This is a genomic window from Synechococcus sp. MU1611 (assembly GCF_020514255.1).
In the GTDB taxonomy this organism is placed as follows: domain Bacteria; phylum Cyanobacteriota; class Cyanobacteriia; order PCC-6307; family Cyanobiaceae; genus Parasynechococcus.
In genome coordinates this window covers 654,665-759,646 of sequence record NZ_VTLC01000001.1, presented here as the reverse complement: position 1 = coordinate 759,646, position 104,982 = coordinate 654,665, and the positions used below count along the sequence as shown (strand labels likewise).

Here is a 104,982-nt window from a genome sequence, read left to right as displayed (position 1 = left end):
GGATCATCAGCACACCGAACCAACCGACATACAGACGGTTGTTGGTGGAGGTGACCCACTCACAGAAGGCCTGCCAGCTGGAAGCGCCGGAGCGCTGCTGGAGGGTGGTGGTCATGAGAACGGAAAGGAGCCGGTGGGACGAATCCCGGTGGCAGATAAGAAAGGTCGGTTAACCCGACAGCGGCAATGTAAAGGAAGTTTGCGGCGCCGACATGGCGCCCAGCCCGAGCACTCCTGATGAGATTGATAGGCCCGGCTTATCGGCTGATCAGCGTTGGCGTTAAGCAGGGAATCTGCGTGTTCTGTGCACTCGACTGCTTGCCTTGATGGGCATAGCGATGTGGGATGAAGTGATCGTCCTGATGAATGACCTGATCCATTCCTCTGCAGAATCACTGCATTGATGGGGAGTGTGGTGGCTGGAGCTGGTGTGAATCCTGCTGATCAGCGCTGGGGTTTCTGGCCGCTGCTGCCCCTCTATCCCTATGGCCGCCGTCGCACGCTGTTCAGGGAGCTGATCCCAGGCCAGCTCTGGAGCCTTGAGCAGCTGCAGGGGGTGTATTACGTGGCCGTGCCGGTGCGGCTCACCGTGGCCAAGGTGCCCGGTGGCTTGATGTTGGTGAACCCCTTGCCGCCCACCGGAGAGGTTCGCCAAGCCATCGCCGGCCTTGAGCAACAGCACGGTCCGGTGCGCACGATCGTGCTACCTACCGCCTCTGGTTTGGAGCACAAGCTTCCCCTCGGCCCCCTGGCCCGCGCCTTCCCTGATGCGGAGGTGTGGGTGTGTCCGGGGCAGTGGAGCTTCCCGGTGCAGTTGCCCCTGGCCTGGCTGGGCGTTCCGGCAGGCCGCACCAAGGTGTTGTTCGACGATGGTCTTCCCCATGGCGATGTTTGTGAGTGGTTGTCGTTGGGACCGCTCGACCTTGGCGTCGGTCGCTTCCAGGAAGTCTCCTGTTTCCATCGCCCGTCAGGCGCTCTCTTGGTTACCGACGCCCTTGTGGGCATCAGTGCTGAACCCCCGGCCCTGTTCGACCTCGATCCAACGCCGTTGTTGTTCCATGCCCGTGAACGCGGAGATGAGCCGTTCAACGATTCAGCGGAAGCCCGCCGCCGCGGCTGGGCCCGATTGGTGCTCTTTGCCTCCTATCTGAGACCGGAACCGCTGGAAGTTCCAGGCCTGCCGGAGCTGCTCCGGGATGCCTTCAAGCCAGGGCTCCGCTCTCTGCGGGCTCACTTCGGTCTCTATCCCTTCCGCTGGCTGCCGGGTTGGCAGGCTGCAGCCGATGGCTTGATGGGAAGCGAAGCCCCAAGGCTGCAGGTGGCCCCGGTGCTCGAGCGGTTGGTGTTGCCTAGGGCACAGGCCGCACTTCTGCGTTGGTTGCACGAGCTGGGTGGCCTGGCTGAGTTGCGCTGGCTGGTGCCGGCCCACTACAGCGCGCCAGTCACATTCACGCCCGAAACCGTTGAACAACTGCTCACGTCATTGCAACAGCGGGAATGGGCTCCCAGTTCAGAGAACTGGGAATTTCTCGGCTCGATTGATCAGCGTTTGCTGGATCTGGGCGTCGTGCCTGATCAGCCCGTGATCAAAGCTTGAGCTCGTCTTCAGGCTCGATCGCCATCTGTTCATCAGCGAACAGAGTTTCTTCCAGCTCCTTGCGCTGTTCCATTTGGCGCAGGAAATATCCAGTCATCATCGCTGAGGCCAACATATTGGCGAGGTTGTCGCGGTTGGCTGTCACCTTCACCTCAAAGTGCTCGCCTGGAAGCATTCCCAGCAGCCCTTGAACGTTATGGCGAATGATGTCTTGAATATCGTTGCTTGCTGATTTGGCGACCCGCTGCAGAGTGTCTGGAGATTGCTCCTGCAGGTACTGGATCAGGCTGTTCCCCGCTTGACCGTCACTGCTGTCAGTTGTCAGAAACTCGGGGTTAAACATTCTCTGTGATGTACATCACGGCCCTGACACTAACGCAAGCCCTCGGTTTCAACCGTCAGCGCTGGTGTCGGGGATCCGTATCGGACCGAACCTCTGCAGCGGCCAATACCGCCAAATCGCCGTGCCCAGCACATTGGTTTCTGGCAGTGATCCCCAGAGATGGGAATCAAGGCTGGCATTGCGGTTGTCACCCATGACCCACAGTTGATCCGCCGGCACGGTGATCGGAGCCATGTCGTAATCGATCGCTTCCCTCAACCAGGGCTCCACCAGCGGTGATCCATTGCGAATCAGGGTCCCGTCGCGTACTTCCAGCTGATCGCCAGGCAGGCCCACCACCCGTTTGATCAGCGCTGCGGATGCGTCATAGCCAGCGGCCACGAGCTGCTCAGGCGGAGCGAACACCACCACATCGTCCCGGTGCAGATGGCCGTGGCGGCTGTGAGCCAGGCGTGGCCTGACTTTCTCCACCAGGATGCGGTCCTGCAATTGCAGGGTAGGCAGCATCGAGCCGGAGGGAATCCAGCGCGGTTCCACCACCAACCAGCGCAGCAGCAGGGCCAGCAGGGCCCAGAGAATCAAATTGCGCCAGAAGCCTTTGCTGTCTTCTCCTGGAGTGGGTGTCGTGGGTTGGGTCATTGTTGACCGAAGATCACACCAGCCTGGCCTGCTGCACTGACCACCGCCCGCACCAATTTGCAGGCCGCTCTCACCTTGCTTGAGGCGTTGTGCCTCCAGGGGCTGAAGCAGCTGGTGCTCTGCCCTGGCAGCCGGTCCGGCCCCCTGGCAACAGCGGCGGGAGTGTTGGCGTCCCAGGCGAAGCTGCAGTTGGTCACGGCCATCGATGAGCGGTCGGCCGCGTTTCTGGCTCTCGGCATGGCGACCGCCGGCGGCCGTGCCGTGGCTGTTGTCACCACCTCCGGCACCGCGGTGGCCAACCTGCTGCCCGCTGCGGTGGAGGCGGACCGTTCCTGTCAGCCTTTGCTGCTGCTCACGGCGGATCGCCCCGCCCGGCTCAAAAACTGCGGCGCCAACCAGACCGTTAATCAGGAATCTTTCCTCCTCGCGGCCTGCCGCTGGTTCGGCAGTGGAGCGGCAGACGGTGTTCATACGCAGGCCAACGAAGCCCTCAATGCCCTGGCGGTTCAGGCCTGGCAAAAAGTCCAGGGGGCAGGCAGTGGCCCACCGGGCCCTGTGCAGCTCAACCTGCCCTTCGAGGAGCCGCTGCACACCACTCTCGAGCAACAACAACAGCTCGTCTCGGGTGCATGTTTACCCACGGCTTGCCCTGAGCCTCCGCTCGAGATTGCGCCTCCGCCTCGCCTTGATCCTGAGCGCCCTGGGGTCGTGATTGCTGGCCCTTGGCGTGGACTTTCGCCTGCTTTGGCGCCCTACCAACAAGCTGTGCGTCGCTGGTTGAACGCCAGCGGCTGGCCTGTGCTGGCGGATCCCCTCGCCGCCCTTGCCGCCGAGTGCCCCAACCGCATCGAGCATTGGGAGCTGCAGTTGGATGAGCTGGCCTTGCCTGAGAACGCTCAGGTGTTGCGGCTTGGGCCGATGCCCGCCAGCCGGCGGCTGGAGGCCTGGCTTCAGCGCCATAAGGGCCCTCAGCTGTTGATCACGGAAGGAGATCCAAGGCCCCTTGATCCGCTGCGGTGTGCCAGCCAATGGTCGGGAGGCATGGCTCCCTGGATGGCCCAACACCCTGACCCTGACGCAACGCAGAAGCCATCGGCGGGGAGAAACGATCTCTCGCCGTGGATCGAGGCCCAGCTGCCCTTGAGCGGCGCTGTCAACGAGCCCGCCCTGGCCTACTGGCTTCCGCAACTCCTGCCGGAGCAGTTGCCGGTGATGCTGGCCGCCAGTTCGCCGGTGCGCGACTGGTTGACCTGGGGTGGGTCCGCCTGCGGCCGCCACCGTTGCTTCAGCTTCCGCGGAGCTTCCGGCATTGATGGCACCTTGTCCCTTGCCATGGGCCTGGCGGTGAATCTTGGCCCGCTGGCTCTGGTGACCGGTGATCTTGCGCTCCTTCATGACAGCAACGGCTGGTTGCATGCCTCCTCAGCAGCAGCCCCACCTCCACTGCTGGTGCTGCTGATTGATAACGGCGGTGGTGGCATTTTTCAGCAGCTGCCCATCGAGACGTCGGGCTTCGAATCACTCTTCGCCATGCCTCAGCAGGTGGATCCCCTGGCCTTGGCGGCAGCCCATGGCGTCCCCGGGCGCCAGGTGGCCTGTCTGGATGATCTGCAGGAGGCCTTGGCCTGGGGTTTATCGTTGCAGCGGCCTGTGTTGTTGCGGTTGTGCAGCGACCGAGGTCGTGATGCCGCCTTGCGTCAGCAGCTGCGCGCCGCTGCTCAGAATGAAAGCACCGAGCTCTGAACCCGATGAGTGACATGCGTCAGGTGCTCCCCGGTGCGCCAACCGCGCAATGGACTCCGTGGGGCAGTTACCAGGACATCCTTGTGGACCGTTGCGCAGACGGCCTGGCTCGTGTGGCCATCAACCGCCCCGCCAAGCGCAACGCCTTCCGCCCGCAGACGGTGATGGAGCTCTGTGATGCCTTCACGCGCATCCGGGATGACCGTGACATCGGTGTGGTGCTGTTCACCGGCGTTGGCCCGGCCCCTGATGGTGGTTATGCCTTCTGTTCCGGCGGTGATCAGAGTGTTCGCGGCGACGGCGGCTATGTCGGCGAGGACGGCCTGCCGCGCCTGAACGTGCTGGATCTGCAGCGCATCATCCGCAGCCTGCCCAAGGTGGTGATCGCTCTGGTGGCTGGCTACGCCATGGGCGGTGGCCAGGTGCTGCATTTGCTCTGCGACCTCAGCCTCGCCGCTGATAACGCCGTGTTTGGCCAGACCGGACCCAAGGTCGGCAGTTTCGACGGCGGCTTTGGTTCGGGTTACCTGGCGCGGGTGGTTGGTCAGCGCAAGGCCCGTGAAATCTGGTTTCTCTGCCGACGTTACGGCGCCAAGGAGGCTCTGGAGATGGGGCTTGTTAATGCCGTGGTGCCGTTGGATCAGCTTGAGGCGGAGGGGGTGCGTTGGGCCCGGGAGGTGCTGCAGCACAGCCCCACGGCCATCCGTTGCCTCAAGGCCGCCTTCAATGCCGAAACCGATGGCCTCGCCGGGCTGCAGGAGTTGGCCGGCAATGCCACCCACCTCTTCTACAGAACTGAAGAAGCGTTGGAAGGTCGCAATGCCTTTCTTGAGAAGAGGCCGCCGGATTTTTCAGAAACAGGCTGGTTACCCTGACGGGCATGTTGCCTCTTCCTCTGCCGGATCCGCTGCCTCTGCTTCAGGCGGCCGCCATGGATTCAGTCCCGGCTGGCCTGGCGTCACTGCCTCAGGATTTGCGTGGGCAATCCAATCGCCATGTCGTGATGCTGCGCGGCCGTCGCCGTGTGTTCTTGCTCGATAACGGCAACTTGCGCAGCGCCTTCCCTGTCGCCATCGGCATGCCTGGTTGGGAGACCCCCTCCGGCCGTTTTGAGGTGCTGCAGAAGATCCCAAATCCGGTGTGGGTCCATCCGGTCACTGGCGAGCGCGTTGAGGAGCAGGGGCCAGACAATCCTTTGGGGAGCCACTGGATCGCCTTCCATCGTGACTGTATGGGCCGTGATGCCCATGACGGAGAGGCCTGGATCACGATCAAGGGATGCACCACCACGGGGTTCCATGGCACCCCCCACCGTTGGACGGTGGGACGGGCCGTTTCCCATGGCTGTGTGCGGCTTTACAACGAGGATGTGAGTGCCCTGTATCGCCAGGTGTCGCTTGGAACTCAGGTGACAGTGCTCCCTTGACGTAACAGATTCGTAAATCCCCCTTAAAGTCGCCGCGCCAACGCCGATCTCAGACATGCGCATCCTTTTCGCTGCAGCGGAATGCGCCCCGATGATCAAGGTCGGAGGGATGGGCGACGTGGTCGGGTCCCTCCCACCGGCATTGGCCAAGCTCGGCCATGACGTGCGCCTGATCATGCCGGGCTACGCCAAGCTTTGGAATCGCCTGAACGTGCCGGCGGATCCGATCTGGCGGGCTCAGACGATGGGCACTGAGTTTGCCGTCTACGAAACAAAGCACCCCACCAATGGGATGACCATCTATCTGGTGGGTCATCCGGTGTTCGACCCTGAGCGCGTCTACGGCGGTGACGATGAGGACTGGCGCTTCACCTTTTTCGCCAGCGCCGCTGCTGAATTTTCCTGGAATGTCTGGAAACCCCAGGTGCTGCACTGCCATGACTGGCATACCGGGATGATCCCGGTGTGGATGCATCAGGACCCGGAAATCAGCACGGTGTTCACGATCCACAACCTCAAGTACCAGGGCCCATGGCGCTGGAAACTCGATCGGATGACCTGGTGCCCTTGGTACATGCAAGGGGACCACACGATGGCGGCGGCTCTCCTTTACGCCGAACGCGTCAATGCGGTGTCTCCCACCTACGCCCAGGAAATCCGCACGGCGGAGTACGGCGAAAAGTTGGAGGGTCTGCTCAACTTCATTTCGGGCAAACTGCGCGGCATCCTGAACGGCATCGATCTCGATGCCTGGAATCCTGCGACCGACAGATCATTGCCGGCGAATTTCAGTGCCGATGATCTGTCCGGCAAGGCGGTGTGCAAGCAAGTGCTCCAGGAGCGGATGGGGCTCGAGGTGAGGCAGGATGCCTTTGTTCTCGGCATGGTCAGTCGTCTCGTCGACCAGAAGGGAGTCGATCTTCTGCTGCAGGTTGCTGATCGACTGTTGGCCTACACCGACACGCAGATTGTTGTGCTGGGAACCGGTGATCGCGGGCTGGAATCCGGTCTCTGGCAACTCGCTTCACGTCACCCAGGCAGATGCGCCGTCTTCCTTACCTATGACGATGATCTGTCGCGTTTGATCTACGCCGGCAGTGATGCCTTCCTGATGCCCAGCCGTTTTGAACCCTGTGGCATCAGCCAGCTTTATGCCATGCGCTACGGGTCGGTCCCCGTGGTCCGCAAGGTTGGTGGTCTTGTCGATACGGTTCCGCCTCACATCCCAGCTGCCGAGAGCGGCACTGGATTCTGCTTCGATCGTTTTGAAGCGATCGATTTCTACACGGCCTTGGTGCGGGCCTGGGAGGCCTTCCGCCATCGCGATAGCTGGGTCGAGCTGCAGAAACGCGGCATGAATGAGGACTACAGCTGGGATCGTTCCGCTGTCGATTACGACCTCATGTACAAGGACGTCTGTGGCATCAAAGAGCCCACACCGGATGCTGCCCTTGTGGAACAGTTCTCTCAGGGGCAATCCGCAGATCCATCCCGTTCTGAGGATCAGCCTGAAGAGGCCATCGCTCCCTCTGGGATGCCCTCCGCTGGTCGTAATCCCCTGAACCGTCTCTTCGGTCGTCGATCCAGTTGAGTTTGAGCGAGCCCGCCCGATCTGACTCCCAATCTGAGGCCCGATCTGAGTCCCAGAGCGGGGAGCCGTCAGGCAACCTTCCGGCTCCCTACGTCAGCCCTTGGCGGGAGTTCGGACGCAATCTGCAGGCCATGGCTGCCGATCTGCGGCTGCGGTTCCAGGAGCTCTGGCGCCGCAACCGAGAAGGTGAGCTATCGGTCCCAGGCTTCTGGCCTCGGGATCTGGCCCCCAGCTTTTGGCCCTTGCTGCTGGTATTGCTCTTGTTGTTTCCCGTAGCGGGCCTGCGTTGGTGGCAGACCCATGCCAGCACCGATCCACGTCAGGAGCCGGTCGAGATGCCACGGGAGTCTCCCCTTGCATTGCCCGATCTTGAGTTGATTCCAGCACCACAGCCCATGGCGGAGGAACCCTCACCCGTGCCTGCGCCGGTGCAATCCGCGCTGGCTTCGGAACAAGAGGAGCCTTCCCAGCCCCAACTCAGTTTTGATCCCCTCTTTGACTTGTTTCAGGACACAGCTGTTCCCGAGGGACTTCTTCTTTCTGCCAAGCCCGTTCCGGAGCAGGATCGCTTGCTGTTGGAGTTGTCCGTCGACGTGTGGGAGCAAATGGCGGTCGACCAGCGTCAGACCCTCGCCTCCAGCTGGTTGCAATCCGCCCTCGAGCTGGACTACTCCAGTCTTCAGTTGCTCAATGAACAGGGCGAACTGCTGGGGCGGTCGGCCCGGGTCGGGGGCGGAATGATCCTCTTTGATCTCGGGTTGGTGGCATGACCCTGACGCTGCGTCAGCTGATCGATGCATGGGGAACACCTGCGGGCGGCACGTTTGAACCCGATGCCGCCTTGGGACGAGTCTGTACCGATAGCCGTCAGCTCCACGTGGGTGATTTCTTTGTCCCCCTGGTTGGTGAGCGTTTTGATGGCCATCACTTCCTCGATCAACTCCCTGAACGGGAGGCTCAGGCAGCTGTTGTGAACCGCAGCTGGGCGCAGCCGCTGCCGCCGAATCTGCTGCATTGGCGGGTCGACGACACACTCCTGGCCTATCAGCAGTTGGCCTTGCTCCATCGCCGCTCTCTGGCCCAACCCCTGGTGGCTGTCACAGGCTCGGCAGGCAAAACCACAACGCGGGAATTGATACGGGCGGCATTGGCACCGCTAGGGCCGATTCAGGCCAGTGAAGGCAACAACAACAACGACGTGGGTGTGCCACTCACGGTGTTGAAGGCCGATGTTGATCACCGTGCCCTGGTGATTGAGATGGGCATGCGAGGGCCTGGGGAGATTGAACGTCTCTCCCGTTGCACGGAGCCTGATCTGGCGGTGATTACCAACATCGGAACGGCCCACATTGGGCGGCTCGGCAGTCGCGAGGCGATTGCGGCCGCAAAGTGTGAAATCACCGCTGGGCTTCATCCGAAGGGAACCGTGGTGATTCCCGCCGGTGATCCTCTGCTGGAGAGAGCCCTGGCAGCGGTTTGGTCAGGCCGCGTGTTGCGGGTGCGCCTTGTCGACGATCCCCAGGTCGATGCTGATCTGGCTGATGCCGATCTGATCGGCGCCATTGATGGGAATCAGTTGCTGATCGATGGTGATCGTCTCCCACTACAGCTTGAGGGGCGCCACAACGCCCGAAATCTGCTGCTGGCTGTGGCTGTAGCCGATCAGCTGGGTGTATCCCGCAAGGCGTTGACGGGGATGCAGGTGATGGTGCCTGGCGGGCGCAACCGCCGCCTGCAACAGGGTGGGTTGACTCTCCTGGATGAGACCTACAACGCTTCGCCCGAGGCGGTTCTAGCGGCCCTTGACCTGTTGGCTGCTCAACCGGGGCGTCGCTTTGCCGTGCTGGGAACCATGTTGGAACTTGGGGAACGCAGCCTCGAGTTGCATCGTGAGGTCGCGGCCCGTGCCGTTCAGCTTGGGTTGGACGGCCTAGTGCTTGTGGATTCTGGTGCGGAGGGGGCGGCGATGGCTGAGGTGGCGGCATCGCTGCCCAATCTTCAGCTGGTGTCTAGCCCGGAAGCAGCAGCAGCTCCCCTCTCGGCCTGGCTGACCTCCGGAGATGTGCTGCTGCTGAAGGCCAGCCGAGGCGTTGCCCTAGAGCGGTTGATTCCGCTGTTGCCACGGCTGTAAGAGAGCTGCTCTAGACCTTTCGTTTGGCCCAGCCCTCCTTGGTCATCTGGCGGGCGCGTCCGATCGCCAGTGCTCCATCGGCCACATCCTTGGTGATCGTTGATCCGGCGCCGATGGTGGCTTGTTCCCCGACGTTGACGGGGGCCACCAGCACGGAATTGGCACCCGTTTTGCTGTTGCTGCCGATCACGGTGCGGTGCTTGTTTACCCCGTCGTAGTTGGCGGTGATCGTGCCGGCGCCCACGTTGACGTTGTCCCCGAGATTGGCGTCACCGATGTAGCTGAGGTGGTTCACCTTGGTGCCAGCACCTAGCTGGCTTTTCTTCACCTCGACGAAGTTGCCGATTCGGCAGCCATCGCCGACGTCCGCGGCCGGCCTGAGGTGGGCAAAGGGGCCGATGACGACATCGTTGCCCACGTTGGCCTCCCGCACCACCGAGTGCACCACGTTGACGTTGGCCCCAAGAGACGCGTTCTCCACCAGGCTGCTGGGGCCAATCCGGCAGTTGTCGCCAATCACGCAGTCACCGCGGAAGTGAGTCTGCGGTTCGATCACCACGTCCTGGCCAAAGCTGCAGCCTTCACTCAGGGTGCAACTTTCGGGATCAATGAAGGTGACGCCTTCGTCCATCCAGTGGTGGCGCAGCCGCTGCTGCAGCAGGGCCTCGCACTGGGCCAGTTGCCGCCGGTTGTTGATGCCGTTTACTTCATCGGCGTCAGCCACTTCCAGGTGCATGGCCTTCGCCAGCATTGCCACCGTGTCGGTGAGGTAAAGCTCCCCTTGATCGTTGTCGGTGCTGAGCTTCGGCAGAACGTCGGCCAGAGCCCTCCAGTTGAAGCAGTAGATGCCGGCGTTGGTGAGGTTGTTGCTGCGTTGCTCGTCCGTGCAATCGCGATGCTCAATGATTCCGCTCACCCTGCCGTCGGGATCGGCGAACACACGTCCGTAACCGGTGGGATCAGCGAGCCTTGCCGTCAGCAGCGTCACATCGGCACCACTGACCCGATGCTGCTGCACCAGTGCGTCCACCGTTTCGCTCCTCAGCAGCGGTACATCGCCATTGAGCACGAGTAGTTCGCCTTCGAAGCCCTGCAGCGACGGAATCAGTTGCTGAACGGCATGGCCCGTGCCGTTCTGGGGCTGCTGCAGGACAAATTCCAGGGCTCCGAGCGGGGCCAGCTGCTGCTCCACCCGTTCGGCTTGATGCCCCACGATCAGCAGCCGCCGTTCCGGTTGCAGGTTGCGGGCACTAGCGAGCACCCGTTCCACCAGGGTGGCTCCCACCAGAGGTTGGAGCACTTTCGGGAGTGCGCTCTTCATGCGGGTGCCTTTTCCAGCGGCCAGAACGGCTACGGCGAGCATGTGGAGCGGGGGGAAGACGGCCGGAATCTACCGGGCTCAAGAGGCGCTGTCCCTGCGCCAGCGTCTTTGCCAGGCATTGGTCGGTTCATAGCCGCAATGCTGCTGCTCTTCACGGCGGCGCTGAAGGATGGCATCAGCCGTGGCATTGCCCTGGGGATCACGGAACGGCACGGCTGCCCGCGTCTGCAGGTGTTCCCACTCCATGGCGGAAAGAGGTCGCCAACCGGGTCCGTCCTGCGGACAGGCGGAGTCCGGTGGCGTGGCCAGCGTGCCGCTGCTCCAGCCCGCCCGCTCGCCCGGGGCTGGCAGCAGTGAAAACAAACGCAAGCCTGCTCGCTTGAGGCTGGCCCGCACCGCGGCGGACCGGCTGTAGGTCAGCAGCCGCCCCTGAGGCTCCAGGCGTCGCGCCAGGGCTCCCAGGAATTCCTCGCTCCACAGTTCTGGGCAGCGCTGGGGGGAGAAGGCGTCCAACAGCACCAGATCAAAGCGAACGGGCTCAGGAATCTCCTGGAGCGTCGCTCGGGCATCCCCCCAGAGCTGAATCCCGCGGCTGTTGTTCTCCTGCCAGCCGCCCTGATCGCGGATGGCTTCAAGCTTGGCCAGCACAGGCGCTGGCCAAAGGGAGTGGAAGCTCGTCTGGTCCAGGGCCTGTTCCAAGGGCCGTCGGTCCAGTTCCAGTCCCCACCATCGAACGACGGGTTCAGCCGTCAGCAGGGCCTCCAACACGGCGGCCGTGTTGTATCCAAGCCCTAGGCAGACATCCAGGATTTTTAGGGCATGGCCGTTGCGGAAGCGCTGTAGCTCCGCAGGCTGGACAAACTTGGCTCGGGCCTCATTCAGAGCTCCCGCGGAGTTGTGAAAAGCCTCTCCAAAATGATCACTGTGCAGGCTGAAGCTTCCATCCGCTGTCGGGTAGACGCGGAGAGCGCCGAGGTCAGCAGCGGAGCCGCTCAAGCTCGTCCCAGAAGGAGGGATAAGACACCGCTGCCGCTTCGCTTCTCGCCAGGCTGGAGTTCCCATCGGCCAGCATCGCTGCGACGCCAAGGCTCATCGCCACCCGGTGATCGGTTTCGCTGTCCAGCACGGCTCCCTTGAGCGGTCGCCCGCCGCGGATGGTCATGCCGTCCTCGTGTTCATCAATGTCGGCCCCCATGGCCTTCAGCTGGCGGGCCATCACCGCCAAACGATCGGTTTCTTTGACCCGCAGTTCAGACGCCCCACTGATCCGACTCTCGCCGTCGCAGAAACAGGCGGCGACACTGAGGATGGGCACCTCATCCACCAGGCGGGGCATGATTTCCTCGCCAAAGTGGAACGGTTTCAAGGGTCCGTGGGTCACCCTTAGGTCGCCGACAGGTTCGCCCGCCACATCGCGGGGGTTGAGCACGTTGATCTGTGCACCCATCTGCTCCAACACCTCCAGGATTCCGGTACGTGTTGGGTTGAGCCCCACATTCTCGATGGTGAGATCGGCTCCTGGAATGAGGGCTCCAGCGACAAGCCAGAAGGCTGCTGAGCTGATGTCCCCGGGCACAACCACGTTCTGGCCATGCAGGGTGGCGCCGGGACGCACGTTGATGTGCCGACCCATTTCGCCGCCCACCGTCAGATCAGCGCCGAAGGCGTTCAGCATCCGTTCGCTGTGATCGCGGGACTGCGCCGGTTCGATGACGGTGGTCGGGCTCTCCGCCGTGAGGGCGGCTAGGAGCAGGGCCGACTTGACTTGAGCACTGGCCACCGGCGTACCGATCACGGTTCCTTTGAGGCGTCGCCCCTGCACCGCAAGAGGGGCCAGGTTGCCCCCATCACGGCCGCGCACATCAGCACCCATCGAGGCCAACGGCTGGCCCACACGACGCATCGGGCGGCGGCGCAGGGATGCGTCGCCATCCAGCACGAAATGTCGACCGTCGCGGCCCGCCAACAGACCCAACATCAGTCGCATGGTGGTGCCGGAATTACCGCAGTCGAGTACTTCTGCGGGCTCCTGCAATCCATCCAGGCCCACGCCCTCAACGGTGACGATGCCGCCGTCGGTGATGGGGCTGATGGTGACGCCCATCGCCCGCAGGCAGGCGGCTGTACTCAGGGGGTCTTCTGCTGGGAGCAGACCATCGATCGTTGTGGTGCCCTCGGCGATGGCGCCAAACAGCAGGGATCGATGCGAGATCGATTTATCGCCGGGGACTTTCACGCGTCCCTTGAGGCTTCCTCCGGCCTTGAGCTCACGGGGGTCATCGGATTGGCCTGTGCCGCTCAAGGTCGCAACGTCGTTGGGCTGATCCTATTGGCCGGTCTTCAGGCCCTGAATCAGTCGGTCGAGGGCATAGCCGAACAGGCTGGGATCGGGGTCGTCGTCGCCGAGGTCATCCAGACCCAGCTCAGACCAGCGGTCGCTGACCCGTTGTTCCAGATCTGCCGGACGGCTCAGAGGTTCGCCCCAGTCGTGGTTCTTTTCGGGTCCGACCTTGGTGGTGGCATCGATGGCCAGTCGTCCTCCCAGGCCCAGTTGTTCGCTGGCGAAGTCCAGCGTGTCGAAGGGCGTGTTCTCCAGGGTGAAGAGGTCACGTTGGGGATCCACCTGGGCCGCGATGGCCCAGACCACCTGGCGTGGATCGCGCACGTTGATGTGGCTGTCCACCACCACCACGAATTTGGTGTAAGTGAATTGCGGCAGGGCACTCCAGAACGCCATGGCAGCACGCTTGGCCTGCCCCGGATAAGCCTTGTCGATCGAGATCACCGCCAGCTTGTAGCTGAGCGCTTCCATCGGCAGGAAGAAGTCGGTGATTTCCGGAATCTGCTGCCGCAGGATCGGTGTGTAGATCCGGTTCAGCGCGATAGCCAACATCGCTTCTTCCTTCGGAGGGCGGCCGCTGAAGGTGGTGAGAAACACCGGATCACGGCGTTGGGTCATGCAGTGGAAGCGCACCAGAGGTGAGTCCTCCACACCGCCATAGAACCCCATGTGATCTCCGAAGGGCCCATCCGGCAGCACTTCGCCAGGAGTGATCGTTCCTTCCAGCACCACTTCGCTGTGGCTGGGCACCTGCAGGTCGATTGTTTTGCAGGGAGCCAGACGAACGCCCTCACCGGCGTAGATCCCCGCAAACAGCCATTCACTCAGCTGCACGGGAATTGGCGTTGCAGCGGCCATCACCAGCAACGGGTGCACTCCGATGGCCACCGCTACCTCAAGTTTCTTGCCCATGGCTGCGGCTTTGCGCAGGTGGCGTGCTCCTCCACGCACACTCAGCCAGTGCACGGTCATCGTGTTCAACGACTGTTTTTGAAGTCGATAGACGCCCACGTTGGGGACCCCGGTTTCGGGATCCTTGGTGATCACCAGGCCAAGGGTGATCACACCCCCTGCATCACCTGGCCAGGGGCGGATCAGGGGAATGTTGTCGAGATTGACCTCATCGCCGCGAAACACCTGCTGCCGGCAGGGGGGTGTGAGGTCGCGGTCGGGTTTGGCCTTGACCAGATCCCAGAAGACGCGGGCAAATTGTTTGGTCTCCTGGAGGCCTTTGGGTGGTCTGGGTTGTTGAAGCAAAGCGAGACGTGAACCCAGCTCCTCCAGTTGTTCAGCCCGTTCGAGACCCATGCTCCAGACCACCCGTTCCACTGTGCCGAGGGTGTTGACGGCCACCGGCATCGAGGAGCCGATCACGTTCTCGAACAGCAAGGCCGGACCTCCCTGGCTCAGGACCCGGTCGGCAATGGCTGCCAGCTCGAGGTCGGGATCTACAGGTGCCGTGATCCGTCGCAACTGACCACGGTCCTCAAGGAGCTTCAGGAAGCCCCGCAGGTCTCTGGTGGCCGGACCGGATTGGAACATGGCCATGGGATGACGGTCTTGGCACAAGCGGTCTCGGTACTGTGTCGCACGCCGGTGTTCAGCGTGGCCATGCAGATCTCCTACTTCCATGTGCCGGCAGAAATGCCGCAGGACCTTCGCCCTGATGCGGCGGTGGTGATTGATGTGTTGAGGGCCACCACCACCATTGCCTGGGCATTGCATAACGGTGCCGAGGCCGTGCAGGCCTTCGCCAGCCTCGACGACCTCCGGGCGGAATCAGCCGCGTGGCCCGCTGACTCGCGTCTTCTGCTTGGTGAGCGCGGGGGGAAGATGCTGGAGGGATTTGACCTTGGCAATTCGCCCGTTGCGGTCGTGCCGGAGCGGGTGGCTGGCAAGCGTCTGTTTATGAGTACCACCAATGGCACGCGTGCCTTGGATCGTGTGCGAGAAGTCCCCCTGCTTTTGACGGCGGCGCTGCCGAATCGCGAAGCCGTTGCGCAGCGTCTGCTGGCGAAACAACCCAGCCACTTAGCAATTGTTGGCAGCGGTTGGGAGGGTGCTTATTCCTTAGAAGATTCACTCGCTGCTGGAGCGTTGGCCCATCGGTTGCTTGAGCTGGATCCCACGGGGAGCAACGCCGCCAACGATGAACTCACCTCTGCCGTTTCCCTCTGGCGTCAGTGGCAATCCGATCCAGAAGCGTGCCTTCGCACGGCGACCCATGGCCAGCGTTTGATTGGCCTGGGGGATCACGATGATGACTTCCGCTGCTGTGCTGGTCTTGATCAGCTCAGTGTCGTTCCGACACAGGTCGAACCCGGGGTGCTTCGGGCGGCCTGACTCTCAGTAAAATTCGATGATCTGATCAGTTCATGTGAGCGACTTCCTGGCGGCTGCTGTTCAGCTAACGAGCAGTCAGGATCCGGAGCTCAATTTCAATGCTGCTGAGGAGCAGATCGATCTGGCTGCACGCCGTGGTGCCGAACTGATTGGTCTCCCCGAGAATTTCGCCTTTATGGGGGAGGACAGCAGGCGCCTGGCACTGGCCCCAACGCTGGCTGAACAGTGCAGTCGCTTTTTGGTGACCATGGCGCGCAGGTATCAGGTGGCGCTTCTTGGTGGGGGCTTTCCTGTGCCTGTGGGTGATGGATCACGCACGCTGAACCGCTCAGAGCTCGTCGACCGTGACGGCATGCTCCTGGGCCGTTACGACAAGATTCATTTGTTTGATGTCGACCTGCCGGACGGCAACACCTACCGCGAGTCGGCAACGGTGAACCCGGGGCGTGATTTACCTCCTGTTGTCGACATTCCTGGTCTGTGCAAGGTGGGGCTGTCCATTTGCTACGACGTGCGGTTTCCTGAGCTCTATCGCCACCTCGTCGGCGCCGGCGCAGATCTGTTGATGATTCCTGCAGCATTCACCGCGTTCACCGGAAAAGACCACTGGCAGGTTCTTCTTCAGGCCAGGGCCATCGAGAACACGGCTTATGTGCTTGCCCCAGCGCAGACGGGGGTCCACCACGGTCGCCGACAGAGCCACGGACACGCTCTGGTGATTGATCCCTGGGGCACGGTCCTTGCCGATGCGGGTGTTCAGGCTGGAGCAGCCATTGCTCCGGTCAACACCAATCACCTCGGTCATGTTCGGGGCCAGATGCCGAGCCTTCGGCATCGTCAGCCCGCCCTGTTCTGAGCACCATGCCTCCAGCGTCGTCCCGACGACTGGCCTGGCTTCTGGCCGCGGCCTTGCAGTGCACTGCTTTCACCCAGGGCTTGCCCGCCAGAGCTGCCAGTGCCCTGGCGGCCTGGGCCTTCACCGAAGAGGGGGTGCTCAAGCTGCGCACGAGCCGGAACGCTCGGTTGGAAGCCTTTTTTCAGGCTGCCAGCGATGGTCGTGGAACCCGGGTCTGGATTGATATTCCTGGGGAGTTGAAGTTCCCGCGTCGGTTGGCTGGTCGGGGCGCCGTCCGAGAAATTCGGCTGGGGAAGCCCCGCGTCGGTGCCACCCGTCTGGTCGTGGAATTCCGTCCAGATGTGGATCTCAACCCCAACGATTTGCGTTTGCGTGGAACCGCTCCGGATCGCTGGGAACTGGTCTTCACCGGTCTCCCCACCCGTGGGCTCGATGACTTTGGCGAAGGCGATTTGACGGGTCGCGCTACGGCCTGGCTCCCGCCGAGTGGATTCCGTCCCACCCGGACGCCGGTCGATCCTTCGGGGCTGCCGACGGTCGCCCGTAATCGCTATCGCATCGTGATCGACCCTGGTCACGGTGGTCCAGATCCTGGGGCGATCGGAATTGGTGGCTTGCGCGAGACCAACGTGGTTCTTGATGTGTCGCTGCAGGTTGCAGACCTGCTCCGGGCGCGCGGCGTGGATGTTCGGATGACCCGTACGCGTGAAGTGGATGTGGACCTTCCGCCGCGGGTGTCCCTGGCGAATCGAACAGGGGCAACCGCCTTTGTGAGCATCCATGCCAATGCGCTGAGCATGAACCGTCCGGATGTGAATGGGATTGAGACCTTTTTCTTCTCGGACCCCCGATCTGGACGCCTGGCGTCCTATCTGCAGCAGCAGATGATGGATGTGTCTCCCGGCACACCGAATCGTGGTGTCAGGCGAGGTCGATTCTTCGTGATCCGTCGCACCACCATGCCCTCTGCCCTCGTGGAGATGGGATTTGTCACTGGAGCGATTGATGCGCCGCGTCTTGCGAACGCTGACCATCGCCGCCGGTTGGCCTTGGCACTGGCGGCCGGCATTCTCAATTACCTCAAGCAGGAGGTGCGATGACGCCTCAACTGTTGGGATTCTTCGACAGTGGACTCGGTGGCCTGACGGTTCTCCGGCGCGTGCTTGAACGTCATGGGCCGGTTCCCTGCGTCTACCTCGGTGACACGGCGCGGGTGCCCTACGGCAATCGTCAACCGGATGACATCCGTCGCATTGCTGCTGAAGTGGTGGGTTGGCTGAGTGACCAGCAGGTGACCACGGTGGTGATGGCCTGCAACACCACCAACGCCTTGGCGAGGGATGTGGCTGAGGGCCAGGCCGGGGCTCCGGTCATCGGTCTGATTGGTGCAGCCGCTGCGATGGTGGAAACCCGCCGGGTTGGTGTGCTGGCCACGCCGGCCACCGTTGCCTCCTCGGCTTATCGGGCCAGCATCGAAGCGCTTCACCCCGGGTCGGTCGTGATTGAGCAGGCCTGTCCTGCGTTTGTTCCACTGATCGAAGCTGGCGATATGAACTCTGGAGACCTGCGCCGAGCGGCGCAGGCTTATCTCGAACCTTTGCTCGCGGCCTCCGTCGAGTCGATCGTGTTGGGTTGCACCCATTACCCGTTGATGGTGCCTCTGTTGCGGCAGATGCTTCCGGAGTCTGTCCAGATCATTGATCCGGCGATGGGAGTGGCCCGTCAATTGGACGCGCTCCTAGGGCCACCAGACCGGATCTCGCAGATCCAAAGCCCGTTTTCATTGGAGAGCTGCCGGTTCTGTGTCACTGCTGACCCCGATGGCTTCGCGATGCGCGCCACCCCCTGGCTGGGGCAGCGGCCTGCCGTCAGCCTCCAGCTGCTGCAGGACTGAGCATGGGGCCACTAGGATCGCGGCGCCGAGGGGAGTCATGAGCACCGTCACCGAGCTACTCCAACCGGTGGAGAACGACCTTGAAACCCTGCTCGGAGACCTGCGCAGCCTGATTGGGGCAGGTCATCCCATTCTTCAGGCCGCAGCGGAGCACCTCTTCAGCGCCGGCGGTAAACGTTTGCGACCGGGGATTGTCCTGCTGCTGTCCAGGGCTCTGTCCGACAAGGGTGAGCTTTCACCCCGCCACCGACGGTTGGCTGAGATCACAGAGATGATCCATACCGCTTCGCTCGTTCACGACGATGTGGTGGACGAAGCATCGACACGGCGTGGCGTGGACACCGTCCACAGCCGCTTTGACGCCCGCGTCGCTGTTCTCGCCGGAGACTTTCTCTTCGCGCAGGCCAGCTGGCACCTGGCCAACCTCGATGACCTCGAAGTGGTGAAGCTGCTCAGCCGCGTGATCATGGATCTTGCGGATGGTGAGATCAAACAGGGCCTGTACCGCTTCGACACAGCCCAGACTTTTGAGACCTACCTCGAAAAGAGTTACTGCAAGACGGCATCGTTGATTGCCAATAGTTGCCGCGCTGCAGGCGTTCTCAGCGGCTGCTCTTCGTTACAGCTCGACAACCTTTATCAATTTGGTCGCCAGCTTGGTCTGGCGTTCCAAGTTGTTGACGACATCCTTGATTTCACTGGAAGCGACCAGCAGCTCGGAAAGCCAGCGGCAAGTGATCTCGCCAGTGGCTATCTCACCGCTCCCACCTTTTACGCCCTTGAGGAACATCCATCGCTGCAACCGCTGATCGATCGCCAGTTTTCAGAGCCCGGTGACCTTGACCAAGCGCTTGAGATGGTGCGGGCGTCTAAAGCGATTGAACGCACCCGAGATCTTGCCGAAACGTTTGCTCGCGAATCCCGTGAATCGATCGCTTGGCTGCCGGAGTCTCCCTCCCAGAGAGCCTTGATGGAATTGCCGGACTTTGTTCTCAGCCGTCTGTACTGATCAACAGCTTTAAAACAACGGCAAGACTGTTGATCTCACAGGGGTTGGTGGTGAAGTCAGGATCACTTGAACCGGATGCATTCACCAGCCAGACCTGACATCCGGCACGGTGAGCCGACTGGCTTCCGGCCTGTGAATCCTCAAGGGCCCAGCAGTTCTGTGGGTTGAGCCCCAGCCGCTGTGCTGCAAGCAGGAAGGGTGCGGGGTCGGGTTTGCCCGCTGCAAGGTCAGGGTCATCGCCATAAACCCGTTCCCGGATTTGCTCGAGCCAGGGGTGAGGGCTTGCTTTGAATTCAACGGCGACGCGGCTGCTGCTGGTGACCAGAGCCATGGGAATTCCTCGGCTGTGGCAGAGCGCCACCAGCTCCTGCGCTGAGGGCAACGCGGAGGCATCGGGCAGAAGGGCACGAACGATTGGCTGCTGCACAGCCAAGAGGGCCTCCACGCCCACCGGTTTGGCCAGCCATGCATTCACCTGGGCTGCGCAGTCGAGTCGGCGACGGCCCTTCAATTGCATCAATTGAGCCTCACTCAGTCGTGTGCCGAAATGGGCCGCGGCTTCCGACCAGCCCCGGCCATGCAGCGGTTCGGTGTCGAGCAGAAGCCCGTCCAGATCGAACAGGCAAGCGGCAGGTGGAAATTTCATCCCGGAACGGCGATGCCCAGCTCAATCTTTTCGCATCGTCCGCTCCATCTTCCGCTGCATCGTCCGACGGATTGATACGGGACATGGATCAAGCGGGGTCTTGCTCCTTAGCCTTCGAGGAGATGCACCGCGCAGTCTGCTGTGACCGACTCCAACACCACCATCGAAAGCGTCCTGCAGGAGCAGCGGGTGTTTGAGCCGCCAGCAGACACCTCCGCTAGAGCCCGCATCGGCAGTTTGGATGCCTATCGGGCGATGGCCGATGCGGCTCAAGACGATCCTGATGCGTTCTGGGGCGATGCCGCCCGCCGTGAACTCCACTGGTTCGAGCCCTTCCACACCGTGCTCGATTGGTCCAATCCCCCCTTTGCCCGCTGGTTTGAGGGAGGAACCACCAACCTCTCCTACAACTGCCTGGATCGACATCTCGACGGGCCAACGGCACAGAAAACAGCGCTGATTTGGGAAGGGGAGCCGGGCGATGTACGCCGGTTCACCTATCGGGAATTGCACGCTGAGGTCTGTAAAGCCGCGAACGGTCTGAAGGCCATGGGGATCGGCAAAGGCGATCTCGTGGCGCTGTACATGCCGATGGTGCCTGAGGCGGCGATCGCAATGCTGGCCTGCGCTCGCATTGGCGCACCCCATTCAGTGGTGTTCGGTGGCTTTTCGGCTGAAGCCCTCAGGGACCGTATCAACGATGGTGAGGTGAAAGCGGTGATCACCGCCGATGGCGGCTTCCGCAAGGACAAACCGGTGTCGCTTAAACCCGCGGTGGATGCGGCTCTTGCCGATGGTGCCTGCCCCTCTGTGACCGGAGTGCTCGTTGTGCAGCGCACCAAGCAGGACGTGCAGATGGTCGCCGGTCGCGATCAGTGGTGGCATGACCTGGTGGAGGGCCAGAGTGCCGACTGCGCCGCTGAGCCCATGGCCAGCGAGGATCGCCTCTTTGTTCTCTATACCTCCGGCTCCACGGGTAAACCCAAGGGTGTTGTGCACACCACCGCCGGCTACAACCTTTGGGCCCACCTCACCTTCCAGTGGATCTTCGACATCCGTGATGAGGATGTCTTCTGGTGTACCGCCGATGTGGGCTGGATCACCGGCCACAGCTACATCGTTTACGGCCCCTTATCGAACGGTGCAACGACGGTGATGTACGAAGGCGCACCGCGCCCCTCCAAGCCCGGCGCCTTCTGGGAGTTGATTCAGAAGCATGGGATCACGATCTTCTATACGGCTCCTACAGCGATCCGGGCTTTCATGAAGAACGGTCGATCCGTTCCTGATCAGTTCGACATGAGCAGCCTCCGCCTCTTGGGCACGGTCGGCGAACCGATCAATCCGGAGGCATGGATGTGGTATCGCGATGTGATCGGAGGCAATCGCTGTCCGATCGTCGACACCTGGTGGCAGACCGAAACCGGTGGAGTGATGATCAGCCCTCTGCCGGGAGCAACCCCCACCAAGCCAGGCTCCGCCACCCTGCCTCTGCCGGGTATTCAGGCCGACATCATCGACGCGGAAGGCAACAGTTGTGGTGCCGATGAAGGCGGCTATCTGGCGGTGCGTGCCCCATGGCCCGGGATGATGCGCACCGTGCACGGCAACCCCCAACGCTTCCGCGAGAGTTACTGGGAGCACATCCGTCCTGCCGATGGCTCTTATCTCTATTTCGCTGGGGATGGCGCTCGCCGGGATGCAGATGGTTACTTCTGGGTCATGGGACGCGTCGATGACGTGATCAATGTCTCGGGCCACCGCCTTGGCACGATGGAGATCGAATCGGCTCTGGTCAGTCACCCCGCTGTGGCAGAGGCGGCAGTGGTGGGACGACCCGATGACCTCAAGGGCGAAGGAATCGTCGCCTTTGTCACCCTCGAGGCTGGCCGTGACGGCGATGACGCCCTGGTGAAGGAGTTGCGGGCCCATGTCGGAACGGAAATTGGTCCGATCGCGCGGCCGGATGAGATCCGTTGCAGTGATGCCCTGCCCAAGACCCGCAGTGGCAAGATCATGCGCCGGATCTTGCGTGCCCTGGCGGCCGGTCAGGAGGTCAGTGGCGACACCAGCACCCTGGAAGACCGCTCCGTTCTGGATCGACTCAGGGCCTGATTGCCTCGGGGCCGCAGAGGCTCAGCTGCTCCAGCTGCAGATGGTTCTGCTCAATTGTCGGATGACCGCCACCCGTTTGGGGTCATCCGCCCAGTCCCCGAGAAAGCTGCGTCGCAGCCCAGCACTGGCCGGGGTGAGGTGATCCCCGGGAAGCTCAAGGGTTGAGCTGGAATCCGAAGGTCGTTGTTTCAGCGCCTGAATCAGGTCGCCACTTTGATCCAGCTCATCACGCCCGAATCGCACCACCAGATTTCGCTCCTGCTGATAGTGGCGGGCGATCAAGCGAAGTGTTTCGGCTGGACTGGGACTGAATTCAGTGTCCACCCCTAGCCGTGGCGCGAGTTCGCCGAGCAGCGGAATCGAACGGTCGGCGTTGAAGTTGTTGAAGCTCAGGGCGATCAGTGCTCTGCTGCCGCGTCCCCCATCGGGGGCCAGCAGATGAAGCTTGCAACCCAGGCTGTGGCCGAGGCGAAGTGGACTTGCCAGGGCTCCGCATCGCTCCTCCAGTTGGCGTCGCGCCGAGCGGAAGGCGCTCCAGGCATCGCGGGCCTGCCGCTGATGATCAAATCCAGGCACGTAGGCCCAGGCATGCACAGCGAGGCCATCGGCCACAAGGTCTTCCAGCAACCTCCGATAGCTCAGCTGCGGTGTCGCTGCCAGATAGCTGCCGCCGATGAATTCGATCAGCCCCGTTGGTTCGGCAGGCCGCAGCTGCCAGATCGGACCCAGCTGACGCCAGTTGACCATGCTCAGCCGCGCAGCTGATTCAGCACTTGCTGTGCTTCCCGTACATGGGCCGGGCCATCAAGCAGGTTGCTGAAGGTGTGTCGGATCACCCCCTCGCCATCAACGATGTAGGTGACACGACCGGGCAAAAGGCCCAGGGCTTTAGGAACTCCCATTTCGCGTCGCAGGGCGTTGTTGCGGTCGCACAGCAACGGGAACGTCAGGTTGTGGCGGGTGGCAAAACGGCGATGGCTGACGGCGTCATCACCGCTGATGCCCCAGACCTCCGCATCGAGTGCAGCAAAGCTCTCCGTGTTGTCGCGGAAGCTGCATGCCTCGGCGGTGCATCCCGGTGTGTCGTCCTTGGGATAGAAGAACAGCACCAGCCAACGGCCCTGCACCGAGGCGGGAGTTCGAAGGTCACCGTTCTGATCCTCCAGGCTGAAGGAGGGAAGACGGTCGCCGATCCCGAGGGCCATCCGATCAAAGTGAAGAGTGTGAACCCTAGGCAGCAGGCTCCTTGCCCGGGGCGGGAGAATCAGGGGTGGGAGCAGACATCGCGCCATGCCTGAGCAGCTCAACTTTCTTGCAGGCTTTTCACAGCCCCAAGCCGCTCCAACGCCGACAGATTCTCAGGTCTCAGCTTCGGATTCACCTTCTGTGGTTCCGCCAGACGTTGTGCCCGCCGCCACTGGCGATCGGACTAAGGATTCGGTCGAGGGCTCCCCCTCCACCCTTCTGATCATTGACACCGAAACCTCAGGCTTGGATCCGCTTCAAGACAAGTGTCTTGAGGTGGGCTGCATTCTTTTCGATGTACCGAGTCGCTCGGTGCTGGCCCAGCAATCCTTCCTCCTGCCGGTTGAATCCAATGCTGCGGAGGCGATTAACCGGATTCCCGCCGCCGTCACCCGCCGCCCACAACCCTGGCAACAGGCGCTGGTGTGGTTCGAGCATCTGCTCAGCGCGGCTGATCTGTTGGTAGCTCACAACGCAGCCTTCGATCGCCAGTGGTTCGGTCTTGGTTCTGTGCCGGCCACCACCACGCCATGGCTCTGCACCATGGAGGACATTCGCTGGCCGGCTGAGCGTCAGCTGCGCTCACGGCCATCGGTGCGTGACCTTGCCTTGGCCTATGGCGTCCCGGTCTGGGCAGCTCATCGTGCCCTGAGCGATTGCATCTACATCGCAGAGGTCTTCGCGCGTTGCGATGACCTGGAGCAGCTCTTGGAGCGGGGCTTGGAACCCCGCCAATTGATGCGCGCTCGGGTGTCGTTCGATGAACGCCATCTGGCCAAAGCGGCCGGCTTCCGCTGGAACGATCCGATCAAGGGTGCTTGGACCCGTCGGTTGAGTGATCGCGAGATTGCAGCGCTGGAGTTTCCTGTCGCCCCCGTGGAGCTGGAGGCTGATCGCCTCAGCGCCTGAGACTGCGCTTTTGCTTCAGCACTCCGAAAGGCTCTGGGTGATTTTGCAGACAGTGCTGCTTGAGGCAGCACTCTGAACACATGACGGCATTTCTGCATCCCCATCAACGCCCCATTCGCTCTCGCTTGCGCCAATGGCAGCAGGTGCGCACCTGGGCGCGCTTGATTCGTGAAGCGGAAGCGCTGTGGCATGTGGATGTACGGGCCCTGCGACGCATGGGCGCTGATGAACTCAGTCAATTGATCGGCGAGGTTCCCGCGATCCATCGCAGACGTGTGAACCGCTGGCTGCGTTGCTACGCGGTGGCAACCCGTCTCACCGTTGTTCCGATCACCGTTCCTCCGATCACCGTTGTTCCGACGCTCTGAGGTTGGATCCACGACGCGGGAGGATGGTCAAAATCACAACGAAGGTTTTGGCACATCGTTCCCTGGCTGTCTCAAGCCTGAGCGTCCTTGCTGTCGGTCTTACCGCCTGTGGTGGCAGCTCCAGTGTGTCCAGCCTCAATGCAGCCGGAGCCTCCTTCCCCGCCAAGGTGTACCAGAGCTGGTTTGCCAATCTGGCCGGCTCAGGCGGCCTCAAGGTGAACTACCAGGCGGTGGGTTCCGGTTCCGGTCGCAAAGCCTTCATCGATGAAACAGTTGATTTCGCTGCGTCAGACGACCCGATCAAAGAAGCCGACCGCAATCAGGTGAGCCGAGGGGTGGTCCAGATCCCCATGGTGGGGGGAACCATCGCCTTCGGATACAACAAGCCGGGTTGCGAGCTTCAGCTCACCCAGCAGCAGGCTGTGGGGGTGGCAATCGGCCGCATCAGTGATTGGAAAGAGCTTGGTTGTGACGCGGGCACGATCACCTGGGTGCATCGATCCGATGGATCCGGCACCACCAAGGCCTTCACCAATTCGATGCAGACCTTTTCACCGGATTGGACCCTCGGCAGCGGTAAATCGGTGAAATGGCCGGTGGGCGTGGGTGCTAAGGGCAATTCTGGGGTGGCCGGGGTGATCGACAACCGGGTCGGCGCGATCGGCTATGTGAATCAGTCGTACATCAAGGGAAATGTGCAGGCTGCTGCGGTGCAGAACAAGTCCGGTGAATTTCTCAAGCCCTCCGTAGAAGCGGGTGCCATAGCCCTCAACGGCATTGAGCTCGATGAGCATCTGGCTGGCAGCAATCCCAACCCCGAGGCCGCTGGTGCCTACCCCATCGCGACTCTCACCTGGGTTTTGGCCTACGCCACAGGCAATGGCGCGAAGGCTGACGCTGTGCGTGAGACCTTCAACTACATGCTTAGTTACACCAGCCAGGAGCGTGCATCGGCCTTGGGCTTTGTCCCTCTCCGGGGAAGCATCCTCGAAAAATCTCACAGTGCGGTGGAGGGCATTCAGCCCTGAATGCAAACCATTGATTTGCTGGATTCATGCCCCGGTTTGGGCTATCCCAACCAGGGTTTTCTAATGACTTAAAGAGCTTTTAGGGGAACCTTAACCAGCGTTAATGGGCGCATAACGACAGGTCGTCCTTGCTGCGATTAAGCCTGGATTGCAACAGCCTCGTTTCTCTTTCGGTTGTGATGCGCATCGCACAAAAAGCCCTTCTTGCCTCTTCCCTGCTTGTTCTGGGAGCAGGCATCTCCGCTTCGGCAGCTCCCAAGCTGAACGGCGCTGGTGCTTCCTTCCCCGCCAAGATCTATCAGCGTTGGTTCGCCGACCTGGCCAAGTCTGGTGGCCCTCAGGTCAACTATCAGGCTGTCGGTTCCGGTTCCGGACGTAAAGCCTTCATCGACCAGACCGTGAACTTCGGCGCATCGGATGATCCGATGAAGAAGAAGGATATGGCCAAGGTCGGCCGTGGTGTTGTTCAGATCCCCATGGTGGGTGGCACCATCGCCTTCGGCTACAACAAGCCCGGCTGCAACCTGAAACTCACCCAGGAGCAGGCCGTCAAGGTCGCCATGGGCATGGTTAAGAACTGGAAAGAGCTGGGCTGCCAAGCTGGCACTCTCACCTGGGTGCATCGTTCTGACGGCTCCGGCACCACCAAGGCCTTCACCAACTCCATGGAGGCTTTCTCCAAGACCTGGACCCTGGGTACTGGTAAGTCCGTCAAGTGGCCTGCTGGTGTCGGCGCCAAAGGTAATTCCGGTGTTGCCGGTGTGATTCAGAACCGCGTGGGTGCCATCGGTTATGTGAATCAGTCCTACATCAAGGGCAACGTCAAGGCCGCTGCTCTCCAGAACAAGGCGGGTGAGTTCCTCAAGCCCTCCGTTGCTGCTGGCGCCCGTGCCCTGAACGGCATCAGCCTCGACAAGGATCTGGCTGGCAAGAATCCCAACCCCACCGCTAAGGGCGCTTACCCCATTGCAACGCTGACCTGGGTGTTGGCCTACAAAACCGGCAACGGCAAAAACGCCAAAGTGGTGCAGGAAGCCTTCAACTACATGTTGAGCAGCAAGGCTCAGAGCAAAGCTCCTTCGCTTGGCTTCGTTCCTCTGAAGGGGGACATCCTGGCCAAATCAAAGGCCGCAGTCAAAAAGATTGGTCAGTGATCTTGGCTTGAGTCGGTTTTTTAAAAACCAAATTTCAAAGGGCCCTTCGGGGCCCTTTTTTATGAAAATCTGCATTTTGAATCAACGTTAGAGACCTCTTAACCAAACCTCTCCCACCTCTTTGTTGGGAATCGATGTTGTCCTCAATACAGTTTTCGTGGATTCATGGAATTCCAAATGCTTGCTACTCCGTCCTCTGATCTGTCTTCAACAGCTCTGGGCTTCAAGGCGTTTCTTGAAGGCAGCTATCAAAAAAATAATGTCGTTCATGTCACATCAGGGAGCTTGATTCCACTCCTGAAAAACAGCGTTTGGTTTGTGGTGCGCGGCATGGTGAAACTGGGTGCCGTTTCAGTTCATGGGGATGAATTGGTGCTTGGCCTTGTGGGGCCCAATGAACCCTTTGGTGCTGCTTTCACCAATGTGGAGGCCTATGACGCTGTTGCGCTGACGGATTGCGATCTGCTCTGCTGCAATCTGGCTGAAGTGGAGCAGTCACCGCAGTTGGCTCTCGCCTTGGCGAAGGCCATGACGGCCCGTTACCGCCAGGCGGAATCGATGTTGGCTTTGCTGGGCTTGCGCCGCGTTGAAGAGCGGGTCCGGGGGTTTGTCGAGCTGCTTGCTAGGGACTTTGGTGAGCCCTGTGATGATGGTTTGCGGCTGAATCTCCGCCTCACCCATCAGGAGATCGCCAGTGCACTCAGCACGACGCGGGTGACTGTCACCCGTGTGTTGGGTCAGTTACGTGATGAGGGTTGGCTTCAGATTGATTCGTCCAGGCATCTCGTGATGACCCGCACTGGCCGTCACTGAACACAAAAAAGAGCCGGCATGTTTGCCGGCTCAGAGCCTGAAACGTTGGGTTTCAGGTGGGGAAAAAAACGGTTGAAATCGGAGCGGCGGGATTTGAACCCACGACCCCCACTACCCCAAAGTGGTGCGCTACCAAGCTGCGCCACGCCCCGTCAGATTTAAGTTATCACAGTGCATCCCGGCGTCTGAGTCGTCGAAGCAACCGCGTGGTGAGCTTGGCTCGTGTTGCTGATCCGTAGTGATACAGACGCAGTTCTGAGGCGGCCTTACGGAGCTCGGCCAAGCTCATCGCGGCCAAACGGAGTTCCGGAAGGGTGCGCCAAGCCCTGGACCGCATGGGGAGTGCCGCAGGACCTTTGGCTTGGCCAAGATTCAGAGTTCCATCCGCCAACCACTCAGGGATCAGCACAACAAGAACGGCAATCAAGCCGTAGAGCTCAACCAGCCCTCTGGGCAGAGGATGCAGTTGTCGCTGCTCGGATGGATCAGGCCGCTCACTCACTGCAGATCGGAGGGGTCCCTCTTCGTCCACGATCGCACTAGGAGGCAACCTGCTTCTGGGCAGGTGGTCAGATTGCCAATGGTGTCACTTTGGGTTGAGGCGTCTCCCGCCAGAGAAATGGAGCTTGCTGCTCTCGGTTGAGGGAGACACTGCCGAGGATTAGGCCGAGAACCAAAATCAGCGTTACCGCGATGGCCAGGATCACCTGCCGATCAGACAAGGGCTCGGGCATGCCATTAATTGGGTTCTTGAACATCCTGGCCGAAACGACTGTTTTTTCGCAGCGTGTTCGTGGCCATGCGGGAGCCGGATCTCCTCAGGCCAGCGCGATCGGACTGTTGTCCGATCGGAGCACGCAGTGACTGATGGACCAGTCGTACTTGTCCCAAACCTGCTTCGGGAGTTTGTAATTTGAGCCTTCAAAGTCGCCGAGCAGCGTCTGGGTTGGCATTGCGGAGCAGTAGGGGCGGCTTCCCGGTTTGGCGAGGTATTGCTGCCAGTAATGGGAGTATCCGAATGAAGGGTTTAATCCCCTTTGCCCGAACCGGCTGTCATTGATGAGCGCCACTTTGAACACTGCTCTGCAATTAAGCAACTTCAACAGGGCCAACACCTGAAGAAGCGCTGCAAGCTTTGGGCGCTGACCTGGCAAAAGGAGATGGGCTGGGCACCTGAGGCGGGTTGAGGTACAGGCAAGGGGGAAGCCCGCTACCAAAAAAACAAGATGTTGCAGCGTATTTGTGGGGCTCTAAAAAACGTCTCCTAGGCAACCTAGATCTCGTTCTTTTTGGACCATCATGTCTTTGTCGGGTAGCCAATCGGACCCGAAAGCCGGTCAGAGCGATGACCGACGAGAGCTGCGATTTGACCTCTGTTTCGGCAGGGGGCAAGTCCGCTCGCCCTTAAAAAATATGGTCGAGCCTGGAGTATGCACTCTTTGCATATCAGCCTTCGTTCGTGGTCGAATCGCTCCGGAGCTGCAGCTCTGTCGACCACACAAACTTCTAAAAGATGGTCTGGGCGCCTGAGGCTGGGTGACATCACTGCGTGACGACCGATACAAACCGCGGCATCATTCGCGGAATCGAACCTTTCCGATGCTTCGCCGCCTGTCCATCGGTCTTGTAGCTTCAGCCATCGCCATTGCGCCCCTTTCAACCAAGGCGCAGGACGGCACTGCAGAAGACCTTGGTGATGTGATGAGCATCAGCCTCAAGGATATGGTCAAGCCCAGTCTTGGCTTCCAAGGCGCGCTGCAAGGTGCTGGCACCCCCAATCAAGCAGGCATCGGCGGCTTCCTTCCGTTGTCGATTGGAGAGAACAGCATTTGGTTCCTTGATGCACTCGCCAACGTCAATTTTGCTGATAGACACAATTACTCAAGCATTGTTGATACAACTGTCGACGGGCACACAATCAGCACATCAACTCGCCTTGGCTACCGATGGCTGAATGGTGACCGTTCTTGGATGTATGGGCTCAATGCTGGTTACGACAGCCGCCCGATGAATACCAGCTATGCCGACTCTGGAATTCCAGTGGAAGACGGACATGCTTTTTACCAGCAAGCTGCATTCAACTTGGAAGCTGTCTCCAATCAATGGAGCCTTAATGCATATGGATTAATTCCACTTGGCGAAACAACAAAAGAATTGAACTGGCATTACGATGGAGGCGCATTGCAAGCTTATGGACTTGACGCCGGATACATGATCACTCCCAGCTTAAAAGCTAGTCTCGGTGGATATTATCAAAAAGGTGATTACAACAAGTGCAAAGCAAGAGACGAGGTAGACAATGTTGGAATTAGAGCACGCATTTCTTACAGAATCGCCAATGGCTTTGTCGCCGGCGTCAATGCCTCATACGACAATTCTTTTGACGCAAGAGTTTCTGCAGACATTAAATACCGCTTCGGATCGAATAATCACAATAAAGCCACAGATATGCCAGGAACCATTTACGCAATGTCGGCAACACCAGGGAATCGTGACGTCAGAGTCCATGACAACTGGTTCACTAATTTATTTCGCGGCTCAGGCTGCAAAAAGAAAGACGACGAGAACTTCAATCGTGCATTCAATGCACCGCGTATAGGCTAAATCAATACTAATACAAGCAAATAATTGAAGCAGTCATTTTACTGAAGTTCCCTGTTTTGCAAGATGATGCTGAGCCCTGCCTCTTCTGCCGAGCGGTAGCTGCGCTTCAACCGGCTGCTGATCTCCTCCAGGGCAAGATCGTCATGGGCAACGCTGGCCCATGCGCCGTCTTCCAACAGGTCGATGGTGGTGCTCCGGCTGCGGCACAGCAGGAACGGGTAGCGCTGCACCCCGATGTTGCGGTTGAGCCGGTCGTCCCTTGCAGCGATGACGGTGGCCACGGTGCCGCCTTCGATCAGCGACAGCAGCTGTTGATATTTCGGGCGGTCGGCTGAGGTAGCGCTGCCGGTTTCGATCAGCAAAAGATCACACCCTGTGACCGGAGGAGTTGTTCCTGCCGGTCGAGGGATGTCTGTTGGTCGGCGTCGTCGGTACTGCCCCGGCCGTAGCCGATCCGCAGCCCTGCTTCAGCTGGCGAGCTGGATGGGGGCGTTGTCAGATCGGAGCACGCAGTGACTGATGGACCAGTCGTACTTGTCCCAAACCTGCTTCGGGAGTTTGTAATTTGAGCCTTCAAAGTCGCCGAGCAGCGTCTGGGTTGGCATCGCGGAGCAGTAGGGGCGGCTTCCCGGTTTGGCGAGGTATTGCTGGTGATACTCCTCGGCGAAGTAAAAGGTTTGATCCGCCAGGATTTCGGTGGTGATGGCGCCATAGCCCTTGGCGGAAAGGGCGACTTGATACGCGTCTCGGCTGGCCTGGGCCTGTTGAAGATGCAGCGGGTTGAAGGTGTAAATGGCTGATCGGTATTGGGTGCCGGTGTCGTTGCCTTGTCGATTGCCCTGGGTGGGGTCGTGGCATTCCCAGAACAGCTTCAGCAGGTCGCTGAAGTCCAGAGCGGGGCGACTCCAAACCACACGGACCACTTCTGTGTGCCCTGTTCTGCCGGAGCAGACCTGGTTGTAGGTCGGTTGTTCCGTTTGACCGCCCGCGTAGCCCACGGCAGTGGTCACGACTCCCGGCAGCCTCCAAAACCCTTTTTCAGCTCCCCAAAAGCATCCGCACGCAAAGATCGCCTCCTCTTGGTCCGCCATCAATGGGGCATTGAGCGGTGTCCCCAGAACAGCGTGCATTGCTGGTTCAGATGCTTCAGCGCCGCCGCGGGGAGACAACCAAGAGGGCAGCATGTTGATTCTGTCGATCATCCGAGCTTAGGCAGCTGATTCAACGGAGTGATGCTTCGGCACATCAAAGATTCGTCGTGGCTGGATGCCCTGATAGAGATGAAAACCCTCCGGCAAGAACCAGCTTGGTTTGAGAGAAACGAGCGGGCGGTGAATTTGAATCCGTTTGAAATCAGATTGTGTCTGCTTAGAACTGGTTATCAGATTGATGTCATTGATCACACGTTTTTTGATGTGCTCAAAATGTGATGTGGAGAATGTCGGCGGACCGTGGCATCTTTGACGAATGGATGAATTTGTTATTAGTTTGTCGGCAGATCAACGGAAGGCTGTTCGGGATTGCTCACTTAAAAATGTCTTCAGGGGTCTGTTGTTGAAGGCATCAAAATAATCTGAAAATCGTGATTTATCGTCTTCTCATTGCTCGTTCATTAGCGAAGCAGTGTCGGTGTTTGTGGATTGAATTGAGGCTTTCGCTTTCAGCTCTCTGAAGCTTTTGGTGTTTGTGGTTCCAGTTGAATATGGTTCAGCAGCGTTGTGACAAATGCAAAAAGAAGAAAAGGCAGGCTGAGAACCAGGATGAGTCCCACACCTACAAGCGCAAACACCGGGCGCGATGACCCCATGAGCGCGAGACCAGAGGCCAAACTCACAAAAATCACTGCCATCCAAGCCAGCACCTGCCCGTAGATGTCACCAAAGGTGAGCGTGCAGCGCACCGCGAAGGGGGATCCGCTGTTCATGGAAGAAGTTGCCGTCACCACAGCTAAGCCATGGACACGGCGATTGTCAGAAACAGCTCGGAGATTCTTCAGGAAGCCATCGCATCCAGCTGTTGCGCCGCCTGCTGACGCTCCCAAAGTCGCTTGTAGACCCCTGGTTGCTGAATCAACGCGCTGTGGTGTCCCTGCTGCACGATGCGCCCGCTCTCCATTACGAGGATGCGATCACAGGCAGCGGCTGCAGAAAGTTGATGGCTGATCATCACGATGGTCCGATCGTCCTGCGCCCGGATCGAATCGAGAATGGCTGCTGCGGTGTTGTTATCGACACTCGCCAAGGCGTCATCGAGAACCAACACCGGGGCCGACATCAGCAAGGCACGTCCGAGCGCTGTGCGTTGACGCTGACCACCACTCAGCGTGATGCCGCGTTCCCCAACGATCGTTTCGAAGCCATCTGGAAATCCCTTGATGTCATCAGCGAGACGGGCCTGGCCTGCTGCCCGTTCAACCCGTTGATCTGTGGCTGCAGGGTCGCCATACCGGAGGTTGTCCGCCAGGGTGCTGGTGAAAAGAAAGCCCTCTTGGGGAACAATCGCCACATCACGGCGTAACTCCTGCAGGGGCATCTGGGTGACATCCACCCCATCCAGGAACAGCTTCCCGGGCTCGAGAGGGACCATGCGCCCGAAGGAGCGAGCCAGGGTGGTCTTGCCGCATCCCACCGGACCAACAACGGCGACCAACTCTCCCGGTTCGATGCAGAAACTCAGGCCGTTGAGCGTGTTGTGCTCAGCACCCTCGTATTGAACGGTCAGGTCACGGGCTTCAAAGCGACCCCTGCGTTGGTTCGTCGGATGAGGTCGATCGGTGGGTTGCTCTGGATCTTTGATCTTCGGTTCGCGTCGGAGCAACTCTTCCACCCGCTCGAGGCTGACCTGTCCGGTCTGAAAGGTGTTGAGGGTGAATCCCAGCAGTGCAGTCGGGAATACAAGTTGCTCCACATAAAGAATGAGGGCGACCAGGCCACCAATGCTCAATCGACCGGATTCGAGCTGACCGCTGCCGATGGCCAGCAGCAACAGGAGAGAGATGGACGAAATCCCCTCAAGCAGAGGGAACAAGGTGCTCCGTGTTCTCGCCAGACGAATGGCGCTATCGCGATAACGGCGGTTGCGCGTCGCGAAGGCATCCTGTTCCGAAGCCTCTTGGCCGTAGATCTTGATGGCCCCGATGCCCGACAGATCCTCCTGAATCAGATTGCTGAGCGCCGATAGTTCTTCCTGCTGTGCACGTTGTTGACGCATCATGCGCCCGCCGAACAGCCTCACCGTGCTGAGCATCACGGGATAAAGACCGACGGCGGCCAGGGTTAGCCATGGATCGATTGCCAACATTGCTGGCAGCGTGAGCGCATAGGCCAGCAGCGTGTTGGTCAGGCTGAGAATCGCGAATCCGAGCAGGCGCCGGATGTTTTCCACATCGCTGGTGGCGCGACTGATCACCTCTCCACTGCCCTTGCTCTGAATCCAATCGGGTTCCTGGCGAAGCATGTGCTCGAACAAGCGCTGACGCAGCTCCACTTCCACCTGCCGGCCCACGCCGAAGACGAGTTGGCGCGAGACCAGTCGAATGACCCCCATGGTGCTCGCAAGAAGCACGACCCATCCCGCTTGGCGCAGGACCCCGGCGTAACTGAATCCCTCTTGCAGCTCATCCACGACGCTGCGGACCTCCATCGGGATCGTCACCCGCAGGATGTTGACCAAAACCAGTGCAATGGCTCCCAGCAGGACGGTGCGTCGATGGGGTCGCAAGTAGCGGCCGATCAAGTCGAGACGTAGGGCAGCCATGCGAGCTCGTGGGTCCCGTTGGGCCGCCAACCTAGGCATCCGTCTTGAACGGCTGGTCGTCCGCCACTCATCTGAGGGATAGTGGAGACGTCCCCATCACCTGGCCCGGAGTGCCTCGCACCCGGGTTTTTTACTGCCAGCTTCTCTTCCATGTCCTCAGACACGCGCTCTTGGTCGGTTCGCTTGGACCACCTGCTGCAGGGCAACCACCTCAGCTCCGATGAGGCCACCGCCCTGATGCATGCCTGGCTGGCCGAGGAGCTAGAGCCCGTTCAAACAGGGGCGTTCCTCGCTGGTCTGAGAGCCAAGGGAATGGTGGCCGATGAGCTTGCGGCCATGGCAGCTGTTTTGAGGGAAGCATGCCCACTTCCCTGCGCCCGACCCAATTTGGCGATGGTCGACACCTGCGGCACCGGTGGTGACGGTGCAGATACGTTCAATATCTCAACTGCTGTCGCCTTCACCGCCGCCGCCTGTGGAGTGAATGTGGCGAAGCACGGCAACCGCAGCGCCAGCGGCAAGGTGGGCTCAGCCGATGTTCTTGAAGGGCTCGGTCTCAACCTCAAGGCACCCTTAAACAAAGTGGTGGAGGCTCTGCCTGGAACCGGTGTCACCTTTTTGTTTGCTCCGGCCTGGCATCCCGCCTTGGTGAATCTGGCTCCATTACGACGCCGTCTGGGCGTTCGCACTGTGTTCAACCTGCTGGGTCCACTGGTCAACCCACTGCAGCCCCAGGCCCAGGTTCTTGGTGTGGCCCGTCCGGAGCTTCTCGATCCCATGGCAGGTGCCCTCCAGCAGTTGGGATTGACCCGTGCCGTTGTGGTACACGGCGCTGGCGGTCTCGATGAGGCTTCCTTGGCTGGCCCCAACGCCTTGCGTTTGATCGAATCGGGGGGCATCAGCAGCAAGGAGGTCTGCCCTGAAGATCTGGGCCTGACGGGTGCCGGCCTCGATTTGCTGCGTGGTGGTGACTGCTCGGTGAATCAGCAGATCCTGCGAGATGTTCTGCAAGGGCATGGATCGCTCGCTCAAGCGGAGGTGGTTGCCTTCAACACGGCATTGGTGCTTTGGGCCGCTGGATTGCAAACGGATCTGACGGCTGCTGCTGCACAGGCCATGACGGTTCTACGAGAGGGCAAGGCCTGGGAGAAGCTTGTCGCTCTGCGGGATGCACTGTCCGATGGAGATGGAGAATGAGTGACTGATGCCCTTCGGCGGCCCTCCGATGCCCGACTCCCCATCAGACAAGGCCTATCTCGTCCTTGCCGATGGCACGGTTCTGACCGGTGTCGGCTTTGGCCATCGCGGTACAACCATCGGTGAAGTGGTGTTCAACACCGGGATGACCGGATATCAGGAGGTGCTGACGGATCCCTCCTATGCCGGACAACTGGTGAGCTTCACCTATCCCGAACTCGGCAATACCGGGGTGAATGCCGACGATCAGGAAGCCGATCGTCCCCACGCCCTTGGTGTGATCGCACGCCAGCTGGCGCCGTCGCCCAGCAACTGGCGTTGTGAACAGACTCTCGATACCTGGATGCAGAGCCATCAACTGGTGGGTATCAGCGGTGTAGACACCCGTGCGCTGGTGCGTCATCTGCGCGAGGTCGGTGCCATGAATGGTGTGATCAGCAGTGACGGCCAGACACCTGCGCAGTTGTTTGAGCTCTTGAAGCAGGCGCCTTCGATGGAAGGACTGAACCTGGCAGATCGCGTCACCACCCGTGAGCCCTACCAGTGGAATCAACCCTGCAGTGTTGGCTTCGATCAGCGCCTGCAGCGTCGAAGCGACGCCCCCTTCCGCGTCGTCGCGGTTGATTTTGGAATTAAACGAGCCATTCTTGATCGCCTGGTCGCCCATGGCTGTGACGTCACTGTTCTCCCTGCAGACACCGATCTGGCCACGGTTCGTTCCCATCGCCCGGATGGTGTCTTTCTCTCCAACGGTCCTGGAGACCCTGCGGCGGTGAGCCATGGGATTGCCCTGGCCAAGACTCTCTTGGAGGAGGCCGATCTACCGCTGTTTGGGATCTGTTTGGGCCATCAGATTCTCGGCCTGGCACTCGGCGGCAAGACCTTCAAGCTGTCCTATGGCCATCGTGGTTTGAATCATCCCTGTGGCACCACGGGGCAGGTTGAAATCACAAGTCAGAACCACGGGTTTGCCCTCTCTGCCGAATCTCTGGATACCGACGCCATTGATGTCACCCATTTCAATCTGAACGACCGCACCGTGGCGGCCATTGCTCACCGTCACAAGCCCGTTTTTGGTGTGCAATACCACCCGGAAGCCAGTCCTGGACCGCATGACGCGGATCATCATTTCGCCCGCTTTGTGACGCTCATGGCCGATCGCCGTTGATGAGGTGGTTGCCCAGGCTCAGCATCACTACACTTCGTGCCGATGATGCCTGGGGGGCTTGATCCCATCAGCGAACTGCAGCGACTGACCGTCTCTCTACGGGGCGGATTTGAACAGAAGGATGGCTGTTTGGTGTTTCACTTCACCGGCCAATTGGATGCGTACTCCGAGAAGCAGTTCATGGAGTACGTGGCCGATGTTTTGAAAGCCAACAAGCTTCCAGCTGTTCTCGATCTAAGCAAGATCGATTTTCTCGACTCATCAGGCCTTGGTGCCCTGGTGCAGTTGGCCAAACAATGCACGGATGCCAAACGGTCGTTTCTCCTTGTGGGAAACACCCGTGTGATGCAGACGATCAAGTTGGTGCGGCTCGAAGAGTTCCTCCATCTGGTGGAGGATCTTCCGACAGCTCTGAACCAATTGGCCGCTTGAGCGACTGGATTCGCAATCAGTCACCCAGTGGTCTGAACGATCAATTGGGCCCATTGCAGCTGGCTTGGATCGGAGATGCCGTCTGGGAGCTCCATCAACGGCTCCGCCATGGAGCCAGACCCGGCCGTTCCGATCATTTGCATCGTGCTGTTGTGGCCGATGTTCGCGCCGATGCCCAATCCCGTTTGTTGACTTGGCTGGAAGACCGTCAACTCCTGGATTCCCAGGAACTCGATCTGGTCCGTCGGGGGCGCAACAGTGCAGGCCGTGGTCCGCGCCGAGCCGAGGCCGCTGTGTATGGACGGGCCACGGGGTTTGAGACAATGGTTGGCTGGCTGTTTCTGAACAATCCAGCCCGGCTTGCTGAGCTCTTCGATCACCTGGAGCAATCCGGATCCAACCCATAACGTTGCCTCGCACACCATGAGCCCTCGCTTTGAACGCCGCTCCAGCGGCCCATCCCGCGATGGTCGTTCGGGGCCAGGAGGGAGTGGAAGTGGACGACCTCCAGGAGGCAGGCCTCCCAGTGGACGTCCATCCGCTGGCCGCTCCTCGGTGGGGCGCTCTGGCAACGGTCGGCCCATGCCCAGCAATCGTCGTTCCGACGGCGGTCGTTCGCCTTACGCCAAACCTGGTCGAGATGGCAGCAGTTTTCGCGACCGACGAGCGCCGAGGGATGAGGGCTGGGAGCGTCCTCGGGGTGGAGATCGACCCGGTAATCGATCTGATGATCGCCCCAGAGAGCGATTCGGAGATCGACCCGGCAATCGATCCGGTGATCGCCCCAGAGAGCGATTCGGAGATCGACCCGGCAATCGATCTGATGATCGCCCCAGAGAGCGATTCGGGGATCGATCCCGTTCCTTCGACCGGGATCAGAATGCTTTTCGTACGGAACCTCAGAACGACCGTTCAGGGCCCGGACGATTTCGAGATCGGAATGATCGTTACGGCGACCGTCGCCGCTCCGGGGATGAACGGCGCCAGCCGTCCCAGCGCCCCCGATCGCGCTACGACAATGGCCGTTCCCAGCGACAGGATGCAGCACCGGAGGCCGCAGCGGCCACACCTCCGGCAGATGATCTGATTTGGGGGCGCCATGCCACCCAAGCCGCGCTGGAGGCAGGACGACCCATTCATCGCATTTGGTGCACCCCGGAGATGCGCAGTGCGGCCAAATTTCTCCAGCTCTTGCGCGATGCCAAGGCGTCTGGGGTCTTGGTGGAAGAGGTGACCTGGGCTCGGCTTGGACAGATCACAGGTGGTTCCGTTCACCAGGGCATCGCCCTTCAGACGGCAGCGGCTGAAACCCTCGATCTCGAAACCCTCATCGATGGCTGTTCGGATCTTGGGGAACCCCCCTTATTGGTGGCTTTGGATAGTGTCACGGACCCCCATAATCTCGGTGCTGTCGTGCGTTCCGCCGAGGCGATGGGAGCCCATGGGGTGGTGATTCCCCAGCGTCGGAGTGCTGGTTTAACCGGTTCGGCCGCCAAAGTGGCAGCCGGCGCCCTTGAACACCTTCCGGTCGCGCGTGTGGTCAACCTCAACCGGTCGTTGGAAAAGCTCAAGGATGCGGGATACAGGGTGGTGGGCCTTGCGGCAGAAGGGGACGTGACCCTCACGGATGTTGATCTCAGCGGCCCATTGGTGCTGGTCACCGGGTCAGAGGACCAGGGCTTGTCGCTTTTGACCCGGCGTCACTGTGATCAGTTGGTCCGTATTCCGTTGCGGGGCATTACCCCAAGCCTGAATGCATCCGTTGCTACGGCACTTTGCGTTTATGAAGTGGCGCGACGCAACTGGATGAAGGACATTCACGGCCAGGCGCCGTCACCCCCGATTCGACGGCCCCAACTCGCTGGGGTAGAGACGTCCACTGAGGCGTCTGAACCGCCTGAACAACCCGTGGAAAAGGTTCCTGACCAGCGGATTGATCTGGATCTCAATCCGTCTCAACAAGCTGCTGCGCCGGAGTTCGATCAGAATATCCAGCTATCTCCCTGAAAACAGCTCGGTTTTGTCGGTTAAAGAGGCACAATGCCTTGAGGTCGTTCTACCCCCCCATGAGTCCCCTGATCCGGCCGCTGCGCAGCCTTGCCAATGGCCTTGGGGTCGCCTGGTGGGCTCGGATTCAGACATCTGGTCCCGATGTGACCTACTGGTTCGGTCCGTTTGTCACCCGAAAAGGACTGGAAAACGACCTCGACTCCTTCCTTGACGACGTCAAGTCGGAGCAACCTCAGTCGATCAGCCACTCCCTGTTGCGGACCCGTCGCTCCGAGCCCCTCACCATCACGGCTGAGGGTTGATCCTGCGGCTGATAGCGTCCTCCCTGCAATGGATCGCAGGGACATGACGATCAGCGCGTGGCGTCAGCAGCTGCAGAGCGGTGAGGTTTCCTCCCGCGAGCTCGTTGATCAACACCTCAAGCGGCTTGAAAGCTCTGAGCCGTCGCTCAATGCTTTCGTTGAGGTCACGGCCGAGAAGGCCCGTGATAAAGCTTCCAGAATTGATGAAGCTCGCGCCGCCGGTGAAAGCCTTGGCCAGCTTGCCGGTCTTCCCTTGGCGATCAAAGACAACCTTTGCACCAAAGGGGTCCGCACCACCTGTTCCAGCCGCATGCTGGAACAGTTTGTGCCTCCCTACGAATCAACAGTGACCGAAAGGCTTTGGCAAGCCGGAGGTGTGCTGGTGGGTAAGACGAATCTGGATGAGTTCGCCATGGGCGGCTCCACGGAAACCTCGGCCTTTGGTGCGACTCAAAATCCTTGGAACACAGCCCACGTACCGGGCGGAAGCTCCGGTGGCAGTGCTGCGGCCGTCGCTTCAGGAAGTTGCGTTGCTTCTCTGGGTTCCGACACCGGAGGCTCCATCCGTCAGCCTGCGTCGTTTTGTGGCGTTGTGGGTCTTAAACCCACCTACGGCCGCGTCAGTCGTTGGGGTCTGGTGGCTTTTGCCAGTTCCTTGGATCAGGTGGGTCCCTTTGCAGGAAGTGTGGCTGATGTGGCCGAGCTGCTTCAGGTGATCGCAGGGCCCGACCCCCGTGATTCCACTTGCCTTGATGCGGCTGTGCCGGACTTCAGTGCCGGCCTGAACAAGCCCATCAAGGGTCTCAAGGTTGGTGTGATCAAGGAGTGCTTCGATGCCGAAGGCCTCGATGCTGAGGTCAAGGCTTCTGTGCAGGCCTCTGCTGCTCAGCTGGAGGCTCTTGGCGCTGAGCTGGTGGAGGTGAGCTGCCCCAGGTTCAACGACGGCATCGCCACCTATTACGTGATTGCTCCGTCGGAGGCCTCTGCCAATTTGGCCCGTTACGACGGGGTCAAATATGGCTTTCGTGCCGACGACGCCGAGAGCCTTGCCGCGATGACAGCACGAAGCCGTGCTGAGGGGTTTGGTGCGGAGGTGCAGCGGCGGATCTTGATTGGCACCTATGCCCTTTCCGCCGGATACGTCGACGCTTATTACAAAAAGGCCCAGCAGGTGCGCACCCTGATCCGGCGTGATTTTGATGCTGCGTTCCAGAGTGTTGATGTGCTGCTCACGCCAACCGCACCGTCCACCGCGTTCAAGGCTGGCGCCCATGCTGATGACCCTCTGGCGATGTACCTCGCCGACTTGCTGACGATTCCGGTGAACCTGGCCGGGTTGCCTGCCATCAGTGTTCCCTGCGGATTCAGTGCGGCGGGTTTGCCGATTGGGATGCAGTTGATCGGCAATGTCTTGGACGAACCGCGTCTGCTCCAGGTGGCGCACCAGTACGAGCAGGCAGCGCAGGTGTTCGCTTCACGCCCTGAAGCCGCTCTGGTTCCCTGAGCTCCGCCACATGTGGGGTGTTTCGTTCTCCGTGAACGCTGGATCTTGCGTTGGGTCCTAGTCTGACCCTATGGCATTCGTCCCTCTCCACAACCACAGCGATTACAGCCTTCTCGACGGGGCGTCGCAGTTGCCGGCCATGGTGGAGCGGGCGAAGCAACTGGGCATGCCAGCGATCGCCCTGACCGATCACGGCGTGATGTATGGCGCCATCGAGCTTCTGAAGCTTTGTCAGGGCACCGATCTCAAGCCGATCATCGGCAACGAGATGTACGTGATCAACGGGTCCATTGATGATCCGCAACCCAAGAAAGAGAAGCGGTACCACCTCGTGGTGCTTGCCAAAAACGCCACGGGCTACCGCAACCTGGTCAAGCTCACCAGCATCAGCCATCTGCGGGGGATGCGGGGACGCGGCATTTTTTCCCGTGCCTGCATCGACAAGGAGCTGCTGAAGCAACACAGCGAGGGGCTGATCATCGCCACGGCCTGCCTCGGTGGCGAGATTGCCCAGGCGATTTTGCGTGGTCGTCCTGATGTGGCACGCAAGGTGGCGGCCTGGTACCAGGAGGTTTTTGGCGATGACTACTACCTCGAGATCCAGGACCATGGATCTCCGGAAGATCGGATCGTCAACGTCGAGATCGTCAAAATCGCCAAGGAACTCGGCATCCAGATTGTTGCGACCAACGATGCCCATTACCTGAGCAAGCAGGACGTCGAAGCCCACGACGCTCTTCTCTGTGTGCTCACCGGAAAGTTGATCACCGATGAGAAGCGACTGCGCTACACGGGAACCGAATACATCAAGACCGAAGAGGAGATGGGGTGTCTCTTCGGTGACCATCTGGAGCCTGAGGTGGTCCAGGAGGCGATTGTCAACACCGTCAAGGTGGCCGACAAGGTGGAGCCCTACGACATCCTCGGGCGCTACCAAATGCCCCGCTTCCCGATTCCCGAAGGGCATACCCCTGTCAGCTACCTGAGGGAGGTGACGGAGCAAGGGCTGCGGGATCGCCTCGAGCTCGGTGTCGATGCTCCTCTGCCCGACGACTACGCCGAGCGCATGAGCCACGAGCTCAAGATCATGGAGCAGATGGGATTCCCCACCTACTTCCTGGTGGTCTGGGATTACATCCGCTTTGCCCGGGAACAGAGCATTCCTGTGGGCCCTGGCCGGGGCTCTGCTGCAGGCTCGCTTGTCGCCTACTGCCTTGGGATCACCAACATTGATCCGATCACCAACTGCCTCCTGTTCGAGCGTTTCCTCAACCCGGAACGCAAGTCGATGCCTGATATCGACACCGACTTCTGCATTGAACGCCGTGGTGAGGTGATCGACTACGTCACCGAGCGCTACGGCGAAGACAAGGTGGCCCAGATCATCACCTTCAACCGGATGACCTCCAAGGCGGTTCTGAAGGATGTGGCCCGGGTGCTTGATATTCCCTATGGCGATGCCGACCGTCTGGCGAAATTGATCCCGGTGGTTCGCGGCAAGCCCGCCAAGCTCAAGGCGATGATCGGTGAGGAATCACCCAATCCCGAGTTCCGCGAGAAGTACGAGTCGGATCCAACGGTGAAGCGTTGGGTGGACATGGCGATGCGGATTGAGGGCACCAATAAAACCTTTGGTGTGCATGCAGCCGGGGTGGTCATTGCCGCTGACCCTCTGGATGAGCTTGTGCCGTTGCAGCGCAACAACGATGGTCAGGTGATCACGCAGTACTTCATGGAAGACGTGGAATCCATGGGTCTGTTGAAGATGGATTTCCTGGGGTTGAAGAACCTCACGATGATCGAAAAGACGCTCGAGCTGGTGGAGGTCAGCAGTGGAACCCGCGTCGATCCCGACAAGCTCCCGCCGGAGGATGAAGAGACCTTTGCTCTTCTCGCTCGCGGTGACCTTGAGGGGATCTTCCAGCTGGAATCCAGTGGCATGCGGCAGATCGTGCGCGATCTCAAGCCGTCTTCTCTGGAAGACATTTCCTCAATCCTCGCTCTTTACAGACCGGGCCCCCTCGATGCTGGATTGATTCCCAAATTCATCAACCGCAAGCACGGGCGCGAGGCGATTGATTTTGCCCACGCGATCTTGGAGCCGATCCTGTCGGAGACCTACGGGATCATGGTGTATCAGGAGCAGATCATGCGTATTGCGCAGGATCTGGCTGGTTATTCCCTGGGTCAGGCCGATCTGCTGAGACGAGCGATGGGCAAGAAAAAAGTTTCAGAGATGCAGAAGCATCGCGGCATCTTCGTCAAAGGAGCTGGTGAGCGTGGCGTTGATGAAAAGGTCGCCGACGAACTGTTCGATCAGATGGTTCTCTTCGCTGAATATTGCTTCAACAAGAGCCATTCCACGGCCTACGGCGCCGTCACGTATCAGACGGCCTATCTAAAGGCGCACTATCCGGTGGCCTACATGGCGGCCCTGCTCACGGTGAATGCCGGAGCCGCCGACAAGGTGCAGCGCTACATCTCCAATTGCAATGCAATGGGGATTGAGGTGATGCCTCCGGATGTGAACGCCTCCCTGACCGATTTCACCCCCAACGGCGATCGGATCCTGTTCGGTCTCTCCGCTGTTCGCAACCTTGGTGACGGAGCGATTCGGCAGTTGATCGCCGCCCGCGATAGCGATGGGCCCTTCCACTCCCTGGCCGATCTGTGTGATCGGATCCCCTCCTCGGTGCTCAATCGTCGTGGCCTGGAATCGTTGATTCACTGCGGCGCCCTGGATGCCATGGATCCGCAGGCCAATCGTGCCCAGCTGATGGCCGATCTGGACCTGCTCCTCGACTGGGCCTCCTCACGGGCCAAGGACCGTGACAGCGGTCAGGGCAATCTCTTCGATTTGATGGCCCCTGCATCCGATGACGCTGGCCCGGCTGATCTCAGCCATGCCCCCAAAGCTGCACCGGTGCCGGATTACCCCCCGACAGAAAAGCTGCGCCTTGAAAAAGATTTGGTGGGCTTTTACTTGTCAGATCACCCCCTCAAACAGCTCACGCCCTCCTCGAAACTGCTGGCGCCCATCGGCCTGGGATCCCTTGAGGAGCAGCCGGATAAAACAAAGGTGAGTGCTATCGCGATGGTGGCGGAGATGCGTCAGGTCACCACCCGTAAGGGCGACCGCATGGCGATTCTTCAGCTCGAGGATCTCACCGGAAGCTGCGAAGCCGTTGTTTTCCCCAAGAGCTACGCCCGCCTCGCGGATCATCTGATGGCCGAAGCTCGCTTGCTGGTGTGGGCTGGGGTGGATCGGCGTGACGAGCGTGTGCAGCTGATCATTGACGACTGCCGCGCCGTTGATGAGCTCAATCTGCTTCTGGTTCAGCTCCCTTCTGATCAGGCCAGTGACATCGCCATTCAGCACAAGTTGCGGGAATGCCTGAACCAACATCGTCCCGAACGGGATGAGTTGGGCGTCAAAGTGCCTGTGGTCGCCGAGGTGCGTCATGGCGAGACAGTTCGCTACGTGCGACTTGGCCCTCAGTTCTGCGTAAAAAATGTCGATGCAGCGATCGAATCGTTGCGCAACCAAGCCTTTGAAGCCCGCAGCAGCGACCGTCTGGTTCTCACTTGATGTTGATTAGGTCATCAGAAGAGCACTGTTCAGGGCTCTGATTCCCGCTGCTGTTGCTTCTGGGCCCGGATCGACTCACGCATCCGTTGAACATTCGGTTTGAAATTCTCAAAGCCCAAAAGGGAACCCGGTTCGGGATCCCAGCTGGCTGTCAACACGCCAACGCTGAGTCCCACCAGCCCTAGGAGGAAAAACAAGCCGGAGCCTGCGAGTGTGAGCCCCGGAGCGATATCGGCGATGCCACGGGTGACGACGACGTAGCTGCCAACAAAAACTCCCATCCCTGCGAGAGACGGGAGTCCTGTGAACACAGCGACACGACGCGCCATCCGATCGGCCACATACCGAGGAATGGCTTCCTGTCTGGGAGCCCCAGAGGCAGGCTTGCTTCCCTTCCCAGACCCTTTGGGCTCGAAGGGAAGGGCATTGCGTTGCTCAGCCATGGGGCAGTTCGATTAGCCGCGGATGCCCAGTTTGGCGATCGTATCGGCGTAGCGTTGTTCGCTCTTGCTGCGCATGTAGCTCAGCAGACGCTTGCGACGGCCAATCATCTTGAGCAGCCCCTGACGCGAGGAGAAGTCGTGGATGTTGTTCTGCAGGTGGCTGCTGAGACGGTTGATCCGCTCACTCAGCATGGCCACCTGGACCTCGGCCGAACCGGTGTCGGTGCCGTGGGTCTGGTGGGTGTTGATCAGCTGCTGCTTCTCGGTGGTATCAAGCGACATGCGGGGGGGGCGGCCCTGTCAGTGCAAACAACCAGCTTACCTTTGCGAGGGACGGATCAGGCCGATTCGCGACTTAGCCATTGGAGGCAGACCCGCAGCCAAGCGTCCTGGTCGCCTCCGGCAGGAGGGGGGCCATCTGCACCCTCGGCGATGGCACGGATGGCGCGACGGATTTCGAGATCGTCGTAACCAAGCATTGCCAGAGTTGCTTCGACGTCGGCCCCGCTCTCTGGCATCTGCTCTGAGCTGATTCCTTCAGCCAGGGAGGGAGCTGGATCAACGCCCGCGAATGCCGCGATGGAGGCCCTGAGTTCCACCGCAAGGCGCTCTGCTGTGCGTTTGCCGATGCCCTGCGCCTTGCAAAGTCGGCGCAGATCACCGCTGCTGATCGCTTCCACCAGTTCTTGGGGCCTGCATTCCTGCATCAGGGCAAGACCGGCCTGGGGACCGACACCGCTGACGCTGATCAGCAGCCTGAACAGATCCCGCTCCTGACGGAGAGGAAAGCCATAGAGGCTGCTGCCGTCCTCCCGCTGCACCTGATGAATCCACAGGTTCAGATCGCTGTCAGCAGAGAGGTTCTGCTGATGCCGCTCCGTCAGATGCACCTCATACCCGACACCACCGCAAAGCAACAGAACGCCGCTACGGTTGCCTTGAGTCCAGAACTCCATCGGTCGTCCTTGCAGCCAGCCGATCATGGGGAGAGGTTCCAACCGCGTCATGTTGCCGCAGCTGTCATTGCCTTTGTCTGGTTTGAAGCGTGTCTTGCAAAGGTTTCTTCAGGCGCTTTGCGTTTTGTCGATCGTGGTTTCCCTCACGGCCTGCAGTGGATCCCAACCGCCACGCGCTCTATTGAATGAAGCGCTGGCCCTGCAGATTCAGCTCACCCAGACGGCTATCGCCAGCTCCCTGGACCTCACCCCGATGCCCATTGCCCCCAGCGTTAGTCGTGTGCGGGTCGAAGACCAGGAAAGCTTCGCCCTGGGCGATGAGCAGGGCTTGAGGGTTTCGGGTCGGTTCGATTGGCAGCTGCCCGGTGACCGCGTTCAGGTGGACAGCCCGTTTGAGCTGTTTCTGCAACGGGGCTCCCGCGGGCAGAGCTGGCGCCTGGTCCGCCCCAAGGGTGGAACGGATGACCGTCAGGCCTGGCTCACCTATCCCTTGGGATTGGACAAGGCCTGAGGTCTACTTCGAGTCGAGCTAACTCCGGGCCGACAGGCTGATCAGGGTGGCGGACAGCACAAGCATTCCCCCACCCACCTGCCAGGCATTCACCGATTCAGCAAACCAGAGCCAGCCCCAGCCAGCGGCGAAGACCACTTGCACGTAGTTGATCGACGTCGCTCGTGCGGCGGGCAGACAGCGCAGGCCTTCGGTGACCCAAATCTGGCCAAGCTGAGTCATCACGCCGACTCCCAGGAGCCAGAACCACTCGATGCCGTTGGGCCACACCCCCTGATGCAGCACCCAGGGCAGGGTTAAGGGAACCGAGATCATCGGGAAATACAGGATGATCACCAGCGGGTGTTCGGTTTCCGACAGCCGCCGCACACTGACGTAGGCCAGGGCGGTCATCAGAGCGCCAGCAATGCCGATCAGGGCAGGGATGAGCTGAGCCGGCTGTGCTGTTCCCGTCAGCCACTGCGGTTGCACCACCAGCGTGACGCCGATCCAGCCCAGCAGAACCGCCCCACTGATGCGTCGTCGGAGCGGTTCGCCAAGCAGCAGCAGCGCCGCTAGGGCCGTGAATGTGGGGTACGTGTACTGCAGCACCGTTGCCGAGGCGAGTGGCAGCTGATCAATCGCCTCGAAGAAACACAGCAGGGCCAGGCTGCCCAGCAGCCCACGGGCCACCAACAGCCCGCGTCGATGGCCCCAGGGAGAAACCCCGGCGAGGCGTAGCCCAACTACGGTCAGAACGATGCTGATCAGCGCTCGGCTCAGCACGATTTCCACCACCGGAAGACGACTGTTCAGCTGCTTGACGCAGACCGTCATCAGACTGAAGGCCAGAGAGCTGAGGATCAGAGCCCGACTGCCCCGCACCGATTCCCGGTTCCACCAGGCTTGTTCGTTCTGCGTTTCGGCCATGGGTGTTCTGATGACGGGGTGCACGGAACCCTGCGACTTCGCAGAATGAACTGATGGTGAATGCCCGCCTGCACCCAAGAACGATCGAGGCCGTCAAGGAACGGGCCGACATCGTTGATGTGGTGGGCGAGCACGTGGTGCTCAAGAAGAAGGGACGGGAATTCGTCGGGATCTGTCCGTTCCATGACGACAGCAAACCGTCGATGACGGTGTCTCCCGCAAAGCAGTTCTACTACTGCTTCTCCTGCGGTGCCGGGGGCAACTCCATCAAGTTCCTGATGGAGTTCCAACGCCAGAGCTTCAGTGATGTCGTGCTGGATCTGGCGCGGCGTTACCAGCTCCCGATCGAGACGGTGGATGGTCCGCAGCAGGAGCGGCTGCGGCAACAGCTCTCCCGTAGGGACAAGCTGCAACGGGCCCTGGCTCTGGCCGCCGGCTGGTTTCGCAGCCAGTTGCTGGCTCCCACGGGCGCAGAGGCCCTCAAATACCTCAGCGACGCCAGAGGTCTCAGCCCCGCCACCCAGGAGTCATTTCAGCTCGGCTATGCGCCGGATGAGTGGGATGGCCTTCTGAAGCATCTTCAACAGGTGGAGGGGCTGGCTCCCGAGCTCCTTGAGGCCGCTGGTCTGGTGGTGCCCCGCAAGGGCGGCAATGGCTTTTATGACCGCTTCCGCCATCGGGTCATGGTTCCGATCCATGACCGTCAGGGTCGGGTGATCGGCTTCGGGGGGCGCAGTCTTGATGGCAGCGAACCGAAGTACCTCAACTCTCCCGAGACCGAGGTGTTTGAGAAGGGAAAGCATCTGTTTGGCCTCGACAAAGCCTCCAATGCCATCCGTAAGGACGACAGGGCTGTGGTGGTGGAGGGCTACTTCGATGTGATTGCACTGCATGCCGCCGGCATCACCAACGCCGTGGCCTCCCTTGGCACGGCTCTGAGCAGTCAGCAGATCACCCAGTTGTGCCGCGTCAGCGACAGCAAGCGGATCGTTCTGAATTTTGATGCCGATGGCGCCGGTGTCCGTGCGGCCAATCGGGCCATTGGCGAGGTGGAGCAGCTGGCCATGCAGGGCCAGCTGGAGCTGCGGGTTCTGCACCTCCCGTCCGGTAAGGACCCTGATGAATACCTCAAACAGAACGGGGCCGGCGATTACCGCGCTCTGCTGGATCAGGCCCCCCTCTGGCTCGACTGGCAAATTGAGCAGGTTCTTGAGGCGAGAGACCTCAGCCGGGCTGACCAGTTTCAGCAGGCGGTGACGGCCCTGGTGGGGCTGCTGGGCAAACTGCCCCAGTCCGCTGTCCGAACCCACTACCTCCAACGGGTGGCGGAGCGGCTCAGTGGTGGGCAGGGACGGCTGGCGCTTCAGCTCGAGGACGATCTGCGCCAGCAGGTGAAGGGCCAGCGTTGGCATGGGCGCTCCAGTCGCCATGAGCAGCCGGGTGAATCCGGTCAGCGGGAGCGTTGCGAGGCAGACCTGCTGCGTTTGTATCTGCATTGCCCTCGGCATCGGGCCACGATTCGCCAGGAACTGCGCACGCGGGAATTGGAGGATTTCGCCATCCCCCATCACCGCCATCTCTGGGCGGCCATTACGGATCTAGAGGAGACCAACCTGGGTGAGGGGCGGTTGGAGGCGATCAGCCGATGCGACGACGACGGCGAGGGTCTTGATGTGATGGATCTGCCACGCCTGCTCACCGATCAGCTGTTGCTGGAGAGCAGTGCGCTGGTCTCCCGCCTGACGCCTCTCCTGGAGCCCGGTGAATTGCAGCTTGTTGCTTTGGCGGAGCCGTTGGAGCAGTTGCGAGGCATCGCTGCTCTGCTGGAGCGCCAGAAAAGCCTGAAGCGCTGCCGGCATCTGCTGGAGGCCTGGGGTGGTCAGCGCCTGCAGACCCTGGAGGCCTGTATCGCCGTATTGATTGATCAGGAAGCCTCGTCAGACGAGAGCAACGTGGACATGGAGCTACGGATTCAGGCCTTGTTCGATGACCTCAACCGTGATGCGCTGCGTTACCAGGAGCTTTATTACACCGAGAGAAAGCACATCGGCCATCTGGATCAGCAGCGTTGCGCGAGCTACACCGTTGCGGTCGATTCCCCTGCTGCGGAGACCTCAGGGGATGCGGTTCCTCCCGCCGCCTGAGCCATGGGCCATGGTTCTTGGCTTCGATGTGTGGTGAGGTTGCCAATGTTCTCGGCAAACTGCATCAAGACCTGTCCGTCGCGTTGAGATGTCTGAATTCTTCGAAGCGATCTGGCATGGCGATGGCGTCGGCGACGGCGGTGATCTCGAGGAAGCGCTGCAGGCCTACATCGCGGTGAAGCCGGAGGAGGGCGATTGGGTCGAAGCTTGTGCCGCCGAGGGAGCTGATCCGGTGATCGAGCGGTTCGCTTCGTTTGACGCCTACCTCGACAATGCCGATCCGCTTGAGCGCATCGCTGTCACCCCGCAGATGATCAGTGAAGCCCTCGCGTTGTTGCCGTCTTGATGTCTGATACGCAGCTTGATTTCGCGGCTCTCGCTCCGGTGAACCACCTCTGGCCGGCCTTCGTGGAGCGCTTGGGCTCTGACAAAGCGCAGCGGGCCGTGCGTCAGGCGTTGGATCTACAGGGCATGCGGGGACACCACGGCACGTTGCCGGTGTTATTCACCGAAACCGGAGGATTGGCGCTGGCTAGCACCGATCTGGTGCGGGAGCAGACTGGCCTCAATGCCCATGGTGAGCGGATGGTGTTGCTGCTCAGCACACGTGAACAGGTCATTCAGTTGCTGCAGGAGGCCTGAGTGATGAACCCTCCTCCCTCTGAGCCTCCCTCTGCCACCCCATCTCCTGCCAATAGCGGTCTGTATCTGGTTCCTTACTGGGTGCGTGGCGGTCGCCTCTGGGGCGTGATTGTGTTTGTTCTCGTGCTGGGTGGTCTCGTGGTGCCCATGCTGCTGTCGGCGGTGCGGCGCCAGGCCAGTTCACGCGGCTTCGGTCGTGGTGTCGCGACATCCCTTTGCAGTCTTGCTCACACCTCCACAGGCCTGAGTCGTGACGATGCCATGGACCAGCTGGAAGAGATTCGAACCAGTTTTGTGCGCACGCGGGCGGTCGACGCTGAAGCTTTCCTCGACGGTGTGGATCAGGTGGCGATCAGCCTCCCGGCCTGCCGTTTTCTGGGTGAGCCGTGATCGATGGGCTCAGGCCCTCACCACGGGTAGATCCTGCAGACGGGTGGTGGCGGCTCGGCTGAGTTGCTCCCGTCGCATCAACCAGCTCGGCTGCAGTCCGCAGCCTGCCCATTGCAGGGTTCCACGCCCGTAACGCCGATTGATCTGGTCGATGGTCTGCATCAGGCATTCCCGTTTCTGCTGCTGCTCTTCACTCATCGGCACCATCAGATGGGTCTGGAGGATCTCATGGCTCTGCAGGTGCTGCATCAGCACGCCGGCCTTGGCCAGTTGACGGTGGGGGCGAAAGATTCGTGCCACCAAGGGTCGCGCTGCTTGCAGCAGCACGGCCGTGTCATTGCTCGGTAGATCCAGTTGCGTGCTGGCCGCTTGGCTGTAAAAGCCAGGAGAGAACGGGCTTGTGCGGGTGTAGATGGTGAGGGCTGCCGCCCGCTGCCGTTGCTTGCGCAATTTCTCGGCGGCGCGCACCACATAGGTCGTGATGGCCTGGTGCAGCTCAGCCTCGCTGGTGATGGGTCGGCTGAAACTGCGGCTCACGCAGGTTTCCTGCTTCGGTGCCGGTGCAAGCTCCAGCGGTAGGCAGGCATGGCCGCGCAGTTCGCGTTGCAGACGCAGACCCACCACGCCGCATTTGGCGCGTAGCTCACCGCTCGGCATGTCCCGCAGGCGTCTTGCGTTGCTGATGCCCCGCAGTCGACACCAATGGGCCAATTGACGACCGATCCCCCAGACATCCTCGATCGCAATCGTTTCCAGCCAATGATCAGGGTTATCGCACTGGCCGAGGTCGAACGTCCCGGCACGGTTCGGGGTCTGTTTGGCCAGGCGATTGGCCAGCTTGGCCTGTCCTTTGCTGGCCCCCAGGCCGATGGCGATTGGGATGCCGAGGTTCTGTCGGGCCCGTGCCCGCAGCTGCCGGGCCCAACCTTGTAAATCACCATTGCTGGGACGACGAATCCGCCCGAAGGCTTCGTCGATCGAATACACCTCCAGCTCTTCACAGTGGGCCTCCAGCAGGCTCATCATCCGCTGGCTCATATCGGCATAAAGGGCGTAGTTCGAACTGCGCACCACCACGTTGTGCCGTTCAAGCTCTCGACGCGCCTTGAAGTACGGCGTCCCCATGCGGATCCCCAGGGCACGGGCTTCGGCGCTGCGCGCCACGATGCAGCCGTCGTTATTGGACAGCACCACCACGGGCCGGCCGATCAGGGCCGGGTCCAGGCTCTGCTCGCAGGAGGCATAGAAATTGTTTCCATCGATCAGGGCCGTGGCCTGAGACATGGCGATGTCGCCTCAGAGCGGATGGATCACATGAATGGCGACGCCCCAGATCTGAACCTCGCCGCAGCGATGAAGCTCCAGCGGGGGATAGTCCGGATGGGCGGCTTCCAGGCGCAACCTGCCGCGATGGCGCACCAGGCGCTTGAGGGTGAAGCCACCGTCAAGCACAGCCACGACCACCTTCCCCGGTCGCGGTTCGAGGCTGCGATCGACCACCAGGAGATCACCGTCGTGGATGCCGGCGTCGGTCATGGAGTTGCCGCTGACATGCAGGAAAAAGGTGCTGGTGGGATGCCGGATGAGTTGTTCATTGAGGTCGATCCCCACATCGATGTAGTCATCGGCGGGGGATGGGAACCCAGCGGCAACGCATTCATTGGCTAGGGGCAGGGTGAGCCGAGTTCGCCTTGGTTGCAGGGGCAGCGGACTGTGTTGGAGCTCCACGGCAACAGCAACAGCTGGCTAAATAGTACACATGTACTTATCGGTATGGGGAGGGTCCGGTGAGGATGGTGGTCTTCGGGTTCTGGTATTGGCTGACTCTCCTTATCTCGTAGCCATGGCGTTGATCGATCAGCAGGGGCAGCGGGCGTTGCCTCTGGGGGGACGCTCTCAGAAAGAGGTGGCTCCGCAGGGTGAGGCTCCGGAAGAGTTGGGCCATGTCTTGGTGCTGGAGCTGCTGCTGCGGGTCTTCCAGCGCAGCGATCAGGGCTCTCTGCAGCGTGCTGCTGGAGCAGACAGTCTGCTGCTGGTGGAGCTGCCGATGGAGCGGCTGCCGGAGGATGTGCCCAGGCTTAAGGCGGCCTGGCTGAACACGGGTGATACGGCTGCATTCAAAGCGGCGCTGCAGACCTTTTCTCCGCGGGCCTGGACCGTATCGATTGAGAAATTCAAGCCGGTGGCTCTGCAGCAGTTGTGGTGAGGGGCGGTTGAGCCCAGATGTTCACGGCCACGGAGTAGCGCTCGCCTTCGAATGGGTTGATGCGATGCAGGATTCCGGGTGAGAAGAGCACCAAACGGTTCACCACAGGAGGGATCGAGATCACAGACCGGAACGTTGGCAGGGGACCCTGATAGCCGTTGCTGATCGGGGGGTTGTCGGCGACCAGAAGTTCACCTCCAGCACAGCTGACGTGGGGATAAAACACTGTGGACAGCAACGGCAGTACATAGCGGCCGCTGTGTTGGCCTTCCAGTTCGTCCTTGTCGATGTGCCAATCGAGGTCGTTGTTGGTATTGCACCACCACTCGATCCCGGCCCGCTGGGGTGCGAACGGTGTGGCTAGGGGGAGAAGAACCTCGTCGAGATAGCGATCGACGATGGCTTGCTGGGCGGGCGCGTGGATGGAGCGGGGGGCACCGCTCTCGGGTCGCCAGCTGAACTGAGCATCGCCGGAATGCTGCTCCATGAGCCGGCCATGGATGTCGCAAAGATCCCGCAGGTGTTGCAGCTCCTCGGGTTGCAGCAGGTTGTCGACCACGTGCAGCATGGTTTAGGCGTGTTGCGAGGCTTGTTTTTGCAGGCGCATCACGTACTGGAACGCTTCGCTGTCTGTATCCCGGGCAATTTTTTTGAGTCCAAAGCTGTGATCGCTTTGGAGCAACCGATCGATTTTTTTGCAGGACACTTTTTTGCCCTCTGGTACTTCGATCAAAGGAGGTTGAAAGTTGGCTTTTGGGCCCTCTAAAAGATGAAGAATGCTGGGTATAGCGATTTCAGTTACGGGCCAGTGGCGTTTGGGCCTTCTCTTGAAGTAGTTGTTGTTGAAATAGTTATTGAAGAGCACCCCGAAAGTTTTGAAGGTCGACCAGGGCATGTAGGTACCACAAACCCGCCCAACCCGAAGCTTTGAAGGGTCGTCGTCCAACATTTCCCTGACAAATTGTTTGAGGTGAGGATCAGATTTAGCTTTTGATCTCCATCTCCAACTGGTTTTTCTGTCAATCCGAAATGGCTTGTTGCCGCAGCCGATACGGTGGTTGGAGAGTTGATTCTTCGCCTGGCTGGAGACAAGAAGGTCAGTATCGGTGTGAATAAGGACCTTGTCAGGACAGTGGTGGTCGGACAGGACGGTCTTGATTAGTTCGCACAGGGCATAAACGGTGCAGGGCCGCCAGGTGGGCTGCCTTCGTTTTGTGAAGTGGATGCTGTGACCCTCCCGTTCGGCGAGGGCGGTGAGGTCGGATTGGAGGTCTGGATGACTCTCCAAAGAAACGTGGAAGTAATGACGCAACTCAAAGGGTGTAAGAAACACCCTGTAGTTCTCCAGTTGTCGGGCAATGTGATCAATTGACTGGCCATGGATCGGGGAGAGCAGAGCCAGACGCATGGTGGAGAGAGAAAGAGATGCAGCGACAGAGAAATCTTAGGCGCGGTGATAAGGGCTACCTTGAACAATCGCCTGGGCCCGGAACAGTTGTTCCACAAGCATCAGTCGCGCTAGTTCATGGGGGAAAGTCATTGGAGAGAGGCTCAGGCGCCAGTGGGCCTGTGCCTTGAGCTCAGGGGTCAGACCATCGGCTCCACCAATCACAAAGACCAGCCGCTCGTAACCGAACTGTTCGAGTCGTCGCGCGAAGGGAACCGACGCCAGGGTCTCGCCCTGCTCCATGAGAGCGATCAGGGTTTCGTCTGGCCTTAGGGCCGCTCGGATCGCATCTGCCTCTTTATCCGGGGTGCTGTCCCGAAGCTCGCTGATGGTCAATCCCGGCAGGCGTTTGAGGTAAAGCTCAATGCCCTCCTGAATCCAACCGCGACGCACTTTGCCCACCGCAAGAATCCGGCAACGAGCCGGGTTCAAACGTCATCTCCTTCGTCCTCGAGAAGCAGCTGACCGAAGGCCACATAGAGGCTCTCCTCTTCGCTTCCCGGGTCAACCTTCGGCCGTTTCGGTTTGGTGTTTTTTCCCGGTCCAGCCTGGCTGCGCATCGGCGCGGCAAGGCTTGGAACCTCGCTGCTGCTGTTCAAGGACGAAGACTGCCCCGACGGCTTGCGTTGGGCTTCCAACTGTTTGAGGCGGGCCATGAGGTGCTCAGGAACCGTGCCGTCCTGGCTGGCCTTCATCAGTTCCCGGAAAAGTTCCTCGGGATCCTTTTCCGTTTCGACGCGGTGGCGCGCTTGGCTTGCTTTGGCTGCCGCCGGGGGCTTGGGTTCTGGCAAACGTTCGGGGAGCTGGCGCCCCAACTCACGCAGGCGCTCCAGACTGCGGGGATCAAAGCTCATGGTTCAAGCGCAACCGAGACTTTCGCGGGTGCTTCGGCCAGTGACTGAATTAACGCCGTCGGCCACTGCACAAAGGCTTTTGAGTTGGTCACCGCGCATGGGGACATCGGTGAAGTCAGCTCCTGTGATCACCACATCCTTGAAGCGAGTGTTGAAGGCGAAGGCTCCTTCCAGTACGGCATCCGAGAGGTTGGTTCCCGTCATCACGGCGGAATCCAGCGTGGCTTCGCGCAGATCTGTGCCGCTGAGGTCGGCGTCCTGCAGTTTCGCGCCGTACAGGCTTGCCCCGCGTAGATCCGATCCAGAGAGATTGGCTTCGCGCAGGTTGCTCAGGTTGAAGGTGGCCCCACGCAGATCTTTGTCGGAGTAGTCGGCACCGATCAAGACCTGTTTGGCGACATCCATGGCCGCATGGACCGGAGCGACCACCAGCCACTGAGCGGTTAAGACCAAAAAAGAGACCAGAAGGGCCGCGAAGTGTCTGCGCATGAGCGGAACAATCACCGCTGAACCCTAGAACCGTTCCTGGGGGGAATGGTTTGAACAAGAAAGTGATGGTTCATGCCGGTGGAGTCTCAATGCAGCGGTCGCTGGGCGGAACAGCAGGCCTTGCAACAGCTTGAAGCGAAGGGATGGCGGTTGCTCGATCGCAACTGGCGCTGCCGCTGGGGGGAACTGGATCTGGTGCTGGAACAGCATCAGCAGCTGTTGGTGGTGGAGGTAAAAGGGCGTCGCATCGGTCATTGGGACCGCCGCGGCCTGGATGCGTTTCATCCCGCCAAACGACGCCGCATGGCGCGTGCGATCAGTTGCTGGAGAGCTGCGCATCCAACCTGCGCCGAGAAGCTGCTCCGGATCAAGCTGGCCCTTGTGCCGTTGATGCCATCCCAAGAAACGATCTGCTGGATGGATGTGGAGCGGCTGTGCTGATGCACAGTTGATCCATGGGTTTCTCCGGACATCACGCCCGCAAACGCTTCGGCCAGCACTGGTTGCGTGACGACTCCGTTCTGCAGCGGATTGTTGAGGCTGCCGATCTTCAGCCGACCGATCGCGTGCTGGAGGTGGGGCCTGGTCGGGGGGCTTTAACCGAGCGTCTTCTGGCTGCGGATGTGGGGGCAGTGCATGCGATCGAGCTTGATCGCGATCTGGTGGCCGGTCTGCAGGATCGTTTCGCTGATCACCCTGGGTTCAGCCTCCATCAGGGGGATGTTCTCGAGGCGCCCCTCGAATTGAGTGACGGTCACATCGCCGACAAAGTGGTGGCCAACATCCCTTACAACATCACAGGGCCTCTGCTTGAGCGGCTGGTGGGGCGGTTGGATCGCCCTGTGGATCCGCCGTACCAACGGCTTGTGTTGCTGGTGCAGAAGGAAGTGGCGGAGCGGATCCGTGCCCGTCCGGGCCACAGCAGTTTCAGCGCCCTAAGTGTGCGAATGCAGTTGCTTGCCCGCTGTGGTTCGGTGTGTCCAGTGCCGCCGCGCTGTTTTCAGCCCCCTCCGAAGGTGCAGTCGGAAGTGATCTGCCTGGAGCCTTTGCCGCCGTCCGAGCGGGTGGAGCCGGCCTTGGCTGCTCAGGTGGAATCCCTGCTGAAGCAGGCATTTCTGGCGCGGCGCAAGATGCTGCGCAACACCCTGGCGGGCGTGGCCGATCCCGACCGCTTGCAGGCTTTGGCTGCCTCCGCTGGCTTCAGCCTTCAGCAGCGCCCCCAGGAACTAGCTCCGGACATCTGGGTTGCCCTGGCCAGGGGTTTGAATCGGGGCGACTGAACGACCACCATGATTACGGTGACGGCCCCGGCAAAAGTCAATCTGCACCTGGAGGTCCTGGGGCTGCGGTCGGACGGTTTCCATGAGCTGGCCATGGTGATGCAGAGCATCGAATTGGCGGATCGTCTCAGCTTTGAGAACACCGCCGATGCGCGGGTCAGCCTCAGTTGCGATGACGCCAGCCTCAGTGTTGGCGACGACAACTTGATCCTCCGTGCGGCTCACCTGCTGCGGGATCGTTCCGGCTTCAGTGAATTGGGGGCGTCGATTCATCTGGAGAAACGCATCCCCATTGGTGGTGGCCTGGCTGGAGGTTCCAGCGACGGCGCCGCGGCGCTGGTGGGTCTGAATGCCCTTTGGGGATTGGGCCATAGCCCCGCTGATTTGGAGCGGATGGCGGCTGAGCTCGGCTCTGATATGCCCTTCTGTGTCGCCGGAGGGTGTCAGCTCTGTTTCGGCCGAGGGGAGCAGCTGGAGGCGGTGCCGCCGACCAATGAACCCCTGGCAGTGTTGTTGGTCAAAGACCCCAGGGCGAGCGTTTCAACGCCATGGGCCTACAAACGTTGCCGCGAGCTAAACCAATCCCGCTACCTCGCTGATGAGGCTGCGTTTGAACGCCGCCGGCAGGCCCTACGTCAGGACGATTGGCTGAACCCCTTGCGCAGCGATCGTCCACCGTCTTTGCGCAACGATCTGCAGGAGGTGGTGGCGCCCGAAACAGCTGCTGTGCGCTCGGCGCTTCAACTGTTGAAGAGCGTTCCCCACAGCCTGGCGGTGGCGATGAGCGGATCAGGTCCCAGTTGCTTTGCGCTGTTCCGTGATCTGGAGTCATGTCAACAGGTCCAGGGCGATCTCGCTCCCCAGCTGGAAAGTGCCGGATTAACGGCGTGGTCTTGCGCCTTTCGCCGAGATGGCGTGAGGATCGAGTCATGACTGATGCCAAGACCACAGAGAGCCCCGAGCCACGGGATCCCCGCAAAGGTCCGCTGAGTTTTCTTTCTGGGGCGCTCACAGCTGGATTCTTGGCTTGGCTTGCTCTGGGTTGGAGCCGGCGGATGGTGGTGTACTTCGCTGTTCACCCACCTCACTACAGCTCGCCGATTGCCCAAAACATTGCCGTCACGCTGAAGACCTTGCTGGTGGGCTTGTCCTTTCTGGCCACGTTCAGCACCGGGTTTGTGGCTCTCGGTCTGACCCTGGTGTTTCTTCGCAGTCTCTTTACGGCTCGCGATCAGAACCCTGCCTAGCCTCCGCCCATTGCCAGGGTTTGGATGACGCCCCACGACCTCGGTCAGCTGGCGCTGCTGCTGTCTCCAGCCATGCTTCTCTCAGTTTTGTTGCTGTTCACCTTTGCTGCCGGCGGTTGACCCTGCGCTGACTGAGATAGCTTGGCGTCACCACCCGGATTGGCCGGGATCAAAGGGACGCCGTGGCAGGAACACTTCTCTTCAACGCCCTCCGGGAAGCCATCGACGAGGAGATGGGCAGAGACCCCCACGTCTGTGTGATGGGTGAAGACGTCGGCCATTACGGCGGCAGTTACAAGGTCACCAAGGATCTGGCGGAGAAATACGGCGATCTCAGGGTGCTGGACACGCCGATTGCCGAGAACGGATTCACCGGTATGGCGGTGGGTGCGGCGATGACCGGTCTTCGCCCGATCGTTGAAGGGATGAACATGGGCTTCCTGCTCCTGGCCTTCAACCAGATTTCCAACAACATGGGGATGCTCCGCTACACCAGTGGCGGCAACTTCACCATTCCCACGGTGGTGCGCGGGCCGGGTGGCGTGGGTCGTCAGCTTGGGGCTGAGCACAGCCAGCGGCTTGAGGCCTATTTCCATGCCGTGCCCGGCATCAAGATCGTTGCCTGCAGCACGCCCACCAATGCCAAAGGCCTGATGAAGGCCGCGATTCGGGACAACAATCCCGTGCTCTTCTTCGAGCATGTTCTGCTCTACAACCTCTCCGAGGAGCTTCCCGAAGGCGACTACACCTGTGCCCTTGATCAGGCTGATCTGGTGCAAGAAGGTAAGGACGTCACGATCCTCACCTATTCCCGGATGCGTCACCACTGCCTAAAAGCGGTGGAGCAATTGGAAGCCGACGGCGTCAGCGTTGAACTGATCGATCTAATCAGTCTCAAGCCCTTTGATATGGAGACGATCAGCCGCTCCATTCGCAAGACCCACAAGGTGATTGTCGTGGAGGAATGCATGAAGACCGGCGGTATCGGTGCCGAGCTGATCGCTTTGATCACTGAGCAGTGCTTCGACGATCTGGATGCCCGTCCGATGCGTCTATCCAGTCAGGACATTCCAACCCCCTACAACGGATCCTTGGAGAATCTCACGATCATTCAGCCGCATCAGATTGTTGAGGCGGCTCAGGCGTTGGTCAACAAGGACATCTGACGTTGATGGCGCGTTTTCAGGGTTGGTTTGCCCTTGTTCTTGCCCTGGCGATCGCAGCCGGGATGTTTTTAGTTCGCACTCCGCTGGAACTGGGTCTCGATCTGCGGGGCGGCAGTCAGCTCACTGTTGAGGTGAAGCCAGCCGGAGAGATCACCCGTGTGGGCTCCGAGGAAATGGAAGCGGTGAAAGCCGTGCTCGATCGCCGGGTCAACGGTCTCGGTGTGGCCGAGTCGACTCTCCAGACGGTGGGTGAGTCGCAGCTGGTGTTGCAGCTCCCTGGCGAACAGGACCCCACTGCGGCTGCGAGGGTTCTTGGCGACACGGCTCTGCTGGAGTTTCGTGCTCAGAAGCCCGATACCGAAGCTGAATTCCGTGGGCTGAGGCAGCTCCGCTCCCAGGTGGAAGCCATTCTCAAGCTCCGTGAGGATCAGATCCGCCGCGGTGAAACGCCGGCGCCGCTGGATCTGGATCAGCTCAAGACAACCCAGAAGACTCTTGGGCTCGAGGGCGAGGCCACTTCGGAGGAAGAGCAGCTTCGGGACTTGCTCGAGAAGGTCGATGCCGACTTGCTCACAATGCTTGAGCCGGCCGCACTGACGGGTAAGCAGCTTGTGACTGCCGGTCGTCAACCGCTACAGAACAATCCAACCAGCTGGGAAGTGACCCTCAACTTCGATGGGGAGGGCGCTGAGGCTTTCGCTGATCTCACCAAGTCGATTGCGGGCACCGACCGATTGCTGGCGATCATCTTGGATGATCAGCTGATCAGTGCCGCCAGTGTTGGTCCCCAGTTCAAGAGCGCTGGCATCTCAGGTGGTGCAGCCACCATCAGCGGCAATTTCAGTGCGGAAACGGCGCGCGAACTGGAGGTGAAGCTGCGGGGCGGCTCTTTGCCCCTCCCCGTTGAGGTAATCGAGGTTCGCACCATCGGCCCCACTCTGGGGGCTGAGAACATCCGCCGCAGCCTGGTGGCCGCCCTCTCGGGCCTGGCCCTGGTGGCAGTGTTCATGGTGGTGGCCTATCGCCTGCCTGGGGCTGTGGCTGTAATGGCTCTCAGCCTGTATGCACTGTTCAACTTGGCGGTGTATGCCTTGATCCCCGTCACGCTCACCCTGCCGGGAATCGCTGGATTCATCCTTTCGATTGGTATGGCTGTGGACGCCAACGTTCTGATCTTTGAGCGCATCAAAGATGAACTGCGGCGTGGCAACACCCTGATTCGCTCGATTGATACTGGTTTCTCGGAGGCCTTTTCATCAATCGTTGATGGTCACCTGACCACGTTGATCAGCTGTGCAGCTCTCTTTTTCCTTGGCACGGGACTGGTCAAGGGCTTCGCGGCAACTTTGGGCATCGGCGTCTTGCTGAGCCTGTTCACAGCCCTCACCTGCACCCGCACCTTGTTGCGTTTCCTGATGGGTTACGCCGGTCTTCGTCGTGCCAGTAATTTCCTGCCCGCCCGGCAGCTTCCTTCTCCTTCCGCCTGAACCATGACTGAACCTTCGTCATCGGCAACAGCGGGCGAGGTCCGCAATCTGCGCTGGTCCCTCAGCAGCATGCGGCGCAGGGTGTGGCTGATCTCTGGCCTTGTGGTGTTTGTGAGCCTGCTGGGGTTGCTGCTCAGCTGGCTGGATCCCGCCATTCGGGCCCCCCTGCGTCCGGGCCTGGACTTCACCGGCGGCACGCAGATTCAGTTGGAGCGCCGTTGTGATGACTCCTGCGGTGAGCTCAAGGCGATTGCGGTCTCCGATGTGATTCGCAGCCTGGACCTGCCAGTGGAGGAGGGGCAACCTCTCCCCAACCTGGGGGCGCCCCGGGTTCAGCTGTTGGATGGCGGTCAGTCACTCTTGTTGCGGCTGCCAACCCTGTCGGCTGCCCAGGGCCAAGCGGTGATCCAGGCGGTTGAACCGGTCGCGGGTCCGTTCCTCTCTGGTGGTCAATCGGTCGACACCATTGGTCCCAGCTTGGGTCGGCAACTGTTGCGCAGCAGCCTGATTTCTCTGCTGGTCGCCTTCAGTGGCATCGCGGCCTACATCAGCTTCCGCTACGACCGCCGCTACGCCTTCCTGGCCCTGGTGGCCCTTGCCCATGACGTCGCCATCGTTTGTGGTGTGTTCGCTTGGCTTGGCGTTGTGCTGCAACTGGAGGTCGACAGCCTCTTCGCCGTCTCGCTGCTCACGATTGCTGGATATTCGGTGAACGACACGGTGGTTGTGTTTGATCGCATCCGTGAACGAAGCAAGGATGCAGCTGATCTGCCTCTCTCTTTACAGGTGGATCAAGCGGTGTCTGCCACATTGACCCGCACCCTCTACACAAGCGGAACCACCCTGCTTCCTCTGTTGGCCCTGGTGTTCTTTGGGGGAGCAACGCTCTATTGGTTTGCGATTGCTCTGGCCTTGGGGGTCGTGGTGGGCTCCTGGTCGAGCATCGCCCTGGCCCCCTCGCTGCTCACGCTCTGGGACCGTTCCCGTGACTGATCGCAGTGGGGAATCTCAACGGCGACGCCATCCTGCTCGGTGGTTCCCGATTCTTCTGATCCTCTTGGCCCTGGGCGATCTGCGAACTGAAGTGCAGCTCCTGAGTGATCAGTTCACACTCACAGGATTGGGCTATGCGATTCGACATCACCAGTTGGCTGTGGTGGTGCTGCTGGGTTCACCGTCCCTGTGGCGTCGTTTCGGCTAGCTGGAGCCATTTCCGAATTCACGCCAGATTGAATCCCAGGTGCGTTGCTTCACATCAGTGTTCCAACGCCCCTTGCTGTGGGTCGAGGACCACCACGATTCGAACAGGTCGTGGGCCTCTTCGTGCAGTAATGCCGGATCGAGGTTCTCGCGAACCAGCTCCTTCACGGCCTGCCTCAGTTCCTCATATCGAGAGAAATTGAAGATGACGTCCAAGCCCGCTCGTCTCAAGACCTGTTGGACACGCTATTGGATCGTTGGCCTGGAAGGGGTGGTGTTGGTATCAATCTGAACGTCATTGCTTGTTGCGCCTGAGCTACGACTCAACTGGTTGCTCAGGTCTCATGGAATTGAATCCTGGTCTCAATGAAGTGGTGTTCGGGTTGCGCGCCGAGGTTGAGGCTCTGAAATCACGGCTGAACAAAATAGAACGCGGTCAAGAAGTTGCGGTTTCTGCGGCCTATTGGCAAGCGGTTGAACGGGAACGCGATTCAAGTGAGAAGAAGAAACGCCAGCTGCTCTAGGGGATGGAAAGCTCGACCTGATGTGCTTGCCCTTGGTGCCAGTTCAAAAAAAATTGGGACCCTCTCCCAAGAGCCCCAATGCTCGACGCGTCGCTCTCACGACACCGTAAAAGTACCTAGTCAGAGCTGGTCTCAGGTGTGACCCTTGCTACAAGGTGTTCATCTGGATACATGGGTGGATTCTGGTCTTAGGCCCAGCGATCCATGATCTGCTGTACCACCACGCGCTGCATCAGCACCTGAATCACCACCACCAGAGGAAGGGCGAGCAGTACGCCTGGAAGCCCCAGCAGGGCGCCAAGGCTGAGCTGGGCTGTCAGGGCGACGGTGGGAAGCAGATTCACGGTTTTGCGCAGCAGCAATGGCGTGAGTAGAAATGCCTCGAGGTTCTGCAGCACCAGCCGGAAAACAAGCACCGAGACCATCAATTGCGGCGATTGCAGCAGGGCCAATCCCGTCGGTAGAAGGGTTGCTGCCGTGGGGCCGATGGTGGGTACGAAGGTGAGCAGGCCGCAGACCAGGGCGCTCAATAGAGCAAGGGGTGCCTTGAGCAGCAACAGTCCACCCCAGGTGAGCAAAAACACGCTGGTGGCGGAAAGGGTCATGCCGCTGAGCCAACCCCCCAGCGCCTGACGGCATTCATCCAGCAACAGTTCCATCTGCTGGCGGGCGGGGCGGGGCGTCACGGCGACGACCATGCGCCGATGGGAACTGGGATCCAGGGCCAACAAGATCGCGAGCAGGGCCATCAGGAACAGCTGAATCAGCGAATTCGCCGCACCGCCTGCAAAGCCCAGCAATGGTTGAAGCCCTTTCAAGTTGAGGCCCTCACCCAGCGCTTCATTCAGCTGCGCCAGGCGTGGCTCGCTGCTCAGCAGATCAGACACCTTGCTGAACAACTGCGGCAAATCACGACCCAATTGCTGGAACTGGCTGATGAGTTCCGGTACCAGCAGCTGTCCCAATAGCCCCCCTGCGAACAGCAAAATCCCAAGCACGGCAGCCAGGGCTTGTGGTCGTTTCAGCCGTGTTCGCTTCTGAACTTGAACAATCAGCACATCCAGTGCCACCGCAACCACCACGGCGCCGAACAGCACCAGGAGCACCCAGCGCAGGTGCCAGAGCAGCAGCACCAGCACCACCAGGGTGAGAGCAACAAGAAACGTGCCGGCTGTCATCGTGCGGGCTCCAGACGTTTCCAGCGATCCAAAACATCGTGGATCAGGACTTCACGGATGATCACCTGCAGCACCACCGCTAGAGGCAGAGCCATCAGCAGGCCGAGAGGTCCGAACAGCAGCGTGAACAAAAACTGCGCGGCCAGGGTCAACCCGGGCAGCAGCTTCACTTGGTGGTGCATCACCGAAGGCGTGATCACGTAACTCTCGATGTTTTGGATCACCACATAGACCCCCAATACCGCCGCTGCCTTCCAGGGGGCATCCAGCAGGGCGACTGCCATCGGGAAGATGGTGCTCATCGTTGGTCCCACATTGGGGATCACGTTCAACAGTCCTGCCAGCAGTGCATTGGCCAGAACGAGTTTCACGCCCAACAGTGTCAGCGCGATGCTGCACAGCACAAACACCGCCAGTGAGCTGATCAGCACGCCGACCATCCAGCTACTCAAAGCGGCACCGCACTGATCCAGGATCCGCCGCCCACGGCGTCGATAAAAAGAGGGAATCAGCTGAAGCCCCACGCTCCGATAGGACTGGGGTTGAATGCTGATCATCAAAGCGACTGCCAGCACGAACAACAGACGCAGCACCCCGTTGCCGAGGTTTCCCGCAACACCGAGCAGGCCCAGCAAGCCGCTGCCCACGCCTGCTGCCAGTGATGAACCATCGGGCACGAGTTGTCGCGGACCGCTCAGTTCCAGTTCATCGATGTCGGGGAATGCATCGGCGCCATAGATGGCTTCGCTGATGGTGTCGATCCAATCGACTCCCATCCGAACCAGGGTCTGACCCGCTTCGGGCAGCTTCTGCAGCAGCAGGGCAAATTCCTCGAGGAATGGGGGCACCACAACACCTGCAGCCCCTGCAACGAGCAAGAGCAACCCGGCGATGCAGAGAATCAAGGCCAGAGGCCGTTGCATCGGCCTCCTTTCTCGAAGGATGCCCACAAGTGTGCAAAGGGCCATGGCCAGAACAACTGCAGCAAAGAGCAGTAGAACCAGCTCGCGCAGGGACCACAGCAAGATGATCGCTGCGATCAAGGCTGTTAACGACAGCCAGTGGGGCAGTCTCAAGCTTGTTGATCGTCGGCAGCGTCAGTCTGATTGGAATCCTGATTTTGTGAATAACCCAAGCCGTTGGCCTCGGCGTAGCGCTGGGCAAAGCGCATGAATCGCTCGAAATCCTCTTCGGATTTCCAGGAGTAAACGGCTTCAAGAGCACTCGCTGTGCCGTTCACAAACTTGCCGTTCACTTCTCGGGTGACCATCTCACCTTCTTCATCGACCATCCACATTCCAGTGATGTCGCCCATCGTTTCTGGAGCAATTGCAGCAGGCTTCTCGAAACGGAAGGTTGCTTGACCAGTACGACCGTCGCGGCTGCGCGTCAGACGAATATCGGGAACCACCGGCTCATTGACTCCCCGAAAGAACTGAATCGCTGCTTCGCTCACGTCGTTCTGGAACCATCGGAAGCAGAGATCTTAATCGGGGATTTCAACAAACCCGTGCTTAATCAGCGTCTGCGCGGCTTGATCAGCACTGAGGCCCGATAGGTCGATGTTGTCGCGTTTGGGGGATCGCGCCAATTCGTGGTCGTAACAACGGTCGTAATAGTCGAGTGTGGCGCGGCAGGCGCTGGCCCAGTCTTCCCTGTCAATCGCCTCGAGGGCTTCCTTGGTGCGCTGCGGGCCGAGTCGTCGACTGATCCGCTGGGTCGCCTCAGCGAGAGCTGACGCCCCTTGATGGCCGTACACCTGCACCAGCTGTTCGACCCGTTCGTTCAGGTCGCGCTGAATCTCCAGCACCGGGGCCTGCTGCATCTGATCGAAGAAAGGTTTGGGAATGCGGCAGCTCCCTACTTGGATGCTTTCGGCTTCCAACCAAATCGCCGTTGCCTGCTGGCGTTGGTGCTGATCCAACGCTTCAGCCAATTTGTTCTCGTAGTGCTCGGTACTGGGTTGATCTGGCAGGCCCAGGCCGCCGAAACTGCTGCCGCGGTGGTGGGCCAGCCCTTCCAGATCAACAACGGCTACTCCGCAGGCCGCCATGGCCAACAGCAAATCAGTTTTTCCAGTTCCCGTTCGCCCCCCCATGACGCGCAGGGGCCATCTCTGTTCAAATCGGCTCTGGGCCCAGCGCCGGTAGCTCTTATAACCCCCTTGCAGAAGTGTTGGACTGAGTTCGATCTGCTGCGCGAGCCAGGCCATGCTGGCCGAGCGCATTCCTCCCCGCCAGCAGTAGATCCGTGGATTGCCCAGCTCGCGAAGGGTCTCCAGCTCACGGGCCAAGCTGCTGAGCTTGGGTCCGGTGAGTTCAAGACCCAGATGAATCGCTGGTCTCCGTCCTTGCTGCTTGTAGGCGATGCCGACTTCGGCCCGCTCCTCATCGTTGAACAAAGGCAGGTTGATGGCCCCGGGCCAGTGCCCCTTCGCAAATTCGCTGGGGCTGCGCACATCCACCAGCGGACCTTTCAGCTCGCGAAGCTGCTGGATCTCGATTGAACTTGTCTCGCCCATGCCTGACATAGTGGCCAACACCGAGCCAGTTGGGGCCGGTTGCGACTCATGCTCTCCGGTTCCACACCCGCCACCAAACTCAGCGTTGACCAGCTGCTGGATCGTTTCGCGAAGGGAACACCTCGCCAACGACGCCCTCTGATCAAGCAGGTCGAAGCACGATCTGAGGACCTTGCTGCCGTCGGGCCAGATCTTCTTTCTGGCTTCGATCCTGCCGGTGATGACTGGGCTGCAGGCTGGATTCTGCAGGTCCTGCAGCGCCACCAGCCTGAGTCCATTGCCGCTCTGATCAAATCCCCAGATGCCGGCTGGCTGGCAGCGGAATCGGCAGTTGGCCTGAATTACGGCCCGTTGCAGCAGGAGCTGCTCAACCAAAACTTTGAGGAAGCGGATCGCATCACTAGCCAGTGTCTGCGCGATTTGGCCGGGGATGCTGCTGTGAAGCGGGGCTACGTCTACTTCACTGAAGTGGCTCCGATTTCGGGCATTGATCTGGTCAGTCTCGATAGGCTCTGGACGGTTTATTCCCAAGGCCGCTTTGGCTTTACGGTCCAGTCCCAGCTACTGGACGCCCTCGATGGCCGTTACGAACGCCTGTGGCCCCGCATTGGCTGGAAACGCGATGGGGTATGGACCCGGTATCCCGGTGCATTCACTTGGTCGATTGAGGCTCCCGAGGGCCACATGCCGTTGATCAATCAGCTGAGGGGGGTTCGTTTGATGGATTCAGTTCTGAATCATCCAGCGCTTGTGGCCCGCAGATCCTGACGGGGAGATCTAACAACGGTAAGTTCAAAAGACCGACGTCAACGTGCTCCACTGTGCCGTCCAAGAGGTTTCGCTGGGCTGAGTTCACACTGCCGTCCACGTTGCAGCTGGCCCCTCTGCTGGAGCTGCTCACCGAGCCAGTGGGCTGTGTGTTCACCAGTCAGCGCATCGAGTTGGGTTTACATGAGGCTCTGGTGAATGCCGTCCGCCACGGCAATGATGAAAATCCAGCCAAGATGCTTCGCGTTCGTCGGATCCTGACGCCCAACTGGTTGGTCTGGCAGGTTCAGGATGAAGGCTGCGGCTTGCCGCAGCAGTCCCGCAGAGCGACCCTGCCGACGGCGCTAGATGCTGCCAGTGGCCGCGGGCTGTTCCTCATTCATCAATGTTTCGACGATGTCCGCTGGAGTCGGAGGGGAAACCGACTGCAACTGGCCTGCCGGCGCCCGGTCAGTGATGGGGACAGCCCGGATCCTTCAGTTCTCCTTTAATCCAGCCAAGCGCTTGCTGGGTTAGTTGCTCGACATCCGTGTGGTCTCCCTGGCGGAGTAATTGCACCAACGCTGCCGCCAACAACTCGGCACCACGACGCTTGCGGTTGCTTTTCAGTTGATGCCAGTCGCGATCGCTAATGCGGAGCAGCTGATGGAGCTCCTCTGCCTTTCCTTTGGCGGAGTCGGGCCATGGGGCGGGGGGCGGTGTCATCCCTTGATCAGTAGATCGCTCTAGTTTCGGAGCACGTGGGTTCAATGCCTTGGAAGAGCGCAAAGGCAAACGAGGTCGCAGTGAACTGCGTTGGTTGCACCATGGTTCACGCTTGCTGCTGCAAGGGCAAAGGCAGTCCCATATTGGGTCGGGTGTTGCCGCTCGACGCTGGATCCAGCGCCGCAAACTTGCCACAAACCTGATCAGCCAGCCGCTTGCAGGGTGGGATGTACCAACGGAATCGGGTCAGCGTTTCTGGAAGGCACTCCGCTTTGCTGGAGCGGGCTTCACTCTGGCCTGGCTGCTGGCCCAGCTCTAAACCGATCAGGCCACCCGTTGGCGATGGGCCTATGCAACCACCACCAGAGAATTGGATGCGGGAGCTTCATCCTCGGTGGAAGGGACCCCCGAAGGTTGTGGCATGTGCTGACCGCGAAGCCATGCATTGTGCAGGGCCCGCCGCCGGCGATCCTCAGAGAGAACAAGACGATCTGCCGCGGCTTGGGGGCTCTCCCCGGGCAGCAACGCTGTGCGCAGGCATATGCCGAAACCAAGGGCTTCGACTTGCACGTGACCTTCCATCAGCACGACCTGAAACGTCCAGCCCTGAAGCCAACGCAGCCGGAAGGGATTGGTCATGAAGTTCCCTTCGTAATCGCATTTACCCTATGGCTCGCAGACGTTCGTGCAAGGGACGCTGTCAGGGAATCCGCTTATCAGGTCTCTTCATTGGTGGGTTTGCGTGCTGACCAGACCCGTGTCATGAAGTGGGATTCAGCTGTGATTCCCTCGAAGCCTGCAGCTGTTAGGCGTTTGTCGATGTCATCACCGATGTAATCCCGGTAGTAAGGCTCATGGAAGACACGCCGGAAGTTCTCCATCACTGCGGCAAATTTGGCTGAATCTGCCATCTGCACAGAGTCGGCAAGAACGAAAACACCGCCTGGCTCGAGCACCCTCCAAGCCTCGTTGATAACGTTTTGGCGGGCTTCTGCTGGCAGTTCATGCAGCAGGAACACACAGGTCACGGCTTGAACCGAGCCATCCGCCAAGGGGAGTGATTCCCCATTGGCACGGATCAGCTGAACCAGCGAGGCGTCCCCGGCATTCAACCAGCGATTGGCCTGACGGAGGTACGACTCGGAGAGATCGGTCCCGATGAGTTGCGCGTGAGGAACAGCAGCTCGGATTTGGTGCAGCGTCCGACCGGTGCCGGTGGCCACATCAAGGATCTTCAGGGAGCCCGGAGCCCGGTCAGCGAAATGCTTTAAGCCGCGTTTGAGCGGAGCCAGGACCCGTCGACGCATGGCATCGGCTGTGCCGTTGAAAAGGATCTCAACCTGTAAGTCGTAGAGACCGGCGGAGTGATCACTCAGATATCCATCGGTTTGATGATGAAAATTTTGAAGGTAGTAGTCGGGGTAAAGCGCTGTTTCGGTGTCCCGTGGCAGATCGCGAACGTTGCGCTCACGGCGTCGATCCCAGGTGGAGGGGAGATCCATCCACACCTGTGGATAACGGCTGACCCAGTCGAGCCAGGGCGCATCGAAGAGCAGTTGCTCCGGATAGATCCCCCATTGAGCCTCCTGCCAATCCTGTTCCTGGAGCTTGTTCATATCCAGGCGCAGTTCTCCGAGCACCTCGGCGGGTACTGCTTCGGTTTTGGGAACGGCATCGGGAGCCACCCATTCCATCAGCTTGGTGCTCAGCTCTTTGTGAGCCAGGCCCGCGATGCTTTTGCCTTGCTGAAGCGTTTGGTACGCAAGCTTGCTCAGGGGCGTTGACGCCATCGCGGATTCAGACAACGGCCCTATTCCAGCGGATGTGACGCGCAACCGCGTGCCAAGCAGTCCACAAAAAAAACCCGCCTCCTGCGAGGCGGGTCGTGGGTCTCAACGAGTGCTGATCAGGCGTCGTAGTACATGGTGAATTCGTGGGGGTGAGGACGCTGACGCAGCTGCTGAACCTCTTCGTATTTGAGGTCAATCCAGTTGTCGATGAAGTCGTCGCTGAACACTCCGCCAGCGGTGAGAAAGCCACGATCGGCATTCAGAGCTTCCAAGGCACCATTGAGGGAAGCCGGGACCGTTGCGATCTTCGAAAGCTCTTCAGCAGGAAGTTCGAACAAATCGCGATCTTCGCCGTCGCCGGGATCGATCTGGTTCTTGATGCCATCCAGGCCAGCCATCATCATGGCGCTGAAGGCCAGATATGGATTGGCTAGGGCATCACCGGAACGGAATTCGAGGCGCTTGGCTTTGGGGCTTGGGCCGGTGAGAGGAATTCTCACAGCGGCGGAACGGTTGCCCTCCGAGTACACCAGGTTCACTGGAGCTTCGAAGCCGGGCACCAGACGCTTGTAGCTGTTGGTGGTGGGGTTGGTGAAGGCCAGGAAGGCCGGAGCGTGCTTGAGGATGCCGCCGATGTACCAGCGGGCGGTCTGCGACAGGTTCGCGTAGGTGCCTTCGCCGAAGAACAGTGGCTGACCACCTTTCCAGAGGCTCTGGTGCACATGCATGCCTGTGCCGTTGTCGTTGAACACCGGCTTGGGCATGAAGGTGGCTGTCTTGCCGTACTTCTTGGCCACGTTGCGCACGACGTACTTGTACGTCATGACGTTGTCGGCTGCCTGGATGAGCTCAGCGAATTTCATGCCGAGCTCGTGCTGGCCTGCGCCGGCAACTTCGTGGTGGTGCTTCTCGGTGGGGATACCCAGTTGCCCCATCAGCAGAAGCATCTCGGAGCGGATGTCCTGGGCTGTGTCGTTCGGAGCAACGGGAAAGTACCCCTCTTTCACCTGAATTTTGTAGGCGAGGTTGCCGCCTTCCTCGATGCGACCCGTGTTCCAACCCGCCTCGATCGTGTCGACGCTGTAGAAGGAGCCACCTTCGGCCGAGTTGTAGCGGACGTCGTCGAAGAGGAAGAATTCAGGCTCAGGACCGAAGAAGGCCATGTCGGCCAGTCCTGTGCTGGCGAGGTGATTCAAAGCACGCTGGGCCAGGGCGCGGGGACAGCGCTCATAGGGCTGACCGGTGCGCGGCTCCTGAATCGAGCAGATCATGCTCAGGGTTTTGTGCCGATAAAACGGATCAACCCAGGCCGTGTTGGCGTCGGGAACCATGGCCATGTCGGAGGCTTGGATGCCCTTCCATCCACGGATGGAGGAACCGTCAAAGGCCAGGCCCTCAGTGAAGGATTCTTCCTCCAGCAGATCGGTACAGACCGTTAGGTGCTGCCACTTGCCGTGCAGATCGGTGAATTTGAGGTCGATCAGTTCGATGCCTTCGTCCTTGATCTGGCGCAGGACGTCCTGGGGGGATTTCGACATAAGAAAGGACTGCTCGACTGAATTGTGCAGTGGTGTGACCGTATAGAGCCACAAGTCACCATTTTGTATCAAGAGGTACGTTCCAGCTGCCTGGAGTCAACTGCGTAACCGTTTCTGTCAACTTGGCCGAAATGCAGGCCTGCCAAAGGATTTGCCCGCTTCAACGGTGTTAGCGTCCGCGGGGGATCCTCTGGAGATTCAGGTAAATGCGCGATGCAATCAGCGGTCTGATCGGTCGCTACGACCAACTGGGTCGTTATTTCGATCGTCCAGCGATCGACAGCATCAATGCGTATTTGGATGAATCCACGCTGCGGATTCAGGCTGTTGAGCTGATCAACGGTTCCGCCGCCGAAATTGTGCGTGAGGCCAGCCAGCGGCTGTTCCGGGATGAGCCCGACCTGCTCCTTCCTGGCGGAAACGCCTACACGACCCGTCGGCTCGCTGCCTGTCTGCGGGACATGGATTACTTCCTGCGCTACGCCAGCTATGCCCTGGTTGCCGGCGACAGCACGATTCTCAATGAGCGTGTTCTCAACGGGCTGGACGACACCTACAAGAGCCTTGGTGTTCCTACGGGCCCCACTGTTCGCAGCATTGTTTTGCTCGGGGAAGTCGTGGCCGAGATGCTTTTGGCGAACGGTGCGGCATCCGAGCAGCTCGCCACTGTTCTGCAGCCGTTCGATCACCTGGCCAAAGGCCTTGCTGAAACCAATGTGCGCCAACGTTGAACGCAAAAGTTCAGCGCAAGATTTGAACAGATTGCAATCGTGCAGCTCTCATCTCTTCTGAGGGGCATGACTGCGTAGGCTCATCACCACGAACCAATGATCAGGGCTTTGGCGACGACCAACTCTCTTCTTCCTGTTGACGAACGTCATCGCAAAGCTTTTGCACCGATCAGCACTCCAGATCGACTGCTGCTGGGACCAGGCCCCTCGAACGCGCACCCGACGGTTCTGAAGGCGCTGTCGCGAACTCCCATCGGTCACCTTGATCCCCTTTACGTCGAGCTGATGGGTGAGGTGCAGGAACTTCTGCGCTACGCCTGGCAGACGGACAACCGCCTCACGCTTCCGATGAGTGGTACTGGGAGTGCCGCCATGGAGGCAACCCTGGCCAACACCGTGGAACCTGGAGACACCGTTCTTATTGCGGTGAAGGGATATTTCGGCCTGCGTCTGGCAGATATGGCTGGGCGTTACCGCGCTGATGTCAAAACCATTGAGAAGCCCTGGGGAGAGTGGTTTTCTCTCGATGAACTCGAAGCGGCCCTGATCGAGCACAAGCCCGCGATCCTGGCGATGGTTCATGCCGAAACCTCCACCGGTGTCTGCCAACCCATGGACGGCATTGGCGACCTCTGCAGCAAGCACGACTGCTTGCTGCTGCTCGATACCGTCACGTCCTTGGGGGGAGTTCCGCTTTATATCGATGAGTGGAAGGTTGATCTCGCTTACAGCTGCAGCCAGAAGGGATTGAGCTGCCCTCCGGGCCTTGGACCCTTCACGATGGGCCCTCGCGCCGAGGCCAAGATGTCAGCCCGTCAGGGCAAGGTTCCCAATTGGTATCTCGATGTGTCCCTGCTTAATCAGTACTGGGGCAGTGATCGTGTCTACCACCACACGGCGCCGGTCAATATGAATTTCGGCATGCGCGAAGCCTTACGTCTGTTGGCCGAGGAAGGTCTAGATCAGGCCTGGGCTCGACACCGCAGCAATGCGGAATTGCTCTGGAGCGGCCTCGAAAGTCTCGGGCTTTCTATGCATGTTCCGGCCGACCGTCGACTGCCGACGCTCACCACTGTTCGCATCCCTGAAGGTGTGGATGGAAAGGCCTTCAGTCAGCATCTGCTGAACAACCACGGCATCGAGGTGGGCGGTGGTCTCGGCACGCTTGCTGGAAAAATCTGGCGAATCGGGCTGATGGGATACAACTCCAACCCAGAAAATGTGAACCGTCTCCTCAACCTGTTTGAGACAGAGCTACCCCGCTTCAGCGGTTCTGAAGCCGCCGCTGCCTGAACCAGCGCTCCAGCTGCCCTCTCGCCTCAGCCTCGCGCACACCGCGCACCACCTCCATGTGATGGTGCGCACTGGCATGGGTGGAGAGGTCAAGGCTTCCCCCCAAACCACCGCGTTTAGGGTCCGATGCGGCATACACCACTGCTCCCATTCGGGCCTGCACCAAGGCTCCCGCACACATGGGGCAGGGCTCGAGGGTCACGATCAAGGTGCAGTCGTTGAATCTCCAATCGCCCTGCACCACCGCTGCCTGCCTTAACGCCACCAGTTCGGCATGCCCAAGGGGGTCCATATGGTTCTGGCGTCTGTTGCGTCCATGTCCGATGGCCTTCCCGTTTCCATCCAGGATCACCGCGGCAACTGGTACCTCTCCTTCCGCGCCAGTGGCCTCGGCCCGCTGGAGCAGAACGTCCATCCAGCGAGTCAAGTCATCCCGCTGATCCACCGCCGTTACACGCTGTCCTTTGAGCACCATCCCACGAGACGCGAAGATCACTGAAGTTCACGGGTCTCCGTTGCAAGCCTGTTCCGAGTCTCAGCACCCATCGGATCGGCTCGCTCCGTTCGCCATCCCCTCGGCTGCAGACCCGGTACTGAATGACTTCTTGCACCGCAGTTCAGATCTGCTCTGCCGTTGGATCGGCTCGGCTGAACGAACGGGCCCGGTGCCCTTGATGCGCCCTTTGCCTGAGGTGGCTCCCGGGCTGGAAGGAGCTGGTGTCGAATCACTCCTGAGTGATCTGCAGCAAGTGATGGATGGGGCCTACCAGCCGTCTCATCCCGGTGCCTTGGCTCATCTTGATCCGCCCCCTCTCACCGCCTCCATTGCGGCGGAGATGGTTTGCGCGGGTTTGAACAACAATCTCCTGGCAGAGGAACTCTCTCCTGGGCTGACTGGCCTGGAACATGATCTCTGCCGCTGGTTCTGCCACAGGATTGGCTTGCCGGAAGGATCCGGAGGCGTTCTGGCGAGTGGTGGAACCCTGAGCAATCTCATGGCACTGGTCTCGGCTCGGGCCGCTTTGGGCTCGATGCAGCGGGATCCCGTGCTCCTTTGCAGCCAAGACGCCCACGTCTCGATCAACAAGGCGGCAAGGGTGATGGGTTTGTCGGAGGATGCACTCCAGATGCTTCCGGTGGCCCCCGACGGCGGCCTCTGTCTTGACGCTTTGGGCGAGCGTTTGACAACACTGCAAGCCCAGGGCCGCCCTTGTCTGGCGGTGGTGGCCACCGCTGGGACAACCGTGCGTGGTGCCATTGATCCCCTCTCGGATCTGGCAGCACTCTGTCGTGATGCAGGGGTGTGGTTGCATGTGGATGCAGCCATCGGCGGTGTGTTCGCCCTGAGCACCAGCCACGCATCTCTGATGCGCGGCATGGAGTTGGCGGATTCGATCACTCTGAATCCTCAGAAACTGCTTGGCATCACCAAAGCTTCATCGCTGCTGTTGCTGAGGGATCGCACCCACCTCCGCCAGGCCTTTTCAACAGGATTGCCCTACATGCAGGCGCCCAATGGGGTGGATCACGGTGGGGAGATCGGCTTGCAGGGAACCCGGCCCGCGGAGATCCTCAAGCTCTGGCTTGGCCTGCGTCAGCTGGGTGAGGCTGGGATTGAAGCGACCCTCAGCGGTGCCTTGCAACGGCGAAAGGCCTTTGCCTCCATGTTGGATCCCAACAAGCTGACGCTGTTGTCGGGTGACCTTCACCTTCTGGCGTTCCAGGCCAGGGAGGGGGGAATTGACGCTGCCGCTTGTTGGAGTGAAGAGACCCGCCAGATGCTTCTCTCTCACGGCTACATGCTCTCGAGACCCTTCTATGGCGACCGTTTCTGTCTTAAAGCGGTCTTGGGTAACCCGCACACCACAGCTCAGCATCTCAGCGACTTGTCCGATCGGCTGAATGCATCGCTGGCCTGAAGCCTGATCGTCCACAATCGCCCTCGTTTGAGGGGGTCCCATGCCGGAACAGAAGCAGGGTTCACGCTGGGTTGCGATCGTCACCGGTGCGATTTCAGTGGCGATTGGTGTGATCTATCTGCTGCTGATCACGGTGCTGGATGCCCGGGGGCCGATGCTCCCCCCTCCTGCTGAGGCTCTGGCCGGGGCGGAAGGCGCCCCGCTGCCGACTGCTGAAGCGGTTCCACCACTTGCCGCATTGCACTGGCCAGAAAGCGCTGCAGCGAGAGTTCCCGCCGATTGAGTTCAAAGGCCTGTTGCACGACGGTCTGCATCCCGCCGTCGCCCCAGTCTTGGTCTTGTTCGAAGTAACGGATGAAGCTGCTGCCGGCAATTCGGGTGAGCCATGCGGTGACCACCCCCTGGAGCACCTGACCAAGAATCAGGGTGGGCAAACTCAGGCTGAGGCTGGTGCCCAGCAAGGACATGGCCCCTTTGACGATGCCCAACTTGCCCAGGGTTTGACCTAGGGACATGGCCAAGTCTTTGGCACGATCCCGGGACAGCTCAACCCCGTAGATCTTCGCCATTTCAAGAATCATCTGGGCATTCACTGCTGCGGTACTCAACAGATCCACTCCTGGCAGTGGATTGGCAGCGACGATCCCAGCGCCCATCCAGCTGTAACGGTCGATGCAGCGTTTGGCTTCCCGGGAGCGCTGGTCGTTCAACAGGTCACGACCGCGGCTGTCGAGGGACCGACACTGGAGAAGGATGTTGTCGGCAATCAATTCCTCACCCTCGGCATGAAGCACGCCGGCGAGGCGTTGCAGCAGATCGCTGACGTCAGGCATCGGCTGCAGGGGCCGACGACCGGGTTGAGGAATCGATTGAGGAGATGCACTGCAGGCCACCACATCGGCAGTGTTGAGATGTCCCTGGCAACGGGATCGAAGCACCTGCAGGAGCCGTTTTTCCTCATCCACACCTCGTAAATCCCGCTTGTTCAGCACCAAGAGCAGCCGCTTGCCGAGGCCAGCAAGGGATTGCACAACGGCGAATTCCGAGGCTCGGAGATCACCGTCCACCACCACAATCAACAGGTCGGCGCGTACCGCCCGACGACGGGCCGTCTCCTCGCGGCTGAGGCCTTGCTCTCCCGCTTCAAGGATCCCTGGGGTGTCGACAAGTTGCAGACCACGCTCTAACCCTTTCAAACGCAATCGGTAGGCACGGCTGGTTTTTGTGACGCCCATGGGGGCACCCACATCGCCGACCATTTCATTGAGCAGCGCACGGATGAGCGATGTCTTGCCGCTGGATCCGGTGCCGAACACAACAACCACCAGATCCCCTCGCTTCAGTTCGTCTGCGACGCGATCGCGTTCGTTTTGCAGACTCCGGCGGCTGATGTCGTCCTGGATGCGTTCGATCAAGCGATCGACATGGCCCAGGCTTGTGTTTGCGGCGTCCCGGCGGTTCTGAGGAGCGGCGGCTGGCTGCCGCGGATGTTGAGGGGGGCGTGACTTCCAGCGTTTCCACATGGGCCAGCCCACCTGCATCACAACAGCCACCACCAGCACAAGACCCAGCAGCAGAACCGGCGTAAGCAGCCAGGGAGGCAGGAAGTAACTCAGATCCCACAGCAGGCTGCGGATGGTTTGAACGGCTACACCGATCACCACAAGTGCCACAAAGGCAACTGCAAGACCGATGAGCAACCTGGTTTGAGGTTTCATGCCTGCGTCACACCAGCCTCAGGGCAAGTTTGGGTCAGCCACGGCTGGTGTCACCACGACGGGTCCAGAGATCGATGCCGAAGCAGAGCACAGCGAGATTGATGGCGACATCGGCTCCGTTGAAGATCGGGAAGTCGATCGGTTCGAGTGCCAGAAAATCGACCACGTAACCCAGGCGCCAGCGATCGAGCCCGTTGCCCAGGGTGCCGCCAAGAAGCGCTGCTGAAGCAAGTGCTTGCCAAAACGGCAGGACCCGTTGTCGCCAGATCCAGAGAATCAGCCCGATGCCGACCCCCAAGCTGAGAAGTCCAAGGAGGGCAGTTGATCCCCGCAGCACGCTGAAGGCGGCTCCAGTGTTGTGCACCAACTGCAGGGAGATCAGGTGCGGTAGCAGGGGAAGGGTGTGGCCATCCTGCAAAACGCTGGAGGCCACACCCTTGCTGACCTGGTCCACCACAACGATGACAAGAGCAATGAGCAGGGTGGATTGACGCGGCAGGGTTCTGTTCATGACTCAATGATCAACAGCCGACGCAACACAACCGAGAGCAGTCCTGCACCGATGCAGAGCAGCATCTGTGCAGGCAATGGGCCGATGGAAAACTGCATCAGGAGCTCGAGAAATCCAAGCGTCCATCGACCCAAAATGGCCCCGATGGCGAGATTGAGGAGACCGCAGATTTGAAGAACCAGGAGCCCTGCAAGGGCGGACAGCGACTGTCTGGGCAGGTCGTTCATGCCGTCCTGCTGCGCCAGGCGACCGGTGAGCCAGGCCGCCGGAACAAAACCCGCCAGATAGCCGAAACCTGGTTCCAGCACGTAGCTCAGCCCGCCACCGCCATGGAACACCGGCAGGCTGAACAGTCCCAGGGTCAGATACCCAACGGCGGCCATCACACCGGCGCGCGGGCCGCTCACCATGGCGCAGAGGAGGAGGGCTGGCACCTGCCAGGTCACGGGCAGGGGCAGAACAATTGGTTCCGGCACAGGCAGATACATCGCTGCCGGTACAAGACCACCAATGAGGATGGCCAGCAGACCCGCCAGGGCACCACACCAGGAGGCGAGAGCCCTCACATCAATCCGTCAACTCGGCCCATCCTGCTCGACAATGCAGATCCTGCCCAGTTCAGATGACGGTATCGATTGGTGATCGCCTGCTCCTGAAGCAGCAGCTTCCTTTCCTGAAATCCGCTGATCCGATGCCGATGTTGCGTCCCCCGGATCTGGTGGCGGCCGGTGAAGTGGGTGAGGTGGTTGCGCTCCATCCGATGGACACGGTGGCCGTCCGCTTCCGTCGGGGCACGTTCCTGATTGCGCTCGACCGGCTGGATCCCGTGGATGCCGCTAAGGCGGACTAACCAGCAACACGGCGCTGCCAGCGTCGTGCGAGCTGCTCCAGTGCTCTGGAGGTTCCGCACAGGCTGAGCCGTGGTTCACCGAGCCAGCGCGCTGCTGCATCGCGAACATCAGACGGTGTCAGTTGGGAAAGGGCATCAACACATCTCTGGTCATGATCTTCGGGGAGGCCCTGCGCCTTCAGCTGAACGCGCCGCTCAGCCCTTTGGGAGCAGGTCTGCAGTCCTTGGGCGAGCTGGCCGATGTACTTCGCTCTTGCGAGCTCAAGCTCTGCCTCGCTGAGGGGTTGCTCGCGCAACTCATCCCAGATCGTCAGCAGCAAGTCCAGGGCGAGGTTGGCTCGTTCCTCCACGCTTGACGCCATCAGCACAAAGGGTGCGGGGCCGGCCAAGGCAGGGAAGTGGGCTGCCACGTCGTAGGCCACGCCATGGTCTTCACGCAGGCGCTGGAACAGCACGCTCGACATTCCAACCCCTAGATGGCACTGCAACAGCCGTAAGGCCAGCTCATCCGGTTGGCCATGCCCCAACGTTGCCTGACCCAGCATCAGCACCACTTGTTCGGTGTCCATCGGTTCAAGGTGGATTGTTGCGGTGCCTACTCCTTCGGCGTAGGGGAGTCGGCTGGCGGAATCCCTGGCTCTGCCCTTGGGCCAGTTGCGGAAGTCCTCAAGCGAATGGAGTTGATCGACAAGATTTTGCGGGACGCTGCCCGCAAGGGCGAGAACACTGGAGGCCTCTGGCAGCCGTTCGGCGAGGGGAAGCAGCACCTTCCGATCCAGGTCGATTAGCTCCTCGGTGATGCCCATAGGGTCATGGCCATAACCACCGCTGCCGTAGGTCAGTTGCCTCCAGCCGGTCGTGGCGCAATGGAAGGGGTCCTCCCTTTGCCGCTGTAGGGCCTGAATCGTGAGCGAACGTTCTAGGGCCACCTGATCGGGCTCAAGGTGGGGGGCTCGCACCATTTGCGCCAGTAGGGGCAAAAGATGCTCGGCATCTTCCACCGTGCAGCGCAGGCTCAGGATGAGGGCGTCTTCCTGGGCATCACAGCGCAGACCGGCGCCGCATCCCTCCACCAGGTCAGCCAGCTCAAGGTTGTTGTGATTTCCGCAGCCTCGGCTGAGCAGGGACGCCAGCAGGTCATGGGCTCCCCGAGCCCCAGCAGGGTCCTCTGCGCTGCCGAAAGGGAGCAGCAGTTTTGCGGCCAATATCCCCGGGGTTGCGACCGGTTCGACCAGAAGTTCGGGGTTGCTCATGCGTGCTCCGACTTGGCTTGGGCCGTCAGGACGAAGGCCTGTTCGGGTTGAAGCCTGGGAAACAGCTCCGAGCGCAGCCGCTCCGCTGTCCACGTTGGGAGGAAGGCAAGGGGGTGCAGCAGGTCCTGCTGACGGTTCCAGAGGGTCTGACTGGCACAGAGTCCTGAGACCTGACCCGTCGATTCCAACGCGTATCGGAGCCCATTGCTCACCAGCTGTTGACCCCGCTTCAGTTCCTGATCGGTGACAAGCTCGCGCGCCATGGTGCGCAACTCACGGTTGACCTCCTCTTCAACAGCGTCCAGATGCTCATCTGGGCAGATCACTTCCAGGGTGATCAGGCTCCCCTGCTCCAGAACCGAGAGGTCCATCGACACACTTTCAACGATCTGAAGCTCCTCTCTCAGGCGGTTGACGAGACGACTGCGTCGTCCCTCCCCCAGCAATGTCGTAGCGAGATCCGCCGCCATCACGCCGCCCTGATCCTGGGCCTTGGGGGCTTCCCAGAGCATCAGCAGGCGAGCTGATTCCAGGCGATCCACTGCGACGCTCTGGCGTCCGGGGTGCACGCTCAGAGGGGCTGACCGGGCTGAGGGGCCAGGGGCATTTCGGAGTCCGGCCAGAGCCGAGGAGCCAATAGCGGAGCGCAGCTCAGTGGATGCGGGGCCGGCCACCGCCAGGCAGCAGTTGGAACCGCGGTACTGCCGTTTGTGAAACGCCTCCATAGCGCCGGGGGTCATGGCCTCCAGACTGCGGGGGGTTCCAAGAATGGGGCGGCCATATGGGTGTTGGTCACAGCCTTTGCTGAGCAGCAGTTGCAGCACCTGCTCATTCGGCTGATCGGCGTATTGCGCGATCTCCTCCAGAACCACCCCCCGTTCTGTACTGAACCCGCCTGGATCGAGGCTCGGCTGCAGAACAAGTTCCAGCAGCAGATCCAACGCTTCGCGGGCCCGATCCGGTGGTGTCAGCACGTGAAAGTGGACGTCGTCAAACCCCGTGGCTGCATTGCTGCTGCCACCCAGGGCCTCGATCGCCTCATCGAAGGCCCCTGCGGCTAGCCGCTCACTTCCTTTAAAAACCATGTGCTCAAGGAAATGGGCCATTCCCTCTTCCCCTGGATGCTCACTGGCACTGCCTGCGCGGCACCAAAGATCGAGACAGGTCAAGGGTGCATCCGGCATGTCTGCCGTCACGCAGCGCACTCCGTTGGGGAGAGTCCAATGGTCCAGTGATGGGCCGGAGAACGGAATGTTCAGAACTGCGTGGCAAAGTTCCATTCTGTGCCTGCTTCTTCGATGCAGCCCAAGCCGCTGGCGCAACCGCCAGGACAGCATCCTCTTGTGCACGCCTTGGCAGCGTCGATTCGCAGTGCCTGGCAAGGATTACCTGGATTGGAGATCCTTCCCTGTGATGATGATTTGCGCTTCATCAAGGGGAAGCTCGATGGCGAAGGGCTGACGATCGGGAATGAACTCTTTCGCTGTGTCGGCCTTCGCAAGTTGCATCTGGAGGTCGCGCGGCTCGGGAACGGTCTTCAAATCCTCCACAGCGTTTGGTTCCCGGATCCCTGCTACGACCTGCCGATTTTCGGGGCTGACATCGTGGCCGGCCCGGCTGGCATCTCCGCCGCGATCGTCGATCTTTCTCCCACCTCAGGTGCCCTACCGGATCAGTTGCTGAATCGTCTCCAGGCCAAGCCCTGGCCTGCGTTTCGGCAGGTCCGGGACCTACCGGCGTGGGGATCAGCCATCTTCTCCAGCAAGGTCTGCTTCATTCGCCCGGATGGTGTGGAAGAGGAGACGGCCTTTCATGACCTGGTGAGCCACTACCTGCAGGTGATGGCAACAAGCGTGATCGAAGCGACTCCCGAACCGTCGACATCTCTCACTACAGTTCGCCGATATGAGGGCCAGCTGAACTATTGCCTTCAGCAGAAACGCAACGACAAGACCCGACGCGTTCTCGAGAAGGCCTTCGATTCGGCTTGGGCCGATCGCTACATCGATTTGCTGCTCTTCGACAATCCACCCGAACCGTGATGAGTCCCAAGCGCTGGTCTGTTGTGGCTGGAAGTTTGGTCATCGCTGCAGTGGGGGGCTGGTTGCTTCGACCAACGCCGGCCCCAACACCTGTTGCCCCGCCTGCTGAACGATCGGTTCGTCCGCAAGCCGTTGCTGCTTTGGGGCAACTTGAGCCTGCGGGGGACATTCGCAATTTGGCGGCTCCCAATGCGGGAATGGCGGGGACCCCGAGGGTTGCCTCACTTCAGGTGAACGAGGGAGATGCGATCAAGCGAGGCCAAGTTTTGGCGGCGTTTGATCACCGTGATGGCCTCCTGGCAGACCTTGAGCGTGTTGACGCTGAGCTGACAAGCCTGGACCAGGAGATCCGTCTTCAGGCCATTGAGGTTGAGCGTTTCACGCAAGCCGCGGACTGGGGAGCTGCTGAATTGTCTTTGGTGGACAACAAGCGGGAGGAGCTGGTGCGCCTCCAGGGTCAGCGGGATCAGGCCCTGGCTGAACGCAAGGGGTTCATGGCCGATCTCGAGCTGAGCCAGCTGATTTCTCCCATTGATGGTGTCGTGCTCAAGTTGCACGCCCGTGAAGGCGAGCGCCCTGGCGTGGAGGGAGTGATGGACGTGGGGGCCAACCAGGCGATGCAGGCCAGCATCGAGGTTTACGAATCCGATATCGCTCGGATTAGCCCCAACCAGTCCGTTCGCCTGACCAGTGAGAACGGTGGCTTCCGCGGTGAACTTGTCGGGCGCGTGCTGCGCATCAGCCCGCAGGTGGAACAACGGTCTGTTCTCTCCACCGATCCCACCGGCGATGCCGACGCCCGCGTTGTGGTCGTTGATGTGGTGCTCAACCCTGAAGATGCAGCCAAAGTCAGCCGTTTGGCTGGCTTGAAGGTGATTGCCCGCTTCGATCCATGAACCGGTTCTGGCGGGGGCGTCGGATTCCCCTCTCCTGGCTGTTGTTGACGCGCCAGCCCGTTCGCTTGCTGGTGGCACTTGCCGGCATCAGTTTTGCGGGAATTCTGATGTTCATGCAGCTCGGATTCCGTGATGGCCTCTTTGACGCCAGCGTCACGGCGCACCGGCTGTTCGATGCCGATGTCGTTCTGATCAGTCCCCGCTCCGCCAGCTCCGTGAGCATGGAGGCCTTTCCCAGGCGGCGGCTGGTTCAGACCCTGGCTGATCCCGATGTCGAGGGGGTGACCCCGGTGCACTGGGGGCTGATGCTCTGGCGCAACCCCGAAACGCGGCGCAACCGGTCGATCCTGGCCTTGGGCTTCAATCCCGATGACCCCTTCTTCGTCGACCCCTCCCTGGCTGAGAAAACTGACGCTCTCAAGCAGAAAGGACGGATCCTGTTTGATCAGCTGTCACGCCCCGAATTCGGACCCATTGCCGATTGGTATCGCGATGGCCGGGTGGTGGAAACTGAAATCGCTGGCAACCGCGTCCGGGTGGCAGGTCTGGTGAGCCTGGGCACCAGCTTCGGTGCCGACGGCAATCTGCTTACGAGCACCGAGACGTTTCTCGATCTGATGCCTCAGAAGCCGCCTGGGGCGATCGAAGTGGGTCTGGTGCGGTTGAAGCCAGGAGCGGATCCTGAGCAGGTGGTGTCCCGATTAAGCCAGCGGCTGCCCAAGGATGTTTTGGTGTTAACCAAGCAGGGCTTCATCGACTTCGAGCAGAACTACTGGAAGAGCAGCACCTCCATTGGTTTCATCTTCACCCTCGGCGCTGCCATGGGGTTCGTTGTGGGCTGCGTGATCGTCTACCAGGTGCTGTACACCGATGTGAGTGATCACCTGCCTGAGTACGCCACCTTGATGGCGATGGGTTATCGCCTCAGCCATTTGTTGGGAGTGGTGGTCCGTGAGGGCTTCTATCTGGCGGTGATGGGGTACGTCCCCGCCTACATGGCCGGTCAGGGTCTGTACTGGTTCGTTCGTGACGCCACCAAGCTGCCCGTCGGCATGGATCTCTCGCGGGCGCTCACCGTTTTGGTGATGATCCTGGTGATGTGCATGTTGTCGTCGTTCCTGGCCATGCGTCGTCTCATTGATGCAGATCCTGCGGAGATCTTCTGATGCCCGCTGTTCTTGTCGACAACCTCTCCCATGCCTTCGGTCAAGGGGAGATGCGCCGCGAGGTTCTTCAGAACATCAGCTTCAGCATCGAGCCGGGCGAAGTGGTTTTGCTGACCGGACCCTCCGGCTGTGGCAAGACAACGCTGCTCACCTTGATCGGCGCCTTGCGGACGGTTCAGCAGGGCCAGGTGTCTGTGCTTGGGCACTCCCTGGATGGAGCCGGCCGTCGTCGTCGCCAGCAGGTGCGCCGACGCATTGGAATGATTTTTCAGGGGCACAACCTCCTGCGCTGCCTCACGGCTGAACAGAACGTGCAGATGGGAGCTGATCTTCTGCCTGATCTCAGTTACAGGGCCCGTCGGGATGAGGCCCGTCAGTGGCTCCGCTCCGTAGGCCTTGAGGACCACATGGCCAAAGTCCCCCATGACTTGTCTGGAGGACAAAAGCAACGGGTCGCCATTGCCCGTGCCCTTGCGGCTAATCCCAGGCTGCTCCTGGCGGACGAGCCCACAGCCGCCCTTGACAGCCGCACCGGCAGGGAGGTGGTGGAGCTGCTGCGCCGACTTGCGCGCGAACAGTCCTGTGCGGTGCTGATGGTGACCCATGATCCACGCATCGTTGATGTCGCCGATCGCGTGCTCCAGATGGAGGATGGGCGTCTGCTGAATGCTGTTGAGTAGACTCAACGTTGATTCAAGAGCCCGCAGTTCCGCATGGCCAAGCGCAGAAACCTGAAGAAAGAGAAGCAGGAGCGGAACCGCGCCTACGCCCGCAAGTTCAAGAAGCGCAAGATGCGGAACGATGGCCGTGGTGAAGGCGCTGGCAATGGCGTGACCGGAACCGCCAACAATGGTGGCGCGGCGGACTGATCTGCCAAGCAATGTTCAGAAAAAAGGGGCCTTCGGGCCCCTTTTTTGTTGTTCGTAGGGTGGGTTCCTTCTGCATCGGCTGTCGCGATGTTCGTCAGCGTCGTTATTCCGACCTACAACCGACGCCCGATTCTCGAGAAATGCCTCTCGGCACTGGAAGATCAGCAGCTCGACGGTGCTCTGGATGATTACGAGGTTGTCGTGGTCGACGACGGCTCCACCGATGGAACGCCGTCGTGGCTGCGGCACCAGTCGGATCGTTTCCCCCATGTGCGTCTGATTGAGCAGGAGCATGGTGGTCCTGCGGAAGGGCGAAACCGGGGCGTCGATCATGCCCGTGGTGACGTCATTGTTTTTATCGACAGTGACCTGGTGGTCACAGAGACCTTTCTGGCGACCCACGCACTAGCCCTGAGGCAGTGCTGGCAGAAACGGGGTGATCGCCTTTGTTTCACCTATGGCGCTGTGATCAACACGGCCAACTTCGAGGCGCCCCGCTCCGAACGTCACAAGTTGAGGGACTTGTCTTGGGCCTATTTCGCTACGGGGAACGTGGCCATCGATCGGGCGGTGTTGGAGCGCTCAGGCCTGTTCGACACAGGTTTCCGCCTCTACGGCTGGGAGGATCTGGAACTTGGTGAGCGCCTGCGGCGGATGGGGGTTGAGTTGGTGAAGTGTCCTGCCGCTGTCGGCTATCACTGGCACCCTGCTCTGAGCCTCGATCAAATCCCCCGCCTTGTGGAAGTGGAGGGAGAACGGGCCCGCATGGGGCTGGTGTTCTTCCGCAAACATCCAACCCGGCGGGTGCGCCTGATCATCCAGTTCACCTGGTTCCATCGGATCCTCTGGGAGCTTCTGACTTTCGGGGGGCTGATTAATCCGTCCAGCCTTCGCCCCCTGCTCCGCTGGTTAATTCGTCATGGCTACCCGGGGACTGCAATGGAGCTGCTTCGTCTGCCTCTGAATCGCATCGGTGTGCGTGCCCTGTTCCGCGAAGCCAAAGCAGCTGGACTGCGTTGATCAACGTTTTGATACCTTCTATAGGTCCTTTCACTCCGCACACCTGCCCGTTTCGGGTGCACCGTGACACCAGCATCTGCTGGTTGTTCAGGTCCCTGGCAGGTGGAGGCGAACCCGAAACCCACAAACCATGGCTGTCGTCACCCTCGCCGAGATGATGGAGGCTGGTGCCCACTTTGGGCACCAGACCCGTCGTTGGAACCCCAAGATGTCGCGCTACATCTATTGCGCGCGCAATGGTGTTCACATCATTGATCTTGTGCAGACCGCTGTCTGCATGAACAACGCCTACAAGTGGACCCGTTCCGCTGCTCGCAGCGGCAAGCGCTTCCTTTTTGTTGGCACCAAGAAGCAAGCTTCTGAAGTGGTTGCTCTCGAAGCTGCCCGCTGCGGAGCCTCCTATGTGAACCAGCGCTGGTTGGGCGGAATGCTCACCAACTGGACCACGATGAAGGCCCGGATCGACCGTCTCAAGGATTTGGAGCGGATGGAATCCAGTGGCGCCATTGCCATGCGCCCCAAGAAAGAGGGTGCGGTGCTTCGTCGCGAACTTGAGCGTCTCCAGAAGTACCTGGGCGGTCTGAAGAACATGCGCCGTCTCCCCGACGTCGTGGTTCTGGTGGACCAACGCCGTGAGTCCAATGCGGTGCTTGAAGCCCGCAAGCTCGACATTCCCCTGGTGTCAATGCTCGACACCAACTGCGATCCGGACCTCTGCGAGGTTCCGATTCCCTGCAACGACGACGCTGTCCGTTCCGTTCAGCTTGTCCTGGGTCGTTTGGCCGACGCGATCAATGAAGGTCGCCACGGTTCCAACGATCAGCGTGGCGGCGACGCCGACGCCTGATCACTCTTTCCCTTCTCGACCTCGCCGTTCTCCGTCAACGGAGAACGGCGCATCCACCCTTTTCTTCCCTTCCGATCGATGGCTGCCGTATCCGCCAAGCTTGTCAAAGAACTCCGCGACAAGACCGGCGCGGGAATGATGGACTGCAAAAAGGCCCTGGCCGCAACGGATGGGGACACCAATAAAGCCGTTGAATGGCTTCGCCAGAAAGGCATCGCCAGCGCTGAAAAGAAATCAGGACGCACCGCTGCCGAGGGTGCGATCGGCAGTTACATCCACACCGGCGCCCGGGTGGGTGTGTTGATCGAAGTCAACTGCGAAACCGACTTCGTGGCTCGTGGCGACATGTTCCAGGAACTTCTTCGGGATGTGTCAATGCAAGTTGCGGCATGCCCCAACGTGGAATACGTCACCACCGACGAGATCCCCGACGAGATCCGTGAGCGCGAGAAGGCGATTGAGATGGGTCGAGACGACCTCGACGGAAAGCCTGAACAGATGAAGGAAAAGATCGTTGAAGGTCGGATTGGCAAGCGCCTCAAGGAACTCGCTCTGATGGAGCAACCCTTCATCAAAGACAGCTCAATCACCGTTGCTGATCTCGTCAAGCAGGCTGCCGGCAAGATCGGCGAGAACGTGAAGGTTCGTCGCTTCACCCGCTACACCCTTGGTGAGGGCATCGAGGTGGCGGAGAACGATTTCGCCGCTGAAGTGGCGTCCATGCAGAGCGCCGGCTGATTCCATTGTCCGACCCGGACGTCAGGCCTGCTTACGACCCGTCAGATCAGCTGGCGCGCCTTGAACGGTTGTGCCGGCTGCGGGCCATCGCCCTCTACCGGGAGCAGGCTCTCTATCTGCAGGTGCTGCGTGAGCTGCTTCCAGGAGCCACCCGTCAGGCTCTGTTTAATCTTCTCGGCGAGGTTGATCCTTCCCGATTTAGTCGGCTTCCAGACTCGACCCGCCAGAACTTCCATGCGTCGGTCAACAATCTGATTGAGCGCTGCAGCGTCCTGCTCACGGTGGAGCAGCTGATGCAGCTTGTTCAGCAGATGCAGCAAGAGCAGCGACGGCAGCAGGCCCATGCCAGCCGAACCATGCTTCAGAACCTCGGCCGTCAGCCGTTGAACAGAGACGCTGCGTCCGAGTCGCCATCGTCTTCTCCGCAGCAGGACGAACCCAGTGGCTCGATTCAGTTGAGCCTGGCGTCCCCCCTCGATTCCCCCCAGAGAGATCCAGGTTCAGGTCCCGTTGTTGAACCTCTCCCTGAACAACCAGACAGCCAACCTTCAGGGGATCTTGACGTGCTCCGCTCGCTGTTCGAGCTGGCCGGTGATGCGATGCAGCAGGCACAAATGCCCGTCGAGGCCAGTGGCGCATTTGATCAGTCTGTTGAAGGCGACGACCACTTCCTTCCCCGTGAGCCGGATGCGCTGTTGCATTGGATCCAGGCCATGGATCAGGCACTTGAGCGACGGCTTCGCAACCTGTCCCACGCTGTGAATGTGCAGATGCTGCGCTCAGGGCTGGCCCAGACGCTTCTGCCCATCAGCCTTCTCGATGCCGTCCTCAAGGGTCAGGTGGAAACACAGCCAACGGCCACAAATGTGTTGCGTTTGCGGCTGCCTCTGGCCGTCGGTGATCTCGACCAGGGCATGGATGTTCTTTGTGTGCTCCTGCGCAGCAACGATCTGGAGTTCGACAGCCCACGACTGCGTCAGTGCCGCAAGCGTTTGCGCACTCACCACCATGCTCTGCTCACAATGGTTCGGCAGCAACGCCACTGGCAGCGTCGCTCCCTCGATCGTGAGGCCCGTACCCATTGGCAGACCCCATCCGATTCAACGCAGCAGCTGAGCGGGGACTGACCGGCGAGCAACTGTCGCTGTTGTTGGCATGGATGCTTCCCATCCAGCGTTCGCTGGGGTTGGAGGCCGACCGAGGCTTTCGGAACTTGCAGGGTCGCCAGCAGCGTTTTCACGACTTTCTGCAGCAGCAGCTTGCAGCCCCGCCGGCACTGCCCTTCCCTCAGGCCGTAACCGATCGGATGACCAGGCTCAGCGCTGGTTTCGCCGAGTATCCGGAGTTGGCTGATCCTGCCCGCCGGCGTCTGGTTACCGATGCTCGCCAGTGGCTGTATGAGCTGCGCCATCGCCTGGAACCCTCGGCCCCCATGGCACCGCCAAGGCTGAAGGTTCAGTCGTCCTCCAAGGCTGGAGAGGGCGCTCAACGGCCTGCGTCACCGTTGCAGCTCGATAGTCCGATCACGCAAATCCGTGGTGTGGGTCCGAAATTCGCCGCACGGCTGGCATCGATCGGCCTGCTTCTGGTGCGCGACCTGCTGCGCTATTACCCCCGTGATCATGTCGACTACTCGGCGATGCGGCGTATTGAGGCGCTGGTGTCGGGGGAGACCGCCACGATTGTTGCCACGATCCGCCGCTGCAATGGATTTGTCAGCCCAAGGAACACCAATCTCGCCATCATTGAGCTCCAGCTCCAGGATCCGACAGGTCGCCTGAAGGTGAGTCGCTTCCTGGCTGGCAAACGCTTCAGTTCTCCGGCGTACCTCAAAGGTCAGCAGCGCCTTTACCCCGTTGGTGCCACCGTGGCCGTTAGTGGTCTGGTCAAGGACGGCCCCTACGGCATCACCTTCCAGGATCCGTTGATTGAGGTGTTGGACAGCCCCTCTTCTCCTGTGAAGTCCCCCAGCATCGGTCGTCTTCTGCCGGTGTACCCCCTCACCGAAGGGGTTGGTGCTGACCGTTTCCGCAGCTTGATTGATCAGGTCTTGCCCCTCGCGGCCACCTGGCCCGATCCCCTTCCTGCAGAGCTGCAACGGCGATTCGAGCTGGCGACATTGGCGGAAGCCTTGCAAGCGCTGCATGCGCCGAAGGATCGTGAAAGCCTCGATCGGGGCCGCCGCCGGCTGGTGTTCGATGAGTTTCTGCTCTTGCAGTTGGGCCTGTTACGACGACGTCAGCTGCTGCGCTCTCGGACGGGGCCTGATCTCGATCTTCAGACCAGTGCCGATGGGCTTGTGGGGGAGTTCGTGGACCTTCTTCCCTTCCGCTTCACCGCAGCCCAGCAACGCGTGTTTCAGGAAATTGAAGCCGATCTCGGTCGCACCGAACCCATGGCCCGACTGGTGCAGGGGGATGTCGGTTCGGGAAAGACGGTGGTCGCCATTGCGGCGTTGCTCAGCACCATCGCCTCTGGTTGGCAGGGGGCCCTGATGGCCCCCACGGAGGTGCTGGCCGAGCAGCATTACCGCAATCTCTGCCAGTGGTTGCCTCAGCTTCACGTCAGCGTCGCCTTGTTGACGGGATCCACACCACGACCACGCCGCCGTCAGCTGTTGGATGACTTGGCCAATGGTTCTCTGAAGGTTCTTGTGGGGACCCATGCCCTTCTTGAGGATCCGGTCGTTTTCAATCGCCTGGGGCTTGTGGTGGTTGATGAACAACACCGCTTCGGCGTTCACCAACGGGATCGTCTGCTCAATAAGGGGTTGCAGCCCCACTTGCTCACCATGACAGCGACGCCGATCCCACGTACCCTGGCGTTGTCGATGCATGGGGATCTGGATGTCAGCCAGATCGATGAATTACCTCCAGGTCGCACACCGATTCGCACTAGCATGCTCACGGCCGGTAAGCGCGAGAAGGCCTATGAGCTGATCCGTGAGGAGGTGCAGCTTGGCCAGAGGGCCTATGTGGTCCTGCCGCTGGTGGATGAGTCGGAGAAACTCGAGCTTCGTTCGGCTGTTGAAGTTCATGCCGAGTTGGCCTCGGAGGTTTTCCCTGACTTGGCTGTCGGCCTCCTGCATGGTCGTCTTTCCAGTGTCGATAAGCAGGCGGTGTTGAACGCGTTCGCCACCGGTAAAACCCAGGTGCTGGTGTCGACCACGGTGGTGGAGGTGGGCGTGGATGTACCTGAGGCCAGCGTGATGGTGATCGACCATGCCGAGCGCTTTGGACTGGCGCAGTTGCATCAATTGCGGGGTCGCGTCGGTCGGGGCGCCGCCGCCTCCCACTGCCTGCTGATCAACGGCAGTTCCAATCCCTTGGCACGCCAGCGTCTGGATGTGCTGGTGCGCTCCACCGACGGTTTTGAGATCGCTGAGATGGATCTGCGTCTGCGCGGTCCTGGACAGGTGTTGGGGACCCGTCAGTCGGGCCTGCCCGATCTGGCCTTGGCCAGCCTTGCCGATGATGGTGCTGTTCTGGAGGATGCACGAACGGCGGCTCAGGAGCTGCTGAAACACGATCCAGACCTTGAACAGCTCCCGCTGCTGCGCAAGACCCTGGATGAGCAGCAGCGTCGCCTCAGCGGCGGCACCCCCCTGAACTGACCCATCCCCTCTCAACGATTCGATGCGCCCCTGGAGCCCTATCCCGATCGAGGAGTGCGGTGAGCCGCTGCAAGACCTCCCTCGGGAGTTCTTGCGGATGGAACCCCATCCCTACATGGCGCTCGGTGCACCCTATGGGGCCTCAGGGAATCCCTTCCAATTGCGCCAAGGGGTGGTTCAGCGTCTGCTGAAGGCGCAGCAGCGTCTGAGCGCTCACGACCCCAGCCTTCGCCTGAGCATTTTCGATGCGTGGCGCCCGATCGCAGTGCAGGCCTTCATGGTGGAGCACAGCATTGCCGACCTCTGCCGCGAACGCGGGGTTGAACTGATGTCGGGGGACGCCTTCGACCGGGTGGTTGCCGATGTGGGGCGGTTCTGGGCCGCCCCCAGCCGCGATCCAGCCACACCGCCACCCCACAGCACCGGTGCCGCTGTTGATCTCACCCTCAGTAGCCGTGAGGGAATCCCGCTGGAGATGGGTGGAGAGATCGATGCCATTGGTGCGATTTCAGAGCCCGAGCATTACGCCGGAGAGGAGGAACCCGATGCCCGCTGCTGGCATCAACGTCGGCAGCTTCTGGCCGATGTCATGGATGCTTCCGGCTTCGCCCAGCACCCGAACGAGTGGTGGCACTACTCGTTCGGTGATCAGCTCTGGGCCTGGCGCAAGGGTGCTGCTGTAGCGGTCTATGCCGAGGCCGCTAACAGTGCGCTCACCTCCTGATCCCCCAGCTTTTCGATGTGATCCCCGAAGCTGCGTCGACCACCGGCGGCCTTCCAGCTCAGCAGCAACGGTTCGAGGGTCTTTTCAAGGTCGTCGAGGGGTAGTTTCTCCATGTAGGGACGCGCCAAACGTTGGAGGTTGGGGGTCCCACCGAGCCATAGCTGGTACTGGTTGACTCCGTTGCCCACCAATCCCAGCTCCGCCATGTAAGGCCGAGCACAGCCATTGGGGCAGCCGGTCATGCGCACGAGGAGCGACTTCTCGATCTCGAGTCGCCGCAGCTGGGCATCCAGGCGATCAAGAACATCTGGAAGGATGCGCTCCGATTCGGTGATCGCCAGGCCGCAGGTGGGGAGTGCTGGGCAGGCGATGGCATGTCTGGCGAGGCGGGCTGGTGCTTCAGGCACCTCAAAGCCCATCGCCTCAAGCTGCGTGCGAATGCTGGCGCGCTGGGAGGTACCGATGTTGCAAAGGAGCAGGTCTTGATTGGCTGTGAGACGAATCTCCAGCTGGTAGGTCTCGACGAGTTGCCGCAGTCCCGCTTTCAGATCACCGTTCAGGCGACCGCATAGCAGGGGCAGCCCCACGAACCACATCCCTGCCTTCTGCCGATGCCAGCCGAGGTAGTCGAGCAGTTTGGCCTTTGGCTCATTGCGCAGACCTTTGAGTGCTCCCTTGAAGTAGGTAGCGCAAAGGGTTTCGCGGAACCATTCAATGCCCTTGTCATGAATCAGGTACTTCATGCGGGCGTGCTTACGCACTTCCCGGTCACCATGGTCCCGTTGCAACGCCAGGATCGCCTGAACCACATCGAGAACGTCAGCGGCTTCGACGTAGCCAAGGGGGTCTGCGGTGCGGGCGAAGGTCTCCTCCTTGTTGTGGGTGCGACCCATACCACCGCCGACATAGACGTTGCAGCCCCGAAGCTCGCCTGAAGGATCGGTAAAGGCCACCAGACCGATGTCCTGGGTGAGCAGATCCACGGAGTTGTCCCCCGGCACGGTGACGGCCACCTTGAACTTCCGGGGGAGATAGGTGTCCCCGTACAGAGGCTCCTCAGAGCTGCCTGAAAACACACCGTCTTCGCTCTGGCGCTTCCTGGCCTTCCGAACGGCGCGGCTGGGCTTGAAGCGATAACTCAGGTCACCATCCACCCAGAGATCGAGATAAGCACCCTCAGCAGCCTCAGGGCTGAGTAGATCCGCAATCTCATCTGCCAGGCGGCGCGCAACGGGATACCCGCCCTTCTCAAAGGGAGCCGGAGGCGCCATCACATTGCGGTTGATATCTCCGCAGGCCGCCAAGGTCGAGCCCAAGTTGCGAACGATGGTGCCGATCACCTCTTTCAGATCAGCCTTGGGGATGCCATGCATCTGGAAGGCCTGGCGGGTGGTTGCCCGCAGGGTTCCATCACCCAGACGATTGGAGAGTTCATCCAGGGCCAGAAAGAGCCTGGCGGGGATGCGTCCCCCTGGGCTGCGCAGCCGCAGCATCATCTGCCAGCTGCGGACCTTGTCGGTTTTGCGCAGTTCGCGGTGATGCTGCTGGTAGCTGCCGTGGAACTTCAGCAGTTGAACGGCATCTTCTGTGAAGCGAACCTCATCGTTGCTGAGCTCGCTCAGCAGTGGGTCGCGCAGATGGTCACTGTCCAGCTTGCGCTGCTCCGCCTTAGACAGGGATTGAGATCCGGTTTCCGCCACTGTCAAGGAGCTTTCCCCCACCCCGAAAAGGACTTCTTGATTTGAACGTAGCGAAACGGCTTCCAATACAGTCGCCTCCGGCTCTGACCTTGGCGTGACGGCAACCTTTCTTCTGGAAATCGGCACCGAGGAGCTTCCCGCTGATTTCGTCAAGCAAGCGCTGACCCAGCTTGAGCAGCGGGTCAGTCGCGACTTGCGTGAGGCAAGGCTTGGGCACGGGGCTGTGTCGGTGTTCGGCACCCCCCGGCGTCTGGTGGTCTCCGTCGCCGATCTGGAAGACGGACAACCTGATCTTCAGGAAGACCGCAAAGGTCCCCCCGTTGCTCAAGCCTTCAAGGACGGCATTCCCGGTCCTGCGGCGATCGGTTTCGCCAAGCGTTGCGGTGTCGATCCCTCAGCGCTGGAACAGCGAGAGACGCCAAAGGGCCCCTGCGTCTTTGCAACGGTATTGACCCCTGGTCAAGCCAGTGCTGATCTCCTTCAGGCTCTGATCCCCCAATGGATCGATGCCCTCCAGGGGCGGCGGTTCATGCGCTGGGGAACGGGAGCCCAGCGCTTCAGTCGCCCCATCCGCTGGTTGCTCGCCCTTCAGGGCTCCAACGTCATTCCTGTGGTGCTGGATGGTGCTGATCCTGAGGTCCGCAGCGATCGCTTCAGCCGTGCCCACCGGCTTCATGGTGACGAGCCGCTCTCCATCGCATCGGCGGATGCGTTCGCTGAGACCCTCGACGCTGCAGGTGTTGTTGTTGACCGCACGGAGCGAGCTAAACGGATCCGTACCAGTCTTGATCAGTCGGCTGAGGCCGCCAACGGAACTCCTGACTGTCCAGAGTCCCTGTTCGAGGAACTCGTCGACCTTGTCGAGGATCCAAGGGTCCTCGAGGGAACCATCGCTGAGCGTTTCCTGCAGCTCCCCCCCGAAGTGATCAGCACGGTGATGCAGGCCCATCAGCGTTATGTGCCGCTGCAAGTGCCTGACCTTCAATCCGATCCGCTGCGACTGACCGCTGATGCGGTGCTTCGTCCTCAGTTCCTGCTGGTGGGCAACGGCTTGGCTCCGGCAGCCTCCCTGATTGTCCGCGGCAATGAGCGCGTTCTCGGAGCGCGTCTTGCGGATGCCGAATTCTTTCTTGATGTCGACCGACGTCAATCCAGCGCATCTCGGCGTGAAGCCCTTGATCGAGTCACCTTCGCTGAAGGGCTGGGCAGTCTTCTCGACCGCTCCGAGCGGATCGAGCGGCTCACTGGCTTGCTGTTGAAGCAACTCGGTCTCAATCAAGCCGTTACGGATGCGGCCCTGCGAGCAGCTCATTTCTGCAAGAACGACCTGGTGAGTCAGATGGTGGGCGAGTTCCCGGAACTCCAGGGCCTGATGGGTGGTAAGTACCTCCTGGAGGAAGGAGAGCCCCGCGAGGTCGCCCTTGCTGTGGTGGAGCACTATCTGCCCCGAGGTGCCGGTGATGACCTACCAGCAACGCCTGCGGGGGCTGTGGTGGCCGTGGCGGAACGGCTGGAGCTGCTGCTCAGCATCTTTGCCAAAGGCGAGCGCCCGACGGGATCCTCAGATCCGTATGCCCTGCGCCGTGCTGGCAACGGTGTATTGCAGATTCTCTGGGGGATGGGTTGGCGGCTGGACCTCATGGCCTTTTTGACCAATGCCGTGGCCGAGTGGGCTGCCCTGTTCCCGGCCTTTGCGGTCGACTCCAGTCAGCTGCACAACGATCTTTGCCAGCTCATGCGTCAGAGAATCGTCTCCCAGCTGGAAGACGACGGCTTTGCTCCTGATCTGGTGCAGGCTGTTGCTGGAGACGCCGTTTCCAACCAGCGTTTGCTCAGTGATCCTCTCGACGTGAAACAGCGGCTTCAGCTGTTGCGTGCTCTCCGGGATAGCGGCCAGCTGGATGCCGTGCAAGCGGTTGTTCAACGGGCCGCCAAGCTGGCCGAGAAGGGCGAATTGGCACGGGATCAGCTTGTTGCTGGCGATGTGGTTCAGGCTGAACGCTTCGAGTCGGCCAGTGAGCAGGATCTGTTCGCCGCACTGGAGCAGCTGCAACCTTTGGCTCAGCAGCGGTCGTATCAAGCTCTAGCCGATGCGCTGGTGGCCGCAACCCCGATTCTTCAGGCCTTCTTCGACGGTGATACCAGTGTGATGGTGATGGTCGAAGACCCCGACTTGCGGCTCAACCGCCTCAACCTGCTGGCCGTTCTGCGCAATCAGGCTTCTGTGTTGGCTGAATTTGAATCGATTCAATCCAAATGAATGGCAGCTCCGGCCCCAGTGGCTAATCAGGAGCCAGTCCATTCCTTTGGAATGCCTGAACAAGAGACCAACACCACCCAGCAGCAGCCTGTCGTGATCCGCCAAGGAGGTAACGGCCTTGGAACTGTGATCGCGGCCATCATCGTGGCGGCAGCAGCCATCTACGCAGTCAACGTCTGGTCGACGACCAAGAAAGAAACATCCCCCGCCAAAAACATTGAGCAGGGGATTGAACGGATCAAAGATGCTGCTGGCAAAGCGATGGAGTCGCGCAACTAACCAGCAACTTCAGGGTTGTTTGGGGCCGGCCTCCTCAGGAGACGCCGGCCTTTTCTTTCGACTCCGTTTCCTTGGAGTTGGATCCTTTCGACTCAGTGGCCTGAGCCTTGATCTGCTGTGAAGCTTCCTCGGCAAGAAAATCGCCGTCTGAACGACCAACTGCTGAGGGAACAGGGTTGTACTTCGACGGAGCCAGGGCCTCGCCCCGGATCAAGCTGCCGACAGTGCGAAGGGTGAGCTTGATCTGCTGCCAGGGATTCATCATCACCACCCGCTTGTACAAATAGCTGTCGAAGGTCAGCTTCTGTACGTCCTTGTCGTCGCACATCTCGACGAAGGCCTCCCTGGCGGCGTCGTTGCGGTAGAAAATGCGCTGAAGGATGTCGAGAACCGCATAGGTGGCGCCGTACTTCCGGTCCCAGCGCTTGATGTAGGTCGACTTGATTTGTTTTTCCGTTGGGATGGAAGCACCGCTGTTGGAGATTTCCACGATCGCTTCAGCGCACATCCGGCCGCTCTTGGCAGCGAAATAAATCCCTTCTCCTGAACTCTTGGTGACGTAACCAGCTGCATCGCCAACTAGCGCCATTCGGCCTACAACCCGTCGCGGACGAGGGTGCTCAGGGATGGGATGGGCTTCCACCTTGATCACTTCGCCCTGGAACAGGCGCTTGTTGGCCCGTTCACGGATGCCCTTCTGCAGACCCTTGATCAGGCTCTGGTTTTGTTGCATGGTTCCGGTTCCCACAGCAACGTGGTCGTACTTGGGGAACACCCAGGCATAGAAATCAGGTGATACATCGGTGCCGACGTACATCTCCGCGAGATCCTCGTAGTAGGTCATCTCCTCGGCCGGAAGCTTGATCCGCTCCTGGAAGGCAATGGCCACGTTGTAATCACCGGCATCCATGGCTTTCGCCACCCGTGAGTTGGCGCCATCAGCACCGATGATTAGATCGACACCGAGGGTTTTCTGCTCTCCAGTGGGGCCGCCGCCGCTGTAGTCGGCGTAATGAATGGTGTATGGCCCCTGACGGTCGGTACCGGTGTCGATCTTCTGCACCAGACCATTGATCAGGGTCGTTCCTAGATCAGCGGCTCTGTTGCGGAGGAAGGCGTCGAAGACTTCCCGACGGCACATGCCGATGTAGGCGTTGTCGTCGTAGCCGAGGGGATCAAGTTTGATGTCCACTTCCCTGTTGGAAGGGGAAATCATCTTCATGTTGCGCACTTTGCGGTCGATGATCTCGTCCGGAAGCTCGAACTCCTCAACCATGCAGAGAGGAATGGCACCTCCACAGGGTTTGGCGTTATCGAGTTTGCGCTCAAACAGCCAGGTCTGAATTCCTGCCTTGGCCAAAATCTCTGCAGCACAGGAGCCGCTGGGGCCACCGCCGATCACCGCAACTCGCAACATCTCAGCCCGTCTCCGCTGGATTGTTTTTTGAAGCTATCACTGTCACAACGACCTTTGTGGGTCGAACTGGCCAGTGCCTTTACGATCGAAACAACACGCATCAGCGCTTTGGTTCGGGCCTCCTCTGCGCGACGCACCGAGCGGGAGGATATTCCGGTCGCCCGTCGGACACGACCGCCGAGTCAACGAAAGGGAAATGGCGCTGCTGGTCTGCTTTTCGGACTTGTACTTGTCTGCGCTGGAACCCTGGTAGCGGTGCTGGTCGCTCCCACCCTGTTGTCTCGACGGCAACCCACGCAGACCCTCGAGATTTCAGGCTTTCGTGAACGTCCCGATGCGGATGGACGCCTGTTGGGGCACTTCCCATATCGCGAAGCGCAAGCGGATCAACTCATCGTGTTTCAACCGGGGATTGAACTGAATTTGGAGGCAGCCGATGCCCTCGACACGATGATGCGTTCCGCTGCGGCCGACGGTGTCGATCTCCGCTTGCTCAGCGGGTTTCGCTCGTTGGCCCTGCAGGAGTCCATTTTTTTTGATGTGGCCTCGGAACGTAATCAGACTGCAGAGGAACGTGCCCAGGTATCGGCTCCACCGGGCTACTCCGAGCACAGCACTGGTTATGCCGTTGATCTCGGTGATGGCCGGGTTCCTGAAACCAACCTCTCCCAGAGCTTTCAAGACACCAACGCTTTTCGCTGGCTGCAGGACCATGCCGCTCGATATCACTTTGTTCTGTCCTTCCCTCAGGGAAATCAGCAGGGTGTGATGTACGAACCCTGGCATTGGCGCTATGAGGGCAATGCGGATGCATTGCGTCTCTTTGAGGTGGCCCGTCGCTTCTCCAGGCGCGATCCTTGACCCTCCCTGAGCTGCTGTCTCCTGCTGGCGACTGGGCTGCGATGCAGGCCGCCGTCGCCTCCGGCGCTGATGCGGTGTACTTCGGTGTTGATGCCTTCAATGCTCGGCAGCGAGCGGAAAATTTCAGACTTGATGACCTCCCTGAGCTGATGCAATGGCTGCATCAGCGCGATGTGAAGGGCTTCCTCACCTTCAACGTGCTGGTGTTCAGTGATGAACTCGCGGCAGCGGCACAGTTGCTGATTGCTGCCGACGAGGCGGCTGTTGATGCGGTGATCGTCCAGGACGTTGGGCTCTGTCGGTTGGCTCAGCTCCTGGTGCCGAATCTCTGCGTGCATGGCTCCACCCAAATGTCGATTACGAGCTCAGCGGGGATTGCCCAGGCTGCAGCGCTTGGTTGTCAGCGGGTTGTGCTGGCCCGTGAACTTGCCCTTCGTGATCTCGAGCGCCTGCAGGAGCAACTAGCCCAGCGGAACCTCGTGATGCCGTTGGAGGTTTTCGTGCATGGCGCCCTTTGCGTCGCCTATTCCGGGCAGTGTCTGACGAGTGAATCCCTCGGCCAGCGCAGTGCTAACCGAGGCGAATGTGCTCAGGCTTGCCGTCTTCCCTACGAAATGGTGGTGGATGGTGAGCCCCGCACTCTCGAAGATCAGCGCTATCTGCTGTCACCCCAGGATCTTGCTGCCTGGGAGCTCCTGCCGGAGTTGCAGCGGATCGGCGTGGCCAGTCTGAAGATCGAGGGGCGGTTAAAGGATGCGGCCTATGTGGCTGCCGTAACCGATGCCTATCGGCAACGCTTGGATCAGATCCCCGTCTCGGCTCCGCAGGTTCAACGCCAGCTGGAGCTGGCGTTTTCCAGGGGGCTCTCCACCGGTTGGCTGGAGGGGGTGAACCACCGTCGCCTTGTACATGGCCGCTGGAGCAAAAAGCGTGGTCCGCTGCTGGGGCAGCTGCTTCGGGTTGAGCGGGGCGGTTGGTTGCACCTTCGCAGTCGAGAGCAGTTGCATCCTGGTCAGGGGATCGTGTTGGAACAACATTCGTCTGATCCCTTGCAACCACCACGGGAAATCGGTGGCCGGATCATGGTGTGTGAGCGGATGGGCGCCGAACGCTGGAAGCTGCGGCTGGGTCCGGATCGTGCGGATCTCTCTGGCTTGAGCCCTGGAGCGTCGGTGTGGCTCACCAGCGACCCCGACTGGCAGTCCCGTTGGCAGCGTGCTGCGCGCCGAACGGTGGAGGCTCGGTCCCGGGATCTGGCACTGCGGGTGTCCGGTCGGCTGGATGCACCGCTCGAACTGCAATTGCTGGCCCCGCAGGGCTTGGATCTCAAGCTCAGCAGCATGATGCCGCTGCAGCAAGCCTCCCAGCGCCCCCTCGATCGTGAACGGCTCCAGGAGCAACTGGGACGGCTGGGGGGGACGGGCTGGTCGCTTCAGTCTTTGGAAATCCAGCTGCAGGGAGATCTTTTCCTGCCTGTGGCTGAGCTGAACCGCATGCGCAGGGCTTTGCTTGAGCTTTTGGAGGCCTCGCTGGACGACACAACAGGCTCAGCTTCTATCCCGGCTGCTTTCGAACGGGCGGATGCCAAGCAGCTGCTGGCCAGCATGTGTCCCCAATCTCTCGCCCCGCAGAGCGAGACGGCGCCGGGTCTGGTTGTTCTGGTGCGCAGTCTTGAGCAGTTGCAGACACTGGTGAATCTCTCCGACGAGGGCCTGCCGGTCCAGTCGGTGGTTGCGGACCTTGAGCAGCCCCGAGAGCTACGGGAAGCGGTGGCAATGGGGCGAGGCTGCTGGCCGGATGGACTTTGGCTGGCCGGGGCACGGATCACACGACCCGACGAACGCTGGAGCCTTGAGCCACTCATTCGCGCTCGCCCTGACGGTTTTCTCGTGCGCAATGCCGATCAGCTGGAGGTGTTGACCCCTTTGGCCCCCTGCATCGGCGACTTTTCCCTCAACACTGCCAATCCTCTGAGTTTTCACTGGTATCGCGACCATTGGAAGCTGCAGCGCATTACCGCGAGTTACGACCTCAACCTTCAGCAGTTGCTGGATTTGGCGGCTGCTGTTGATCCAGCTTTGCTGGAGGTCACCCTGCATCAGCACATGCCTCTGTTCCACATGGAGCATTGCCTGTTCTGTGCCTTTTTGTCCGACGGAAAAGACCACACCGACTGCGGTCGTCCCTGCGAGAAGCACCACGTAACGCTGAGGGATCGCAGTGGCGTTGACCATCCCCTGCGTGCCGATTTGGGCTGTCGCAACACGCTCTTCAATGGGACTGCGCAATCCGGGGTGGAAGCGCTTCCGTCGCTGCTGCGGGCAGGCGTGCGCAGGATTCGGCTTGAACTCCTCGATGAGGATGCTGCCGCCACACGCCGTCGGATCAGCCTCTATGCCGAGGCTATGGCGGGTCGAATGGCCACCCAGGACGTGTGGTCTCAGGAGCGGATCCACCACCAGCTCGGGGTCACCCGCGGCAGTCTGCGGATCAGGGGTCCTGAGCGCACCAGTCGATTCTCACGTTGAGATAACCTGTCGCACTGCGCCTTTGGCGTTCTTCACAAATTCTTACGGTCAGCCCGCATGAGCGCCAACAACAAGGCGATCCGCAACATCGCGATCATCGCCCACGTTGACCACGGCAAGACGACTCTGGTCGACTCGCTGTTGGCGCAGTCAGGGATTTTCCGCGACAACGAAGCGGTGCCCACCTGTGTATTGGACTCCAACGATCTGGAGCGTGAACGGGGCATCACGATCCTGTCGAAGAACACTGCGGTCACTTACAACGACACGCGGATCAACATCGTTGACACCCCGGGGCACGCCGACTTCGGTGGCGAAGTGGAGCGCGTGCTGGGCATGGTGGACGGCTGTCTGCTGATCGTGGACGCCAATGAAGGGCCGATGCCCCAGACCCGCTTCGTGCTGAAGAAGGCCCTTGAGCAAGGGCTCCGTCCGATCGTGTTCGTCAACAAGATCGACCGTGCCCGTGTTGATCCCGAGACTGCCGTCGACAAGGTTCTCGATTTATTCATCGAACTGGGGGCCGACGACGATCAGTGTGATTTCCCCTATCTGTTCGGCAGTGGTCTCGGAGGCTTCGCCAAGCCCGACATGAAGACCGACAGCGACAACATGCGTCCGCTGTTCGATGCCATCCTTCGCCACGTTCCGCCGCCGGTTGGTGACCCCGAGAAGCCCCTCCAGCTTCAAATCACCACCCTTGATTATTCCGACTTCCTCGGCCGGATCATCATTGGTCGCGTTCACAACGGAAAAATCAAACAGGGCCAGAATGCTGCTCTGATTAAAGACGACGGCTCCGTTAAGAAGGGTCGCATCAGCAAGCTGCTGGGCTTCGAAGGCCTTCAACGCATCGAGATCGAAGAGGCGTTCGCCGGAGACCTGGTGGCCGTGGCTGGTTTTGACGACGTCAATATCGGCGAAACGATCGCCTGCCCGGATGAACCCACGGCCCTGCCGCTGATCAAGGTGGATGAGCCCACCTTGCAGATGACCTTCGTCGTCAACGATTCCCCGTTTGCAGGTAAGGAAGGCAAGTTCGTCACCAGCCGTCAGGTGCGTGACCGCTTGCAGCGTGAGTTGCTCACCAATGTGGCCCTGCGTGTCGAAGACACCGATTCACCGGACCGCTTCTCGGTGAGTGGTCGCGGCGAGCTGCACCTCGGCATCCTGATCGAGACCATGCGTCGTGAGGGCTATGAGTTCCAGGTGTCTCAGCCTCAGGTGATTTACCGCACCATCGATGGCACCCCATGCGAGCCCGTTGAAACCCTGGTGATGGATGTTCCTGAACCAGCGGTTGGAAGCTGCATCGAAAAACTGGGCACCCGCAAGGGCGAAATGCAGAACATGGAAACCAGTGCTGACGGCCGCACTCAGCTGGAATTCATCGTTCCATCCCGCGGTCTGATTGGTTTCCGCGGTGAATTCATCCGGGCCACCCGCGGCGAAGGAATCATGAGCCATTCCTTCTATGAATACCGCCCGATGATGGGTGACTTCGACACCCGTCGGAACGGTGTTTTGATCGCCTTCGAAGAAGGAACGGCAACCTTCTATGCGCTGAAGAATGCCGAGGATCGTGGCCAGTTCTTCATCAGCCCGGGAACCAAGGTCTACAAAGGGATGATCATCGGTGAATACAACCGACCCCAGGATCTTGAGATCAACGTCTGCAAGACCAAGCAGCTCACCAACATGCGCTCCGCCGGTGCGGAGGAACTGGACACGCTGCAAGCGCCGGTTCAGATGACCCTGGAACGGGCTCTGGAATACATCGGCCCCGATGAGATGCTCGAAGTGACGCCGGAGTCGATTCGTCTGCGCAAGCTTCCTGGCAAGAAGCCGGCGAAGGCCAAGCGCTGATGCCCCACGCGGATCCCCGCTTTCATCAGGCCCTGGAGCTCTTCAACGCAGGTGAGTGGTACGCCGCCCACGATGTGTTTGAGGAGCTGTGGCATGAAACGGCTGATCCAGAGCGGCGCAGTCTGCAGGGAATCCTGCAGGTTGCTGTCGCGCAGTTGCATCTGCAACGGGGCAACCGGCGAGGTGCAACGATCCTCTACGGCGAAGCGCTTGGACGGCTGAAACGTCCAGGTACACCGGATCTGGGTCTTGATCTTGAGGCGTTGTGCGGTGCGGCGCAGCAACGTCTTGAAGCACTTCAGCTGGATGGGGATCCCGAGTCATGCACTGTCCCTGTTTTGCGGTTGCAGAGCTGAAGCGCCGGTAACCTCAACCAACTGTGGATTGATTGCGTGGCAGCCAAGGCGATGCTCCGTACCGGGGGCCTTCTTCTCTTTCTGCCTCTTCTGGCTGCACTTTGCCCTCTGTTCCCTGCGCAGTCCCAGCAAGCTGCTGAAGCCGGTGTGATCACGATCGAATCCGACCTGCAATCGGCAGACAACAGCACGGGTGTGATCACTGCCAGTGGCAACGTTCGCTTGGTTCATGCCGACCGGGGCCTGGTGGCCACAAGCCGTCAGGCGCAGTACTTCACTGAAGAAGATCGGATTGTGCTGAGTGGTGATGTCGACGTGATCCAGACCGACGGCAATCTTCTCCGTGCCGATCGGTTCACCTACCTGTTGGAGGAAGGAAGGGCGATTGCCAATCCCCTTCCTGGCCAGCAGGTGTTCAGTCAATGGACACTTCAGCCCAGCCAGCCTGTGCTGGACGGCGCTCCCGCGACCACACCGGTGGCGCCATGACCCTGGAACTGTCAAACGTCTCCATCACATTGGGGGGGCGTCAGCTGGTGAAGGATCTGGATCTGGCTCTGTCTCCTGGCGAGGTGGTCGGGTTGCTCGGCCCCAACGGAGCCGGAAAAACCACCACCTTCAACCTGGTGATTGGTCTGCTCTGCCCTGATCAGGGTGAGGTGGTTATTGATGGTCGGCGTGTCACAGACCTTCCCATGCCGCAACGGGCCCGTCTCGGTGTGGGCTATCTGCCCCAGGAAGCCAGTGTCTTTCGCAATCTCACCGTGCGCGAAAATCTGGATATTGCCCTTGAGCAGACCGATCTCAGCCCTGAACGACGGCGGGACCGGCGCCAGCAGCTGATTGAAGACTTCCATCTCACGGCGTTCATGAACCGCCGTGGCTTCCAACTCTCCGGAGGGGAACGTCGTCGATGTGAGGTTGCCCGAGCGCTGGCCTCCGGTGTCAATGGACCGCTTTATCTCCTCCTGGATGAACCCTTCGCTGGTGTCGATCCTCTGGCTGTCGCCGACCTTCAACTGCTGATTGAGGGATTGCGGTCACGGGGCATGGGCATCCTGATCACCGATCACAACGTGCGCGAAACGCTGGCCACCACCGATCGTGCCTACATCCTTAACGATGGAGCGGTGTTGGCTGCAGGACGCTCCGATGAGGTCGCAGCCGATCCCCAGGTGCGGCGTTACTACCTCGGGGAGGGATTCCAGCTGTGATTTTGGAACGTTTTAAACGGGCCACCTGGATGCGGCTGGCTCTTCTTGACCGCTGGTTGCTCCAGGAACTCCTGGGCCCTCTGCTGTTCTTTATCGCGCTGTTCACCCTTCTGCTGCTTACCGGCGGGGTGATGTTTGAGCTGGTGCGGCAGATGGTCGATAAGAACCTGCCGATCACGATCGCGGTGCAGGTTCTGCTGTTCAGCATCCCGCGTTGGCTGGCCTTCTCCGTTCCGATCGGAACCCTGATGGCATCGCTGTTTGTATTCACCCGCCTTTCGGCGAACAGTGAACTCACCGCCCTGCGCAGCCTCGGTGTCACCACGGTGCGGATGATCAGTGCGGCCCTCGTTCTTTCGATGGTGATGACCCTGTTCACCTTCGTTCTCAACGACGTGGTGGTTCCCCGAAGCCAACGCTATGCAGAGGTCACCTTGAAGCGGGCCTTGGGGCGCTCACTCGCTAGTGAGACAGGTCGCGACATCATTTATCCACGTTTCGGCAGCCGCATCGATTCCCAGGGTGAGGAAGACGGCAAGGGCCTGAACCAACTGTTTTATTCCCGCAAGTTTCAGGACGGCGAAATGGTGGATGTGACGGTTCTGGATTTCTCTCGATCTGGTTTCACCCAGATGTTGCGTGCGGACAGAGCTATCTGGAATGAGGATCAGGCCAGCTGGGATTTCCTCGATGGGCAGATTCTGACCTTGGCGGCCAATGGCAGTTCGACCAAGGCCGATTTTGATCGTTATGTCTATCCCCTTGGCTCCGGACCCGTACGTCTGGCTGGGATTGAGCAAGATGCCGTCAACATGACCGTGGGCGAAGCCTTGCAGGCTCAGAGGGTGTATGAGGAGGCCGGAAGCATCAAAGAAGCTCGCAAGATCAGTGTTCGGATCCAGGAGAAGTTCACGGTTCCAATGGCTTGTTTGGTGTTCGGCCTGTTTGGAGCCACCCTCGGTGCTCAGCCCAGTTACCGCAGCAGCCGCAGCTTTTCGTTCGTGCTCACGCTTGGGATCATCGCCGTTTATTACGTGATCGGCTTCAGCTTCAGTTCGCTTGGAGTGAAGGGCACCCTTCCCCCCCTCCTGGCGGCATGGCTTCCTGTGGTTTTGTTTCTGGGTGCGGGTGGTCTGATGCTGAAACAGGCCAGTCGTTGATCTGCCGAGTCAGAATGGCATTTCTTCGTGAAATGGTGTGCTGAACACGCCTTTTGAGCTGGTGACCAGCCTTGGTTTTGCCGGCTTTGTATTGCTGCTGGTGGCCATGCCTTTGGCTTTCTGGGCCGTGTCGAGCCAGTCTCGTGCCGGCCTGGTGCGCCTGCTGGTTGCCATGGCCAACCTTCTGTTCACGGCCCAGTTGATTCTGCGCTGGTGGCAATCCGGGCACTTCCCAATCAGCAACCTCTACGAATCGCTCTGCTTTCTGGCCTGGGCTTGCACACTCACCCAGCTGCTGGTGGAACGGGCCTGGCCTTCACCGATCGTTGCGGCAGCGGCCACACCGATGGGGCTTGGCTGCATTGCCTTTGCCAGTTTTGCTTTACCGGATCAATTGCAGTCAGCGGCACCTCTGGTGCCTGCCCTGCGCTCGAGCTGGCTGGTGATGCATGTGAGCGTGATCATGGTGAGTTACGCCGCCTTGCTAGTGGGATCGCTTCTATCCCTTGCGGTGCTGATCACGGATCGCGACCAGGCTTTGGAGCTGCGCAGCAGTTCGATCGGCAGTGGTGGCTTTCGGCAGGCGGCCTCGATAGGGAATGGTGGCTCTGTTCAGCTGCAATCTGTTCAGCTGAGCACCAATGAGCAACTCGACAGTCTCAGCTACCGCACCATCACGGTT

At 60.3% G+C, this 104,982-nt stretch carries 114 protein-coding genes, 1 tRNA gene and 2 pseudogenes (1 of these 117 running past the window's edge); 71 read left to right on the top strand and 46 right to left on the bottom strand.

Annotated elements, in window-relative coordinates; genetic code table 11:
- Positions 1 to 115: pseudogene (locus tag FZZ92_RS04465) on the bottom strand (photosystem II q(b) protein); the annotation flags it as partial.
- A gap of 288 nt (positions 116 to 403) precedes the next feature.
- On the opposite strand from FZZ92_RS04465, the gene FZZ92_RS04460 reads away from it, so the two are divergent.
- Positions 404 to 1,597, top strand: a complete 1,194-nt coding sequence (locus FZZ92_RS04460) for a DUF4336 domain-containing protein (RefSeq protein ID WP_226422663.1) — start codon at positions 404 to 406, stop codon at positions 1,595 to 1,597.
- Here FZZ92_RS04460 and FZZ92_RS04455 read toward each other — a convergent pair.
- Positions 1,587 to 1,940: a DUF760 domain-containing protein gene (locus tag FZZ92_RS04455; protein WP_115023423.1), complete on the bottom strand. Its 354-nt coding sequence runs from the start codon at positions 1,938 to 1,940 to the stop codon at positions 1,587 to 1,589. The genes FZZ92_RS04460 and FZZ92_RS04455 overlap by 11 nt on opposite strands.
- A gap of 48 nt (positions 1,941 to 1,988) precedes the next feature.
- Positions 1,989 to 2,579 (bottom strand): signal peptidase I, encoded by a 591-nt coding sequence (gene lepB / locus FZZ92_RS04450; protein WP_226422662.1) that lies wholly within the window; start codon positions 2,577 to 2,579, stop codon positions 1,989 to 1,991.
- A gap of 57 nt (positions 2,580 to 2,636) precedes the next feature.
- Between lepB and menD the strand changes: the two genes are divergently transcribed.
- From menD to murF, 6 genes are read left to right on the top strand one after another with little or no spacing between them, the layout of a single operon-like run.
- Positions 2,637 to 4,322: a 2-succinyl-5-enolpyruvyl-6-hydroxy-3-cyclohexene-1-carboxylic-acid synthase gene (gene menD, locus FZZ92_RS04445; RefSeq protein WP_226422661.1), complete on the top strand. Its 1,686-nt coding sequence runs from the start codon at positions 2,637 to 2,639 to the stop codon at positions 4,320 to 4,322.
- A gap of 5 nt (positions 4,323 to 4,327) precedes the next feature.
- On the top strand, positions 4,328 to 5,197 hold the full coding sequence (gene menB / locus FZZ92_RS04440; protein WP_226422660.1) for a 1,4-dihydroxy-2-naphthoyl-CoA synthase: 870 nt from the start codon (positions 4,328 to 4,330) through the stop codon (positions 5,195 to 5,197).
- A 5-nt stretch (positions 5,198 to 5,202) separates the two neighbouring features.
- Positions 5,203 to 5,748: a L,D-transpeptidase gene (locus FZZ92_RS04435; protein WP_226422659.1), complete on the top strand. Its 546-nt coding sequence runs from the start codon at positions 5,203 to 5,205 to the stop codon at positions 5,746 to 5,748.
- A 55-nt stretch (positions 5,749 to 5,803) separates the two neighbouring features.
- On the top strand, positions 5,804 to 7,339 hold the full coding sequence (gene glgA, locus FZZ92_RS04430; RefSeq protein ID WP_115023415.1) for a glycogen synthase GlgA: 1,536 nt from the start codon (positions 5,804 to 5,806) through the stop codon (positions 7,337 to 7,339).
- A gap of 2 nt (positions 7,340 to 7,341) precedes the next feature.
- Complete coding sequence (locus tag FZZ92_RS04425) at positions 7,342 to 8,109, top strand: hypothetical protein (protein ID WP_226422658.1); 768 nt, start codon at positions 7,342 to 7,344, stop codon at positions 8,107 to 8,109.
- Positions 8,106 to 9,470 carry a UDP-N-acetylmuramoyl-tripeptide--D-alanyl-D-alanine ligase gene (gene murF, locus FZZ92_RS04420; protein ID WP_226422657.1) on the top strand — a complete coding sequence of 455 codons (1,365 nt, stop codon included), beginning with the start codon at positions 8,106 to 8,108 and terminating at the stop codon, positions 9,468 to 9,470. The genes FZZ92_RS04425 and murF overlap by 4 nt, the downstream gene beginning before the upstream one ends.
- A gap of 10 nt (positions 9,471 to 9,480) precedes the next feature.
- Here the strand turns inward: murF and glmU are convergent, their stop codons facing one another.
- Genes glmU through FZZ92_RS04400 form a run of 4 tightly spaced genes read right to left on the bottom strand, consistent with a single transcriptional unit; the run spans position 9,481 to position 14,680 of the window.
- Positions 9,481 to 10,833 carry a bifunctional UDP-N-acetylglucosamine diphosphorylase/glucosamine-1-phosphate N-acetyltransferase GlmU gene (glmU, locus tag FZZ92_RS04415; protein ID WP_226422656.1) on the bottom strand — a complete coding sequence of 451 codons (1,353 nt, stop codon included), beginning with the start codon at positions 10,831 to 10,833 and terminating at the stop codon, positions 9,481 to 9,483.
- A 36-nt stretch (positions 10,834 to 10,869) separates the two neighbouring features.
- Positions 10,870 to 11,787, bottom strand: coding sequence for a tRNA (5-methylaminomethyl-2-thiouridine)(34)-methyltransferase MnmD (locus tag FZZ92_RS04410; RefSeq protein ID WP_226422655.1), 918 nt, complete (start codon positions 11,785 to 11,787; stop codon positions 10,870 to 10,872).
- Positions 11,768 to 13,093, bottom strand: a complete 1,326-nt coding sequence (aroA, locus tag FZZ92_RS04405) for a 3-phosphoshikimate 1-carboxyvinyltransferase (RefSeq protein ID WP_226422654.1) — start codon at positions 13,091 to 13,093, stop codon at positions 11,768 to 11,770. The genes FZZ92_RS04410 and aroA overlap by 20 nt, the downstream gene beginning before the upstream one ends.
- Before the next feature lie 24 nt (positions 13,094 to 13,117).
- A complete protein-coding gene (locus FZZ92_RS04400) occupies positions 13,118 to 14,680 on the bottom strand; it encodes a UbiD family decarboxylase (RefSeq protein WP_115023405.1) in 1,563 nt (520 codons plus the stop codon).
- A gap of 63 nt (positions 14,681 to 14,743) precedes the next feature.
- Here FZZ92_RS04400 and FZZ92_RS04395 point away from each other — a divergent pair, with 63 nt between their 5' ends.
- From FZZ92_RS04395 to sds, 5 genes are read left to right on the top strand one after another with little or no spacing between them, the layout of a single operon-like run.
- Positions 14,744 to 15,475 carry a 2-phosphosulfolactate phosphatase family protein gene (locus tag FZZ92_RS04395; protein WP_115023404.1) on the top strand — a complete coding sequence of 244 codons (732 nt, stop codon included), beginning with the start codon at positions 14,744 to 14,746 and terminating at the stop codon, positions 15,473 to 15,475.
- 34 nt (positions 15,476 to 15,509) lie between these two features.
- Positions 15,510 to 16,331, top strand: coding sequence for a carbon-nitrogen hydrolase family protein (locus tag FZZ92_RS04390; RefSeq protein WP_115023402.1), 822 nt, complete (start codon positions 15,510 to 15,512; stop codon positions 16,329 to 16,331).
- Positions 16,332 to 16,336: 5 nt separating this feature from the next.
- A complete protein-coding gene (locus tag FZZ92_RS04385) occupies positions 16,337 to 17,431 on the top strand; it encodes an N-acetylmuramoyl-L-alanine amidase (RefSeq protein ID WP_166018149.1) in 1,095 nt (364 codons plus the stop codon).
- Entirely contained in the window at positions 17,428 to 18,225 is a 798-nt protein-coding gene (gene murI, locus FZZ92_RS04380; RefSeq protein WP_226398963.1) for a glutamate racemase, read from the top strand. Before FZZ92_RS04385 ends, murI begins: the two co-directional genes overlap by 4 nt.
- 37 nt (positions 18,226 to 18,262) lie before the next feature.
- The gene (gene sds, locus FZZ92_RS04375; RefSeq protein WP_226398962.1) at positions 18,263 to 19,234 is read left to right on the top strand and encodes a solanesyl diphosphate synthase; all 972 of its coding nucleotides are present in this window, start codon (positions 18,263 to 18,265) and stop codon (positions 19,232 to 19,234) included.
- On the opposite strand, the gene FZZ92_RS04370 is transcribed toward sds, so the two are convergent.
- Entirely contained in the window at positions 19,218 to 19,880 is a 663-nt protein-coding gene (locus FZZ92_RS04370; protein ID WP_226398961.1) for an HAD family phosphatase, read from the bottom strand. The genes sds and FZZ92_RS04370 overlap by 17 nt on opposite strands.
- Positions 19,881 to 20,021: 141 nt before the next feature.
- Between FZZ92_RS04370 and acs the strand changes: the two genes are divergently transcribed.
- A complete protein-coding gene (acs, locus tag FZZ92_RS04365; protein ID WP_226398960.1) occupies positions 20,022 to 21,995 on the top strand; it encodes an acetate--CoA ligase in 1,974 nt (657 codons plus the stop codon).
- A gap of 21 nt (positions 21,996 to 22,016) precedes the next feature.
- On the opposite strand, the gene FZZ92_RS04360 is transcribed toward acs, so the two are convergent.
- Both FZZ92_RS04360 and FZZ92_RS04355 read right to left on the bottom strand, forming a co-directional pair.
- The gene (locus FZZ92_RS04360) at positions 22,017 to 22,742 is read right to left on the bottom strand and encodes a DUF1350 family protein (protein ID WP_226398959.1); all 726 of its coding nucleotides are present in this window, start codon (positions 22,740 to 22,742) and stop codon (positions 22,017 to 22,019) included.
- A gap of 2 nt (positions 22,743 to 22,744) precedes the next feature.
- A complete protein-coding gene (locus FZZ92_RS04355; protein WP_226398958.1) occupies positions 22,745 to 23,200 on the bottom strand; it encodes a peroxiredoxin in 456 nt (151 codons plus the stop codon).
- An 85-nt stretch (positions 23,201 to 23,285) separates the two neighbouring features.
- Here FZZ92_RS04355 and FZZ92_RS04350 point away from each other — a divergent pair, with 85 nt between their 5' ends.
- The 5 genes from FZZ92_RS04350 (at position 23,286) to FZZ92_RS04330 (ending at position 27,512) form a co-directional block, all read left to right on the top strand.
- Positions 23,286 to 24,149, top strand: a complete 864-nt coding sequence (locus FZZ92_RS04350) for a 3'-5' exonuclease (protein WP_226398957.1) — start codon at positions 23,286 to 23,288, stop codon at positions 24,147 to 24,149.
- An 80-nt stretch (positions 24,150 to 24,229) separates the two neighbouring features.
- The gene (locus tag FZZ92_RS04345) at positions 24,230 to 24,517 is read left to right on the top strand and encodes a hypothetical protein (RefSeq protein WP_226422653.1); all 288 of its coding nucleotides are present in this window, start codon (positions 24,230 to 24,232) and stop codon (positions 24,515 to 24,517) included.
- 23 nt (positions 24,518 to 24,540) lie between these two features.
- Positions 24,541 to 25,545, top strand: coding sequence for a phosphate ABC transporter substrate-binding protein PstS (gene pstS / locus FZZ92_RS04340; RefSeq protein WP_226422652.1), 1,005 nt, complete (start codon positions 24,541 to 24,543; stop codon positions 25,543 to 25,545).
- Between the two features lie 179 nt (positions 25,546 to 25,724).
- The gene (gene pstS, locus FZZ92_RS04335; RefSeq protein WP_226398954.1) at positions 25,725 to 26,699 is read left to right on the top strand and encodes a phosphate ABC transporter substrate-binding protein PstS; all 975 of its coding nucleotides are present in this window, start codon (positions 25,725 to 25,727) and stop codon (positions 26,697 to 26,699) included.
- 177 nt (positions 26,700 to 26,876) lie between these two features.
- Positions 26,877 to 27,512 (top strand): Crp/Fnr family transcriptional regulator, encoded by a 636-nt coding sequence (locus FZZ92_RS04330; RefSeq protein ID WP_226398953.1) that lies wholly within the window; start codon positions 26,877 to 26,879, stop codon positions 27,510 to 27,512.
- A gap of 78 nt (positions 27,513 to 27,590) precedes the next feature.
- Here FZZ92_RS04330 and FZZ92_RS04325 read toward each other — a convergent pair.
- The 4 genes and pseudogenes from FZZ92_RS04325 to FZZ92_RS04310 form a co-directional block, all read right to left on the bottom strand.
- Positions 27,591 to 27,664 (bottom strand) — tRNA-Pro (locus tag FZZ92_RS04325).
- Between the two features lie 14 nt (positions 27,665 to 27,678).
- Positions 27,679 to 28,014 carry a hypothetical protein gene (locus tag FZZ92_RS04320; protein WP_226398974.1) on the bottom strand — a complete coding sequence of 112 codons (336 nt, stop codon included), beginning with the start codon at positions 28,012 to 28,014 and terminating at the stop codon, positions 27,679 to 27,681.
- Between the two features lie 67 nt (positions 28,015 to 28,081).
- Positions 28,082 to 28,246: a hypothetical protein gene (locus tag FZZ92_RS04315; RefSeq protein WP_226406843.1), complete on the bottom strand. Its 165-nt coding sequence runs from the start codon at positions 28,244 to 28,246 to the stop codon at positions 28,082 to 28,084.
- Between the two features lie 84 nt (positions 28,247 to 28,330).
- Positions 28,331 to 28,516 (bottom strand): annotated as a pseudogene (locus tag FZZ92_RS04310) (peptide-methionine (S)-S-oxide reductase MsrA); the annotation flags it as partial.
- 595 nt (positions 28,517 to 29,111) lie between these two features.
- Between FZZ92_RS04310 and FZZ92_RS04305 the strand changes: the two are divergent.
- The gene (locus FZZ92_RS04305) at positions 29,112 to 30,116 is read left to right on the top strand and encodes a carbamoyl-phosphate synthase (protein ID WP_226422651.1); all 1,005 of its coding nucleotides are present in this window, start codon (positions 29,112 to 29,114) and stop codon (positions 30,114 to 30,116) included.
- A gap of 38 nt (positions 30,117 to 30,154) precedes the next feature.
- On the opposite strand, the gene FZZ92_RS04300 is transcribed toward FZZ92_RS04305, so the two are convergent.
- Both FZZ92_RS04300 and msrA read right to left on the bottom strand, forming a co-directional pair.
- Complete coding sequence (locus FZZ92_RS04300; RefSeq protein ID WP_166018172.1) at positions 30,155 to 30,478, bottom strand: recombinase family protein; 324 nt, start codon at positions 30,476 to 30,478, stop codon at positions 30,155 to 30,157.
- A 105-nt stretch (positions 30,479 to 30,583) separates the two neighbouring features.
- On the bottom strand, positions 30,584 to 31,300 hold the full coding sequence (msrA, locus tag FZZ92_RS04295; protein ID WP_226397761.1) for a peptide-methionine (S)-S-oxide reductase MsrA: 717 nt from the start codon (positions 31,298 to 31,300) through the stop codon (positions 30,584 to 30,586).
- A 48-nt stretch (positions 31,301 to 31,348) separates the two neighbouring features.
- On the opposite strand from msrA, the gene FZZ92_RS04290 reads away from it, so the two are divergent.
- A complete protein-coding gene (locus tag FZZ92_RS04290; protein WP_226397760.1) occupies positions 31,349 to 31,546 on the top strand; it encodes a hypothetical protein in 198 nt (65 codons plus the stop codon).
- Positions 31,547 to 31,776: 230 nt separating this feature from the next.
- Here FZZ92_RS04290 and FZZ92_RS04285 read toward each other — a convergent pair whose 3' ends face one another.
- Together FZZ92_RS04285 and FZZ92_RS04280 are read right to left on the bottom strand one after the other, a co-directional pair.
- Positions 31,777 to 32,040 carry a hypothetical protein gene (locus tag FZZ92_RS04285; RefSeq protein ID WP_115093736.1) on the bottom strand — a complete coding sequence of 88 codons (264 nt, stop codon included), beginning with the start codon at positions 32,038 to 32,040 and terminating at the stop codon, positions 31,777 to 31,779.
- Positions 32,041 to 32,108: 68 nt separating this feature from the next.
- Positions 32,109 to 33,872: an ABC transporter ATP-binding protein gene (locus FZZ92_RS04280; RefSeq protein ID WP_226397779.1), complete on the bottom strand. Its 1,764-nt coding sequence runs from the start codon at positions 33,870 to 33,872 to the stop codon at positions 32,109 to 32,111.
- 150 nt (positions 33,873 to 34,022) lie between these two features.
- On the opposite strand from FZZ92_RS04280, the gene trpD reads away from it, so the two are divergent.
- The 8 genes from trpD (at position 34,023) to FZZ92_RS04240 (ending at position 44,074) form a co-directional block, all read left to right on the top strand.
- A complete protein-coding gene (trpD, locus tag FZZ92_RS04275; protein ID WP_226422650.1) occupies positions 34,023 to 35,069 on the top strand; it encodes an anthranilate phosphoribosyltransferase in 1,047 nt (348 codons plus the stop codon).
- 7 nt (positions 35,070 to 35,076) lie between these two features.
- On the top strand, positions 35,077 to 36,237 hold the full coding sequence (carA, locus tag FZZ92_RS04270) for a glutamine-hydrolyzing carbamoyl-phosphate synthase small subunit (RefSeq protein WP_226397758.1): 1,161 nt from the start codon (positions 35,077 to 35,079) through the stop codon (positions 36,235 to 36,237).
- Positions 36,238 to 36,279: 42 nt separating this feature from the next.
- Positions 36,280 to 36,669 carry an STAS domain-containing protein gene (locus FZZ92_RS04265; protein ID WP_115023375.1) on the top strand — a complete coding sequence of 130 codons (390 nt, stop codon included), beginning with the start codon at positions 36,280 to 36,282 and terminating at the stop codon, positions 36,667 to 36,669.
- A complete protein-coding gene (locus FZZ92_RS04260) occupies positions 36,666 to 37,076 on the top strand; it encodes a Mini-ribonuclease 3 (protein WP_226422649.1) in 411 nt (136 codons plus the stop codon). The genes FZZ92_RS04265 and FZZ92_RS04260 overlap by 4 nt, the downstream gene beginning before the upstream one ends.
- A 175-nt stretch (positions 37,077 to 37,251) precedes the next feature.
- Entirely contained in the window at positions 37,252 to 38,676 is a 1,425-nt protein-coding gene (gene rlmB, locus FZZ92_RS04255; RefSeq protein ID WP_370631243.1) for a 23S rRNA (guanosine(2251)-2'-O)-methyltransferase RlmB, read from the top strand.
- A 59-nt stretch (positions 38,677 to 38,735) separates the two neighbouring features.
- Positions 38,736 to 38,981, top strand: a complete 246-nt coding sequence (locus tag FZZ92_RS04250) for a DUF1816 domain-containing protein (protein ID WP_226397756.1) — start codon at positions 38,736 to 38,738, stop codon at positions 38,979 to 38,981.
- Between the two features lie 28 nt (positions 38,982 to 39,009).
- Positions 39,010 to 40,485 (top strand): Asp-tRNA(Asn)/Glu-tRNA(Gln) amidotransferase subunit GatA, encoded by a 1,476-nt coding sequence (gatA, locus tag FZZ92_RS04245; RefSeq protein ID WP_226422647.1) that lies wholly within the window; start codon positions 39,010 to 39,012, stop codon positions 40,483 to 40,485.
- A 70-nt stretch (positions 40,486 to 40,555) separates the two neighbouring features.
- Complete coding sequence (locus FZZ92_RS04240; RefSeq protein ID WP_226422646.1) at positions 40,556 to 44,074, top strand: DNA polymerase III subunit alpha; 3,519 nt, start codon at positions 40,556 to 40,558, stop codon at positions 44,072 to 44,074.
- A gap of 29 nt (positions 44,075 to 44,103) precedes the next feature.
- On the opposite strand, the gene FZZ92_RS04235 is transcribed toward FZZ92_RS04240, so the two are convergent.
- From FZZ92_RS04235 to ruvA, 3 genes are read right to left on the bottom strand one after another with little or no spacing between them, the layout of a single operon-like run.
- Complete coding sequence (locus FZZ92_RS04235; protein ID WP_226397753.1) at positions 44,104 to 44,517, bottom strand: PAM68 family protein; 414 nt, start codon at positions 44,515 to 44,517, stop codon at positions 44,104 to 44,106.
- A 12-nt stretch (positions 44,518 to 44,529) separates the two neighbouring features.
- Positions 44,530 to 44,799: a 30S ribosomal protein S15 gene (gene rpsO, locus FZZ92_RS04230; RefSeq protein ID WP_006851408.1), complete on the bottom strand. Its 270-nt coding sequence runs from the start codon at positions 44,797 to 44,799 to the stop codon at positions 44,530 to 44,532.
- A gap of 56 nt (positions 44,800 to 44,855) precedes the next feature.
- Positions 44,856 to 45,500 carry a Holliday junction branch migration protein RuvA gene (gene ruvA / locus FZZ92_RS04225; RefSeq protein ID WP_226397778.1) on the bottom strand — a complete coding sequence of 215 codons (645 nt, stop codon included), beginning with the start codon at positions 45,498 to 45,500 and terminating at the stop codon, positions 44,856 to 44,858.
- A gap of 22 nt (positions 45,501 to 45,522) precedes the next feature.
- Here ruvA and FZZ92_RS04220 point away from each other — a divergent pair, with 22 nt between their 5' ends.
- Positions 45,523 to 45,984, top strand: a complete 462-nt coding sequence (locus FZZ92_RS04220) for a hypothetical protein (protein WP_226422645.1) — start codon at positions 45,523 to 45,525, stop codon at positions 45,982 to 45,984.
- A gap of 18 nt (positions 45,985 to 46,002) precedes the next feature.
- Here FZZ92_RS04220 and FZZ92_RS04215 read toward each other — a convergent pair whose 3' ends face one another.
- Entirely contained in the window at positions 46,003 to 46,893 is an 891-nt protein-coding gene (locus tag FZZ92_RS04215; RefSeq protein WP_115023362.1) for a DMT family transporter, read from the bottom strand.
- Positions 46,894 to 46,946: 53 nt separating this feature from the next.
- Between FZZ92_RS04215 and dnaG the strand changes: the two genes are divergently transcribed.
- From dnaG to FZZ92_RS04195, 4 genes are all read left to right on the top strand, one after another.
- The gene (gene dnaG, locus FZZ92_RS04210; protein WP_226397751.1) at positions 46,947 to 49,037 is read left to right on the top strand and encodes a DNA primase; all 2,091 of its coding nucleotides are present in this window, start codon (positions 46,947 to 46,949) and stop codon (positions 49,035 to 49,037) included.
- Between the two features lie 88 nt (positions 49,038 to 49,125).
- Positions 49,126 to 49,383: a hypothetical protein gene (locus tag FZZ92_RS04205; RefSeq protein ID WP_115023358.1), complete on the top strand. Its 258-nt coding sequence runs from the start codon at positions 49,126 to 49,128 to the stop codon at positions 49,381 to 49,383.
- A complete protein-coding gene (locus FZZ92_RS04200) occupies positions 49,383 to 49,679 on the top strand; it encodes a hypothetical protein (RefSeq protein WP_115023356.1) in 297 nt (98 codons plus the stop codon). The genes FZZ92_RS04205 and FZZ92_RS04200 overlap by 1 nt, the downstream gene beginning before the upstream one ends.
- Before the next feature lie 3 nt (positions 49,680 to 49,682).
- Entirely contained in the window at positions 49,683 to 50,069 is a 387-nt protein-coding gene (locus FZZ92_RS04195) for a hypothetical protein (protein ID WP_226422644.1), read from the top strand.
- Positions 50,070 to 50,078: 9 nt separating this feature from the next.
- On the opposite strand, the gene FZZ92_RS04190 is transcribed toward FZZ92_RS04195, so the two are convergent.
- Both FZZ92_RS04190 and FZZ92_RS04185 read right to left on the bottom strand, forming a co-directional pair.
- Complete coding sequence (locus tag FZZ92_RS04190; protein WP_226422643.1) at positions 50,079 to 51,353, bottom strand: Y-family DNA polymerase; 1,275 nt, start codon at positions 51,351 to 51,353, stop codon at positions 50,079 to 50,081.
- 12 nt (positions 51,354 to 51,365) lie between these two features.
- Positions 51,366 to 51,797: a LexA family transcriptional regulator gene (locus FZZ92_RS04185; RefSeq protein ID WP_115023352.1), complete on the bottom strand. Its 432-nt coding sequence runs from the start codon at positions 51,795 to 51,797 to the stop codon at positions 51,366 to 51,368.
- Between the two features lie 31 nt (positions 51,798 to 51,828).
- Between FZZ92_RS04185 and FZZ92_RS04180 the strand changes: the two genes are divergently transcribed.
- Positions 51,829 to 52,275 (top strand): hypothetical protein, encoded by a 447-nt coding sequence (locus tag FZZ92_RS04180; RefSeq protein WP_226397748.1) that lies wholly within the window; start codon positions 51,829 to 51,831, stop codon positions 52,273 to 52,275.
- Here the strand turns inward: FZZ92_RS04180 and FZZ92_RS04175 are convergent.
- The 5 genes from FZZ92_RS04175 to FZZ92_RS04155 are packed head-to-tail and all read right to left on the bottom strand — an operon-like array spanning position 52,244 to position 55,065.
- Positions 52,244 to 52,843 (bottom strand): 2OG-Fe(II) oxygenase, encoded by a 600-nt coding sequence (locus tag FZZ92_RS04175; protein WP_115023348.1) that lies wholly within the window; start codon positions 52,841 to 52,843, stop codon positions 52,244 to 52,246. The two genes, FZZ92_RS04180 and FZZ92_RS04175, sit on opposite strands and share 32 nt — an antisense overlap.
- A gap of 3 nt (positions 52,844 to 52,846) precedes the next feature.
- Positions 52,847 to 53,683, bottom strand: a complete 837-nt coding sequence (locus FZZ92_RS04170) for a hypothetical protein (protein WP_226397747.1) — start codon at positions 53,681 to 53,683, stop codon at positions 52,847 to 52,849.
- Between the two features lie 36 nt (positions 53,684 to 53,719).
- The gene (locus FZZ92_RS04165; protein WP_115023345.1) at positions 53,720 to 54,154 is read right to left on the bottom strand and encodes a 23S rRNA (pseudouridine(1915)-N(3))-methyltransferase RlmH; all 435 of its coding nucleotides are present in this window, start codon (positions 54,152 to 54,154) and stop codon (positions 53,720 to 53,722) included.
- On the bottom strand, positions 54,151 to 54,576 hold the full coding sequence (locus tag FZZ92_RS04160) for a hypothetical protein (protein WP_226397746.1): 426 nt from the start codon (positions 54,574 to 54,576) through the stop codon (positions 54,151 to 54,153). Before FZZ92_RS04160 ends, FZZ92_RS04165 begins: the two co-directional genes overlap by 4 nt.
- A 3-nt stretch (positions 54,577 to 54,579) precedes the next feature.
- A complete protein-coding gene (locus tag FZZ92_RS04155; RefSeq protein ID WP_226422642.1) occupies positions 54,580 to 55,065 on the bottom strand; it encodes a pentapeptide repeat-containing protein in 486 nt (161 codons plus the stop codon).
- Positions 55,066 to 55,137: 72 nt separating this feature from the next.
- On the opposite strand from FZZ92_RS04155, the gene FZZ92_RS04150 reads away from it, so the two are divergent.
- The 8 genes from FZZ92_RS04150 to FZZ92_RS04115 all read left to right on the top strand — a co-directional run bounded on the left by FZZ92_RS04150 (position 55,138) and on the right by FZZ92_RS04115 (position 61,446).
- Entirely contained in the window at positions 55,138 to 55,506 is a 369-nt protein-coding gene (locus FZZ92_RS04150; RefSeq protein ID WP_115023341.1) for a YraN family protein, read from the top strand.
- Between the two features lie 14 nt (positions 55,507 to 55,520).
- On the top strand, positions 55,521 to 56,345 hold the full coding sequence (gene rsmA, locus FZZ92_RS04145) for a 16S rRNA (adenine(1518)-N(6)/adenine(1519)-N(6))-dimethyltransferase RsmA (protein WP_226397744.1): 825 nt from the start codon (positions 55,521 to 55,523) through the stop codon (positions 56,343 to 56,345).
- Positions 56,346 to 56,354: 9 nt separating this feature from the next.
- Entirely contained in the window at positions 56,355 to 57,278 is a 924-nt protein-coding gene (ispE, locus tag FZZ92_RS04140) for a 4-(cytidine 5'-diphospho)-2-C-methyl-D-erythritol kinase (protein WP_226422641.1), read from the top strand.
- Entirely contained in the window at positions 57,275 to 57,592 is a 318-nt protein-coding gene (locus FZZ92_RS04135) for a DUF3082 domain-containing protein (protein WP_115023336.1), read from the top strand. The genes ispE and FZZ92_RS04135 overlap by 4 nt, the downstream gene beginning before the upstream one ends.
- 182 nt (positions 57,593 to 57,774) lie before the next feature.
- Entirely contained in the window at positions 57,775 to 58,758 is a 984-nt protein-coding gene (locus FZZ92_RS04130) for a pyruvate dehydrogenase complex E1 component subunit beta (protein WP_226422640.1), read from the top strand.
- Positions 58,759 to 58,763: 5 nt separating this feature from the next.
- Positions 58,764 to 60,245, top strand: a complete 1,482-nt coding sequence (gene secD / locus FZZ92_RS04125) for a protein translocase subunit SecD (protein ID WP_226397741.1) — start codon at positions 58,764 to 58,766, stop codon at positions 60,243 to 60,245.
- 3 nt (positions 60,246 to 60,248) lie between these two features.
- A complete protein-coding gene (gene secF / locus FZZ92_RS04120; protein WP_226397740.1) occupies positions 60,249 to 61,238 on the top strand; it encodes a protein translocase subunit SecF in 990 nt (329 codons plus the stop codon).
- Complete coding sequence (locus FZZ92_RS04115; protein ID WP_115023330.1) at positions 61,231 to 61,446, top strand: hypothetical protein; 216 nt, start codon at positions 61,231 to 61,233, stop codon at positions 61,444 to 61,446. Before secF ends, FZZ92_RS04115 begins: the two co-directional genes overlap by 8 nt.
- Here the strand turns inward: FZZ92_RS04115 and FZZ92_RS04110 are convergent.
- Complete coding sequence (locus tag FZZ92_RS04110) at positions 61,443 to 61,613, bottom strand: hypothetical protein (protein ID WP_226422639.1); 171 nt, start codon at positions 61,611 to 61,613, stop codon at positions 61,443 to 61,445. The genes FZZ92_RS04115 and FZZ92_RS04110 overlap by 4 nt on opposite strands.
- A gap of 134 nt (positions 61,614 to 61,747) precedes the next feature.
- On the opposite strand from FZZ92_RS04110, the gene FZZ92_RS04105 reads away from it, so the two are divergent.
- Positions 61,748 to 61,969 carry a hypothetical protein gene (locus FZZ92_RS04105; RefSeq protein WP_226422638.1) on the top strand — a complete coding sequence of 74 codons (222 nt, stop codon included), beginning with the start codon at positions 61,748 to 61,750 and terminating at the stop codon, positions 61,967 to 61,969.
- Between the two features lie 188 nt (positions 61,970 to 62,157).
- Here the strand turns inward: FZZ92_RS04105 and FZZ92_RS04100 are convergent, their stop codons facing one another.
- From FZZ92_RS04100 to mnmH, 4 genes are read right to left on the bottom strand one after another with little or no spacing between them, the layout of a single operon-like run.
- Positions 62,158 to 63,147, bottom strand: a complete 990-nt coding sequence (locus tag FZZ92_RS04100; protein ID WP_226397738.1) for an AI-2E family transporter — start codon at positions 63,145 to 63,147, stop codon at positions 62,158 to 62,160.
- On the bottom strand, positions 63,144 to 64,223 hold the full coding sequence (locus tag FZZ92_RS04095; protein ID WP_226422637.1) for an AI-2E family transporter: 1,080 nt from the start codon (positions 64,221 to 64,223) through the stop codon (positions 63,144 to 63,146). The genes FZZ92_RS04100 and FZZ92_RS04095 overlap by 4 nt, the downstream gene beginning before the upstream one ends.
- Positions 64,220 to 64,603, bottom strand: coding sequence for a photosystem II reaction center protein Psb28 (psb28, locus tag FZZ92_RS04090; RefSeq protein WP_226397736.1), 384 nt, complete (start codon positions 64,601 to 64,603; stop codon positions 64,220 to 64,222). Before psb28 ends, FZZ92_RS04095 begins: the two co-directional genes overlap by 4 nt.
- 30 nt (positions 64,604 to 64,633) lie before the next feature.
- A complete protein-coding gene (mnmH, locus tag FZZ92_RS04085) occupies positions 64,634 to 65,677 on the bottom strand; it encodes a tRNA 2-selenouridine(34) synthase MnmH (RefSeq protein ID WP_226422687.1) in 1,044 nt (347 codons plus the stop codon).
- Between the two features lie 39 nt (positions 65,678 to 65,716).
- Here mnmH and FZZ92_RS04080 point away from each other — a divergent pair, with 39 nt between their 5' ends.
- Together FZZ92_RS04080 and FZZ92_RS04075 are read left to right on the top strand one after the other, a co-directional pair.
- Entirely contained in the window at positions 65,717 to 66,436 is a 720-nt protein-coding gene (locus tag FZZ92_RS04080) for a GUN4 domain-containing protein (protein ID WP_226422636.1), read from the top strand.
- Positions 66,437 to 66,489: 53 nt separating this feature from the next.
- A complete protein-coding gene (locus FZZ92_RS04075; RefSeq protein ID WP_226422635.1) occupies positions 66,490 to 66,927 on the top strand; it encodes an ATP-binding protein in 438 nt (145 codons plus the stop codon).
- On the opposite strand, the gene FZZ92_RS04070 is transcribed toward FZZ92_RS04075, so the two are convergent.
- Entirely contained in the window at positions 66,887 to 67,141 is a 255-nt protein-coding gene (locus FZZ92_RS04070) for a DUF6439 family protein (protein ID WP_226397733.1), read from the bottom strand. The genes FZZ92_RS04075 and FZZ92_RS04070 overlap by 41 nt on opposite strands.
- A gap of 49 nt (positions 67,142 to 67,190) precedes the next feature.
- Here FZZ92_RS04070 and FZZ92_RS04065 point away from each other — a divergent pair, with 49 nt between their 5' ends.
- Positions 67,191 to 67,460 carry a hypothetical protein gene (locus FZZ92_RS04065; protein ID WP_226397732.1) on the top strand — a complete coding sequence of 90 codons (270 nt, stop codon included), beginning with the start codon at positions 67,191 to 67,193 and terminating at the stop codon, positions 67,458 to 67,460.
- A 29-nt stretch (positions 67,461 to 67,489) separates the two neighbouring features.
- Here FZZ92_RS04065 and FZZ92_RS04060 read toward each other — a convergent pair whose 3' ends face one another.
- The 3 genes from FZZ92_RS04060 to glnA form a co-directional block, all read right to left on the bottom strand.
- Positions 67,490 to 67,780, bottom strand: coding sequence for a copper-binding protein (locus FZZ92_RS04060; protein WP_226406908.1), 291 nt, complete (start codon positions 67,778 to 67,780; stop codon positions 67,490 to 67,492).
- 77 nt (positions 67,781 to 67,857) lie between these two features.
- Positions 67,858 to 68,931 (bottom strand): class I SAM-dependent methyltransferase, encoded by a 1,074-nt coding sequence (locus FZZ92_RS04055; protein WP_226397776.1) that lies wholly within the window; start codon positions 68,929 to 68,931, stop codon positions 67,858 to 67,860.
- Between the two features lie 116 nt (positions 68,932 to 69,047).
- On the bottom strand, positions 69,048 to 70,469 hold the full coding sequence (glnA, locus tag FZZ92_RS04050) for a type I glutamate--ammonia ligase (RefSeq protein ID WP_006849711.1): 1,422 nt from the start codon (positions 70,467 to 70,469) through the stop codon (positions 69,048 to 69,050).
- A 206-nt stretch (positions 70,470 to 70,675) separates the two neighbouring features.
- Here glnA and FZZ92_RS04045 point away from each other — a divergent pair, with 206 nt between their 5' ends.
- Together FZZ92_RS04045 and FZZ92_RS04040 are read left to right on the top strand one after the other, a co-directional pair.
- Positions 70,676 to 71,200 (top strand): allophycocyanin subunit beta, encoded by a 525-nt coding sequence (locus tag FZZ92_RS04045; protein WP_115023308.1) that lies wholly within the window; start codon positions 70,676 to 70,678, stop codon positions 71,198 to 71,200.
- Positions 71,201 to 71,296: 96 nt separating this feature from the next.
- The gene (locus tag FZZ92_RS04040; RefSeq protein ID WP_226422634.1) at positions 71,297 to 72,493 is read left to right on the top strand and encodes an alanine--glyoxylate aminotransferase family protein; all 1,197 of its coding nucleotides are present in this window, start codon (positions 71,297 to 71,299) and stop codon (positions 72,491 to 72,493) included.
- On the opposite strand, the gene FZZ92_RS04035 is transcribed toward FZZ92_RS04040, so the two are convergent.
- Positions 72,465 to 72,968, bottom strand: coding sequence for a nucleoside deaminase (locus FZZ92_RS04035; protein ID WP_226397775.1), 504 nt, complete (start codon positions 72,966 to 72,968; stop codon positions 72,465 to 72,467). The two genes, FZZ92_RS04040 and FZZ92_RS04035, sit on opposite strands and share 29 nt — an antisense overlap.
- A gap of 40 nt (positions 72,969 to 73,008) precedes the next feature.
- Between FZZ92_RS04035 and FZZ92_RS04030 the strand changes: the two genes are divergently transcribed.
- Positions 73,009 to 74,412: an aminotransferase class V-fold PLP-dependent enzyme gene (locus FZZ92_RS04030; RefSeq protein ID WP_115023305.1), complete on the top strand. Its 1,404-nt coding sequence runs from the start codon at positions 73,009 to 73,011 to the stop codon at positions 74,410 to 74,412.
- Between the two features lie 128 nt (positions 74,413 to 74,540).
- On the opposite strand, the gene FZZ92_RS04025 is transcribed toward FZZ92_RS04030, so the two are convergent.
- From FZZ92_RS04025 to FZZ92_RS04015, 3 genes are read right to left on the bottom strand one after another with little or no spacing between them, the layout of a single operon-like run.
- Entirely contained in the window at positions 74,541 to 76,130 is a 1,590-nt protein-coding gene (locus tag FZZ92_RS04025; RefSeq protein WP_226422633.1) for a YcjF family protein, read from the bottom strand.
- Between the two features lie 34 nt (positions 76,131 to 76,164).
- Positions 76,165 to 76,641, bottom strand: coding sequence for a signal peptidase II (lspA, locus tag FZZ92_RS04020; protein WP_226397727.1), 477 nt, complete (start codon positions 76,639 to 76,641; stop codon positions 76,165 to 76,167).
- Entirely contained in the window at positions 76,638 to 77,207 is a 570-nt protein-coding gene (locus FZZ92_RS04015) for a biotin transporter BioY (RefSeq protein WP_115093777.1), read from the bottom strand. The genes lspA and FZZ92_RS04015 overlap by 4 nt, the downstream gene beginning before the upstream one ends.
- A gap of 56 nt (positions 77,208 to 77,263) precedes the next feature.
- On the opposite strand from FZZ92_RS04015, the gene FZZ92_RS04010 reads away from it, so the two are divergent.
- Positions 77,264 to 77,491: an NAD(P)H dehydrogenase assembly family protein gene (locus FZZ92_RS04010; protein WP_166018254.1), complete on the top strand. Its 228-nt coding sequence runs from the start codon at positions 77,264 to 77,266 to the stop codon at positions 77,489 to 77,491.
- Here the strand turns inward: FZZ92_RS04010 and FZZ92_RS04005 are convergent.
- Both FZZ92_RS04005 and FZZ92_RS04000 read right to left on the bottom strand, forming a co-directional pair.
- Complete coding sequence (locus tag FZZ92_RS04005) at positions 77,488 to 78,744, bottom strand: pitrilysin family protein (RefSeq protein ID WP_226422632.1); 1,257 nt, start codon at positions 78,742 to 78,744, stop codon at positions 77,488 to 77,490. The two genes, FZZ92_RS04010 and FZZ92_RS04005, sit on opposite strands and share 4 nt — an antisense overlap.
- Complete coding sequence (locus FZZ92_RS04000; protein WP_226422631.1) at positions 78,741 to 80,024, bottom strand: pitrilysin family protein; 1,284 nt, start codon at positions 80,022 to 80,024, stop codon at positions 78,741 to 78,743. The genes FZZ92_RS04005 and FZZ92_RS04000 overlap by 4 nt, the downstream gene beginning before the upstream one ends.
- 18 nt (positions 80,025 to 80,042) lie before the next feature.
- Between FZZ92_RS04000 and FZZ92_RS03995 the strand changes: the two genes are divergently transcribed.
- From FZZ92_RS03995 to FZZ92_RS03945, 11 genes are all read left to right on the top strand, one after another.
- Positions 80,043 to 80,786, top strand: a complete 744-nt coding sequence (locus FZZ92_RS03995; protein WP_226397724.1) for a phycocyanobilin:ferredoxin oxidoreductase — start codon at positions 80,043 to 80,045, stop codon at positions 80,784 to 80,786.
- Positions 80,786 to 81,682, top strand: coding sequence for an HlyD family efflux transporter periplasmic adaptor subunit (locus FZZ92_RS03990; protein WP_226422630.1), 897 nt, complete (start codon positions 80,786 to 80,788; stop codon positions 81,680 to 81,682). The genes FZZ92_RS03995 and FZZ92_RS03990 overlap by 1 nt, the downstream gene beginning before the upstream one ends.
- Positions 81,679 to 82,848 (top strand): ABC transporter permease DevC, encoded by a 1,170-nt coding sequence (devC, locus tag FZZ92_RS03985; protein ID WP_226397722.1) that lies wholly within the window; start codon positions 81,679 to 81,681, stop codon positions 82,846 to 82,848. The genes FZZ92_RS03990 and devC overlap by 4 nt, the downstream gene beginning before the upstream one ends.
- Positions 82,848 to 83,528: a DevA family ABC transporter ATP-binding protein gene (locus FZZ92_RS03980; protein WP_226397721.1), complete on the top strand. Its 681-nt coding sequence runs from the start codon at positions 82,848 to 82,850 to the stop codon at positions 83,526 to 83,528. Before devC ends, FZZ92_RS03980 begins: the two co-directional genes overlap by 1 nt.
- 33 nt (positions 83,529 to 83,561) lie before the next feature.
- Positions 83,562 to 83,717 carry a hypothetical protein gene (locus tag FZZ92_RS03975; protein WP_006850288.1) on the top strand — a complete coding sequence of 52 codons (156 nt, stop codon included), beginning with the start codon at positions 83,562 to 83,564 and terminating at the stop codon, positions 83,715 to 83,717.
- A gap of 87 nt (positions 83,718 to 83,804) precedes the next feature.
- On the top strand, positions 83,805 to 84,737 hold the full coding sequence (locus tag FZZ92_RS03970; protein WP_166018269.1) for a glycosyltransferase family 2 protein: 933 nt from the start codon (positions 83,805 to 83,807) through the stop codon (positions 84,735 to 84,737).
- Between the two features lie 130 nt (positions 84,738 to 84,867).
- Complete coding sequence (gene rpsB, locus FZZ92_RS03965; protein WP_115023287.1) at positions 84,868 to 85,584, top strand: 30S ribosomal protein S2; 717 nt, start codon at positions 84,868 to 84,870, stop codon at positions 85,582 to 85,584.
- Between the two features lie 78 nt (positions 85,585 to 85,662).
- Complete coding sequence (gene tsf, locus FZZ92_RS03960) at positions 85,663 to 86,322, top strand: translation elongation factor Ts (protein WP_166018271.1); 660 nt, start codon at positions 85,663 to 85,665, stop codon at positions 86,320 to 86,322.
- 5 nt (positions 86,323 to 86,327) lie between these two features.
- Positions 86,328 to 87,449, top strand: coding sequence for a hypothetical protein (locus FZZ92_RS03955; protein WP_226397720.1), 1,122 nt, complete (start codon positions 86,328 to 86,330; stop codon positions 87,447 to 87,449).
- Between the two features lie 32 nt (positions 87,450 to 87,481).
- Positions 87,482 to 89,935, top strand: coding sequence for an ATP-dependent DNA helicase RecG (gene recG, locus FZZ92_RS03950; protein ID WP_226397774.1), 2,454 nt, complete (start codon positions 87,482 to 87,484; stop codon positions 89,933 to 89,935).
- Positions 89,936 to 89,957: 22 nt separating this feature from the next.
- Entirely contained in the window at positions 89,958 to 90,659 is a 702-nt protein-coding gene (locus tag FZZ92_RS03945; RefSeq protein WP_226422629.1) for a M15 family metallopeptidase, read from the top strand.
- On the opposite strand, the gene FZZ92_RS03940 is transcribed toward FZZ92_RS03945, so the two are convergent.
- Positions 90,623 to 92,365, bottom strand: a complete 1,743-nt coding sequence (locus tag FZZ92_RS03940) for an NADPH-dependent assimilatory sulfite reductase hemoprotein subunit (protein ID WP_226397718.1) — start codon at positions 92,363 to 92,365, stop codon at positions 90,623 to 90,625. The two genes, FZZ92_RS03945 and FZZ92_RS03940, sit on opposite strands and share 37 nt — an antisense overlap.
- An 88-nt stretch (positions 92,366 to 92,453) precedes the next feature.
- Here FZZ92_RS03940 and glyS point away from each other — a divergent pair, with 88 nt between their 5' ends.
- Both glyS and FZZ92_RS03930 read left to right on the top strand, forming a co-directional pair.
- A complete protein-coding gene (gene glyS, locus FZZ92_RS03935) occupies positions 92,454 to 94,619 on the top strand; it encodes a glycine--tRNA ligase subunit beta (RefSeq protein WP_226422628.1) in 2,166 nt (721 codons plus the stop codon).
- A 51-nt stretch (positions 94,620 to 94,670) separates the two neighbouring features.
- Positions 94,671 to 94,898 carry a hypothetical protein gene (locus tag FZZ92_RS03930; RefSeq protein ID WP_226406951.1) on the top strand — a complete coding sequence of 76 codons (228 nt, stop codon included), beginning with the start codon at positions 94,671 to 94,673 and terminating at the stop codon, positions 94,896 to 94,898.
- A 34-nt stretch (positions 94,899 to 94,932) separates the two neighbouring features.
- Here FZZ92_RS03930 and chlP read toward each other — a convergent pair whose 3' ends face one another.
- A complete protein-coding gene (gene chlP, locus FZZ92_RS03925) occupies positions 94,933 to 96,315 on the bottom strand; it encodes a geranylgeranyl reductase (RefSeq protein ID WP_115023276.1) in 1,383 nt (460 codons plus the stop codon).
- A gap of 108 nt (positions 96,316 to 96,423) precedes the next feature.
- Here chlP and FZZ92_RS03920 point away from each other — a divergent pair, with 108 nt between their 5' ends.
- The 8 genes in view from FZZ92_RS03920 to ccsB are tightly spaced (at most 57 nt apart) and all read left to right on the top strand, a layout consistent with a single transcriptional unit that may run on beyond the window.
- Entirely contained in the window at positions 96,424 to 97,176 is a 753-nt protein-coding gene (locus FZZ92_RS03920; RefSeq protein WP_226422686.1) for a M15 family metallopeptidase, read from the top strand.
- Positions 97,173 to 99,704, top strand: coding sequence for a U32 family peptidase (locus FZZ92_RS03915; protein ID WP_226422627.1), 2,532 nt, complete (start codon positions 97,173 to 97,175; stop codon positions 99,702 to 99,704). The genes FZZ92_RS03920 and FZZ92_RS03915 overlap by 4 nt, the downstream gene beginning before the upstream one ends.
- 57 nt (positions 99,705 to 99,761) lie before the next feature.
- Complete coding sequence (gene typA, locus FZZ92_RS03910; RefSeq protein WP_115023272.1) at positions 99,762 to 101,570, top strand: translational GTPase TypA; 1,809 nt, start codon at positions 99,762 to 99,764, stop codon at positions 101,568 to 101,570.
- Positions 101,570 to 101,926 (top strand): DUF309 domain-containing protein, encoded by a 357-nt coding sequence (locus FZZ92_RS03905; protein WP_226422626.1) that lies wholly within the window; start codon positions 101,570 to 101,572, stop codon positions 101,924 to 101,926. Before typA ends, FZZ92_RS03905 begins: the two co-directional genes overlap by 1 nt.
- A gap of 51 nt (positions 101,927 to 101,977) precedes the next feature.
- Entirely contained in the window at positions 101,978 to 102,415 is a 438-nt protein-coding gene (locus tag FZZ92_RS03900) for an LptA/OstA family protein (protein WP_226397773.1), read from the top strand.
- Positions 102,412 to 103,140, top strand: coding sequence for an LPS export ABC transporter ATP-binding protein (gene lptB, locus FZZ92_RS03895; protein ID WP_226397772.1), 729 nt, complete (start codon positions 102,412 to 102,414; stop codon positions 103,138 to 103,140). Before FZZ92_RS03900 ends, lptB begins: the two co-directional genes overlap by 4 nt.
- Before the next feature lie 29 nt (positions 103,141 to 103,169).
- Positions 103,170 to 104,300 (top strand): LptF/LptG family permease, encoded by a 1,131-nt coding sequence (locus tag FZZ92_RS03890; protein ID WP_255614012.1) that lies wholly within the window; start codon positions 103,170 to 103,172, stop codon positions 104,298 to 104,300.
- A 37-nt stretch (positions 104,301 to 104,337) separates the two neighbouring features.
- On the top strand, positions 104,338 to 104,982 hold the 5' portion of the coding sequence (gene ccsB, locus FZZ92_RS03885; RefSeq protein WP_226422625.1) for a c-type cytochrome biogenesis protein CcsB. It continues 276 nt past the right edge of the window; the window shows 645 of its 921 coding nt (coding positions 1-645); its start codon is at positions 104,338 to 104,340; its stop codon lies off the right edge, out of view.

Excerpts from the sequence above, each read along its gene's own strand:
- FZZ92_RS04460 (WP_226422663.1), top strand. The coding sequence starts at position 404 with ATGGGGAGTGTGGTGGCTGGAGCTGGTGTGAATCCTGCTGATCAGCGC.
- FZZ92_RS04455 (WP_115023423.1), bottom strand. The coding sequence starts at position 1,940 with ATGTTTAACCCCGAGTTTCTGACAACTGACAGCAGTGACGGTCAAGCG.
- lepB (WP_226422662.1), bottom strand. The coding sequence starts at position 2,579 with ATGACCCAACCCACGACACCCACTCCAGGAGAAGACAGCAAAGGCTTC.
- menB (WP_226422660.1), top strand. The coding sequence starts at position 4,328 with ATGAGTGACATGCGTCAGGTGCTCCCCGGTGCGCCAACCGCGCAATGG.
- FZZ92_RS04435 (WP_226422659.1), top strand. The coding sequence starts at position 5,203 with ATGTTGCCTCTTCCTCTGCCGGATCCGCTGCCTCTGCTTCAGGCGGCC.
- glgA (WP_115023415.1), top strand. The coding sequence starts at position 5,804 with ATGCGCATCCTTTTCGCTGCAGCGGAATGCGCCCCGATGATCAAGGTC.
- murF (WP_226422657.1), top strand. The coding sequence starts at position 8,106 with ATGACCCTGACGCTGCGTCAGCTGATCGATGCATGGGGAACACCTGCG.
- glmU (WP_226422656.1), bottom strand. The coding sequence starts at position 10,833 with ATGCTCGCCGTAGCCGTTCTGGCCGCTGGAAAAGGCACCCGCATGAAG.
- FZZ92_RS04400 (WP_115023405.1), bottom strand. The coding sequence starts at position 14,680 with ATGGCCATGTTCCAATCCGGTCCGGCCACCAGAGACCTGCGGGGCTTC.
- FZZ92_RS04395 (WP_115023404.1), top strand. The coding sequence starts at position 14,744 with ATGCAGATCTCCTACTTCCATGTGCCGGCAGAAATGCCGCAGGACCTT.
- FZZ92_RS04385 (WP_166018149.1), top strand. The coding sequence starts at position 16,337 with ATGCCTCCAGCGTCGTCCCGACGACTGGCCTGGCTTCTGGCCGCGGCC.
- murI (WP_226398963.1), top strand. The coding sequence starts at position 17,428 with ATGACGCCTCAACTGTTGGGATTCTTCGACAGTGGACTCGGTGGCCTG.
- sds (WP_226398962.1), top strand. The coding sequence starts at position 18,263 with ATGAGCACCGTCACCGAGCTACTCCAACCGGTGGAGAACGACCTTGAA.
- FZZ92_RS04370 (WP_226398961.1), bottom strand. The coding sequence starts at position 19,880 with ATGAAATTTCCACCTGCCGCTTGCCTGTTCGATCTGGACGGGCTTCTG.
- FZZ92_RS04360 (WP_226398959.1), bottom strand. The coding sequence starts at position 22,742 with ATGGTCAACTGGCGTCAGCTGGGTCCGATCTGGCAGCTGCGGCCTGCC.
- FZZ92_RS04355 (WP_226398958.1), bottom strand. The coding sequence starts at position 23,200 with ATGGCCCTCGGGATCGGCGACCGTCTTCCCTCCTTCAGCCTGGAGGAT.
- FZZ92_RS04350 (WP_226398957.1), top strand. The coding sequence starts at position 23,286 with ATGCCTGAGCAGCTCAACTTTCTTGCAGGCTTTTCACAGCCCCAAGCC.
- FZZ92_RS04345 (WP_226422653.1), top strand. The coding sequence starts at position 24,230 with ATGACGGCATTTCTGCATCCCCATCAACGCCCCATTCGCTCTCGCTTG.
- pstS (WP_226422652.1), top strand. The coding sequence starts at position 24,541 with ATGGTCAAAATCACAACGAAGGTTTTGGCACATCGTTCCCTGGCTGTC.
- pstS (WP_226398954.1), top strand. The coding sequence starts at position 25,725 with ATGCGCATCGCACAAAAAGCCCTTCTTGCCTCTTCCCTGCTTGTTCTG.
- FZZ92_RS04330 (WP_226398953.1), top strand. The coding sequence starts at position 26,877 with ATGCTTGCTACTCCGTCCTCTGATCTGTCTTCAACAGCTCTGGGCTTC.
- FZZ92_RS04315 (WP_226406843.1), bottom strand. The coding sequence starts at position 28,246 with ATGCCCGAGCCCTTGTCTGATCGGCAGGTGATCCTGGCCATCGCGGTA.
- FZZ92_RS04305 (WP_226422651.1), top strand. The coding sequence starts at position 29,112 with ATGCTTCGCCGCCTGTCCATCGGTCTTGTAGCTTCAGCCATCGCCATT.
- msrA (WP_226397761.1), bottom strand. The coding sequence starts at position 31,300 with ATGCTGCCCTCTTGGTTGTCTCCCCGCGGCGGCGCTGAAGCATCTGAA.
- FZZ92_RS04290 (WP_226397760.1), top strand. The coding sequence starts at position 31,349 with ATGCTTCGGCACATCAAAGATTCGTCGTGGCTGGATGCCCTGATAGAG.
- FZZ92_RS04285 (WP_115093736.1), bottom strand. The coding sequence starts at position 32,040 with ATGAACAGCGGATCCCCCTTCGCGGTGCGCTGCACGCTCACCTTTGGT.
- FZZ92_RS04280 (WP_226397779.1), bottom strand. The coding sequence starts at position 33,872 with ATGGCTGCCCTACGTCTCGACTTGATCGGCCGCTACTTGCGACCCCAT.
- trpD (WP_226422650.1), top strand. The coding sequence starts at position 34,023 with ATGTCCTCAGACACGCGCTCTTGGTCGGTTCGCTTGGACCACCTGCTG.
- carA (WP_226397758.1), top strand. The coding sequence starts at position 35,077 with ATGCCCTTCGGCGGCCCTCCGATGCCCGACTCCCCATCAGACAAGGCC.
- FZZ92_RS04265 (WP_115023375.1), top strand. The coding sequence starts at position 36,280 with ATGATGCCTGGGGGGCTTGATCCCATCAGCGAACTGCAGCGACTGACC.
- rlmB (WP_370631243.1), top strand. The coding sequence starts at position 37,252 with ATGCCCAGCAATCGTCGTTCCGACGGCGGTCGTTCGCCTTACGCCAAA.
- FZZ92_RS04250 (WP_226397756.1), top strand. The coding sequence starts at position 38,736 with ATGAGTCCCCTGATCCGGCCGCTGCGCAGCCTTGCCAATGGCCTTGGG.
- gatA (WP_226422647.1), top strand. The coding sequence starts at position 39,010 with ATGGATCGCAGGGACATGACGATCAGCGCGTGGCGTCAGCAGCTGCAG.
- FZZ92_RS04240 (WP_226422646.1), top strand. The coding sequence starts at position 40,556 with ATGGCATTCGTCCCTCTCCACAACCACAGCGATTACAGCCTTCTCGAC.
- FZZ92_RS04235 (WP_226397753.1), bottom strand. The coding sequence starts at position 44,517 with ATGGCTGAGCAACGCAATGCCCTTCCCTTCGAGCCCAAAGGGTCTGGG.
- rpsO (WP_006851408.1), bottom strand. The coding sequence starts at position 44,799 with ATGTCGCTTGATACCACCGAGAAGCAGCAGCTGATCAACACCCACCAG.
- ruvA (WP_226397778.1), bottom strand. The coding sequence starts at position 45,500 with ATGATCGGCTGGCTGCAAGGACGACCGATGGAGTTCTGGACTCAAGGC.
- FZZ92_RS04220 (WP_226422645.1), top strand. The coding sequence starts at position 45,523 with ATGTTGCCGCAGCTGTCATTGCCTTTGTCTGGTTTGAAGCGTGTCTTG.
- FZZ92_RS04215 (WP_115023362.1), bottom strand. The coding sequence starts at position 46,893 with ATGGCCGAAACGCAGAACGAACAAGCCTGGTGGAACCGGGAATCGGTG.
- dnaG (WP_226397751.1), top strand. The coding sequence starts at position 46,947 with ATGGTGAATGCCCGCCTGCACCCAAGAACGATCGAGGCCGTCAAGGAA.
- FZZ92_RS04205 (WP_115023358.1), top strand. The coding sequence starts at position 49,126 with ATGTCTGAATTCTTCGAAGCGATCTGGCATGGCGATGGCGTCGGCGAC.
- FZZ92_RS04200 (WP_115023356.1), top strand. The coding sequence starts at position 49,383 with ATGTCTGATACGCAGCTTGATTTCGCGGCTCTCGCTCCGGTGAACCAC.
- FZZ92_RS04195 (WP_226422644.1), top strand. The coding sequence starts at position 49,683 with ATGAACCCTCCTCCCTCTGAGCCTCCCTCTGCCACCCCATCTCCTGCC.
- FZZ92_RS04190 (WP_226422643.1), bottom strand. The coding sequence starts at position 51,353 with ATGTCTCAGGCCACGGCCCTGATCGATGGAAACAATTTCTATGCCTCC.
- FZZ92_RS04180 (WP_226397748.1), top strand. The coding sequence starts at position 51,829 with ATGTACTTATCGGTATGGGGAGGGTCCGGTGAGGATGGTGGTCTTCGG.
- FZZ92_RS04175 (WP_115023348.1), bottom strand. The coding sequence starts at position 52,843 with ATGCTGCACGTGGTCGACAACCTGCTGCAACCCGAGGAGCTGCAACAC.
- FZZ92_RS04170 (WP_226397747.1), bottom strand. The coding sequence starts at position 53,683 with ATGCGTCTGGCTCTGCTCTCCCCGATCCATGGCCAGTCAATTGATCAC.
- FZZ92_RS04160 (WP_226397746.1), bottom strand. The coding sequence starts at position 54,576 with ATGAGCTTTGATCCCCGCAGTCTGGAGCGCCTGCGTGAGTTGGGGCGC.
- FZZ92_RS04155 (WP_226422642.1), bottom strand. The coding sequence starts at position 55,065 with ATGCGCAGACACTTCGCGGCCCTTCTGGTCTCTTTTTTGGTCTTAACC.
- FZZ92_RS04150 (WP_115023341.1), top strand. The coding sequence starts at position 55,138 with ATGCCGGTGGAGTCTCAATGCAGCGGTCGCTGGGCGGAACAGCAGGCC.
- rsmA (WP_226397744.1), top strand. The coding sequence starts at position 55,521 with ATGGGTTTCTCCGGACATCACGCCCGCAAACGCTTCGGCCAGCACTGG.
- ispE (WP_226422641.1), top strand. The coding sequence starts at position 56,355 with ATGATTACGGTGACGGCCCCGGCAAAAGTCAATCTGCACCTGGAGGTC.
- FZZ92_RS04135 (WP_115023336.1), top strand. The coding sequence starts at position 57,275 with ATGACTGATGCCAAGACCACAGAGAGCCCCGAGCCACGGGATCCCCGC.
- secD (WP_226397741.1), top strand. The coding sequence starts at position 58,764 with ATGGCGCGTTTTCAGGGTTGGTTTGCCCTTGTTCTTGCCCTGGCGATC.
- secF (WP_226397740.1), top strand. The coding sequence starts at position 60,249 with ATGACTGAACCTTCGTCATCGGCAACAGCGGGCGAGGTCCGCAATCTG.
- FZZ92_RS04100 (WP_226397738.1), bottom strand. The coding sequence starts at position 63,147 with ATGACAGCCGGCACGTTTCTTGTTGCTCTCACCCTGGTGGTGCTGGTG.
- mnmH (WP_226422687.1), bottom strand. The coding sequence starts at position 65,677 with ATGTCAGGCATGGGCGAGACAAGTTCAATCGAGATCCAGCAGCTTCGC.
- FZZ92_RS04080 (WP_226422636.1), top strand. The coding sequence starts at position 65,717 with ATGCTCTCCGGTTCCACACCCGCCACCAAACTCAGCGTTGACCAGCTG.
- FZZ92_RS04070 (WP_226397733.1), bottom strand. The coding sequence starts at position 67,141 with ATGACACCGCCCCCCGCCCCATGGCCCGACTCCGCCAAAGGAAAGGCA.
- FZZ92_RS04060 (WP_226406908.1), bottom strand. The coding sequence starts at position 67,780 with ATGACCAATCCCTTCCGGCTGCGTTGGCTTCAGGGCTGGACGTTTCAG.
- FZZ92_RS04055 (WP_226397776.1), bottom strand. The coding sequence starts at position 68,931 with ATGGCGTCAACGCCCCTGAGCAAGCTTGCGTACCAAACGCTTCAGCAA.
- glnA (WP_006849711.1), bottom strand. The coding sequence starts at position 70,469 with ATGTCGAAATCCCCCCAGGACGTCCTGCGCCAGATCAAGGACGAAGGC.
- FZZ92_RS04045 (WP_115023308.1), top strand. The coding sequence starts at position 70,676 with ATGCGCGATGCAATCAGCGGTCTGATCGGTCGCTACGACCAACTGGGT.
- FZZ92_RS04040 (WP_226422634.1), top strand. The coding sequence starts at position 71,297 with ATGATCAGGGCTTTGGCGACGACCAACTCTCTTCTTCCTGTTGACGAA.
- FZZ92_RS04035 (WP_226397775.1), bottom strand. The coding sequence starts at position 72,968 with ATGGTGCTCAAAGGACAGCGTGTAACGGCGGTGGATCAGCGGGATGAC.
- FZZ92_RS04025 (WP_226422633.1), bottom strand. The coding sequence starts at position 76,130 with ATGAAACCTCAAACCAGGTTGCTCATCGGTCTTGCAGTTGCCTTTGTG.
- lspA (WP_226397727.1), bottom strand. The coding sequence starts at position 76,641 with ATGAACAGAACCCTGCCGCGTCAATCCACCCTGCTCATTGCTCTTGTC.
- FZZ92_RS04010 (WP_166018254.1), top strand. The coding sequence starts at position 77,264 with ATGACGGTATCGATTGGTGATCGCCTGCTCCTGAAGCAGCAGCTTCCT.
- FZZ92_RS04005 (WP_226422632.1), bottom strand. The coding sequence starts at position 78,744 with ATGAGCAACCCCGAACTTCTGGTCGAACCGGTCGCAACCCCGGGGATA.
- FZZ92_RS04000 (WP_226422631.1), bottom strand. The coding sequence starts at position 80,024 with ATGGAACTTTGCCACGCAGTTCTGAACATTCCGTTCTCCGGCCCATCA.
- FZZ92_RS03995 (WP_226397724.1), top strand. The coding sequence starts at position 80,043 with ATGCAGCCCAAGCCGCTGGCGCAACCGCCAGGACAGCATCCTCTTGTG.
- FZZ92_RS03990 (WP_226422630.1), top strand. The coding sequence starts at position 80,786 with ATGAGTCCCAAGCGCTGGTCTGTTGTGGCTGGAAGTTTGGTCATCGCT.
- devC (WP_226397722.1), top strand. The coding sequence starts at position 81,679 with ATGAACCGGTTCTGGCGGGGGCGTCGGATTCCCCTCTCCTGGCTGTTG.
- FZZ92_RS03980 (WP_226397721.1), top strand. The coding sequence starts at position 82,848 with ATGCCCGCTGTTCTTGTCGACAACCTCTCCCATGCCTTCGGTCAAGGG.
- FZZ92_RS03975 (WP_006850288.1), top strand. The coding sequence starts at position 83,562 with ATGGCCAAGCGCAGAAACCTGAAGAAAGAGAAGCAGGAGCGGAACCGC.
- FZZ92_RS03970 (WP_166018269.1), top strand. The coding sequence starts at position 83,805 with ATGTTCGTCAGCGTCGTTATTCCGACCTACAACCGACGCCCGATTCTC.
- rpsB (WP_115023287.1), top strand. The coding sequence starts at position 84,868 with ATGGCTGTCGTCACCCTCGCCGAGATGATGGAGGCTGGTGCCCACTTT.
- tsf (WP_166018271.1), top strand. The coding sequence starts at position 85,663 with ATGGCTGCCGTATCCGCCAAGCTTGTCAAAGAACTCCGCGACAAGACC.
- recG (WP_226397774.1), top strand. The coding sequence starts at position 87,482 with ATGCTTCCCATCCAGCGTTCGCTGGGGTTGGAGGCCGACCGAGGCTTT.
- FZZ92_RS03945 (WP_226422629.1), top strand. The coding sequence starts at position 89,958 with ATGCGCCCCTGGAGCCCTATCCCGATCGAGGAGTGCGGTGAGCCGCTG.
- FZZ92_RS03930 (WP_226406951.1), top strand. The coding sequence starts at position 94,671 with ATGCCTGAACAAGAGACCAACACCACCCAGCAGCAGCCTGTCGTGATC.
- chlP (WP_115023276.1), bottom strand. The coding sequence starts at position 96,315 with ATGTTGCGAGTTGCGGTGATCGGCGGTGGCCCCAGCGGCTCCTGTGCT.
- typA (WP_115023272.1), top strand. The coding sequence starts at position 99,762 with ATGAGCGCCAACAACAAGGCGATCCGCAACATCGCGATCATCGCCCAC.
- FZZ92_RS03905 (WP_226422626.1), top strand. The coding sequence starts at position 101,570 with ATGCCCCACGCGGATCCCCGCTTTCATCAGGCCCTGGAGCTCTTCAAC.
- FZZ92_RS03900 (WP_226397773.1), top strand. The coding sequence starts at position 101,978 with ATGCTCCGTACCGGGGGCCTTCTTCTCTTTCTGCCTCTTCTGGCTGCA.
- lptB (WP_226397772.1), top strand. The coding sequence starts at position 102,412 with ATGACCCTGGAACTGTCAAACGTCTCCATCACATTGGGGGGGCGTCAG.
- FZZ92_RS03890 (WP_255614012.1), top strand. The coding sequence starts at position 103,170 with ATGCGGCTGGCTCTTCTTGACCGCTGGTTGCTCCAGGAACTCCTGGGC.